Consider the following 102,653-nt stretch of genomic DNA (forward strand, 5'->3'; position numbering starts at 1 on the left):
GCGGTGTATCAGTCAACCAATGTGTCGACTGATACACCGCATTCGCGAGCAAGCCCGCTCCCACAGTTTTGGATCGCGTAAGGCTTAAGCCGGTTTGGCTTCGGCTAACGCCTCTTGGGCCAGTTCCTTTTCCGCTTCCTTGAGGTCTTCTTCGCTGATCATTTCAGCGATGTCGCGCAAGCGCTCGACCACCCGTGCGTTGATACTGCCTTCCGGGAATTCGCCGTCGGCGTTCGGCTCACCGGCCGGTTCGCCGACCAGCAGGCTCAACGCTTCATCCGCCTGACGCACCGCGTAAACGTGGAACTGCCCGGCACGCACCGCCGCCAATACCTTCTCATCGAGCATCAGCGTGGCGACGTTGGCCTGCGGAATGATTGCGCCCTGCTCGCCCGTCAGTCCGCGCGCCTCACAGAGACGGAAGAAGCCTTCGATCTTCTCGTTGACCCCGCCGACCGCTTGCACTTCACCAAACTGGTTGATCGAACCGGTGATCGCGAAGCACTGCTTGAGCGGGGTTTTCGACAGCGCCGAAATCAGCGTGCACGCCTCGCCCAGCGACGCACTGTCGCCATCGACGTAACCGTAGGATTGCTCCAGCGCGATGCTCGCGGAAATCGCCAGCGGGAATTCCTGCGCGTAACGGCTGCCCAGATACCCGGTGAGGATCATCACGCCTTTGGAGTGGATCGGCTGACCAAGGTTAACCTCGCGCTCGATGTCGACGATGCCGCTGCCGCCCGGATACACCGTAGCGGAAATCCGCGCCGGCACACCGAACGCCGAGTCGCCGACTTCGAGCACGGTCAGACCGTTGCACTTGCCGACTGCCGCGCCATCGGTGTCGATGAGGATGATCCCGGCGAGCATGTCGTCGAGAATCCGCGCCGACACGCGACCAGTGCGCGTGGCTTTGGCCTTCAGCGCACGCTCGATGTGGCCGGCATCGGTCATTTCATCGCCAGCCAGATGGCGGATGAAATCCGCTTCGCTGACCAACTGGAACAAATCACCAATACGCGCCGACAAACGCCCTTGGTGCTCGGCCAGCCGTGCGCTGTAAGTCGCCAGACGCGCCACCGCATCGGCGGTCAGCGGCGCCATGCCTTCTTCCGATGTGCGGGTTTTCAACAGCTGGGCGAATTGCTCCAGGCTCTCGTCAACCATCGGGATGTCTTCGTCGAAGTCGACCAGAACGCGGAACATCTCCTGGAAGTCCGGATCGAGGTCTTGCAGCGTGTAGTACAGCGACCGCGCACCGATGATGATGACTTTGACCTGCAACGGAATGTGCTGCGGGTTGAGCGTGACCGTGGCGAAACGGCCCATCTCGCCCAGCGGCGATTCCATTTTCAGCTTGCGCGATTGCAGGGCGCGCTTGAGCGCATCCCACACGAACGGCTCGCTGAGCATTTTTTCCGCTTCAAGAATCAGGAAACCGCCGTTGGCACGGTGCAAGGCACCCGGGCGCAACTGACGATAAGTGGTGTAGAGCGCGCCCTGATCGGTGGTGTATTCGATACGCCCGAAGAGGTTTTCGTAAGTCGGGTGCGGTTCGAATACCACTGGCGCACCGCCGCTGACTGGATGACCGACCACCAGACTTGGCGCGTATTGCTCTTCGAGCAGCTTGCGCGCCACGGCGTCGGTCTTGCTGTCGTCGACCAGTTGCTCGACCACGGTTTTCAGCAGGTACACCTGCATCGCTTGCAGGTAACCGCAGACCGCCGCGTTCTCGGCGTACTTCTCCGACAGCGGCGACAGCAACGGCTGCAGCGCCAACGTGATGGTTTCTTCGTTGAGCGAACGCAGCTGATTGTTCGACTCGCGCTTCCATTGCGGCAGGCTGGCGAGTTCTTCGTTCAGGCGTTCTTCAAGCCCGGAAATATCATCGTGAAAACGCTCGCGATCAGCTTCTGGCAATTGGGCGAATTCGGCTTCGTCCAGCGCCTTGCCGTCGAGCATCGGCGTGAAGGCGATGTTGCTGCTGTCGCGATAGAGGGCGACGTCTTTTTCCAGGGCCAGGCGCTCGATGATGTCGAGGGCTTTGTCGTAGCGCTGATTGAAGGCGCGGTCGATGGCGCTTTTCTTTTGCTGGTAGGACGGGTGCTCGAAGACTGCCGGAAACGTCGCCAGCAGGTTGTCGATCAAACCGTTGATGTCACCGATGAACGAAGCGGCGGTGCCGGATGGCAACTCCAGTGCGCGGGGTTCGCGCGGCTCATCGAAATTGTTCACATAGACCCAGTCCGCCGGGGTCTGCAGGCGTTTGCCTTCGGCCTTCAGGTAGCGTTTGACGAACGAGAAACGGCCGGTGCCGGGCTCGCCCATGACAAACACGTTGTAACCGGGGCGTGGCATGGCCACACCGAACTGCAAGGCTTCGACCGCGCGTTCCTGGCCGAGCACACCGCGAAAGGGCTCCAGATCATTGGTGGTAGTGAAGCTGAACTGTTCAGCGGAAAACGGACGGGTCAGCGCTTCGGGCGCAAGACGCAAGCTGGCAGCAACAGGATCAGGCATCGGGCTTCCTTAACAATCAGGCGGGGCAGATAGCCGCATTCTGGCGCTGCCCGTGCCCCACTGGCAAGGCGCGCCATGTGACAAAGCATAGACAACCGGATCTCTGCGCACCGGCTCCCCTGAAACCGGGGTTATTACCGAATCTTTTGTAAAAAATCACGGAACCGCAGGAACGTGCCTAAACTCCAAACTGCGCGGCTGGAACTAATACCGGCCCACTGGCTTCGTTTGGGTCTGTCTTGTACAGCGCTTGGGGGCCAGAACCCTGTCCATTGGTATGCACACAAAGAGAACAAAGCTATGAAACGGATTCTTCTCGGTACTCTCTTCACCGCTGTATCCATCAACGCAATGGCGCAAGCTCCAGGCGGCCCGGATTGCGGTTGGGGCAACATGCTGTTTGAAGGTCAGCGTGGCACCCCTGCTCACTTCCTCGCTTCCACCACTAACGGCACTTCCGGTAACGCTACGTTTGGTATGACTTCCGGCACCAACGGTTGCTCGACCAATGCGTCGCTGACCTACGGCGGCAAATCCTGGTTTGCCATGAATGGCATGATGAACGAGCTGTCCGAAGACATGGCTAAAGGCAACGGCGAAGCGCTGACGACTTATGCCGTGGTACTGGGCGTGGCGCCGGAAGATCGTGCGCACTTCGCTGCTGTGACTCACGAGCACTTCCAGCAGATCTTCAGCAAAGCTGACGTGACCGCTGAAGACGTGCATACCAACACCCTGGCCGTACTGAAATCGGATCCTCGTCTGGCCAAGTACGCAACGCAGGCTTAAGCTCGACCCCTGCCCGCTTCCTTCGGGGAGCGGGTTTTATTTTTTATGCAGTGATTCCACCGTGACGCTGAACCTGTGGTGAGGGGATTTATCCCCGATCGGCTGCGCAGCAGTCGTGAACCTGTGCATGCGGTATAACTGGTGCATTGGGGATATAGGTTTTGGGGCCGCTTCGCTGCCCAACGGGGATAAATCCCCTCGCCACAAGGGTGGAGTGTTAACCCCCGATTCGGGTTTTATTTTCTTTCGACTTAAGTTGCCACTTATGCTCAAACGCCTTGCCTGGCTGGCGCTCTGTGTCTGCGCCCCGCTGTCCGCCGCGCCCCATGTCGACCCTCAACGTTTGCAGCAACTGGCCAACGACCGCTTCTGGATTTCCCTCGGTCATTACGAAACCGCCAAACTCGGCGGCTGGCGCAGCTATGTCAGCGACAAGAAATTCTTTCTCGCGCCTGATGGCAATGAACATCCCGATCACGAATTGGCGGCGACCGTGCAAGCGTTGTACGCCCCGGCCAGTCTCGGTGAAAAGCACGCGCAGTGCGTTTACCCGGCGCGCACGCGCTGGCTGAAAGCGCAACTCAATCTGAAAGATCTGCCGGCACCTGATTGCGCCGAGTACAAAAAATGGATGAAGGACGTCTCGCCGCACAGCGCGGTGATGATCTTCCCGGCGGCGTATTTGAACAGTCCGTCATCGATGTTCGGCCACACCCTGCTGCGCATCGACCAAGCTGACGTGCAGGCCGACAAGACCTCGCTGCTCAGCTACGCGATCAACTTCGGCGCCTACATCGAAGGTTCCGACAACAGCATCCTCTACGCCTGGAAAGGTTTGATGGGCGGCTATCCGGGCCTGTTCGCGCTGGTGCCGTATCAGGAAAAACTCTCCGAATACCGCAGCCTGGAAAACCGTGATCTGTGGGAATACCGACTCAATCTGACGCAAGAAGAAACCGCACGCATGGTCGAACATGTGTGGGAGTTGAAGCAGATCCAGTTCGACTATTTCTTCTTCGATGAAAACTGCTCGTACCGCTTGCTCGAGCTGCTGCAAGTGGCCCGCCCAAGTCTGCGCCTGACCGAGCAATTCCCGCTGACGGCGATTCCGACCGACACCGTGAAAGCGGTGAAAGAAGCCGGGCTGGTGGAAAGTATTGAATATCGTCCGTCGCGTGAGCGCGAGTTACTGAGCCGCGCTGAGCCGTTGACGGGTGAAGAGCAGGATTGGGTGCTGAAAGTCAGCGCCGATCAACAAGTGTTGCAAGAGCCGACCTTCAAAGCCCTGCCCCGCGATCGTCAGGCGTTGATCATCGACGCGGCGTATCGCCTCGAACGCTACCGCGCCAATGGTCAGGAACGCGATCCGCAACGGGCGCAACGGAGCTTCGAACTGCTGCGAGCGATCAATAAAAACCCCGCACCCGATCTGGAGATTCCGCAACCGGGCTTGCCGGAAGACGGCCACGAATCGCGCACCTGGCAGGCCGGCCTCGGCACGCGCGGCGATCGTGCGTTCGGCGAGTACGGTTTGCGCATGGCTTATCACGATCTCAACGACAACGCCGAAAGCTTCCCGCTCGGCGCGCAGATTGAAATCCTGCAAATGAAGCTGCGTCAGTACGAAGGCAATCACTGGCAGTTCCAGCAACTGGATCTGGCGACGATTCGCTCGCTGACACCACGCAACGAGTTGTTGCAGCCGTTGTCGTGGCAAGTCACCGGTGGCCTTGAGCGCGTGCCGGGCAAGCATGATGACGAGACGCTGGTCAGTCATGTGAATGGTGGCGGTGGCGGCACGTGGGCGCTGGGTGATGATGTGCTGGGATTTGCGCTGGGCACCGTGCGGGTTGAGCACAACAATGACTTTGCTGAATTTGTTTCGCCGGCCGGTGGTTTCAATACCGGCGTGCTGTGGCGCAATCCTCTGGGAAATATGAGCCTGGAGGCCAAGGGTGATTACTTCACCAATGGCGAAGTGCGGCGCAGTTTGAGCCTGAATCAGCAGTGGGAACTGTCGCGCAATCTTGGTTTGCGCTTGAGTGCGCAGCGCGAGTTCAGCCACATCGCCACGCCTGAAACGGAAGTCATGCTCGAAGTGAAGTGGTATCACTATTAAAAGATCGCAGCCTTCGGCAGCTCCTACATTTGCAATGTGCTTCACCTGTAGGAGCTGCCGCAGGCTGCGATCTTTTGATCTTTCTTTCACACCCCACTAATGAATCTGCTTCTAGACTCTCCTTATAAGCCGGACAACCGGCTCAGGAGAGTGCGATGTGGCGGTGTGCGGGTTTGCTGGGGGTTTTGCTGTTCGTGAGCGGTTGCCAGACCACCCACGATGATTTGATCGCCAAAGGCTACCCACCGGCCTTTGCCGACGGTTTCGATGACGGTTGCGTCAGTGGTCGTCAGGCTGCCGGTTCGATCAGCGGCGAATTCCGCAAAAACGTCCCGCGCTATCTCAAAGACAAGCAATACGCCGAAGGCTGGACTGACGGCTTCCGCCAATGTCAGGCGATGCTCGAAAACAAGGATCGCGACGAGTACCGTAATGAGCATTGGGACGAACGCGAGCGCGCCTGGCAGCAGCAAAAAGATCAGGACGCCGCGCGGGCTTACCGCTCGCCCTAGGTCGCTCCCAGACATCCAGTGAAACCAAATGCCTGCGAGCATGGCCCAAACCTCATACGAGGAGGAACCCATGAGCCGTGCTTTCGTCAACGAAGACAACGCCGCCGCACAAGCCGATCAACCGGTTGAACGGCAGGTCAGCGAGCAGCCCAATTACGTCACGTCACAAGGCTTGGCGCAGTTGCAGGCGAAAGTCGCCGAACTGCAAACCCAACACGCCGAGCAATCAGCCAAAGGTGAGCAGGCCGACAAACAGCGGCTGGCGGATCTGCAAAGGGATTTGCGTTATTTCAATCAGCGCTTGAGCAGTGCGCAAGTCGCCGTCGCCGCAACGTCCAGAGACAAAGTGCAGATCGGCAGTTGGGTCACCTACGCGGATGAGCACGACACAGAACGCCGCGTGCAGTTGGTCGGTGAAGATCAGGCCGATGCCGCGAAGGGCCTGATCAATTGGGGTTCACCGCTGGGCCGGGCGCTGCTCGGTGCCCGGCTCAACGACGAGGTGCTGTGGCAGCGCCCCGCCGGCGATCAAGTGATCGAAGTGATCCGCATCGAACCGGCTTAAACCACGCCCTGCGCCAGCATCGCGTCGGCGACTTTGACGAAACCGGCGATGTTCGCGCCTTTGACGTAATTGATCCGCCCATTTTCTTCGCCGTAATGCACGCAAGCGTGGTGGATCGACTGCATGATCGCGTGCAGCTTGCTGTCCACCTCACCCGCCGTCCACAGCAGACGCATGGCGTTCTGCGACATCTCCAGACCACTCACCGCGACACCGCCGGCATTGGACGCCTTGCCCGGCGCGAAGAGAATGCCGGCCTCGATAAAGATATCCACAGCCTCCAGCGTGGTTGGCATGTTCGCGCCCTCAGCGACGCATACGCAGCCATTGCGCAGCAGCGTGCGTGCGGCTTCGGCGTCGAGTTCGTTCTGCGTGGCGCACGGCAATGCGATATCGCATGGGAGCGACCATGGCAACTGACCGGCGCGGAATTCCAGACCGAACTCTGTCGCCAATTCGCTGATGCGCCCACGTTTGACGTTTTTCAGCTGCAGCAGCGCCGACCACTGTTCTTCGCTCAGGCCCGCCTCGCAATACAGCGTGCCTTCGGAGTCGGACAGCGAAATCACCTTGCCGCCCAGATCCATCACTTTGCGCGCGGCGTATTGCGCGACGTTGCCGGAACCGGAGATCGCCACGCGTTTGCCTTCCACGGTTTGCTCGCGACGTTTGAGCATTTCTTCCGCGAAGTACACACAACCGAAACCGGTGGCTTCCGGACGAATCAGGCTGCCGCCGTAGGTCATGCCTTTGCCGGTGAGGACGCTGGTGAACTGGTTGCTCAGGCGTTTGTACTGGCCGAAGAGGAAACCGATCTCGCGCGCACCGACACCGATGTCACCGGCCGGCACGTCAACGTCGGCGCCGATGTGACGATACAACTCGCTCATGAACGCCTGGCAGAAACGCATGACTTCGGCGTCGCTCTTGCCCTTCGGATCGAAGTCGGAACCGCCCTTGCCGCCACCCATGGGCAACGAGGTCAGGGAGTTTTTGAAGGTCTGCTCGAAAGCGAGGAATTTCAGCACGCCCAGGTTCACCGACGGATGGAAACGCAAACCGCCCTTGTACGGGCCGATGGCGCTGTTCATCTGGATGCGGAAACCGCGATTGACCTGAACCTTGCCCTGATCGTCGACCCACGACACGCGGAACACCACGGCACGCTCCGGCTCGCAGATGCGCTCGAGAATCCCCGAAGTCAGGTAGTGCGGATTGGCTTCGAGAAACGGCCACAGACTGCGCAGGACTTCTTCAACGGCCTGGTGAAATTCGGGCTGATCCGGGTCGCGTTTTTTCAGGCGGGCGAGGAAGGATTCGACGGATTCGATCATGGGGAAAGTCTCGGCAAATTTATTATCGTTGGAAGAGATTAGGCCGGACTGTAACAAACCAATTGCGCACAGGAATAGATCGAAATGTCGCGGATATGAAATTAAATGGTGCACAGGATATAAATCATGAGGATTTTTTGACCTGTTTTGCACCTGAATGGTGATTTACAAAACAAGCTTTGCACCAACCGGAATACAGCCTTCGCGAGCAAGCTCGCTCCCACATTTGGAATGCGTTCCCCTTGTGGGAGCGGGCTTGCTCGCGAATGCCGCGACTCGATCCATCTGAAAAAACCCGGGCAAAAAAAAACGGAGCCAAAGGCTCCGCTCTTTATGCAACCAACCCGAATCAGGCCAGTTTCTTGTGACGTACCCGGTGTGGCTGGGCAGCTGCTTCGCCGAGGCGTTTCTTGCGATCCGCTTCGTACTCGGTGTAGTTGCCTTCGAAGAAGATCGCTTGCGAGTCGTCTTCGTACGCGAGGATGTGGGTCGCCACGCGGTCAAGGAACCACCGATCGTGAGAGATCACAATTGCAGCGCCCGGGAAGTCCAGCAGGGCTTCTTCCAGGGAACGCAGGGTTTCAACGTCGAGGTCGTTGGACGGTTCGTCGAGCAGCAGGACGTTACCGCCCTCCTTCAGGGTCAGCGCGAGGTGCAGACGACCGCGCTCACCACCGGACAGATCCTTGACGAACTTCTGCTGATCGCCGCCCTTGAAGTTGAAGCGACCGACGTAGGTGCGCGACGGGATCTCGTAGTTGCCGATGCGGATCTGGTCGGAACCGTCGGAAATCTGCTGGAACACAGTCTTGCTGCCGTCGAGGTCGTCGCGGCTCTGATCGACGCAAGCCAGTTGCACGGTTTCGCCGACTTCGATGCTGCCCGAATCCGGTTGTTCCTTGCCCATCAGCATGCGGAACAGGGTCGATTTACCGGCACCGTTACCGCCGATCACGCCGACGATGGCGCCCTTCGGCATCGAGAACGACAGGTTGTCGATCAACACGCGATCGCCGTAGCCCTTGGTGACGTTCTTGAATTCGATGACCTTGTCACCCAGACGCGGGCCGGCCGGGATGTAGATCTCGTTGGTTTCGCTGCGCTTCTGGAATTCCTGCGATTGCATTTCTTCGAAGCGTTGCAGACGTGCCTTGGATTTCGACTGGCGGGCTTTCGCGCCTTTGCGCACCCACTCCAATTCTTCCTTCATGGCTTTTTCGTGCGCCGACTGCTGCTTGGATTCAGCGGCCAGACGATCGGATTTGGCTTCAAGCCAACCCGAGTAGTTGCCTTCGTACGGAATGCCCGCGCCGCGGTCGAGTTCGAGAATCCAGCCAGCGACGTTGTCGAGGAAGTAACGGTCGTGCGTGATCGCAACCACGGTGCCCGGGAAGTCGTGGAGGAAATGCTCCAGCCACGCAACGGAATCGGCGTCCAAGTGGTTGGTTGGTTCGTCGAGGAGCAGCATGTCCGGAGCGGACAGCAGCAGGCGGCACAGGGCCACACGACGCTTTTCACCACCGGAGAGGAATTCGACCTTGGCGTCCCACGCCGGCAGACGCAGTGCGTCGGCAGCGACTTCCAGTTGGCGATCAAGATTGTGACCGTCGCTGGCTTGCAGGATCGCTTCGAGCTTGGCCTGTTCAGCTGCCAGTTTGTCGAAGTCGGCATCTTCTTCAGCGTAAGCCGCGTAGACCTCGTCCAGGCGGGCCTGGGCGTTCTTGATCACGCTGACCGCTTCCTCGACCACTTCACGCACGGTCTTGGTGGGATCAAGTTGCGGCTCTTGCGGCAGATAACCGATGTTCAGTTCCGGCATCGGGCGCGCTTCGCCTTCGAACTCGGTGTCGACGCCGGCCATAATTTTCAGCAGCGTGGACTTACCCGAACCGTTGAGGCCGAGCACGCCGATCTTGGCGCCGGGGAAGAACGACAGCGAAATGTTTTTGAGGATTTCCCGCTTCGGCGGAACAACTTTGCCCAGCCGATGCATGGTGAAGACGTATTGAGCCATGGAGAACCTTGGGTCAGTGACAGATGAATGATTGCAGCGCGGGCGATGCCCGGCCAGACCATGCGCGTCGTTCACTTGATGGTTATCAATGCGTGCGCGCTGAAAAAGTCTGAGTCTAGGAGCTGGAACGCTCCCGCGTAACCGGCAAAGCTACCTTAATGACCGGTGGCAGTCCAGCCGAGCGGGGCTGGCACTTCGCCACAACTCAAGGCATGCTAGCCGCCCTTTGGGCGTCCGGCTTATAGTGCACGTCGCGCCAGTCCAGCCAGACCGCAGGATTACAGCTTGTCCAATGTCACTCCGCCAGCCTCTGTGAGCAGCACCCCTCCGGCGCCCGGCTCACCCCTGCGCGGGACATTAAAGGGTGCGCTGGCGACTTTGGTGCTGTTGCTGCTGGCGTTGCTGTTCTGGCAACTGCTCGATCAACTGCGCGAGACCCAGAAAAACCAGCGCCAGTACACCATCGATTACACCGCCGACCTCGCTTCACAAGTCAGCCTGAACATGGCGCTGAACGCGCAAATCGCTCTCAACCTGCTACCGATCGTCGAGCAACCGCAAACCGCCGACGAACAGCAGGCGCTGCTGCGCAAACTTCAGCAATCGCTGCCGGATCTGCGCAGCATGGCGTTGCTCAGTCCTTCCGGGCGAATCCTCAGCGACAGCGCCGCCGACAGCCATGACGCCGATTACCTCACCGAACTGGTTCGGCGCAGTCGTGCTCAGGCGCATTACTTCAGTAACGCCGATGACGGCTCGGTGGTGCATCTGTTGCTGCATCAGGCCAGCGGCAGTTCGCGCGGTTATTGGGCGTTGCGCCTGACGCCGACGTTTTTCGATTCGCTGACCAAACAGGGCGAAACCGGCCTGCGCCCATTGTGGCTGGTGGAAAACCGCATCAACCATCAGATCGTCAGTCGCGATAAAGCGTTGCCCTCGGCCAAGCCCAGCGTGCTTTCCCCTGACGATCTGGCCGACACGGTGCTGACTGTGCCGCTGAGCAGCAGCGACTGGCAGTTGCGCGGTCTGTTCGACCGTCAGCGCGTGCTCGAAGAATTGCTCCCGGCGTTTATCGGCAAATGCCTGCTCGGGCTGGCCTTCTCGCTGCTGCCGGTGATCGCGCTGCTGAACATGCGCCGCCGTCAGCGCCAGTTGCATGAAGGTCGCCGGCGTTATCAAGACATTTTCGAAGGCACCGGCGTTGCGTTGTGTGTGCTCGATCTGTCTGGCCTGAAACAGGTTTTCGAGAAAGCGCAGATCCAGACCAGCGACCAGCTCAAGGCCTGGCTCGACCAACCTGCTCAACGCCAGCAATTGCTGCAAGAGTTGCGTGTCACCGAGGTCAACCAGGTCGCGTTGCAACTGCTCAACGTCAATTCCTGCGAACAAGCGTGGCAACTGTTGATCGACGGTCATCCGCACCGTCAGTGCGCGATCGGCAATCAAATCCTCGACGCCGTGCTGCAACAGCAAAAGCAGCTGGAACTGGAAATCAAACTGGCGGACATCAATGGCCGCGATCAACACCTGTGGATGGTCTTGCGCCTGCCGACCGAGCAGCACGATTACACGGCGGTGATCCTCAGCATCAACGACATCACCAGCCGCAAACTGGTCGAGCTGTCGTTGCTGGAGCGCGAAGGGTTCTGGTCGGACGTGGTGCGCACCGTGCCGGATCATCTGTATGTGCAGGACGTGATCAGCCAGCGAATGATTTTCAGCAACCACCACCTCGGGCAGACCCTCGGCTACAACCGCACCGAACTGCACCAGATGGGCGAGTATTTTTGGGAAATCCTTCTGCACCCGGAAGACGCCGATTATTACCACCGCTCGCGCCAATCCCAGCGCCATGCCGGTTACAGCCAATTGCTGCAATGCCAACTGCGCTTCCGCCATCGCGACGGCAACTGGCGGCGCTTTGATATTCGCGAACAGGCACTGGCGCGCGACAAGCACGATCAGGTCACGCGGATCATCGGCGTGGCCAAGGACATCACCGAGCAGATTGAGGCCAGTGAGTCCCTGCGCGACAGTGAGCAGCGTTATCGCATGCTCGCCGAAAGCATCAGCGACGTGATTTTCTCCACCGACAGCAAGCTCTCGTTGAACTACGTCAGCCCGTCGGTGCAGGCTGTGCTGGGCTTTGATGCCGAGTGGATTTTCCAGAATGGCTGGCAATCGATCATTGCCAACCCGCAGCAATTGAGCGGCATCTACACGCTGATGGATCGGGTCAGCAAGTCGCTGAATAAACCCGAGCAACTGGCGCTGTTGCGCGGTCAGGTGCAGACGCAATTGTTTCTGTTCGACTGCCTGCGCGCCGATGGCCGCAAGATTCCAATCGAACTGCGTCTGGTCTTGGTGTGGGATGAGCATGGCGGTTTTGAAGGCGTGCTCGGGGTCGGTCGCGACATCAGCCAGCAGCGCCGCGCCGAAAAAGACCTGCGCATGGCTGCCACCGTATTCGAACACTCGACCTCGGCGATCCTGATCACCGATCCGGCCGGTTACATCGTTCAGGCCAACGAAGCATTCAGTCGCGTCAGCGGTTACGCGGTCAGCGAAGTGCTCGACCAGTTGCCGAACATGCTCACGGTCGACGAACAGCAGGACGCGCATCTGCGTTACGTGCTCAAGCAATTGCATCAGCACAGCACCTGGGAAGGCGAAGTCTGGATGAAACGCCGTAACGGCGAGCATTATCCGGCGTGGGTTGGCATTACTGCGGTGCTTGACGACGAAGGCGATCTGGCCAGTTACGTGTGTTTCTTCAGCGACATCAGCGAGCGCAAGGCAAGCGAACAGCGCATCCACCGCCTCGCTTACTACGACGCCCTGACCCACTTGCCGAACCGCACGCTGTTCCAGGATCGCCTGCACACGGCGCTGCAATCGGCGGAGCGGCAGAAGTCGTGGGTGGTGCTGATGTTCCTCGACCTCGACCGTTTCAAACCGATCAACGACTCCCTCGGTCACGCCGCCGGTGACCGCATGTTGAAAGACATGGCCACGCGCCTGCTGGCGTGCGTCGACAACGACGACACCGTCGCGCGCATGGGCGGCGATGAATTCACCTTGCTGCTGCAACACCGTTCCAGCCGCGAACTGGCACTGAACCGGGCGATTCATGTCGCCGAGCAGATTCTTGCCAGCCTGGTGCGACCATTTGTGCTGGAAGGCCGCGAGTTTTTTGTCACCGCAAGTATCGGCATCGCCCTGAGTCCGCAGGATGGCAACGAACTCAGCCAGTTGATGAAGAACGCCGACACCGCGATGTACCACGCCAAGGAACGTGGCAAGAACAACTTCCAGTTCTATCAGGCCGACATGAACGCCAGTGCGCTGGAGCGTCTGGAGCTGGAAAGCGATTTGCGCCACGCCTTGGAACAAGACGAATTCGTCCTGTATTACCAGCCGCAATTCAGCGGCGACGGCAAACGCCTGACCGGCGCCGAAGCCCTGCTGCGCTGGCGTCATCCGCGTCGTGGACTGGTGCCGCCGGGGGATTTCATTCCGGTGCTGGAAGAGCTCGGTCTGGTGGTCGACGTTGGCGATTGGGTGATCAGCGAGGCCTGCCGCCAACTGAAAACCTGGCACCAGAACCGTGTGCGCGTGCCGAAGGTGTCGGTGAACATTTCGGCGCGGCAGTTCTCCGACGGCCAACTCGGCACGCGGATCGCCACGATCCTGCGCGAAACCGGCCTGCCGCCGGCGTGTCTGGAACTGGAGCTGACCGAAAGTATTCTGATGCGCGAAGTCAGCGAGGCGATGCAGATTCTCGCCGGGCTGAAAAACCTTGGTCTGAGCATTGCGGTCGATGACTTCGGTACCGGTTATTCATCGCTGAACTACCTCAAGCAGTTCCCGATCGACGTGCTGAAGATCGACCGCACGTTTGTCGACGGTTTGCCATCCGGCGAGCAGGACGCGCAGATTGCCCGGGCGATCATCGCGATGGCGCACAGCCTGAATCTGGCGGTAATTGCAGAGGGGGTGGAAACACACGAGCAACTGGATTTCCTGCGTGAGCATGGTTGTGACGAAGTTCAGGGCTATCTATTCGGGCGGCCGATGCCGGCGAGCCGGTTTGAGGCGCAGTTCAGCAATGACGCCCTGTTTATGTTCGACTGAAGAAAAGATCGCAGCCTGCGGCAGCTCCTACAGGGATTGATGTCGGTCACGGTATTTGTGTGCGCCTCGGATAATGTAGGAGCTGCCGAAGGCTGAGATCTTTTCAGGCTGGCACAATCTCCATCTATCCGCGCATGAACGCCACTTGTCCGCGACATGATGCCGTTTCATATGCCATCCAAAACCCATTGGGTTAGAATGCCCCCCTTTTCTGCCCCCCGATCCTTGAGGACCGCCATGTTCAGCCGTGATTTGACTATTGCCAAGTACGACGCCGACCTTTTTGCCGCCATGGAGCAAGAAGCTCAGCGCCAGGAAGAACACATCGAGCTGATCGCTTCGGAAAACTACACCAGCCCAGCGGTGATGGAAGCTCAAGGCTCGGTGCTGACCAACAAGTACGCTGAAGGCTACCCAGGCAAGCGTTACTACGGTGGTTGCGAGTACGTCGACATCGTTGAGCAACTGGCCATCGACCGCGCCAAAGAGCTGTTCGGCGCCGATTACGCCAACGTTCAGCCGCACGCCGGTTCGCAAGCCAACGCGGCTGTTTACCTGGCCCTGCTGCAAGGTGGCGACACCATTCTGGGCATGAGCCTGGCCCACGGCGGTCACCTGACCCACGGCGCCAGCGTGTCCTCCTCCGGCAAGCTGTACAACGCGGTTCAATACGGCATCGACGCCAACGGCCTGATCGACTACGACGAAGTCGAGCGTCTGGCAGTTGAGCACAAGCCAAAAATGATCGTGGCCGGTTTCTCTGCCTACTCGCAGATTCTCGATTTCCCACGCTTCCGCGCCATCGCTGACAAAGTCGGCGCTTACCTGTTCGTCGACATGGCTCACGTGGCCGGTCTGGTCGCCGCGGGCGTCTACCCGAACCCGGTGCCTTTCGCTGACGTCGTGACCACCACCACGCACAAGACCCTGCGCGGTCCACGTGGCGGCCTGATCCTGGCGCGCGCCAACGCCGACATCGAGAAGAAGCTGAACTCCGCGGTATTCCCGGGCGCCCAGGGTGGTCCGCTGGAGCACGTGATCGCTGCCAAGGCGATCTGCTTCAAGGAAGCGCTGCAGCCTGAGTTCAAGGCCTACCAGGAACAAGTGGTGCTGAACGCCCAAGCCATGGCCGAAGTGTTCATCGAACGCGGTTTCGACGTGGTTTCGGGCGGTACCAAGAACCACCTGTTCCTGCTGTCGCTGATCAAGCAGGACATCTCCGGTAAAGATGCTGACGCCGCTCTGGGCAAAGCCTTCATCACCGTGAACAAGAACTCCGTGCCAAACGATCCACGCTCGCCGTTCGTTACTTCCGGCCTGCGCTTCGGTACTCCGGCTGTGACCACTCGCGGCTTCAAGCAAGCCGAGTGCAAAGAGCTGGCTGGCTGGATCTGCGACATCCTGGCTGACCTGAACAACGAAGCGGTGATCGACGCCGTTCGTGAGAAAGTCAAAGCCATCTGCAAGAAACTGCCGGTATACGGCGCTTAATTGCGACGTTAAATCCGCAGCATGAAAAACCGGCCAAGTGATTGGCCGGTTTTTTTTCGCCTGCAATTCACCTGTAGGAGCTGCCGAAGGCTGCGATCTTTTGATCTGGATTTTAAAAACAAGATCAAAAGATCGCAGCCTTCGGCAGCTCCTACATTTGGCTGGTGCCACTGGTCAGACCGGTCATGCCAATTTTCATGTTTTCACTTGTCATCCCGAAAAAACCGAGCGTAGACTGCGCCTGCACTGGACATACCGGTAAGACCACAATAATTAAGTCCTGAATCTGATGCGTTCAAGCGCACGGCAGCCAGGACACCGACCAGGATTCCTCCCATGCTCAGATGGTGCTCGCGTTCAATCTTCCTCCAAGTGGTTCTCGGACTGGTGCTCGGCATCGTCTGCGGGCTGACCCTTCCTGAATATTCGGCCCAGCTCAAACCGCTCGGCGACGGTTTCATCAAACTGATCAAGATGCTCATCGGCCTGATCGTGTTCTGCGTAGTGGTCAGCGGCATCAGCGGCGCGGGCGATCTGAAGAAGGTCGGGCGCATCGGCCTCAAATCGGTCATCTACTTTGAAATCCTCACCACCATCGCCTTGGTGATCGGTCTGGTCTTCGCCTTCAGCACCGGCATCGGCAGCGGCGCGAATATCCATCTGGAGCAGTTGTCCGCTGCCGACATGGGCGACATCGCCCAGCGCGGCCAGCACATGCACACCACCACGCAGTTCCTGATGGATCTGATTCCGACTTCGGTGATCGGCGCCTTCGCCGACAACAACATTCTGCAGGTGCTGCTGTTCTCGGTGCTGTTCGGCAGCGCGTTGAATCTGGTCGGCGAAGCGGCGTCCGGGATCTCGCGACTGATCAACGAATTGAGCCATGTGATCTTCCGCATCATGGGCATGATCGTGCGTCTGGCGCCGATCGGCGTGTTTGGCGCCATCGCCTTCACCACCAGCAAATATGGCCTCGATTCGCTGCAGCATCTGGGCAGCCTGGTCGGTTTGTTCTACCTGACCTGCATGGCTTTCGTCGCGCTGATTCTCGGTACCGTAATGCGCCTGTCCGGCCTGCGCATGTGGCCGCTGCTCAAATACCTGCGTGAAGAATTGCTGATCGTCATGGGCACCGCTTCGTCTGACGCCGTGTTGCCGCAGATCATGCGCAAACTCGAACACCTCGGCATCGGCAGCTCGACGGTAGGGCTGGTGATTCCAACCGGCTACTCGTTCAACCTTGATGGTTTTTCGATCTACCTGACGCTGGCCATCGTCTTCATCGCCAACGCCACCGGTACGCCGCTAGCGATGACCGATTTGCTGACGATTCTGCTGGTGTCGCTGATCACCTCGAAAGGCGCCCACGGCATTCCCGGTTCGGCACTGGTGATTCTGGCGGCGACGCTGACCGCGATTCCGGCGATCCCGGTGGTCGGCCTGGTATTGGTCTTGGCCGTGGACTGGTTCATGGGCATCGGCCGCGCGCTGACCAACCTGATCGGCAACTGCGTCGCCACGGTTGCGATCGCCCGTTGGGAAAAAGACATCGACGTGCAGCGGGCAAACAAGGTGCTCAACGGCGAACAGGGCTATAACTTTCAGCCGAGAAAAACAGCGGCACCCGCCCACCAACAGGAATTCTGACCTGTAGGAGCTGCCGCAGGCTGCGATCTTTTGATCTTGCCTGCGGCTTGCACGAAGGTTCACGGAGCAAAACAAGTGATAACCACATCAACCGTAGTCAACTCAGTCGTCGAAAAACTCCGCGCCGCCCTCGCCCGCGGCCAATGGCGCTCGGGCGACATGCTGCCGGGCCAGCGCGAACTCGCCGAACAACTGGGCATCAGCCGCCCGAGCCTGCGTGAAGCGGTGATCGTCCTGGAAACCCTCGGCCTCGTCCGTTCGATGCCGGGCAAAGGCGTGGTCGTCCTCGATGCACAACTCAGCGACAGCCAAAGCCACGACAGCGCGGTCGCCGGGGCGAGCCTCGAAGATGTGCTGCAACTGCGCTACACCCTTGAGCCATTCATAGTCGGTCTGGTGGCGCAGTCGATCAGCAGCAAGGAAGTCGGCCAATTGCGCCTGACTTTGATGGACATGCGCGAAGCCCTTGAGGCCGGCGACAGTGAAGCCGGCGTCAGCGCTTACATCGCCTTCCACGAAGAGCTGTTCACCCTGACGTCAAACCTGATATTCCAAAGCGTGGTGCAGCAAACCAGCAATGCCCTCAAGCAAAGCGCCGAAGTGTTGCGCAACTCCCCGGAACATCTGGCCGAACGCCTCGAAGAAAACGAAGCCGTGGTACGCGCGATCCGCAGCAAGAACAGCGCGCAGGCCAGCGCGGAAATGCGTCGGCACATTCTGCAAGAAGGTCAGCGCATGGGCATCGAGCTGAATATTCCGGATGACAACCTGAGTCGCTGATTCCTACAGGAGACAGGCCATGAACAGTTTCGCTTCAGCGTCGCACACTCGCGAGAGCACGACGCCCCTGCCCTTCTCTCGCCTGCGCGCGCCGGCGGAGGATCTTTACCCGCGACTGTTCGATGCGATTCTGGAACAGCGCCTTGATGCGGACAGCCGTTTCACCGAAGACAGTTTGAAAGACATGTTCGGCGTGACTCGCGCGGACGTGCGGCGGGTGCTGACGCAACTGAGCCATGAGCAAGTTGTTGTGCTGCGCGCCAATCATCGACCGCGAGTGGCGGCGCCGGATCGCGAGCAAACGCGGCAGACCTTGCATGCGCGGCGATTGGCCGAGAACACGTTGGTGCGGTTGGCGTGTCAGCGTCCGCAGGCTGAGGGTTTGAAACGCTTGCGTGGGTTGATCGAGCGTGAGCGTTTGGCGGTTGAGCAGGATCGGCGCGGGGCGGCGATTCGCTTGTCGGGGGAGTTTCATCTGACGTTGGCGAGGATGGCGGGGAATGTGCCGTTGGCGCATTTTTTGGGCAGTCTGGTACCGCTTACTTCGTTGGCGATTGCGCGGTGTGAGGGTTCTGCGCACAGCTATTGCGCTTGGCGGGAGCATTTGGCGTTGGTTGAGGCGGTTGAATGTGGGGATGCTTCCAAGGCCGGGATGTTGATGAATCGGCATTTGGATCATCTTGAGCAGACATTGCTGGGTTCAGACCTTGAGCCTGGTGTTGCTGGTTAGATGGCTATCGCGAGCAGGCTCACTCCTACAGGGGAACGCATTGCAACTGTAGGAGTGAGCCTGCTCGCGAAGAGGCCATCACTGACAACCAGGAATCATCAGCCCGCCACTACTTTGGCAAACCCCGCCCGAATCTTCTCTTCCGGCAAATCATCGGCAATAAACACGATCACACTGTCCCGCGCCTCACCCTCGGCCCATTCGGTGTCCCAGTCGAAACCATAGAGTTTCAACACGCCCTGAAACACCAAGCGACGATCTTCGCCAGCAATGCTCAGCACACCTTTGTAACGCAGCAATTGCTTGCCGTGCTCTTCCAGCAATTCATTCATGAACTCGCTGAGCTGATCGATATCCAGCGGTTGATCGGTGCGCAGCACCAGGCTGGAAATACGATCGATCGACGGCGCTTTACTCACTGGACGCAAACTCAAGCCGCCGCCCAGATCGGCGTTGAGGTTGAAGCCGCGTACATCGAGCAGCTCAGCCAGATCGATGTTGCCGTGATCAACCACACGAATCGGCGCGCGACGGTTGATTCGCGTCAGGCGTTCGCTCAACGCGGTGAACGTGGCCTCGTCGACCAGATCGGTCTTGCTCACCAGCAAGCGGTCGGCAAAACCGATCTGCGCCTGGGCGATGGTCTGGCTCAGATGCACGTCCGCGTGTGCGGCATCGACCAGGGTGATGATGCCGTCGAGCAGGTAACGCTCGCGCAATTCCTCGTCGATGAAAAAGGTCTGGGCGACTGGCGCTGGATCGGCCAGGCCGGTGCATTCGATGACCAGACGATCGAAGGCAATTTCGCCGCTGTCCAGACGCTCGAGCAGCAGGTACAGCGCTTTGGTCAGGTCGGTGTGAATGGTGCAGCAGACGCAGCCGTTGGCCAGGGTCATGACTTGCACCGGTTCGTCACCGAGCAACTGAGTGTCGATGCCGGCGTCGCTGAATTCGTTTTCGATCACGGCGATTTTCAGGCCGTGCTCGGCTTTCAGAATGTGGCGCAGCAAGGTGGTCTTGCCGGCGCCGAGGAAACCGCTGAGTACCGTGACGGGGATGGGAGAGGACAAAACTCGATCTCCTGAAAAGAAACATAAAACAAATGTGGGAGCGGGCTTGCTCGCGAAGGGGTCGTGTCAGTCGACATCATTGCTCGATGACACACCGCTTTCGCGAGCAAGCCCGCTCCCACAGGGGATTACCTCAACCTTTGCGCTGTCATCTCAACAGCACTTCGGCCCACCCTTGCCACCGTAACGGGCTTCCTGACGTTCGCGGAAGAACATCTCGTAGCTCATCACCGGTTTGTCCGGGTGTTTGGTTTGCATATGCTCGACGTAGGTGTCGTAGTCGGGCATGCCGACCATCAGGCGCGCGGCCTGACCGAGGTATTTACCGAGGCGACTCAGGTCATTGAACATGCTGCAATCCTCTGGTTACGCATCCGGCAGAGCCTGGAATGGCGATTCTTTATCCGTGCGCTCTTTTTTGCCCCAGGCGGCGATGCCGACTTTGAGCGCATAGAACAGGATGCTGAAGACCACGAACAGGAACAGCGCGGTGAGCGTTGCGTTGGTGTAAGCGTTGAAGATCACGTGCTGCATCTGCTCGACGCTTTTCGCCGGGGCCAGAATCTGACCACTGGCCAGCGCATCGCTGTACTTCTTGGCCAGCGACAGGAAGCCGATTGCCGGGTTGGCATCGAACAGCTTGATGAAGCCCGCCGTCGTGGTGCAGATCAACAGCCAGGTGGCTGGCAGCAAGGTGACCCAAATGTAGCGCTGACGCTTCATTTTGATCAGCACCACGGTGCCGAGCATCAGCGCGATACCGGCCAGCATCTGGTTGGAGATACCGAACAGTGGCCACAAGGTGTTGATGCCGCCCAGTGGATCGACCACGCCCTGATACAGCAACCAACCCCACATCGCCACACAACCGGCGGTGGCGATCAGGTTGGCGGTCCACGATTCAGTGCGTTTCAGCGCTGGCACGAAGGAGCCGAGCAAATCCTGCAGCATGAAACGTCCGGCACGAGTACCGGCGTCGACAGCGGTCAGGATAAACAGCGCTTCAAACAGGATCGCGAAGTGGTACCAGAACGCCATGGTGTTTTCACCCGGCAGGACACTGTGCAGGATCTGCGCGATACCGACTGCCAGGGTCGGCGCGCCACCGGCACGGGCGAGAATGGTGGTTTCGCCAATGTCATGCGCCACGGCTTGCAGCGCTTCCGGCGTGATCGCAAAGCCCCAGCTGGAGACCACTTGCGCAACCGAAGCGACATCACTGCCGACCACAGCGGCCGGGCTGTTCATGGCGAAGTACACGCCAGGCTCGATCACCGAAGCGGCAACCATGGCCATGATCGCGACGAACGATTCCATCAGCATGCCGCCGTAACCGATGTAACGGGCGTTGGTTTCGTTATCCAGCAGCTTCGGCGTGGTGCCCGAAGAAATCAATGCATGGAAACCCGATACCGCACCGCAAGCGATGGTGATGAACAGGAACGGGAACAGACCGCCCTTCCACACCGGACCGGTGCCGTCGACGAACTGGGTCAGCGCCGGCATTTTCAGCTCGGGCATGGTCACCAGAATGCCGATCGCCAGGGCGATGATGGTACCGATTTTGAGGAACGTGGAGAGGTAGTCACGCGGTGCCAGAATCAGCCATACCGGCAGCGATGCTGCGACGAAACCGTAACCGACCAGCATCCAGGTAATCTGCACGCCGGTGAAGGTGAAGGCCTTGGCCCACACTGGATCAGCAGCAATCTGCCCGCCCAGCCAGATCGAACCGAGCAGCAGCAACACGCCGACCACGGAGATTTCGCCGATGCGGCCCGGGCGGATGTAGCGCATATAAATGCCCATGAACATCGCGATCGGGATGGTCGCCATCACGGTGAAGATGCCCCACGGACTCTCGGCCAGTGCTTTCACCACGATCAGCGCCAGCACCGCGAGGATGATGATCATGATCAGGAAGCAGCCGAACAGTGCGATGGTGCCGGGAATCCGGCCCATTTCTTCACGCACCATGTCGCCCAGGGAACGGCCGTTGCGACGGGTCGACATGAACAGAACCATAAAGTCCTGCACCGCACCCGCCAGCACCACACCGGCAATCAGCCACAGCGTGCCGGGCAGATAGCCCATCTGCGCCGCCAATACCGGGCCGACCAAAGGTCCTGCGCCAGCGATCGCTGCGAAGTGGTGACCGAAAAGAATGTGTTTGTTGGTCGGCACGAAGTCCAGACCATCATTGTTGAGCACGGCGGGGGTGGCCCGACGCGGGTCAAGTTGCATCACATTGTTTGCGATGAACAGACTGTAGTAACGGTACGCAACCAGATAAATGGCCACAGCGGCGACCACAATCCACAAGGCATTGATCGCCTCGCCTCGGCGCAATGCCACTACGCCCAGGGCGCACGCTCCTACGATTGCCAGCACTAGCCAGGGTAAGTGGCGTAGCAGGCTATTATTATTTTTCATTTTATTATTCCAGCCAGGGTGGACAAGAAAGACAGCCACCCCGAGTTTAGCGCTTACGGCGCCAAAGGCCATACCCCGACGTTGGTCTGAGTGGCCCGTCTGCGCTGGTACGCTTAGACAATGCGGGTCTATAGTCAGCGAACTTCCGGAGGATTGCGCCATGAGCGAGCACCCAGCCAATCGTCGTCGCTTCAAACGTATTGCGTTCGATGCCAGAACCGAGCTGAGTCAGGGCGAGTACATCTGGCCGGTCAAGCTGATAGACCTGTCGCTCAAAGGCTTGCTGATCGAGCGGCCAGAGCCTTGGCTGGGGGATGCCGAGAAGGATTTTTTCGTCGACATTCATCTGAGCGATGAGATTGATATCGAGATGGACGTGCAGTTGGCGCACGAAGAGAACGGCCAGTTGGGGTTTGTTTGCCGGCATATCAGTCTGGAGTCGATCCAGCGGTTGCGACGCTTGATCGAGCTGAACCTGGCGGATCCGCAGGAGTTGGAGCGCGAGTTGGGTGCGTTGATCGAGATCTGATGGTTGCCCCTGTAGGAGCTGCCGGAGGCTGCGATCTTTTGATCTTGAAAACCAAAATCAAAAGATCGCAGCCTTCGGCAGCTCCTACAGGGGATCTCTGGTTATTCGAAGAGGGCGTCGAGGGCCTGTTCGAGGCGCGTTACGGCGATGATCTGCAAGCCCGGCGGGGACTCTTTTGGCGCATTGCCTTTGGGCACGATCGCGCGCTTGAAGCCATGCTTCGCGGCTTCCTTCAAGCGCTCCTGGCCACTGGGCACAGGACGCACTTCGCCAGACAACCCAACCTCTCCAAACACCAACAAATCATGCGGCAACGGCCGATTGCGCAAACTCGACATCACCGCCGCCATCAACGCCAGGTCAGATGCAGTCTCCAGCACCTTCACCCCGCCAACGACGTTGAGAAACACGTCCTGATCGTGCGTGGGAATCCCGCCATGGCGATGCAACACGGCCAACAACATCGCCAAGCGGTTCTGATCCAGCCCCAACGTTACCCGTCGCGGGTTGGCCAGATGACTGTCATCGACCAGCGCCTGCACTTCCACGAGCATCGGCCGGGTGCCTTCCCACGTTGCCATCACCACACTGCCCGGGACTTCTTCCTGCGCCCGTGTGAGAAAAATCGCCGAAGGGTTGGAGACTTCTTTCAAACCCTTGTCCGTCATGCCGAACACGCCCAACTCGTTGACCGCGCCAAAACGGTTTTTCACCGCGCGCAGCAAACGCAAACGACCATCGGACTCACCTTCGAAATACAGCACGGTGTCGACCATGTGTTCGAGAACACGCGGGCCGGCGAGTGCGCCTTCCTTGGTGACGTGGCCGACGAGGAAAATCGCCGTGCCGCTCTGTTTGGCATAACGCACCAGCAGTGCCGCACTCTCACGCACCTGGGACACGCCACCGGGCGCCGATTGCAGTTGTTCGGTGAAGATCGTCTGAATCGAATCGATCACCATCACCTTGGGCTTTTCCTGGCGGGCGGTGGCGATGATGGTTTCGATGCAGGTTTCGGTCATCACCCGCAGTTGATCCTGCGGCAAGCCGAGACGCCGCGCGCGCATGGCCACCTGCTGCTGGGATTCTTCGCCGGTGACGTAGAGGGCCGGCATGCTCTTGGCGAGGTTGCACAAGGTCTGCAACAGAATCGTCGATTTGCCGATGCCCGGATCGCCGCCGATCAACACCACCGAGCCGTCGACCAGACCGCCGCCGAGCACGCGATCCAGTTCACTGGATGCCGTGGAAAAACGCGGAATCTCTTCGACGCTGACTTCGGCCAGGGTTTTGATCTGCGCCTGCTGGCCGGTCCAACCGGTGCGACCGCTTGGCGCCGTGGCACCGCCGCTTTCGATCATGGTTTCGGTGAGGGTGTTCCAGGCACCGCATTCGCCACACTGCCCGGCCCACTTGGGAAAGGTTGCGCCGCACTCGGTGCAGCCGTACATGCGCTTGGCCTTGGCCATCAGAACCCCCGGGGCAAAAACCGCGATGATAACGCAGACGGAGCCTGATTCCGGCTCCGTTTGCGCTCCGTCGTTATCAGTCGACCAGTTTCGCCGCCAAGGCCTTGACCCGACTCAGGTCACCATTAGCCACCTTCGTCACGCCGGTGCCGTACTCTGGATCGGCCTTATAAAGGAAGGACAGGATGATGTGCTTGCTCTCGTCATCCGCGCTCGCCAGCGAGCCACCGAAACTGTCGATCAAGTCACGACGTTCCTTTTTGCTGAAGGAGCGATAAAGATCACCGGCCTGCCTGAAGTTCTGCTCCCTTGTAATTTTCGCTTGCTGAGTATTGCCAGACAACGCCGATTGGCTGTAACGCGCACTCTGAGTTTCTTCACGCGGTTGCAGTCGGCTCGGTTGATAATTCACACCGGAGTTGCTCGCCCCGCTATTCATTGCGCCGTCCTGATTGCCGTTATTGACGCCCACCTTTGGTGCATTAATTGGCAATTGCAGGGCGTTAGCGCCCACGCGATACATTTGCGTGTCGGCGTAAGCGAATATTCGTCCTTGCAACAAACGGTCTTCAGAAGGCTCGATGCCGGGCACGACATTGGACGGTGCCATGGCCACCTGCTCGGTCTCCTGGAACACGTTCGCCGGATTGCGGTTGAGCACCATTTGTCCAACTTTTCGCTCAGGGATCCCTGGCCAGATCTTGGTGGCGTCCAATGGATCGAAATCAAATTTGGACAAATCTTGTGGATTCAGCACTTGAATGTACAAGTCCCATTTCGGGAAATTGCCTTTGTTGATGTTCGCCACCAAGTCATTGGTCATATGACTGTAATCTTGACCCTGGACTTTACTGACTTCTTTAGGCGTCAGATTTTTAACACCCTGTACACTCTTCCAGTGAAACTTTACGTAATGCACTTCGTCTTTGGCATTAATCAACTTATAGGCATGAACACCATTACCATCCATTTCACGATAACTGGCTGGCGTGCCTGAGTTGGAATATAACTCGGTCAATGTCCGGGTCGCTTCCGGTACATGGGAGAAGAAATCAAAACGCCGTGAATCATCATCCAGGTTAGTTCGTGGATCGGGCTTGAACGCATGAACCATGTCTGGAAATTTGATCGCATCGCGAATAAAGAATGTCGGGAAGTTGTTACCGACTAAATCCCAATTGCCGTCAGCGGTGTAGAACTTTGTGGCGAAGCCGCGAGGGTCGCGCAGGGTTTCCGGCGAATGGTTACCGTGCACCACCGCCGAGAATCGCACGAACACTGGCGTGCTTTGCCCGGCAGCGAAGACTTTGGCCTTGCTCAGATCACTGAGGTCGTCAGTGACGGTGAAGGTGCCATGAGCACCGGTGCCGCGAGCGTGAACGACGCGCTCCGGAATACGCTCGCGGTCGAAGCGCTGCAGCTTCTGGATCAGTTGCACATCCTGCAACAGCACCGGGCCGTTGGCGCCAGCGGTTTGCGAGTTCTGATTGTCACCAACCGTCGCGCCGTTATCGCGAGTCAGGGGTGTCGCGTTGACGCTAAAGGTCAGCAGGCTGGCGGTGAGTACGCCAAGAGTACGGCGATGGGGAAAAGCCCCTAAGCCAAGGGATGCAGTCATATCAGAGTCCTCTGTTTATTTTGGGCGCATCCGGGTGCGCCAACCAGAGGCTAGAGGGCAAATCCGGAGAACTTAAATAGAATATCCGCAACGCCATGATGGAAAAAAATGGCTTCCTGATCAGCGAGTTAAGGCGTATTTCGCGCGCGATTAGTGGCACTTTGCAAACTATTCGTCGAATAATGGGTCGATAAAAACGGGCATTGTAAGAAGGTGTTTCGCGCAGGACGCGTTTTGCTGATTTACACTGCGTACACCAACCTCATCTGTAACAAGGAAATAACCTATGGGCGTGCTAAGTGAGTTCAAGGCCTTCGCGGTCAAAGGCAATGTGGTCGACATGGCCGTCGGTATCATCATCGGTGCCGCTTTCGGCAAGATCGTTTCGTCGTTTGTCGGTGACGTGATCATGCCGCCGATTGGCTTACTGATCGGTGGGGTGGATTTCAGTGATTTAGCGGTCACGCTAAAAGCCGCTGATGGCGCCGCACCTGCGGTGGTGCTGGCTTATGGCAAATTCCTGCAGACCGTTCTGGACTTCGTGATCGTTGCTTTCGCGATCTTCATGGGCGTTAAAGCCATCAACCGCCTCAAACGCGAAGAAGCCGTGGCCCCTACCCTGCCACCGGTTCCGACCAAAGAAGAGGAATTGCTCGGCGAGATCCGTGACCTGCTCAAAGCGCAGAACAACCGGCCGCAATAAACCGGCAGAATTGAAAACGGCGCCTTCGAGGCGCCGTTTTTTTACCAGTAGTTTTCCACCGCCACCTGACCGGGCCTGCGCGTCAGGCTCAGGCTCATGTTTCGTTGTTTGAGTAAGGCGCGGGTGTCGTCGATCATCTGCGGATTACCGCACAACATGACTCGCGAGTGCTCAGCCGTCAGCTCAACCCCGGCCGCACGCTCCAGCTCACCGTTTTCGATCAGCGTCGTGATACGCCCATTAAGTGCGCCGGGATGAGATTCACGGGTCACGGTGGGGATAAATTGCAGCTTGTGGGCATGCTCGGCCAGATAGTCACGCTGCGCCAATTCCGCAATCAACTGTCGATACGCCAGTTCGCGGGCCTCGCGCACGCTGTAGACCAGAATGATCCGCTCGAATTTCTCCCAGACTTCGAAGTCCTGCAGGATCGACAAGAACGGCGCCACGCCGGTGCCTGTGGATAACAGCCAGAGGTCGCGACCGTCGACAAAACGATCCAGCGTCAGATAACCAAAGGCCTGACGGTCGACCAGCAAGGTATCGCCCGCTTCAAGCCGGCTCAGTTCACCGGTGAATTCGCCGCCCGGCACCACGATCGAAAAGAATTCAAGAAACTCGTCAAACGGTGAAGACACCATCGAATAGGCACGCCATACCGTACTACCGTCGGCCTTGGTGACGCCCAATCTGGCGAATTGTCCTGCACGAAATCTGAAGCCTGCGTCGCGAGTGGTACGCAGGGTGAACAGGTTCGGCGTCAACGGCTGCACATCAAGCAGGGTCTGTCGGGTGAATTTTTCTGCGCTGGCGGTCATAGGGCGCTCCATTCGGCGATGGCCTTAGTCTCTCGCAAAGCAAAGCCCGTTTAAACCGTCATTTTGTAGTGGTATTACGCCGCGCGTTGATACAACTAAAACGATCCGTATTAACAACACAATTAACCGGATAGGACATCAATAAACTGGGATGAAACCCATCATATAAAAATCCAGTTACTAATAACGGTTTATACAAAAAAAGATCAGCACAAAGAGCAAAAAATTCCACAGCACCATGTAGGAAGCGTCCTACACTCGACTTCGTGCGCATTGGATCCAACGCACCCCAGCGAAAACCTATGGAGCGTTTGAAATGGAAAAATGGAAGGAGTCGCAGTTAAGGCAACTGACGTTCGCAAAAAAAATAGATAGCGCTTACCCGATTCTGCTCAGCTTTGCTCAGAATATCGGCTTCAACTTTTGTAGTATCACCGTGGCCTCCACTTATCGTGATGCGCACTTCAATACTTTGGAGATCAATAACTTTTCCGACGACTGGAAACGACGATGCGCCCAAGACCCGGTTGACGAAATTGATCCGATTACCACGCATTGCACGGGGTCAATGTTGCCCTTCATGTGGAACAAAGCCGCTTACGAAAATGCCCCCAAGCGCTGGAATGCATTGCAGAAAGAAGGCCTGCGTTACGGCTGGTCACAATCTTTTCACCGCGAGGAGTTAGGACTCTGTAGCACCCTGAGCCTGGCCAGAGGTGACGGCCCGATCAATTCCATAGAGCTTTATGAACATTTTGGCTGCCTGTTCTATATCACCAGCCTGATGACAGATCTTTTTGCTCAGTCGTTGCCCAAGCCAGCCCTGGCTCGCCGCCCTCATCTGTCCCCGCGAGAACTGGAAGTGGTGGGGTTATCCGCGCAAGGGAAAACCGCTTACGAAATCTCCCAGATTCTCAGCCTCAGCGAGCGAACCGTGAATTATCACGTCCAGCACCTGATCGAGAAATTCAAGGTGTGCAACAAGATCTCTGCGGTCATTGCCGCCGCCCGGGCCGGGTATATCTAAATGGCCGGCCTCGCGCAAACAGAAAACGTGCGGGTAATTGAATAGAAAAAAACGTACCATTTGTGGCCTTCCTGAGTGTTAACGCCATCCATCCGCGTTGCAGTCCACTCGGTCGGTTCCGCCGCACGACGCCAAAGCAGCGGGACATCCCTCGATTACCCTGAGTCCCCGCCCCATGCCTTTGCTCGATACACCGTTCGCCCAACTCGACTTGATTCGCCAGCCCGAACAGCAGAACGAACCGCTGCAAGCTTTCGATGCCGCCGACGAATACCTGCTCAATCATCTGGCCGCGCAACAGCCTGCGGCGAGCACGCGGGTGCTGGTGCTCAATGACAGCTTCGGCGCGTTAGCAGCCAGTTTGCTGGGCAAGGTTGAAGTGAGCAGCAGCGGCGACTCGTTTCTGGGTTTTCAGGGACTGGAAAAGAATTTGCTGCGCAACGGTCAGGCATTCGATGCCATTCGGCCGATTCCGGCGAGTGAGCCTTTGGTCGGGCCTTTCGATCGCGTGTTGATCCGCGTACCGAAAACCCTCGCGCTGCTCGAAGAACAATTGATTCGCCTGCAAGGGCAACTCGCTCCCGGCGCCGAAGTCATCGCAGCGGCGATGGTCAAACATTTGCCACGCGCTGCCGGTGATCTGCTGGAGCGCTACATCGGCCCGGTGCAAGCATCGCTCGCCGTGAAAAAGGCGCGACTGTTGATTGCCACGCCGGAAGCGAAAGCCCCGGCTATTTCGCCCTACCCGAGCCGTTACAGCCTCGACGAACCGGCCATCGAACTGCTCAACCACGCCAACGTGTTCTGCCGTGAAGGCCTGGACATCGGCACTCGCGCTTTTCTTCCGCATCTGCCGAAAAACCTCGGCAGCGCACGCGTCGCCGACCTCGGATGTGGCAACGGCGTGTTGGCGATTGCCAGTGCGCTGCACAACCCTGACGCGCAGTACACGCTGGTCGATGAATCGTTCATGGCCGTGCAATCGGCCACTGAAAACTGGCGTGCGGCGCTGGGTGATCGTGAAGTGATTGTTCGCGCTGGCGACGGTCTGGCTGGTCAGGAACCGCAATCGCTGGACGTGGTGCTGTGCAATCCGCCATTCCATCAGCAGCAAGTCGTCGGCGATTTTCTCGCCTGGCGCATGTTTCAGCAGGCGCGTGAGGCACTGGTGGTGGGCGGCGCGTTGTACATCGTCGGCAACCGACACTTGGGTTATCACAGCAAACTGGCGCGGCTGTTCCGGGGTGTCGAGCAAGTCGCGGCGACGCCGAAGTTCGTGATTCTCAAAGCCCGAAAATAATCTTCAGGGCAAAAAAACCCTCCATGCGGAGGGTTACAAAGCCGTACCCGAAGGCGCCGGGACGGGGATGATTCAGATTCAGTGCGTCGTCAGGCCTGCCGCGTTCATGAACAAGCGCATCAGGCTGGCGGCGATAAACAACACGCCAACACTGCCGGCCCAGATCAGGGCCAGCCAGCCGAGCCGCTGCCACAGCGGTTTTTTTTCGGCTTGTTCAATGTCGTGCAGGGAATGTTTGCCGGGCATTGTTTCGATCCTCAGTTAGATCGATGGCGTCGCTGCCGACGCCATCGCGAGCTAGCTCTCTTCCACAGGATTAGTGGTAGCCGTCTTCGTGGGTGACCTTGCCGCGGAACACGTAGTAGCTCCAGAAGGTGTAACCCAGAATGAACGGGATGATGAACAGCGTCCCCACCAGCATGAAGCCCTGACTCTGCGGCGGCGATGCAGCGTCCCAGATCGAGATCGACGGCGGCACAATGTTTGGCCACAGGCTGATGCCCAGGCCGCTGTAGCCGAGGAAGATCAACACCAGCGTCAGCAGAAACGGCGTGTAGTGGGCGTTACGCGCCACCGCACGAATCAACCCGTACAGGGTGACCAACACCAGAATCGGCACCGGCATGAACCAGACCAGATTCGGCATGCTGAACCAGCGCGTGGCGATTTCCGGGTGGGCCAGCGGTGTCCACAGACTGACGACACCGATCACCGCCAGCAGCACGAATGCCAGTGGCCGCGCCAGATTGTGCATCTGCTCTTGCAGCTTGCCTTCGGTCTTCATGATCAGCCAGGTGCAGCCGAGCAAGGCGTACGCCACCACCAGTGCCGCGCCGCAGAACAGCGTGAACGGTGTCAGCCAGTCGAGTGAACCGCCGGCGTATTGCCGATTGACCACCGGCAAGCCGTCAATGAACGCACCGAGCGCCACGCCCTGAAAGAACGTCGCCGCCACCGAACCGCCGATGAACGCCTTGTCCCACAAGTGACGCTTGTCGTCCTTGGCCTTGAAGCGAAATTCAAACGCCACACCGCGAAAGATCAGGCCGATCAACATGAAGATCAGCGGCAGATACAGCGCCGACAACACCACCGAATACGCCAGCGGAAACGCACCAAACAACGCCGCGCCGCCCAGTACCAGCCACGTTTCATTGCCGTCCCAGACCGGGGCGACGGTGTTCATCATTACGTCACGGTCGACTTTGCCGGGGATGAACGGGAAGAGAATCCCGATGCCCAGGTCGAAGCCGTCCATGACCACGTACATCATGATGCCGAAGATGATGATCACGGCCCAGATCAGCGGAAGATCAATACCCATGAGTCAAATCTCCTTGGTCAGGCGAACGTCGTCGCCGTGATCGGCATCGGACGAATCGTCGGCAGCGGACAACGGACGCGCCGGTGTACGTTTTTTGCCAGGGCCACCGTCCGGCGTCTCTGTGCCTTCGCTGATCTTCGGCCCTTTGCGCACCAGGCGCATCATGTAGCCGAGACCGGCACCGAACAGCGCGAAATACACCACGACAAACATGATCAGCGTGATGCTCATCTGCATAAAGCTGTGGTTGGAAGACGCGTCCGCCGTGCGCATCAGCCCGTAGACCACCCACGGCTGACGGCCGATTTCCGTGGTGAACCAACCCGCCAGAATCGCGATCAGACCGGACGGCCCCATCCACAACGCCAGGTACAGGAACGGCCGCGAGGTGTAGAGCGTGTCGCGTTTACGCAGCCACAGACTCCACAGACCGGTGAAGATCATCAGGAAACCGAGGCCGACCATGATCCGGAACGACCAGAACACGATGGTCGAATTCGGCCGGTCTTCCGGTGGGAATTCCTTGAGCGCCGGCACTTGTTTGTCCAGCGAGTGCGTGAGGATCAGGCTGCCGAGGTACGGAATCTCGACGGCGAATTTAGTGCGCTCTTCTTTCATGTCCGGCCAGCCGAACAGGATCAGCGGCGTGGCTTCGTCGCCCTTGTTTTCCCAATGACCTTCGATCGCGGCGATTTTCGCCGGCTGATGCTTGAGGGTATTGAGGCCATGGAAGTCGCCGATGACTGCCTGGATCGGCGCGACGATCAGCGCCATCCACATCGCCATCGAGAGCATGGTGCGGATCGCCGGGTTGTCCTTGCCGCGCAGCAAATGCCAGGCCGCCGAGGAACCGACGAAGAACGCCGTGGCCACAAACGCTGCGGTCGCCATGTGCATCAAGCGGTACGGGAACGACGGGTTAAAAATGATCGCAAACCAATCGGTCGGAATCACCTGACCGTTGATGATCTCGAAGCCTTGCGGGGTCTGCATCCAGCTGTTGGAGGCGAGAATCCAGAAGGTCGAAATCAGCGTGCCGATGGCCACCATCACCGTGGAGAAAAAGTGCAATCCGCGCCCGACCTTGTTCCAGCCGAACAGCATGACCCCGAGGAAACCGGCCTCAAGGAAGAATGCCGTGAGCACTTCATAGGTCAGCAACGGCCCGGTGACGGCACCGGCGAAGTCCGAGAAACGGCTCCAGTTGGTGCCGAACTGGTAGGCCATGACCAACCCCGAGACCACGCCCATGCCGAAGTTGACGGCAAAGATCTTCGACCAGAAATGGTAGAGGTCACGGTACGTGTCGTTATGGGTTTTCAGCCACAGGCCTTCGAGAACGGCGAGGTAACTCGCCAGACCGATGGTGATGGCCGGGAACAGGATGTGGAACGAGATGGTGAACGCGAATTGAATTCGGGCGAGATCTAGTGCCTCTAAACCGAACATATGGCTTCCTCTGTCAGGTAATACCGGCGGCGAGGCTTGTGGCCCCTTGCACTACTGCCCCCACGGATATGGAGTGCGGCGAATTCGGATTCGTTCTTTTTGAAACCATCGCAACGCAGGGAGTCTGGCCAACTGGCCGTCTGATCAATTCCGTTTGGGGTCTTGATCTGGATCAAGCAACGTTGAAAGAGTAGTCCCATTTTTGCGGTTGACCCGCGTGGTCGTTTGCCGCGTGACAAGTTGCCTCATAACCGTGGCAAAACTTTGCAACAAATCCACAGAACGCTGGCAGGGAGGAAAACAGTACAGATCCCCAGGCCTGCACAAACCTCTGTGGTGAGGGGATTTATCCCCGACCGGCTGCGCAGCAGTCGCCAAACCCGGCAACACGGTTTATCTGAAAAAGCATGTCTGAATGGATTTGGGGCCGCTTCGCAGCCCATCGGGGATAAATCCCCTCGCCACACAAGCAAATCTGCACCGCAAAAAAAATCGATGTCTGGCTAACTAAATTTTTTGTCATAGCAACTTCCTGTTACAGACTGGTGATAACCTCGCGGTTCCCCTCGAACCAGACCTGCCCTCAGATGCCCAGCCAAGAGCCGTTGCTGTTACGTCACCATCGTCCCTTTCTCGCGTTCTGGATGGCGCGGATTTTCACTGCCAGCGGTTTTCAGATGCTCACCGTGGCGATTGGCTGGAACCTGTATCAACTGACCGGCAACGTCCTCGACCTGGGTTTGGTCGGTCTGGTCGAATTCGCCCCGCGCGTGCTGTTCATGCTGCACACCGGGCATGTCGCCGACCGCTATGACCGACGCAAAGTTGCAGCGATCTGCCAGTCGTTGCAGGCCATGATCGCCCTCGCGCTGGCCATCGGCAGCGCTACCGATCACGTCACCCGCGAGATGATCTTCATCCTCGCCTTCCTGCTCGGTGCGGCGCGCTCCTTCGAGATGCCGACCACTCAGGCATTGCTGCCGAGCATCGTGCCCAGCGCCCTGTTCCCCCGAGCTGTCGCGGCAGCGCAATCGGCGCAACAGTCAGCGACCATCGTCGCCCCGGCCCTTGGCGGTTTGCTCTACGCGTTCGGCAGCGTCTGGGTGTATGGCCCGACCGTGCTGCTCTACGTGATCGCCTGCACGCTGATGCTCAACCTGCCCGCGCGGCAAACACCGTTGAATAAAGGCAAAGCCACACTGGATTCGTTGCTGGCGGGGATCCGCTTCATTCGCAGCCGCCCGGATATTCTCGGGGCGATTTCGCTGGATCTGTTTGCGGTACTGCTCGGCGGTGCGACGGCGCTGCTGCCGGTGTTCGCCAAAGACATTCTGCTGACCGGCCCGTGGGGTCTGGGCCTGCTGCGTTCGGCGCCAGCGGTCGGTGCGCTGGGGATGTCACTGTTCCTCGCACGATTTGCCGTGGAACGTAACGTCGGTCGGGTGATGTTCACTGCGGTCGGCATCTTCGGCGTCGCGACCATCGCCTTCGGCCTGTCGACCTCGTTCTGGTTCTCGCTGGCAGTGCTGGTGGTACTCGGCGCGGCAGACATGATCAGCATGGTCATCCGCGCCTCCTTCGTGCAACTGGAAACCCCGGACGAAATGCGTGGCCGCGTCAGCGCGGTCAACGGCCTGTTCATCGGCGCTTCCAATCAGCTGGGCGAATTCGAATCCGGCGTCACCGCCCACTGGTTCGGCACCGTGCCTGCCGTGGTCATGGGCGGGATCGGCACGCTGGTGGTGACGGGGACGTGGATCAAGTTGTTTCCGACGCTGGCGAATCGGGACCGGATGCATGTGCCGGTGGAAGAGATGAAGGTTTGAGTTCATCGGCAAAATCGGCAGGCCAAACACACATCAGATGAAAATGTGCGGTACATAGATACCGCACTGAGTGTAATGTATCGCCTTACACTCGCCCCATGATCAAATCCTTTCAGCACAAATAGCAAGCAGGCTCATGCCCATGCACAACCCGCCACACCCCGGCGAAACACTGTTGAGGGATGTTCTGCCCGATTTGGGCATCAGTGTTACCGAACTGGCACGGCATCTGGGTTTTGCGCGCCCACATCTTTCGCGTGTATTGCACGGTCATGCGCCGATCAGCCCGGATCTGGCTGTACGCCTGGAGCGTGCGGGCATTGGTAAGGCTCGCGTTTGGCTGGGTGTTCAAACTGATTACGATCTGTGGCAAGCAGAACATCGCGAGCAGCCGCCAATTCAACCGATCGCTGCACACGCCTGATCGACTCAGACCAACAACTCCCCCGCCACTTTCGCCCTGAGCGCCTTGCCCCCCAGTTGTTCAACCAGCGCCAAGGCAAACTCCAGCACCGCGCCAGAACCTTGCGCGGTGATGCAGTTGCCGTCGACCACTACCGGTTGATCAACAAACGTACAGCCCGACAGTTGATGACTGGCGCTGGGCAGACAGGTCATACGGCGTTGGCGCAGCACGCCAGCAGCTTGCAGGGCGACGGCCGGGGATTCGGCGATGGCGGCGAACAGGCGTCCGGCGCTGGATTGATCCTTAAGTATTTGTTGCAGAGGTTGGTGTGCAGCGAGGTGTTGGGCACCGACGGCGCCGCCGGGTAAAGCGATCAGGTCGAAGGTTTGCGCCAGCACATCGACGAGCATACCGTCGGCGGTCAGGCGGGTGCCGCGGGCGCAGGTGAGCATGCGCCGGCCTTCGATGCTGGCCGCGACGACTTCAATGCCGGCACGGCGTAGCACGTCGATGAGGGTCACGCTTTGCAGATCATCGATGCCCTCGGCGAGGGTAATCAGGGCTCTAAAGGTCATAGGCTGTGTCCGCTGGGTGATCCTTTAAGCGTAGTCAGCTTCGCCTGGATCGCGCAGCGCCAGCCGTTACTTGATGTAAAGCTGCGTTGAGACCTTGTTGCCCGGCGCGTTAATAGAAGTGTTGCTGTAGGTGAACGTGCCTTCCTGCTTGCCATCCAGATCAAAGATGTACAGCGTGCCGACGATCTTCGACGCGGCGCCGGTGCATTGCGTGAGGTTGCCGTTGCCGTAGGCGCAGACCTGGGTTTTCATTCCGTCCAGTTCAAAACCGTCCAGCGCGGCATTGGGAACGCGGCCGTAACCCATTTCAAGCACATACACCTTGATGTTGGCACCGCCGTGGTCGCAGGCCGTCTTGTCCTGCCCATCAGAAATATTTTCGATGCCGCAGGCCGCCGACTGCACCTTGAGCACCTGGACACTGGTCAACGGTGGCGCCGATGCCGCCATAACGGCTGGCACACTGGCCATAAACGTGCAAAACAGCCCCAACGATCGAACGAAATTGCGCTTGACGCCCATCATGACCCTCCCCCCAAAACAGGCGCGCAGTATGGCTCACTTCGCCTGACTGCAAAACATCGCCGACGATCGCAGCCAATCCCCCACGCTGCTGGTATGATGCGCGGCTTTTTCCGGCCCATCACAATTTCTCAGGCGCTTGCGACGGTCTGTGCTTTGCTGTTGAGGTCGATACATTCACGGCGCTACGCGCGCCACGGGGAGCAGACATGCTGGAAAGGCTGTTTCAACTCAAGGCACACAACACCAACGTGCGCACCGAGATTCTGGCGGGCATCACGACTTTCTTGGCCATGGCCTACATTCTGTTCGTCAACCCGAGCATTCTCGGCGAGACCGGCATGGACAAGGGCGCGGTGTTTGTCGCCACCTGTCTGGCTGCCGCGATCGGTTCGACAATCATGGGCCTGATCGCCAACTACCCGATTGCACTCGCACCGGGCATGGGCCTGAACGCCTTCTTTACCTACACCGTGGTCCTGCACATGGGCCACACCTGGCAAGTCGCGCTGGGCGCGGTGTTTATCTCGGCCGTGTGCTTCTTCCTGCTGTCGATCTTCCGCATCCGTGAATGGATCATCAACAGCATCCCGCTGCCGCTGCGTTCGGCGATTGCTGCCGGTATCGGCCTGTTCCTGGCGCTGATCGCCCTGCACAACGCCGGCATCGTGGTCAGCAACCCGGCAACCATGGTCGGCCTCGGTGACTTGAAAGCCCCGGCACCGATCCTCGCCACCCTCGGCTTCGCCTTGATCGTTGCCCTCGAAGCGCTGAAAGTGCGCGGTGCGGTGCTGATCGGCATTCTCGCGGTGACCATCACCTCCATCGTGATGGGCTTCACCCCGTTCGGCGGCGTGACATCGATGCCACCTTCGCTGGCGCCGACCTTCCTGCAACTGGACATCAAAGGCGCACTGGACATCGGTCTGGTCAGCGTGATCTTCGCCTTCCTGTTCGTCGACCTGTTCGACAACTCCGGCACCCTGATCGGCGTCGCCAAGCGCGCCGGCCTGATGGGCAAGGACGGCCACATGCCGAAAATGGGTCGCGCACTGATCGCCGACAGCACCGCGGCCATGGCCGGTTCGCTGCTGGGTACGTCGACCACCACCAGCTACATCGAATCCGCGGCTGGCGTCAGTGCTGGCGGCCGTACCGGTTTGACCGCCATCGTCGTGGCGATTCTGTTCCTGCTGGCGCTGTTCTTCTCGCCTCTGGCAGCCAGCGTTCCAGCGTTCGCCACTGCTCCGGCACTGCTGTTCGTCGCCGTGTTGATGACTTCGGGCCTGGCGGAAATAGACTGGGACGACATCACCGTCGCCGCGCCGGTTGTGGTGACCGCGCTGGCCATGCCGTTCACTTACTCGATCGCCAACGGCATCGCCTTCGGCTTCATCTCCTGGACGGTGATCAAGTTGCTGTCCGGTCGCGCCCGTGAGCTGAACCCGGCGCTGGTGATTCTGTCGATTCTGTTCGTGATCAAGTTGGGTTGGTTCAACGCATGACATTTGATTCCCAGGCTTACGCCGAGCAACTCGAAGCCAAGGTCACGCGCTTGCGTGACCTGCTGGCGCCGTTCGATGCCCCCGAGCCGACCGTGTTCGACTCGCCGCTGCAGAACTTCCGTCTGCGCGCCGAATTCCGCCTGTGGCGCGAGGGCGGCGATCGGCATTACGCGATGTTCGCTCAGGACGACAAACGCACGCCGATCCTGATCGAAGAATTCCCGATCGCCAGCCTGCGCATCAATCAGTTGATGCCGCAGCTGAAAGCGGCGTGGCAGGCCAGTTCGGCGCTGAGCCACAAGTTGTTTCAGGTCGAGTTTCTGACCACGCTGTCCGGCGACGCGATGATTACCCTGTGCTATCACCGTCCGCTGGACGAGCACTGGCACGCGGCGGCGACCAAACTGGCGGCGGATCTCGGCGTCAGCATCATCGGTCGCTCGAAAGGCAAACGCGAAGTGCTTGGCCTCGATTACGTGGTCGAGAAACTGGAAGTCGGCGGTCGCACCTTCAGCTATCGCCAACCGGAAGGCGCGTTCACCCAGCCGAACGGCACCGTGAACCAGAAGATGCTCAACTGGGCATACGAAGCGCTCGGTGATCGCACTGACGACTTGCTGGAGTTGTACTGCGGCAACGGCAACTTCACCCTGCCGCTCGCCACCCGCGTGCGCAAAGTGCTGGCCACCGAAATCAGCAAGACCTCGGTCAACGCGGCACTGAGCAACCTCAGCGAAAACGCTGTGGATAACGTCACCCTTGTGCGTTTGTCCGCCGAAGAACTGACCGAAGCGCTCAACGAAGTGCGCCCGTTCCGTCGCCTGCAAGGCATCGACCTGAAGAGCTACGAGTTCGGCAGCGTCTTCGTCGACCCGCCACGCGCCGGCATGGATCCGGACACCTGCGAACTGACCCGGCGTTTCGAAAACATTCTGTACATCTCCTGCAACCCGGAAACCCTGACGGCCAACATCGCCCAGTTGCACGACACGCACCGCATCACCCAGTGCGCGTTGTTCGACCAGTTCCCGTGGACGCATCACATGGAATCGGGTGTGTTACTGACCCGGCGCTGAGTGCGAATGCCAGATACAAAAAAGCCGTCGTGATTGACGGCTTTTTTGTGGGTGTTTACAACGCGGGATCGGCCTTGCGTGGTCGCCCACCCTTTTTGCCATTCGCTCGAGCAGCTTCGGACTTTGCAGCACTGCTTTGACGACCGTTACGCGATGCAACCACCGACGCGGCCATCTTCATGAGTGACGGGCTCGCTGAAATCATCCCGGCAATGGAAACGTCAAGGTCTTTGCCTTCATGGCAAAGCGCAGTGCCTGCGAACCCGACTGTCAGCCCCTCGTAATCGCCTGCATCAAACCCGTCAAACTCTGGATACTGGTTCACCGGAAGCAACACACCGCTGCCATCCTCAAAACGGATGACCAGAGATGATTCTTCAAAGGTTACGGAGACCGCCTGCAAGCTACTCGCCCGGCGTGCCTCCCCTTGCAGGATGGCGGCGTCGATCATCTCCTCCGTCAGGGGGCGACGTGTGGATGGCTTAGCTTTGACGACTTTCATAGATCGATTTCCACTCCTTCCAATGCGCCTATCAATGTCAGAAGAGTTTTGCCCTCGTCTGGCAGATAACGCGCTGATCCCACTCTGTATGTCGCGTCAGTGACGAGTTTCATCCCCAGGACTTCGTTTGAATGGCTGTCCCACAATTGATTGTCGAGACAGACAGTTTGCAATCTTGACCACCAGATCCCGCGTGCTCGTCGCAGATGAGCAGGCTGCTCAAGAGATCGACACAAGCCTTCCAGCACGGTTAACGGTGGTCGACGAGAAAGCGGCACGACGTCCCAAAGCTCAATATCGTTGTGCCAGAAACTGAACTGTAATCGGGCACTCCAACTGCCCGCATTCACATGACGTGCGGTGGGCAATGCTCATCTCGCAGCATGATGACAATCGACAATCCTTTGTAGCTGCACACCTTCATGCTAACCCATCCGTTAGGTTAATAAGTTTCAGAATTCAAGACTCCTTTCAAATCCGACGACTGGTGATCGGCACATGACGTTTCACCGCTTTTCAGGCTAGCGTCGTAACAGGTCATGAGCCGGTCAATCTCCAGTGAAAAACGTAAGCAAAGCTGTCGTCATATCTGGATAACTGTTGCTTCTGTGCGATCACCGAACATAAAACACCACGTACATTTTTGTTCAATTGACCATGGTAACCATCTAGTACATTTTATCTCCACAGGCCGAAACCTCTGGCCAAAGCCAAAAACAATAAGTGGAGTTACCCCTCATGCCCCCTATCGTTCTGGTGCTCAACGGCCCGAACCTGAACCTGCTCGGCACCCGCGAGCCGGCGACTTACGGACACGAAACCCTGGCGGACATCTCGGCGTTATGCGGACGTGCGGCTGAAGAATTCGGCCTGGCCGTGGAGTTTCGCCAGACCAATCACGAAGGCGAATTGCTCGACTGGATTCACGCTGCGCGCGGTCGTTGCGCCGGGATCGTGATCAATCCGGCAGCGTGGACGCACACGTCGGTGGCGATTCGCGATGCGCTGGTGGCCAGTGAATTGCCGGTGATTGAAGTGCATCTGTCCAACGTCCACGCCCGCGAACCGTTTCGTCATCACTCGTTTGTCTCGGCGATTGCCACGGCGGTGATGGCCGGGTTTGGCAGTCATGGCTATCGCCTGGCGCTGGAACATTTCAGTCAGCGGCTGAAGGGGTGAATCGCATGTCGCATTCCAACGTAATTCTCGCCGGGTTGATCGGTGCCGGTATTCAGGCTTCGCGCACACCGGCGCTGCATGAACACGAAGGCGATGCGCAGGGCATGCGTTATCTGTATCGATTGATCGATCTCGATCAGCTGAAAATGGACAGCACCGCCCTGCCCGATCTGCTGCTGGCAGCTGAGCGGATGAACTACACCGGGCTGAATATTACCTTTCCGTGCAAGCAGGCGATCATTCCGCTGCTTGATGAGTTGTCGCCGGAAGCCAGAGGCATCGGCGCGGTGAATACCGTGGTACTGAGGGACGGCAAGCGCGTCGGTCACAACACCGATTGTCTGGGTTTCGCCGAGGGTTTTCGCCGTGGTTTGCAGGACGCTGCCCGTGAGCGTGTGGTCCAGATGGGCGCCGGTGGTGCGGGTGCGGCAGTGGCCCACGCGTTGTTGAGCGAAGGCGTCCGGCAGTTGAGCATTTTCGACGTCGACAGTGAGCGTGCGGAAAGTCTGGCGAACAATCTGAATCAGCATTTCGGCTTCGGTCGTGCGGTGGCGGGTCGGGATTTGCCGAGTACGCTGAATCTGGCTGATGGTCTGGTCAACACCACGCCGATGGGTATGGCCAAACTGCCGGGCATGCCAGTGCCAGTCGAGTTGCTGCGCAAGGAATTGTGGGTGGCGGAGATTGTGTATTTCCCGCTGGAAACCGAGCTGCTGCGTAATGCTCGCGCATTGGGTTGCCGCACGTTGGATGGCGGCAACATGGCGGTGTTTCAGGCGGTGAAGGCGTTTGAATTGTTCAGCGGCGTGGTGCCGGATGCGCAGCGGATGCTGGCGCATTTTCAAAGCATGAATGGTTGAAGATCAAAAGATCGCAGCCTGCGGCAGCTCCTACAGGGATCGGTGTAGGAGCTGCCGCAGGCTGCGATCTTTTGATTGTCAGGCTTGCAGGTAGCGCAGCACCGATTCGCAGATCATCTCGCGATGCCGCTGCTTGATGTTTTCATCCGGCAGGTCGATCTGGAAGATCTCGCCAAACGTGTGCCGGTTCGACACGCGATAGAAGCAGAACGAACTGATCAACAAATGCACATCCAGCGCATCCAGTCCCGCACGGAACACACCTTCATCAGCACCGCGACGCAGAATCTCGCCGAGCGAATCGAGGATGGTGTTGTTCATCGCCTTGATCGCATCGGAACGCTTCACGAATTCAGCGTTGTGGATATTTTCGATGCTGACGATGCGCACGAAATCGACGTTGCGATCGTGGTGATCAAACGTAAATTCAACCAATCGACGAATCGCCACCACCGGCGGCAACTCGGCAAGGTGCAGGCGGTTTTCGGTGTTGCGGATATCGCCGTAAAGCTTCTCCAGCACCTCGACGTACAACTGCTCTTTACTGCCGAAGTAGTAATAGATCATGCGTTTGGAGGTGTGGATGCGCTCGGCGATCGCGTCAACGCGAGCACCGGACAAACCTTGCTGGACGAACTCGACGATCGCCTCCTGCAGGATGTTCTCGCGGGTCTTTTCCGGGTTGTTTTTGCGACTCTTGCGCGGCTCTACGACGGGCACGACAGTAGCTGCGGAAAGTTCTGAATTTATCGTCATTGCGGGCTCACGGCCATCACTGCACAGGCGGCGATTATGGGCCGCGCCGCACAGTGAAGGAAGCCGCGCGAGCCGTGTTTAATCCCGCGTTTACGAATTTCCTACAACTTCGCCTGGCGAACGGCGCCGCTGCGTGATTTGGCCATCGCCGCCAAACGCACCGCGACATTCGCTGCGCCGTAACCGGCATAACCGTTTTTGCGCTGGATGATCTCGAAGAAGAAGCGCCCTTCGAACGGCTCGGTGTAGACGTGAAACAGCTCGCCGCCCTGCGCATCACGGTCATAGAGCACGTTGTAATACGCCAGCTCGCTGAGGAATTCATCGTCAAAATCGAAGCGTGCGGCGAGGTCGTCGTAATAGTTGAGCGGAATATCCAACAGCGGCACACCGGCCTCTTTGGCGCGACTGACTTCGGCGAAGATGTCGTCACAATCGAAGGCGATGTGATGCACACCGGAGCCGCGGTAACTCGACAGCGCATGGGAGATCGCGGTGTTGCGGTTCTCTGAGATATTCAGCGGCAAACGGATCGAGCTGTCGCGACTGCGCAGTGCGCGGCTCTTCACCAGCCCGTACGGGTCGGGCAGCACCACTTCATCGTCCGCTTCGAAATCCAGCAGGCTCTTGTAGAACAGCACCCAACTGTCGAGGCTGTCGGCCGGCAGCGCCATGGCCATGTGGTCGATGCGCTTGAGGCCGCCACGGGCCGGCGCGTCGGCCAGCAGGTTGAAATCGGTGCCGTAGACGTCGGCCTGTTCATCGACCAGATAAATCAGGCTGCCATCCGGCGCGCGCACTGCCGCCAGTTCCAGTTCGTTGGGGCCGACCAGTCCGCGATAGGGCTGACCTTTGTAAGCCACGGCGCGGGCCAACGCACTGGCGCTGTCCTTGACCCGCACGGCGGTGGCGCACAGTGACGGGCCATGAGCCTCGAAAAAACTGTGGGCGAAAGAGTAAGGCTCGGAGTTGAGAATCAGGTTGATGTCGCCCTGACGCAACAGGCTCACGCTTTTGGAGCGGTGCTGCCCGGCCTTGACGAAACCCAAGCGCTCCAGCCAATTCGACAGCTTGGCACCGAGGCTTTCGTCGACGGCAAACTCGAGAAACTCGATGCCGTTGTACTCGCTGGCCTTTGGCGTTTCGAAAAGAATTTCGCGGTTGGCCACAGGCGTCGCTTCCTGCTCCAGACGCTGGCGAGTCTTCTCCTCCAGGTACAGCAGCGAACGCAAACCGTCGGCAGCATTGGCCCGTGGCGGCGCGGCGCGGAAGCCGTCGTTAAAGATTTCCAGCGACAGCGGCCCGGTGTAACCACTCTGAATGATCGGCGCGAGAAAGCCCGGCAGATCAAATTCGCCCTGCCCCGGGAAGCAGCGGAAATGCCGGCTCCACTCCAGCACATCCATCTGCAGAATCGGCGCGTCGGCCATTTGCACAAAGAAGATTTTGTCGCCGGGAATGTCGGCAATGGCGCGCGGATCGCCCTTCAGCGACAAGGTGTGAAAGCTGTCGAGCAGCACGCCGAGGCTCGGATGATCGGCCTGACGCACGATGTCCCAGACCTGTTGATAAGTATTGACGTGACGGCCCCAGGCCAGCGCTTCGTAACCAATGCGCAAGCCACGTGCGCCGGCATGTTCGGCCAGCAAGCGGAGGTCATCGACTAGAATTTGTTGATCGCCGACGCTGTCGGCCGAGGCGTTGCTGCAGACCAGCACCAGGTCGGTGCCGAGTTCCTGCATCAGGTCGAACTTGCGTTCGGCGCGCTCAAGATTGCGCGCCAGGCGATCGCGGCGGCAGCCTTCGAAATCGCGGAACGGCTGAAACAGAGTGATGGCGATGCCGAGATCGGCGCACATCTGTTTAATTTCTCGCGGGCTGCCGTCGTAGTACAGGAGGTCGTTTTCGAAGATCTCCACCCCGTCGAACCCGGCGGCGGCAATGGCTTCGAGTTTTTCCGGCAGGGTGCCGCTCAAGGAAACGGTGGCAATGGAACGCTGCATGCTTCAACTCCCGGACTGCGCCGCTTGATCTTTACTGTAGGAGCTGCCGAAGGCTGCGATCGTTTGATCTTTATTCGTGGAAAGCAAAATCAAACAGATCGCAGCCTTCGGCAGCTTCTACATAGGATGGGTTTTTATAGTGGGGAAATTATTGGCTGCATTGAACGCGGCAGCAATTTAAAGTGTACTACCCGGTTAGTTTTGCGTGCGATTATCGAACACAATGGCGGTTTGGCGAATTGACGATTTTTCGTCCACTGCCCACCATCGACCGCACATTGAGTCCGGATATGAACCACCGGTCGCAGCGTGCAAAGAAAAAAAGCACACCAAATAAAAAATCCAAAAACGGGTGGAACACATGATTCCTTCACAGACTTCCCGCATGGCTCCGGCCATGAGCACTGCCTCAGGTGGCATCGGCGACAAGATCCGCGGCGCCATGGCGGTCGGCAAAACCCGCTGGGGCATGCTGGCGCTGGTGTTTTTCGCCACCACCCTGAACTACATCGACCGCGCCGCCCTCGGCGTCATGCAGCCAATCCTCGCCAAGGAAATGAGCTGGACGGCGATGGATTACGCCAACATCAACTTCTGGTTTCAGGTCGGCTACGCGATCGGTTTCGTCCTGCAAGGTCGACTGATCGACCGGGTCGGCGTCAAACGCGTGTTCTTCTGCGCCGTGCTGCTCTGGAGCCTGGCCACCGGCGCCCACGGTCTGGCGACATCGGCAGTTGGCTTCATGGTCTGCCGATTTATCCTCGGCCTCACCGAAGCGGCGAACTACCCGGCCTGCGTGAAAACCACGCGCCTGTGGTTCCCCGCTGGCGAACGTGCAGTCGCCACCGGCATCTTCAACGCCGGCACCAACGTCGGCGCGATGTTCACGCCAATGTTGCTGCCGCTGGTCCTGCACGTCTGGGGCTGGCAAGCCGCGTTCCTGTGCATGTCGGCGCTGGGCGGCATCTGGTTGCTGTTCTGGGGTTTGAAGTACTTCAACCCGGAAGATCACCCGACCGTGAAACAGTCCGAACTGGACTACATCCAGCAGGAAGTTGAACCGGAACAGGCCCGCGTGCCGTTCTCGAGAATCCTGCGGATGCGCGGCACCTGGGCCTTCGCCATCGCTTATGCGCTGACCGCGCCGGTGTTCTGGTTCTACCTGTACTGGCTGCCGCCGTTTCTCAATCAGCAATACAACCTGGGCATCAACGTCACCCAGATGGGTATTCCGCTGATCATCATCTACGTGACGGCTGACTTCGGCAGCGTCGGAGGCGGGATTCTGTCTTCGTTCCTGATCGGTCGCGGCATGAACTCGATCAAGGCGCGGCTGCTGTCGATGTTGCTGTTCGCCTGCTGCATCATCGGCGTAGTCATGGCGGCTGGCTCGGCCAATCTGTGGGTCGCGGTGGCGGCGATTTCCCTGGCGATCGGCGCGCATCAGGCCTGGACGGCGAACATTTGGAGTCTGGTGATGGACTACACGCCCAAGCACATGATGAGCACAGTGTTCGGTTTCGGCGGCATGTGCGCGGCGATCGGCGGGATGTTCATGACCCAGATCGTCGGGCATATCCTGACCGTGACCAACAACAACTACACCGTGTTGTTTACCCTGATTCCGGCGATGTATTTCCTTGCGCTGACGTGGATGTACTTCATGGCCCCGCGCAAGATCCCGACCGTCACCGAATAACCTGCCCGCTCTTGTAGGAGCTGAGCTTGCTCGCGAAGGCGGTGTGTCAGTCGACATCTTTATCAACTGACACACCGCCTTCGCGAGCAAGCTCAGCTCCTACAGGGGTTTGTGTTTCCGGCTTTGTTGCCACGCTGCTGCCAGTCCGCTGCAGCAGATCACCGCGATACCGATGATCGTCAACACACTCGGCGTGTGATTGAACAGCAGCCAGCCCAACAACCCCGCAAACACGATCTGGCAATAACCGAACGGCGCCAGCAGCGCCGGCGCAGCATGGCGGAACGCTTGGGTCAGGAACAAATGCGCGGTCATCCCGCAACTGCCCAGCGCCAGCATCAACCCGGCGTGGGTCAGCGTCGGCACCTGCCAGAAGAACGGCACCAGCGCACTCATCACCAACGTGTTGCACAACCCGGCGAAGAAGTTGCTGGTGGTCGGACTGTCGATCTCCGCGAGCTTGCGGGTGAGTAATTGATAGAAGCAGAAAAACAGCGCCGAGCAGAACGGCAACAGCACCGCTGGCGTGAACAGTTCACCGCCCGGGTGGACGATGATCAGCACGCCGATAAAGCCGCAAATGACGGCGATCCATTGGCCGCGTGTCACTCGTTCTTTGAGCAGCGGCACCGACAACGCCGTGACCAACACCGGTGCAAGAAAGTTGACCGCAGTGGCTTCCGCCAACGGGATGTACAACAGCGCCGTGGTGAAAAACAGGCTGGTGCCGAGTAGGCAAAGTGCTCGAACCAACTGCCACAACGGCTTCTTGGTACGTAGGACGCGCAGTCCGGACTGCGGCAGAAAAATTCCCGCCATCAGTAAGGTGTGCACCAAATAACGCGCCCACACCACCATCACGATCGGATAGAACCCGGAGAGGTATTTCGACAGCGCGTCGTGGCTGGAGAACAGGAAAGTCGCCACGACAATCAGCAGGATCCCTTTGAAGGGTTGGTTGACACCGGAGAGCGGGGTGCTGACGGTCATTGGGTTTCCTTGTGTTGCCAAAAAAGATCAAAACCTTCGCGGACAGTCTCGCCCTCCCCCTGTGGGAGCGGGTTTGCCCGCGATAGGTGCGCAGCACCGCTTAAAGCCGCGCCAACAATTCCCGCGTTCTATCGATCGCCATCTTCGCCCGATCCAATCCACTCACGCCCTGCTCCAGCAGTTTAACCGTAGGAATTTCCAGGCTCAGTGGGATATTAGCCGGCAACGCTTTCAGCAACCCGAGCAAGTCGCAATCACCCTCGCCGGGAAACCGCCGCTCGTTGCGCGCCTGACGCAAGATCTCGGCCATGTCTGACGGTCGCGGCCCTGCGACATCACATAACTGCGCATAACGCAGTCGCGACGATGGCACCTTCGCAAGATCCTCAAGCTTTGACGCCGAACGATCAAAGTGGAAGGCATCGACCAACACCGCAGCATTTTCCCGACTAGCGTTTTCCACAATCCGCAGCGCTTGCTCAAGGTTGCGCGCATCCGTCCAGGGCATGAACTCCAGATGCGGATGCAACCCGAGCGGCGCCGCCAAATCGCACAACGCGGCAAAGTTATCCGTGAGTCGCTGCTCGTCAGGATCGTTACCGGCGACGAGCAATTCAGTCGCACCAAACTCCGCGCCGACCGTAAGAAGCTTCTCGAAATCGGCAACAACGGTCTGCGGTTTCAGACGGAGGATTTCCACGTCGAGCACGCGGATGCCAGTGTCGCGCAATCGCTCCATCGTCCTACGCCGCAAATCGTTATCGGCTACCAGTGGGAAGTGATATTCCTCGGGCGTTGCCGGTTCCAGACGCAATCCGACATGGCTGTATCCGGCGCGAGCAGCGACTTCGACCATTTGCGGTGGCGACAACTCCAGCACGGTCAGGCTGGCCAGGGAGAGAATTCGTTCGCTCATGTTCAAGCCTCGATCAGTGCAGGGGCGCAAGCGCGGCCAGTGGCGGCGGCTTCGCGAATGGCTTCGATCAGCGCGAGGGTGCGTGCGGCATCAGCAGCACTGACCAACGGCTCGACTTCGCGCCGAGCCACGCGGACAAAATGCTCTAACTGCAAGCGTAAAGCTTCCTCACCGCCGTAGGACTCTTCCACACTCAACAACGGTTCATGCCAACCGGCGTCCACCTGATCAGCTGCGTAATGCCAGCGTTTGAGCTGCGGAATGCTCAACGCCCCGGCGGTACCCGCCAGCAGATAACACGGTTGATCCGCCTGACGCGGATACGCCGGGTTTTCACCGGAGGCCAGCTCCCAACTCCACGGTGCCGCCACCGCATCGGAACCGCTCAACGTGCCCAGTGTGCCGCCAGCAAACTGCAGCAACACCGCCGCGCGGTCCTCGTTGGCGAAACCGCGCACCGAGTTGTCGGTGAACGCTTGCACCGAATGCACTTCACCGCACAGGTGACGCAACAAATCGAGGTCGTGAATCAGGTTGGTCAGCAACATCCCCGCCCCCGCCTCACGGCGCCACGGGATCTCGAAATAGCTGTCCGGTTTACGTACCTGAAACAGCGCAGTGACCGTGGTCAAACGCCCGAGCGCACCGCTTTGCACCAGCTCATGAGCGCGGACGATCAGCGGATTGTGGCGTCGATGATGGCCGACCAATACCGGCACACCGCTGCGTTTAACCGCCGCGACCAGATCGCGCACTTCATCCAGATTCACGCCGACCGGTTTTTCCAGCAGCACCGGTACACCCGCCGCCAGACAATCGAGCGCCGTGCTGACGTGTTGGTTGTTCGGGTTGGCGACGATGACTGCGTCTGGCTTGATCTGATCAAGCATCTGACGGTGATCGGCGAAATGTCTGACACCCCACTCAGCCGCAAGAGTGGCGGCTTGCGGCCCGGGATCAGCCACTGCACACAGGCTGGCTTCGCTGAGGGTTTGCAGGTGCCGGTAATGTTGCTGACCCATATTGCCAGCGCCGATCAGGGCGATTCGAAGGGGTGAATTCAAGGCGCGATCCTTTTGTGATTGTTGTCGGAAAAACACTCCAGCAACAATTTAGAACCGAGTTCCAGAATCAAACACCCATCAAGCGCAAAACCGTGCGAACACCGCACCCTTTCTGAATCACCAAAATCCCCTGTAGGAACTGCCGAAGGCTGCGATCTTTTGATCTTAAAAAACAAAGTCAAAAGATCGCAGCCTTCGGCAGCTCCTACAGGGGATTTGTGGAGAGTTAGATAAACAATTCAGAAGCCAGACTGGCGGCGGATAATTCTTCAGCAAACCTCAACAACAACGGCGCCAACTCATGCAACCGCGCCCCCGGCATCCGCGCACTCGGCCCGGCAATGCTGAGCACACCAATCACCCGACCATCCGCCGGATGTTTCACCACCGCCGCAATTGCCGACGTACCGACCGCCGAGCTTTCCTCGACCCACGCATACCCTTGCTCACGGGCCAGACGCAGGCGCTCCAACAACTCAATATTAGAGCGCGGCGCATTCGGCCCGATACCCACCGGCACCTCCGCCGCCTGTCGCTCAACCAGTGACAACGCCTCGGCATCGCTCATGCACGCCAGCCACGCATGCCCCGACGCGGTGTAAAAAAGCGGCGCATCGCGGCCCATGTCCGGGTCATAACGCAGACCGGTACGCGCACCCTGCGCCTTGGCAATCCAGGTCTGCCGTTCGCCATCGATCACACCGAGACGCACCAGTTCGCCGGTTTCCTGCGCCAGCCGATCCAGCACGGGCTGAACAATATCGGCGCCACTGCTCGACAGGTATTGAAAACCCATCGCGACCAGTTTGGTCGACAGGTGATAGCGCAAGGTCTCGGGATTCTGCCGCACGTAGCCAAGACGAATCAGCTCGGCGAGCAAGCGGTGAGTCGCGCTTTTCGGAATGTCCAATTGCTCGGCAAGCGTCTGCATCGGCAGCCCGCGCGGATCACTGGTGAGGCTTTCCAGCACGCTGAAAACCCGTTCAATCTGACTGCCGGCCATGGGGAAATCCAAATGAAATTTCGCCGATTCTAGAAGACATCTGCTGCAAAGCGAAATCTGGAACCGGCTGTTCGATAAACGCCCGGTTTGTCGTATCAAGGCTTGTAGGCCGACGGCAGCAATGGTTATTTTCTGGAATCAAATTCCAAAAATAATTCAGCGCTGGAGCCTTGTTTGATGCCTGCCGAACTTCCCGCTATCGACTGCGACGTTTTGATCGTCGGCTCCGGCGCCGCCGGATTGTCGGCAGCCGTCACAGCTGCGTGGCATGGCCTGAAGGTCATCGTCGTCGAAAAGGATTCGGTATTCGGCGGCGCCACCGCATGGTCGGGTGGCTGGGCGTGGGTGCCGTGCAATCCGCTGGCCCGTCGTGCCGGCATCATCGAAGACGTCGAACAACCGCGCAGCTATTTGCGCCATGAACTGGGCGAGCATTTTGACCCGGCGATGATCGATGCCTTCCTCGAGGCCGGGCCAAATATGGTGGCGTTTTTCGAGCAACACACCGCACTGCAATTCGCCGACGGCAACGCGATTGCCGACATCCATGGCGACACCCCGGGCGCGGGCACCGGCGGACGCTCAGTGATTGCCGCGCCCTACAACGGGCGCGAGGTCGGACGCTTGCTCAAGCGACTTCGTACGACCATGCGCGAAACGTCCTTCATGGGCATGCCGATCATGGCGGGCGCGGATCTCTCGGCATTCCTCAATCTGACCCGCTCACTGAAAGCCGCATGGCACGTGACGCGACGTTTCACCCGGCACCTGTTTGACCTCGCGACGCATGGCCGTGCGCTGCAACTGGTCAATGGCGTGGCACTGGTCGCGCGACTGGCGAAATCGGCCGAAGACCTCGGCGTGTTGCTGTGGGAATCGGCGCCGGTGACTGAGTTGCTGCGTGACGAAAACCGCGTTTGCGGTGCAGTGATCAACAGCAAAAAAGGCCCGATCCGCGTCCACGCACGCAAAGCCGTGGTACTCGCAGCAGGTGGTTTCGCCAACGACATCGAACGGCGCAAAGCCCTGTTCCCACGCACACCCACCGGCCACGAACATTGGGCGCTGCCGCCGCTGGCCGTGAATGGCGATGGCTTGCGCTTGGGCGAAAGCGTCGGCGCGCGGGTCAACACCGTCGTTGCGTCACCTGTTGCGTGGGCACCCGTCTCGCAAGTGCCTCATTCCGACGGCAGCATCGGCCATTTCCCACACATCATCGAGCGCGGCAAACCCGGCATCATCGGCGTACTGAGCAACGGCCAGCGTTTCGTCAACGAAGCCAACGGCTATTTCGACTACGTCAGCGCGATGGTCAATGCGGCGCCGCCAGGTGAAGAAGTCGCCTCATGGCTGATCTGCACCCACGCCTTTCAGCGCCGCTATGGCCTCGGCATGTCACGGCCGTTTCCGGTTCCGTTGTCAGAATTTATCCGCAGTGGTTATCTGAAAACCGGTAACACCGTTGAGGAATTAGCCAACGCTTGCGCCATCGACTCGAACGGTTTGCGCCAAACCCTCGACGACTACAACCGCCATGCCCACAACGGCGAAGACCCGCAATTCGGGCGCGGCGCAACGCCCTACAACCGCAAACAGGGCGATCCGGCGAACCTTCCCAACCCCTGCGTTGCCCCAATAGAAACCGGCCCGTTCTACGCCGTGAAAGTACAACCGGGATGCTTCGGCACTTTTGCCGGGCTCAAGGTCAACCCTCACGCGCAAGTGCTCGACGCCAACCAACAACCTATCGCCGGGCTGTATGCAGCGGGCGGCGACATGGCCAGCATCATGGGCGGCCACTACCCGGCGGGCGGAATCAACCTCGGCCCGGCGCTGACGTTCGGCTACATCGCCGCTCGCCACATCGCCGGCATCACCGCTTTCGAACAGGAGATCGACCATGCAGCACATCGTTAATGCCCAGGGTTTGAACATGCCGAAACTCGGTCTCGGCACGTGGCCGATGCTCGGCGAAGAATGCACCCAGGCCGTGGAGCAAGCGCTGGCACTCGGTTATCGACACATCGACACGGCTGCGGCCTACAACAATGAGGACGCGGTCGGACAAGCCTTGGCGAATACGCCGACACCGCGCGAGCAGATTCACGTCACCACCAAGGTCTGGTGGGATCAGCTGCAACCCGATGCCATGCGCCATTCCATGGATCGCAGCCTCAAAGCCTTGCGCAGCGATTACGTCGACTTGTTCATGCTGCACTGGCCCACCACCGATTGGGACTTGCCGCGCACCCTCGAGACGTTGGCCTCGTTCAAGGAACAAGGTCTGGCGCGCAATATCGGTGTGGCGAATTTTCCGCTGCCGCTGCTGCGCACAGTCGTCGAGGAATATGGCATTGATCTGTCTGCCATTCAGGTCGAGTACCACGTCCTGCTCGGACAAAACGCCCTGCTCGACTACGCTCGCCAACACAATCTGGCGCTGACAGCTTACACACCGCTGGCGCGTAACAAGGTTTCACACATTGCCGAGATCCAGCAGATTGCCGCCAAGCATGGCGTGCTGCCGACACAGGTCGCGCTGAAATGGCTGCTTGATCAAGACAACGTTGCAGCGATTCCCAAGGCGAGCAGCAAAGCCAATCAACTGGCCAATCTCGCGGCACTTGAGGTCAATCTCGACGATGAAGACCGTGCGCTGATTGCCAGCCTGTCGAAGCGCGAACGTCAGGTCAGTCCGGACTTCGCGCCGGTGTGGGACGCGTTTGATAAGTGAGTAGGAAAACAGCGTTTGCCCGGTTCGAAACGCCAGTTGCAGGATCGGTCTTACGCGCTCTTACACATCTGCCCTGCACAACTTGAGCTGTGCGGTTATTCATAGACGAGGCGAAAAAAGCCCCATCAACCTATGAGAGACCGCACCATGCTATGGAACAAGGCAAGACGCAGCGACAACGTCAATGACACGCGAGAGGGCAAGGACGCCCGCACACTGACAGGGAAAAAACTCGGCGCCGGACTGGCCGCCGCCGCACTGACAGGCGTGGCGCTCTATTCGAGCTACAACACCGCACCACAGGCGCCTGCCGCTGAGGACTACATCAGTCAGGAAATCGCGCCGGTCGACGACCCCCAACTCAAATTCATCGAATCGATACTCGGCGACACCGAAGACACCTGGGAACAGGTATTTGCCAGTTCCGGGCAACACTACCCGGCGCCCACATTGACCCTGTTCAGCGATGGCATCGCGTCGGGCTGCGGCTTTGCCAGTGCGTCAAGCGGCCCCTTTTATTGCCCCACCAACCAAAACATCTACATGGATCCGGCGTTCTTCGAACAGATGGCCGAGCGCTTTTCGGTGGTCGGTGACTTCGCTCAGGCTTACATCCTCGCCCACGAAGTCGGCCACCACGTGCAAATTGCCCTGAGTATGTCCGCACCGTTTGAAAGCGCGTTGTCCGCCAGGCAGCCTGTGACCGGCGACTCAGGACTGGAGGTGCGCGCCGAACTGCAGGCCGATTGTCTGGCCGGGGTCTGGGCTCACCATGCGCAACAACGCCATGCGTGGCTGGAACCGGGCGACATCGACGAAGCACTGAACGCTGCCAGCGTGCTCGGCGATGATGCGCTGCAACGTGCGCGAAACCAGACAGTACGTCCCGAGACCTTCAGCCACGGCACATCACAACAGCGCAGTGCCTGGTTCAGCGCAGGATTCGATAGCGGCCGCGTCGAAGCGTGCGATACCTTCAACGCCGCGCAGTTGTAAGCTTGGCAATATCGGCATCTGCTTTAGAACCGGCGTCGATCACGATGGTCTGACGACCGGACTGGCGCCACCGTCGTGCACCAGCAACACTCATCACCACGTACAACAGAGGATTCCCACATGCTATGGAAAAAAGGCCGACGCAGTGACAACGTCGTCGACGCCCGGGGTGATGATGCAGGCGGTGGCGGTGGCGGCATGCGCTTTGGTGGCGGCAAAGGCCTGAGCCTCGGGGCGATTCTGCTGATCGTCGGGATCGGCTGGATCACCGGCCAGGATCCGTTGCAGATCCTCGGCCAGCTCGCCGGGCAATCTACCCAGCAAGCGGCACCGACTTCGCAGACCCGTCAGGCGCCGCCGGCCAACGATGAGCAGGCTGAATTCGTCCGCTCGATCCTCGGTGATACCGAAGACACCTGGGGCGCGATTTTCCAGCAGGCCGGTCGCCAATATAAGGATCCGACCCTGGTGCTGTTCAGCAACCGGGTCAATTCGGCGTGCGGTCTGGCCACCTCCGCCACCGGCCCGTTCTATTGCCCGGCTGACCAGAAGGTCTATCTGGACATGGCGTTCTTCCAGGAAATGTCGCAACGCTTCAAGGCGGCCGGCGATTTCGCTCAGGCCTACGTGATTGCGCACGAAGTCGGACACCATGTGCAGACGCTTCTCGGCGTCTCGGCGAAAATTCAGACAGCCCGCCAACAAGGTCGGCAGATGGAAGGCGACGGCGGTTTGCTGGTGCGTCAGGAGTTGCAGGCCGATTGCCTCGCCGGTGTCTGGGCTTACAGTGCGCAGAAGCGTTTGAACTGGCTGGAACCGGGCGACATCGAAGAAGCCTTGAACGCGGCCAACGCCATCGGTGATGATCGCCTGCAACAACAGGGTCAGGGCCGTGTGGTGCCGGACTCGTTTACCCACGGCACGTCGGCGCAAAGGGTGCGCTGGTTTAAAACCGGATTCGCGCAGGGCCAGGTCGGCCAGTGCGACACCTTCGCGGCGAAAAACCTGTAAATGCATAAATGGCTTTTGGCGTTACTGATCGTTGGCAGCACCGCGCACGCCGCAGGTGTCGATGCGATCAGCCCCGGTCGCTTGCAACTCAAGGCCGGGGAAATGGCAGTGGGCATCGGCCCGGCGCCGGAAAAAATCGAGCGTGTGCTGATCGTCATTCATGGCCGTTTGCGCAACGCCGAGACCTATCGCAAGAGCGCCGAAAGCGCCGCCGAACTGGCCGGACAGACCGCACACACGCTGGTGATCGCCCCGCAGTTTCTCAATGAAAGCGATGTCGCCCTGTACTCGTTGCCCGCCACGCTGCTGCGTTGGCAAGGCAATGAATGGATGGGCGGCGGCTTATCCACAGGGCCGAATCCGTTGAGTTCCTACGCGGCGCTGGATGAAATCGTCGCGCGGATCACCGATCGCAAACAGTTTCCCGACGTGAAGCAGATCGTGATTTTCGGCCACTCCGGCGGCGGCCAGGTGGTGCAGCGCTATGCCCTGCTGGCCAAGGAGCAACCGGCGCTGAAGGCCAACGGCATTCGTCTGCGTTATGTGGTGGCGAATCCGTCCTCCTACGCGTACTTCAATGAACAGCGGCCGGCGGCGTTCGATCACGCCAAGTGCCCGGGTTTCAATCGCTGGAAGTACGGGCTGGCAGACATGCCGGTGTACGCCGGTGGGCAAACGCCGCTGCAGCTTGAAAGCAGTTACGTCAAACGCGAGGTGATCTATCTGCTCGGGCAGCAGGATATTGATCCGCATCACCCGGCGCTGGACAAGAGTTGCGCGGCGCAAGCGCAGGGCGCGTTCCGTCTTGAGCGTGGGAAATCTTACTTCGGCTATTTGCTACGCCGACACCCGGAAGGGGTCAATCAGCGGCTGGTGGAAGTGCCGGGGGTTGGACATAACGGCGATGGGATGCTGACGTCGCCGGAGGGGCAGAAAGCCCTGTTCGATTAAGTCGTGTATTGAATGATCTGCCGCCTTCGCGAGCAGGCTCGCTCCCACATTGGATTTATGCATGGCACAAAATCTCTGTGCACTGAAGATCTAATGTGGGAGCGAGCCTGCTCGCGAAGAGGCCCGCTCAGGCACTGAGGATTTCAAGCCAAGAGCATCCGCCGCAACTCAACACAATCTTTAGCATGCCAATCGGTCAACTCCGGCCACGGGTTATCCGGCAAATTCACCAACACCGTCCGCGCCCCTGCCGCTCTTCCGCAATCCAGATCAAAGCGATAATCACCGACCATCACCATCTCGCTGGCCGGCACGTCCCAGGCGTCTGCCAGTTTCAGCAAACCACCCGGATGCGGCTTAGGCGGCGCTTCATCGCGGCCCAAAACGTCTTCGACGGCAAAGCATTCAGCCAGGCCAATCGCCTCCAGCGTCACATGCGCCAGCTCCCGCGCATTGCGGGTCAGAATGCCGAGGCGATAACCGCGCGCATGCAGATCACGCACCAGCTCAACCGCGCCGGTGGCCGGGGTCGAACCCAGCGCCAGATCGCGTTCATGCTCCAACAACCAAGCATGTTTCGCCGCCGCTTCATCCGCCGGCAACGCCGCAAGATGCGTGAGGATGTCGTCCTCCGGCGGAATCGCCAGCGCCACGCGAATCGCCGCAAAATCATGCACGGCCACGGTCAGCGTGCCGTCCATGTCGAACACCCAATGCTTCACATTCTTCAGGCTCATGCCCAATCCTTGCGATGGCGAATCAAGCCTTCCTGCGTCACCGAAGCGACCAATTGGCCGGCGCGGTTGTACACGCTGCCACGGGAGAAACCACGGGAATTGCCGGCCCACGGGCTGTCCATCGCGTAGAGCAGCCAGTCATCGGCGCGCAGATCATTGTGGAACCACAGCGCGTGATCGAGGCTGGCGACCTGCATGTCTTTCTGCCAAACCGATTTGCCGTGGGGCAGCATCGAAGTGGTCAGCAGACCGAAGTCGGACGCGTAGGCCAGTAAGTATTTGTGCAGCGCCGGAATATCGGCCAACGCACCGTCAGCACGGAACCACACGTACTTCACCGGATCGGCCGGTTGCGGGTTGTACGGGTCTTTTTCGGTGACCGGGCGCACTTCGATCGGTTTCGGGCACAGCAGCTTTTCACGCATGTGCTCGGGGATCAGTTGCGCACGTTGCTGGAACAATTCCAATTCCGACGGCAGGTTTTCCGGGCCGACCACAACCGGCATCTGGCTCTGGTGTTGAAAACCTTCTTCGTCGTACTGAAACGACGCGCTGCACGTAAAAATCGGATGGCCCTTCTGGATCGCGGTCACCCGGCGCGTGCTGAAGCTACCGCCGTCACGCACGCGATCAACCGAATACACCACCGGCAACTTGGCGTCGCCTGGACGCAGGAAATAACCGTGCATCGAATGCACGTGGCGCGCTTCTTCAACCGTCTGACTGGCCGCCGACAACGACTGACCAAGCACCTGACCACCGAACAACTGACGGAAACCCAAGTCCTGGCTGCGGCCACGGAAGAGGTTTTCTTCGATCGGTTCCAGGGTCAGCAGGTCGACCAGATCTTCCAACACTTGGCTCATTCAGACTCTCCTCACACAAAGCAATGCCGTGCAGTCTTGGCTGCGACGGTCGATTCAGGTTCTGGCGCGAGCCACTATCGCGCCATTGTAAACGTCTGTGTCTGCTTATCCATGCAAGGTTTCCAGCCACTGCTCCCGCGTGATGCGGTACAGCACGTGGCGGCGCAGCGGGTGATCGACGGCGAGCTTGGGGTGATCGAAATCATCGTCAGGGGCGTGATGCATGCCAATCGCCTGCATGACTTTCTCCGACGGCAGATTGATTTGCGCGGTGAACGAGACGATTTCTTTCAGGGCCATCCGGTCAAAGCCGCAGCGCAGAGCCGTCCACGCCGCTTCACTGGCATAGCCCAGCCCCCAATGTTCCTTGGCCAGACGCCAGCCGATTTCCACCGCCGGAGTAAACGGCGCGTCGAAACCAACCACGCCGAGCCCGGTGAAACCGATAAATTCGCCGCTGTCCTTGCGCTCCAGCGCCCACAGGCCGAAACCGTGCTCGGCAAAATGCCCGCGAATCCGCCCGATCAGCGAGGCGCTTTCGAGTCGGCTCAACGCTGCCGGAAAATAACGCATGACCTGAGGATCGGCACACATCGCCGCAAATGCCGGCAAATCTTCGTCCTGCCACTGGCGCATCAACAAGCGTGCGCTTTGCAGTTCCAGTATCGGCTCCATCGTGCCCCTCCGTTTCCATGCCGCAAGTCTACATCGCTGGTAGGATCCTTCACTCTTTCCAACATTTCCTACATGAATACGCCATGCCACTGCCGCTGATCTACCACGAAGACTACAGCCCCGAGTTTCCGGCGGATCACCGCTTTCCGATGGACAAGTTTCGCTTGCTGCGCGATCACCTGGTCGACAGCGGGCTGACCCGCGATGCCGACCTGCTGCGCCCGGAGATCTGCCCCAACGACATCCTCGCCCTCGCCCATGACCGTGCGTATATCGAACGCTACATGAGCGGCGAGTTGTCCCGCGAAGACCAACGGCGTCTCGGCCTGCCGTGGAACGACGCCTTGGCGCGACGCACGGTGCGCGCGGTTGGCGGTTCGATTCTCGCAGCGGAAAAAGCCTTGGAACATGGTCTGGCTTGTCATCTGGCTGGCGGCACGCATCACGCGCATTACGATTACCCGGCAGGGTTCTGCATCTTCAATGACCTGGCGATCATCAGCCATTACCTGCTGCAAAGTGGCCGGGTGAATCGCGTGCTGATCTTCGATTGCGACGTGCATCAGGGCGACGGCACGGCACGGATTCTTCACGACACGCCGGAGGCGATTACCGTTTCCCTACACTGCGAGAAGAATTTTCCTGCACGCAAAGCGGAAAGTGACTGGGACATACCGCTGCCGAAAGGCATGGGCGATGCCGATTATTTGAAGGTGGTCGATGACACGCTCAACTATTTGCTGCCGCTGTATCAACCGGATCTGGTGCTGTACGACGCCGGTGTCGACGTGCACAAGGACGACGCCCTCGGCTATCTACAACTGACGGATGAAGGCGTCGCCGCCCGTGATGAAAGTGTGATGCGCCATTGCCTGGGCCGCGACATTCCGGTGATGGGCGTGATTGGCGGCGGCTACAGCAAGGATCGCCACGCCCTCGCCCGCCGCCACGGCATCCTCCATCACAGCGCGCAGCGGGTCTGGCAGTCACACGGTTGTCATTGAGCTGTGCTGCGTTACCCACAATCGCTGTGGAACTGCCTGTGGATAAGCTGAGTGAAAGGGCCTACAGCCCATACTGCCCAAGGCCTACAGAACACTGGTTGTTTTTTAACCACCACAACCTTGTAGGAGCAGAGCTTGCTCGCGAAAGCGGTCTCTCATTCAATATTGTCGGTGGCTGGCACACCGCTTTCGCGAGCAAGCTCAGCTCCTACAAGGGATCTGCGCTGTTAGAATGCGCGCCTTATCCCGCCATACCGCAGCGCACGCCATGACCCAGAACTCCGCCTCCTCCCCCGCTCACGTCGCCATCATCGGCGGTGGCCCTGCCGGCCTGATGGCCGCCGAAGTGCTGAGCCAGGCCGGAATCCGCGTCGATCTCTACGACGGCATGCCCTCGGTGGGCCGCAAATTCCTGCTCGCCGGCGTCGGCGGCATGAACATCACCCACTCCGAAGCTTACCCGGCATTTCTCTCGCGCTATGCCGAACGCGCACCGCAAATCGCCCCGCTGCTGCGCGGCTTCGACGCCGACGCGTTGTGCACATGGATTCATGATCTGGGTATCGAAACCTTTATCGGCAGCTCCGGCCGCGTGTTCCCCACGGACATGAAAGCCGCGCCACTACTTCGCGCCTGGCTCAAACGCCTGCGCGACAGCGGCGTGGTTATCCACACCCGCCATCGCTGGCTCGGTTGGGATGAACACGGTGCGCTGCGCATCGACAGCCCGGAAGGCGAAATCACCGTCAAACCCGATGCCACCCTGCTCGCCCTCGGCGGCGGCAGCTGGTCGCGCCTCGGTTCCGACGGTGCGTGGATGCTGGCGCTGGAGCAACGCGGTGTAGGACTTGCGCCGTTGCAGCCGAGTAATTGTGGCTTTGAGGTGCAGGCCTGGAGCGAATTGATGGTCAGCAAATTCGCCGGCGCGCCGCTGAAAAATATCGCCATTGGTTTGAACGATGACATTCCGCGCTTGGGCGAATGCGTGATCACCGCGACCGGGATTGAAGGCAGTTTGATTTATGCGCTGTCGGCGCCGATTCGTGAGGCGATCAATCAATACGGCGAGGCGGTTATCCACATCGATCTGCTGCCCGGCCGGCCTGTGGATAAATTACAAGCGGCGTTGAGCAAGCCACGCGGTTCGCGGTCGATGGCCAAGCATCTGCACAGTCAGGTCGGAATTGATGGGGTTAAAGCGGCGTTGCTGCGGGAGCTGATGGATGCGGCGACGTTCGCTGATCCGGCGTCGTTGGCGCGGGCGATCAAGGCGTTGCCGCTGACGCTGGTGAAAACGCGGCCGTTGGACGAAGCGATCAGCAGTGCCGGGGGCGTGACGTTTGAAGCGATGGATGAGCGTTTGATGCTCAAGGCGTTGCCGGGGGTTTTCTGCGCGGGGGAGATGCTCGATTGGGAAGCGCCAACGGGTGGGTATTTGCTGACCGGGTGTTTTGCCAGCGGGCGAGCGGCGGGGTTGGGGATACTGCAATGGCTCAAACACCCCCTACCTCTGTAGGAGCTGACGAGTGAAACGAGGCTGCGATCTTTTGATCTTCAAAAGCAAGATCAAAAGATCGCAGCGTGCCACAGCTCCTACAGGAGTTACGGTTTACGCTTACGCGGCCCAGTGTTAAACACCGGCACCTTGCGCACAGGCTTGACCGAAGGCTCCGGCGCCTGCGTCTCGCCGCTGTCCACCCATTTGCCCAAATTACGCTTGCCACCACCACCGGAAGCTTTCGGCTTCTTCGGTTTTTTCGGCTTCTTGATCACCTGACCGCTGGCATCGGTGTCCGGCACACGGTGTTCAGGCTCAAAATCCGGCTCGTTCTGACGCTTCAAGGTCTGGCGCGTGAGCATTTCAATCGCCGACAACATGTTCACTTCATCCGCGCACACCAGCGAGATCGCCTCACCGGTCGCACCTGCACGGCCAGTCCGGCCAATACGGTGGATGTAATCCTCAGCCACGATTGGTAGATCGAAGTTGATCACCAACGGCAGATCTTCAATATCCAGACCACGGGCAGCTACGTCGGTCGCGACCAGAATCTGCACTTCACTAAGCTTGAACCGATCCAGTGCACGCTGACGGGTCGCCTGCGGCTTGTCGCCGTGGATACCGTCGGCGTTCACACCGAGGCCCTGAAGTTTCTCCACCAGCGCATCGACACCGTTACGGGTCTTGGCGAACACCAGCACCTGCTTCCACTTGTTCTTGCGCATCAGGTGCACGAACAGTTCGGCCTTGCGCTTCTTGTCGACCGTAACGATCCACTGCTTGACGGTGTTGGCGGCGACATTGCGCGGGCTGACTTCAACGGTCAGCGGATCGTCGAGCATCTGCCCGGCGAGCAGGCGGATGTCGTCGGAGAAGGTCGCGGAAAACAGCAGCGTCTGACGCTTCTTCGGCAGTGCGCGGTAAATGTTCGACAGTTCTTCAGAGAAACCGAGGTCGAGCATGCGATCGGCTTCGTCGAGCACCAGGGTTTGCAGCTGATTGAATTTCAGCGCCTTCTGGCGGAACAGGTCGAGCAGACGGCCCGGCGTCGCCACCAGCAGGTCAACACCGCCGCGCAGCTTCATCATTTGCGGGTTGATGCTGACGCCGCCGTACACCGCGTAGGTGCGCAGCGGCAGGTTTTCGGCGTACTGGCGCACGGCTTCGTGAACCTGCTCGGCCAGTTCGCGGGTCGGCACCAGAATCAGTGCGCGCACCGAGTTGGCGGCGACTTTCGGCCCTTCCATGGCCAGCAACTGCAGCAGTGGCAAGGCGAAACCGGCGGTTTTGCCGGTGCCGGTCTGGGCCGCTGCCATCAGGTCACGACCGGCCAGCACGGCCGGAATGGCTTGCGCCTGAACCGGCGTCGGGGTCTGGTAGCCGAGCTTCTCGAGGGAGCGCAGCAAGGGTTCGATCAGGCCAAGGGTGGCGAAAGTCATGGAAGTACCGTAGGAAAAAATAACGCAGGCATGCAATGCCGCGCAGTTTACCCTAATTCGTACGCGTTTCTGTGGGAACGGCTGTCGGCGCCACGACTGGCGGCTGCACCGGACGACGCCACTGCGGCAGACCAATCAACACCACGGCGCTGATGATCACCAGCATCGCCAGCGCTTCTTCGATGCCGATGGTCTCGCCGACAAACACGATCCCGAGCAACACCGCCACCGCCGGGTTGACGTAGGCATAACTGGTCGCCGCCGCCGGACGCACGTGCTTGAGCAGGTACATATAAGAATTGAAGGCGATGATCGAGCCGAAGAAGATCAAGTACGCCAGCGCCAGCCAGCCTTCCATCGGCGGCACGGCTTGCAGGCGTTCACCGGTCATCGCGCTACCGATCAGCAGCACCACGCCGCCGACCAACATCTCCACCGCACTGGCCATTGCGCCCGCTGGCAACGGCAAATGTCTGCTCCACACCGAACCGAACGCCCAGGTCGCCGCCGCAAAAATCAGCAACGCCGCTCCCAGCGGACTCGATTGCAGGTTGGAGCCCATGTTGAGCATGGCGATGCCGATAATCCCCAACGCGACCCCGGCCCATTCCAGACGCGTATTGCGTGCGCCCCAGAAATAACCAAACAGCAACGTGAACAACGGCACCGTCGCCACCGCCAATGCCGCCACGCCCGAAGCCACACCGGTGTGTTCGGCCACACTCACCGCGCCGTTACCAAAACTGAGCAGCAAAACCCCGATGATCCCCGCCGCTTTCCACTGCGCCCAGGTCGGCGCCGGTGCCCCGCGCCAACGCAGGAATGCGTACATCAGCGTGCCGGCAATCACGAAGCGCACACCACCGAGCATCAACGGCGGCCAGTATTCAACGCCGATGCGGATCACCAGATAGGTCGATCCCCAGATCACGTACAGCGCAAAAAAAGCGGCGATCAGCGGTAGGGAAAAACGGCGCAGGGCAGGCATGGGCGGCTCGAAGGTCAGGGTCGGTGGATTGGTTATTCTAGAAAGGCTGGCAGGCAAAATTAAGTTACAAAACCTGTTTATCGCGCCGGTACACTTTTGAGAAATCAGCACTGAACCAATGTGGGAATCAGCCCTGCCGGCGATGGCGGTGAGTCAGTTGATCGTTCCCACGCTCCGCGTGGTAACGCAGCCCGGGACGCTCCGCGTCCCATCCAAAGCCGAACGCGGAGCGTCCGTTGAGGCATTCCCACGCAGAGCGTGGGAATGATCAGGTGGTCGGGATTAGCGGTAGCGCTGCAGGTGTTCGCTGACTTTCGCGGCGGGGACTTTCTGTAGTTTGCACAGCAGGTCGTGCGATAGCTCGCGCACGCCATGCTTGCCGCGCAGTTCTTCAGCCAGATGCGCCATCAGGTTGGCCGCCATCTCGGCATCGGCCATGGCCCGGTGAGCCTGGCCGGTGTGCGGCAGGCGCGCGAAGGTCGTGAGGGTGCCGAGTTTGTGGTTCGGCGCCGCCGGCATCAGCCGCCGAGCGAGCAGCAACGAGCAGGCAAAATTCTGCAACCGCGTGCGCTTGATCCGGCCCAGCTCAAAGTCCCAGAACTTCTGGTCGAACGAGGCGTTGTGCGCGAGCAGCGGCGTGCAGCCGACAAACTCGTTGACCTCGTTCATCACCTGTTCGGCCGACGGCGCGGTGCGCAGCATGGCGTTGCTGATGCCGGTCAGTTGTTCGATGAACGCCGGGACGCGTACGCCGGCGTTCATCAGGCTCTGGTAACGCTCGACGATGCGGCCGTTTTCCAGCATGACCACGGCGATTTCCGTGGCGCGACAGCTGCTGTTCGGCGAGAGGCCGGTGGTTTCAAAGTCGATGACTGCAATGCGTTCCAAACCGGGTTCAACTCCGTTCAAATCAATTCTTGAGCAACAGTGCGCCTTCGATCGGCACGTAACGGCTGGCGGCGCGGATCAGCGAATTGGCGGTCAGGCCGGGCACACCATAGGCGACCGCTTGCACGCCGTGTTTGCTGATGATGCGTTCGAGCAGCATATCGAAATCACCGTCACCCGAGGCCAGGACGATTTCGTCGACATGGTCGGCGGCGTCCATGATGTCGAGGGTGATGCCGACGTCCCAATCGCCTTTGGCCGAGCCGTCGCTGCGCTGGATGTAAGGCTTGAGCTTCACGGTGAAGCCGAGGTTGCGCAGGATCTGCTGGAACTGCTGCTGCTTGCTGTCGCCACGGTCGATCGCGTAGGCGTAGGCCTCGACGATCTGCCCGTCCTTGCTGATATCGGCCCACAGCGCGGCATAGTTGAAATGGCAACCATAGGCCTGACGCACGGTGTAGTAGAGGTTCTGCACGTCGGCGAACACTGCGATTTTTTTCACCGGAGTTCCTGTGAGCGCGCGAGCGCACGAAGCGGGATCAGGCGCATGGCCCGAAAAAGGCGCTCAGTATGCCAGTAAAAAACACTGTGGCGAGGGAGCTTGCTCCCGCTGGGGCGCGTAGCGGCCCTTTCTTTTAAAAGAAGGCCTGCTGCGCAGTCCAGCGGGAGCAAGCTCCCTCGCCACAGGGGTTGTGTTGCTTGATGATTGACCGTTGGTCAGACGAAGGAGTCATCGTCATCGAAGAACGATGAGCTGTCGTCGTTGCTGTAATCGGTGTCGGTGAATCCGCCCTGATCGTTGCCGGCCATGCGCTGATCATCGCCCCAGCCACTGTTGCTCTGGTCGGCCACCTGCGCCGGCTCTTCCTTGATCACTTCAACGATTTCTTCCGGTTGCTGGTTGTGGTGGAACAGGCTGCTGATGCCCTGCGCCAGCATCACGCCACCCGCCACACCGGCGGCGGTTTTCATGGCGCCGCCGAGGAAGCTGCTGCCGGCCGCCGGGGCCGCTTGTTGCGCGTAGTTTGGTGGTGGTGCACCGACATTCTGTTGTGGCGCGGGCGCCGCATAATTCTGCTGCGGTGCCGGTTCGCGCCAGCCGCCAGTCGACGATGGGGCTGCACTCTGGGTCGGCGCCGGACGCGGGCTGCCACCAAAGATGCTCGACAGAAAACCACCGCCACCGCTCGAAGCAGGCGCAGCACTCTGCGCCTTGGCCGATTGCAATTCAGCCTGCAAGCGCTGGACTTGCTGGGTCAGTTGCTTGTTCTGCTCATCAAGGCTCTTCAGCGCAGCCTCTTGCACCAGAATCGCCTGGGTCATGAAATAACCTGCCGCCGGTTGGCGTGTCAGGTGTTCCTTGATCCGCGTTTCAGCCTGGGCGTCGCGCGGGGCTGCCTCCGTTTCGGCCTGTTGCAGCCGGGAAAACAGTCCATCGATCAGGGTTTGCTCTTCGCTGTTCATGGCGACCTCGTAGATTGCCGGGGATAACGTTGCCCTCGTCCACGACGGACAAGGTGCTCTCCTGTAATGGAGACAGTGACAGGATGTTTCAACGACCTTTACCGAATGTTTACGTTTGTGTCGCCCCGCGCCGCATCGGTTAATGTGAGCCACTGTTTTCGACCTGCGATACCGACTGATGAATGCCTTCGAAGTGCTGCGCGACTCCCTGTATTTCTTCAAACGCCATTTGGCCAGCATCGTGCAGCTGTGCCTGCCGTTGGTGATCTTCGAAGCGCTGCTGCAACAAGTGGTCGATCACAACACCGACCCGGACAGTTTTTCCTCGGTCAGCGTGGTCGTCGGCCTGCTGGTTTATCCGTTGTACACCGCAGCCCTGATTTTGTTTCTCGACGCGCGCACCCGTGGCGAGTCGCCGCGCACCCTTGATCTGCTGGCGATGTCGGCGCGCCTGTGGCCGCGTTTCGCCCTGCTCACGGCACTCAACACCTTGCTGATCCTGCTCGGCCTGTCGCTGTATTTCCTGCCGGGCCTGATGTTGATGGTGATGCTCGCGTTCGGCGAGTACCTGCTGGTGCTGCGCGGCCTCGGCCCGTTGCAGGCGATGAAAGAAAGCCTGCGCCTGACCCGTGGGCACTTCTGGCGGATTCTGTTGTGCATTCTCTGTGTGATGACGCCGCTGTGGCTGCTCAAAGGCGCGACACTGGCGGTGTATCCAGAGCCGCAGAACCCGGCGATCGCCGTGCTGATCGACAGCGCTCACAGCTTCCTGCAACTGTTCACCAGTGTGGTCTTGTTCCGGCTTTTCATGCTGATCAGCGAATCGCCTGACAAAAGTGACAGAGCGCTCTGACACGGCAGCCCTTGGGCTTCGCGCCTGCCGTCAGGTATGCTCGGGGCCACTTTCTGTAACGCTATAAGCCGAGCCATGACCCGCCTACTGCGCTACACCGTTGCGCTTGCCCTGCTCGCCCTCGTCCTGATCGGCGGGCTGATCTACAGCCTGACCTGGCGCCCCGACGCCCGCGAAACCTTGCCGGTCAGTTGCACCGGAACGCCGCCGACGCTGGTGCCGGGCCAAGCCTTGAAGGTCATGACCTGGAACGTGCAATACCTGGCCGGCAAGCGTTACGTGTTCTGGAATGATCTGGCGCAAGGCAATGATGAAGCGCCGACCACGGAAGACATGGCCTTCAGCCTCGACGAAGTGGCGCGGGTGATCCGCGACGAGCAACCCGATGTGGTGCTGTTGCAGGAACTCGATGACGGCGCCAAGGCCAGCGACTACCAGAACCAGCTCAAGCTGTTGCAGGAGCGCGTCTCCGATCTGTACCCGTGCAGCGCCCATGCCTTTGACTGGAAGGCCGATTTCGTCCCCGATCCGCACATCTTTGGCAGCGTTGGCCGGCAACTGGCGACCCTGAGCCGCTACCGCATCGAACACGCCGAACGCCTGCAACTGCCGGTGGCCCCGGCCAATTTCATCAGCCGTCAGTTTCAGCCGAAAGATGCCTTGCTCGCGACCAAACTGCCGCTCAGCGATGGCGGGCAACTGACGGTGTTCAATACCCATCTGGAACGCGCCAGCCAACCGGACGACACCTTGCAGGCGCAGGTGACAGCGATGACCAAGGTGCTCGACAAGTACGAAAGTCAGGGTTTGCCGTGGGTCATCGGCGGCGACTTCAATCTGTTGCCACTCGGACAATATCGGCGCCTGCCCGCCGAGCAACGCACGCCCTACTCCGCCGACAGCGAACTGCACCTGCTGTGGGACAAGTACCCGATGATCCCGAATAACAACGAAGCCAGCGGCATCGACCGCGCGCAGTGGCTGACCCACTACCCCAACGACCCTGGCCTCAGAGGCCCGGATCGCACGGTCGATTACCTGTTCTACAGCCCGAAAATCAAACGGGTGGAAGCGACGGTGCGGCAGGACGATACGTTGCGCATCTCCGATCACCTGCCGGTGATTGCGCGCTTCCTGCTCCCCGCCACTCCATGATCACCACAACCCTTGTAGGAGCAGAGCTTGCTCGCGAAGACGGAGGATCAGCCAATAAATGCGCTGCAGACACGCCGCTTTCGCGAGCAAGCTCAGCTCCTACAAGAACGGCGGGGTCAGTGCACTTCTTCGAGGTCGTCATGCAGCAACCCGAAGATCTGCCGTTTCATGTCGATAAACGAGCGCTCCATCACCATGTCCAGTGAACGCGGGCGTTCGATCGGCACGTCGAGAATCTGTTTGATCCGCCCCGGTTTCGCGCCCATCACATAGACCCGGTCGCCGAGCAGAATTGCTTCGTCGATGTCATGGGTGACGAACAACACAGTCTTCTTAGTGTTGCCCCAGACCCGCAGCAACAACTGCTGCATCTGCAAGCGCGTCTGGCTGTCCAGCGCACCAAACGGTTCGTCCATCAACAGAATCTGCGGATCATTGGCCAGTGCACGGGCAATCGCCACGCGCTGCATCATCCCGCCTGACAGCTGTTTGGCGTAGTTGTCGGCGAACCCGGCGAGGCCGACTTCGTTGACGTAGTAATCAACAATCTCCTTGCGCCGCGCCGCCGGCATGCCGCGACGTTTCAACCCGAACTCGACGTTCTGCCGCACCGTCAGCCACGGGAACAGCGTGTAACTCTGAAAGACCATGCCGCGATCCGCGCCCGGCCCCTGCACTTGCTGGCCGCCAACATAGATTTCGCCGGAGGTCGGTTCGGCCAGGCCTGCGGTCAAATACAGCAGGCTAGATTTACCGCAACCCGATGGCCCGACCAGCACCGAAAACTGCTGATCCGGCACTTCAAACGAGACCTCTTCCAGCGCGGTAAATGTGCCGCCGTCGGGCTTCTTGTAACGCAGGCTGACCTTGTCCACCTGCAAACGCGGCGCGGCTTGCGCAGGGGTGGCAACGGGTTCGATAAAACGATGATTGGCAGCAGTCACTGAGCCCATGCGGCAACCCTCAGTCGGAGAAAACGGAACAGTTGATCGGTGACCAGACCGAGCAGGCCGATGATCGCGATGGCGAGGAAAATCACGTCCACCTGAAAACCGCGCATGGCTTTCAGGCTCAGGTAACCCAAACCGCTGGACGCGGCGACCAGTTCAGCCACCACCAGATACGTCCAGGCCCAACCCATGGTCACGCGCAAAGTGTCGAGCACGCCCGGCACCGAGGCCGGCGCGATCACATGCAACACCGCATCGCGTCGGCTGGAGCCCAAGGTGTAGGACGCGTTGATCAGATCCTTGGAAATGCCCTTCGACACATCAGCGATCATCACCAGTTGCTGAAAGAACACGCCGAAAATAATCACCGAAACCCGCTGCTCCAGACCGATGCCGATCCACAAAATAAACAGCGGCACGAACGAGGTCACCGGCAGGTAACGAATGAAGTTCACCAGCGGCTCAAGGAATGCCTGGACGATGCGGAAGCTGCCCATCAGCAACCCCAACGGCACCGCCACCAGCGACGAGACGATGAAGCCGACCATCACCACTTCGACACTGGCCCATACGTGTGTGCCGAGCGTGCCGTCGCGGCTCAGGCGTACGGCGGCTTCAACCACCGCGCCCGGTGTCGGCAAAAACATTCCCGGCACGATGCCGCCATAGGAAAGTCCGGCCCACAGACCGACCAACAACACCCAGGCCAGAGCGCTAGCGCTCCACACCACTTGCACCGGCAATGCGGTTTTCGGCGTGAGGCTGCGGCTCAGCCACGATTTGCGCTTGAACATTGCAGGCCTCCTAGAGCGGGGTAACGAAACGGTTGTCGACCAGATCGTCGTTGCTGACGTTGTAAGGTTTGCCCTGCAATTCGCTGGCGGTTTCGTTGGCCAGTTTGATCAGCGGCGCGCTGTCGCCCGGTTTGCCCGGTGAACCCAGCAGCTTCTCGCTCATCGCTTGATCGTAGAAGCGCACACCCTGCGCAGCGGCGGCCAGTTCCTTCGGATCGGAGAGGTAACCGCCGACGCCTTTGGCCATGATTTTGTACGCGTCTTCCGGATGATCCTTGGTGTACTGCACGGCTTTGTACAAACCGGCGACCAGCGCTTTGACGTCTTCCGGTTGCTTCTCGATCACGCTGCAATTGAGCGCGACCACATCGACGATCACCCCGGGGGTGCTGCTGCTGTCGATCAACACTTTGCCTTGCTGCTTGTCGCGCACCATCGACAGGTGCGGTTCCCAGGTCACGGCGGCGGGCACGCGACCGGCAATGAACGCGGTGGCGGCATCGTCAGCGGTCATGTTCTGCACGGTGATGTCGCTCATGCTCATGCCGTTCTTTTTCAGCAGGTACGAGAGCCAGAATTGCGAGGTCGAACCTTCGTTGACCGCCACGGATTTGCCCTTGAGTTCTTGCAGGCTCTTCACGTCTTTGCCGACCAGCACGCCGTCGCCGCCATGGCTGTCATCCAGCGCCGCGACCGCTTTGAAGCAGAACTGCGGACGGTACTTGAGCACTTCATCGATGGTCGACGCCGAGCCGGACAATTGCCCGGACGCCTGCGCGGCCATGTACATCGACGCCTCTTCGACCACCGGCAATTCGACGGTCAACCCGTTTTCCTTGAAGTAGCCCAGATCCTGAGCCAGATAAAGCGTGCCGTAACCGACCCACGTGGTGTGGCCGATGGACAGGGTGCCGGCCTGGGCGCTGGTCGCGACCGTGGCGGCAAGAGCAGTGATTGCCAGAGGGTGAGTGAGACGGAGACACAAGGACTTGATCATGGAGCACTCCCGACGCTGTTGATTTAGTTTTGTCATGGGCAGTACGGTCGCCGGCCGTTGTGCAGTTGCTGCCGTTGGTCTCTCGCGGACGCTTGGGCGGACAACATTCGGCTGGCGGGCAAGATCGATGGTGGCCCATGTGCGCGGTGAGGAAAATCAGGAAATTGTTGGCTGCAAATGATGAAAAAACTGGGTAGTGCGCACTGTGAAAGAGCAGTGCGAACCAGAGTGGTGCAAGCGTCTGAAATGCAAAAGATCGCAGCCTTCGGCAGCTCCTACAGGGGTAGGTGTGAACACCACTAAACCTGTAGGAGCTGCCGAAGGCTGCGATCTTTTCTCAAGGCAGCAACAATCAGCGCAACTGAAACCAGGTGGTTTTCAGTTGGGTGTACTTATCGAAGGAATGCAGCGACAAATCACGACCGAACCCCGACTGTTTACCGCCGCCAAACGGCACCGTGACATCCAGCGCATCAACGGTATTCACCGACACCGTACCCGCGCGCAACTGCCGCGCCACGCGATGTGCGCGGTTGAGGTCATCCGTCCACAACGAAGCAGCCAATCCGTAAACACTGTCATTGGCCAAGCGCAGCGCCTCTTCCTCAGTGTTAAACGGCACCACCGCCAACACCGGGCCAAACACCTCTTCACGAAACAGCGGCATATCCGCCGTCACACCGGTAAAAATCGTCGGCTCAATAAAATTGTCCGACCCATTAATTCGCCGCTGCTGCCCGCCACAAATCCGCGTCGCCCCCGACTCCTCGGCACTGCGAATAAAACCCATGATGCTCGCCGTTTGCTTGCTATCGACAATCGCCCCCGCGCTGCTCTGCGGATCCAGCGGATCACCCGGCAACCAGCGTTCAGCCTGCGCTTTCAGCCGTTCAACAAACTCATCATGAATCGAACGCTCCACCAGCAGCCGCGAGTTGGCCGAGCAGACTTCGCCCTGATTGAAGAAGATCCCGAACGCCGCTTTCTCCGCCGCCAGATCGAGATCCTGACAATCGGCGAACACCAGATTGGCGCTCTTGCCGCCGCACTCCAGCCACACCTGCTTGAGGTTCGACTGCGCGGAATATTCCATGAAATACTTGCCGACCTGGGTCGAGCCGGTGAACACCAGACAATCGACATCCGCGTGCAAACCCAACGCCTTGCCCGTCTGTTCGCCAAGACCCGGCAACACGTTGAGCACCCCCGCCGGCAATCCTGCTTCCAGCGCCAGCTCGGCCAAGCGCAACGCCGAAAACGGCGACTGCTCGGCCGGTTTTAAAATCACAGAATTGCCCGCTGCCAATGCTGGGGCGAGTTTCCACGCGGCCATGTCCAACGGGAAATTCCACGGCACCACCGCCGCAACCACCCCGAGCGCTTCGCGAGTAATCGTCGCCAGCACATTCGGCGCACTGGGCGCGACTTGATCGTAAAGTTTGTCGATGGCTTCGGCGTACCAACGGAACACGCCAGCAGCGCCCGGCACATCGATGTTGTAGGCGTCCATCACCGGTTTGCCCATGTTCAGCGAATCGAGCAAGGCCAGTTCTTCGCGATGGGTCATCAGCAGATCAGCCAGACGCAACAGCACTTGTTTGCGCTCGGCGGGCGGGCGTTGCGACCAGGAGCCCGACTCAAACACTTGCCGTGCATTGCGCACCGCCGCGTCGACATCTTCCTCGCCACAAGCAGCGACATTCGCCAGGCATTGCCCGGTCGCCGGATTGATCGCAGCAAAGGTCTGCCCCGACTGCGCGGCGCAATGTTGGCCGTCGATCACGGCTTGATCGGGAAATTTCAACGCAACGGCACGGCGCTGCCACTCTGCAAGCTCGAACACGACGGATGCTCCTGAGACGTTATTGTGAATCGATGGTCGCTCAGGCCCGCGCGGGCTAAAAATAGTAAAAATATCTTCGCAGGCAATAAAAACACTGGGCAATGACTTCACCCAATCGCTGCGCAGGTGGCTATGGTTGAAGGATAAAAACATCGTCGCGCAACGGACGTGGCGGCGCACAAATTGCTTTGAAGTCGAGTCCGCTCGTCCTGAGGTTTGCCGTGGCCGCCTACAATTTGCGTCAGTTGAAATACTTCATCACCACCGTCGAATGCGGCAGCGTTGCCGAAGCCTCGCGCAAGCTGTACATCGCGCAACCGGCGATCTCCACCGCGATCAAAGGTCTGGAAGACAGCTTCGGCGTGCAACTGCTGATCCGTCATCACGCCCAAGGCGTGTCGTTGACGCCCAGCGGTGCGCGGTTTTTCCGCAAGGCACAAGAACTGCTGCGCATGGCCAAGGAGTTCGAACAGAACGCACTGGCCGACAACGACATTGTCGCGGGACAAATCGATATCGGCTGCTTCGAAACCGTCGCGCCGTTGTACCTGCCGCAATTGATCGCCGGGTTTTCCGCGCTGTATCCCGGAGTGAAAATCCGCATTCGCGACGGCGAGCAACAGGAGTTGGTGCAGGGCCTGACGTCGGGTGCGTTCGATCTGGTGATTCTCTACGAACATGAGCTCGACGCGACCATTCAGACCGAACCGCTGATGCCGGCGCAACGGCCATATGCGCTACTGCCGGCGGATCATCGCTTTGCCGAGTACAAGCAGGTGTCGCTGCGGGATTTGTGCCTTGATCCGATGATCTTGCTCGATGTGCAACCGAGCCGGACTTACTTCGTCAGCCTGTTCGAAGAGCTGGGGCTGACGCCGCGCATCGAGTTCAGCTCGCCATCGATTGAAATGGTGCGCGGGATGGTGGGTCAGGGATTTGGCTTTTCGATTCTGGTGACGAGGCCGCATTCGGAATGCACCTACGACGGCAAGAAAGTCGCGTGCGTCGAGATTGCCGAAGACGTCACTGGCTCAGGGTTGGTGGCCGCGTGGCTCAAGCGTGGGCAACTGACCAAACCGGCGCAGTTGTTCGCCGATTATTGCCGCGAACAACTGACGGCCAAGACCGGTAATTGAATACTCCCCTACCCTTCAGGAAACCTGCGGTGATCGCTGCTCGATTTCTATGCCGATCAACGGGCGCTTCATGGCAATCGATATCCACGCGCCAACAGCGGCGATTACGCAGGCAGCAAATCCCAGCAGGAAAGACAAGAAGCTGAGCTCATTGGCGACAGCCAGAAGTCCGAGTACAGCAGCCGTCGCCTCGGCAGCCCCCCACACACAAGTCTGCACGGACATCGCTACAGAACTGCGCCCTTTCCATATTTTTACAGCTTGGGCCTGATACAGCGGGCCGCAGATCATCTCGCCAATCACAATAAAAACCACGACGAGGAACAGAATTGCCTGCACTTGAGACGAAATCATTAATAGCAGGCAACCCGCGCCGATCAACAGGTTCGAAACAATGACCCGCCACAACCGTGAAACCCGCTGCGAGAGCGACGTTATATAGACCTGACTGAAAATAATGATGCCGCTGGCCACCAGAAACAACACACCGACCAACTCACTGGAGAAACGCTCCGTCGCATAGGTTGGGAATACATAATAAAACTGCGCATAACCGATCATGGTCAAAAAGTTGATAATCATGAACGCAACAACTTTAGGCGACGCGTCGGAGATGCTCGCCGAAGACACGAGACTGTCTGATGCCGCGATTGTTGACCTTGTCAGGTGAGGAATCAGCGTAGTGGACGCAGTTGCCAGAACACCTAACAGTAATGGCAGAGCAACAAACCAATAACCCGTTCCAGCCAGTATCAACGATGCAACAAACGGTGCTATTCCAGCGCCCGCGTTCGCAGCGACATTCTCATAGGAAAGCACTCGCTCGTGCTCGCCCTCGCGAAAGTACTGAACAATGTATGAGATCTGCGAAATCGTCGCGATCGAATTGGCCACGCCAAACACCACCACCAAAACGATCCAGATCAGTACGTGGGTAACTCCCGCCGCAGCCGTCGCCAGCATTAAACACGCGGCCACTGCCACACACAGTAACGCGAGGGCAATTTCACGTCGGCGATCAATCTTGTCCATCACGCCTTGAAAGGCCAGTGCACCCACCCGGTTTGAAACAATGGCGAAGCCGACGACGATGCCGGCTGCGCTGGTACTCAGACCTACAGCCGAGTTGAGCCAAATGGCCATGAACGGATAGAAACAACTCCAAGCGGCGGACGATAGAAACCGGACGAAGTAGATCATTGGAAGACCGGCCTTCTAGTGCCGCGATCCGTATGAATAAGCACTTGCCCTATCTCGCGTACGACAACGTCTGCGTAGCCGGTGAGCATGCCGACCCAGGCGTAATCAGACGTACCGATAGGCACGATCAGGCTGCCTACATTGGCGATCGGTGTATGAATGGAAGACAGGAGCGGAATTTCCCAGTCATGCACGATGGCCTCTTGATCCAGGCAATACCAGTAACTCAAAGTTTGGCGACACTGCTCGACAGGTTTGTAGTGGAGTGTGCTCTCGAGTAGTCCCAGCGGCAGCAGAGCAACGTGTTGCAGAACAGTGGCAGGCGCCAGGTCATAGGCCAAGGCAATTTGCTCGACAATACTCGCACCGCCGAGACGGCCCATATTGGCGTCGATAAGGTAAGCCGTAGACGGTGTAGCAATGAACTCGCAATGGAAAAAACCGTTATCGAATTCTGCACGTGCGATCAGATCGCACACGGCCGTCTCGATTTTCGAACGAACGGTTAAACCGATCATCTCGTTGGCTGGAAACTGATTAGCGACTTCGGTGAAACCGACACGGTTGCGCTTGGACAAGCCAAGAAAAACTACCTGCCCGTCTTGGGCGAAACCTTCCATGCTGACGAGATCACCCTCACAGTGCGCCTGAACGATCCACGCAGTGCTTTCAGGCTGATCAATTCCACTCCCCAGAATCGCCGACTTGATCACGCTGGAAGGATCCTCATTTGCCGCGATGGTAAGCAACATCGTCGCCACCGCGCCGGAGCCGACCGAGGGTTTCAGCACAACATCATTTTTGATACCAGGCGTCAGCCACGATATCTCGAAGTCTCCATCATTGAGCAAGACACAGGTCTCTGCTGGAACATGTTCAGGTATCAGGCCACCGACAAACTCCTTGGATGAGAGCTTGGCGAATTCAGCAGGCGGTGCATTAAATCCAAACGCTTTGGCGACTGCCGACACCATTGGAAAGAGTTCGTCAAAAAAAGTTGTGATGCTGTGGATCGCACTCACCAGTTCTTTATTGGCCTGCAAGTAAGCAGATAGCGCGTCGGTATCGCTAAATGCGGGAATGCAGGTGACCCCATCGAATACTGCCTTGGCTGCGCCATGAAAACCTGCAGGGTCCACCGACAGTATTGGCTCAAACCCCGCACTGCGAATTGCCTCGCAAACGTACTTGATGGATACCTTGTTAATTCCGACTATCAAAATTTGTCGCATATCTTTCACATCCATCCATAAAAATGAAAAATCGACGCTTACAGAGCATCAACGGTAAGCGGGTGATACATCTTGCCGGGGTTGAGGATATTCGCCGGATCCAAGGCCTTTTTGATTGCCCGCATAATCGGCAGCGCCGTACCGTGCTGGGCCGACATCCATTTCACTTTGCCCTGACCGACGCCGTGCTCTCCGCTGACCGTCCCGCCGAACGACAATGCACGACTCGACAGTCGACTTAGAAACGCCTGAATCTCCACACTCTCGTCCTGCCCTTCCTGAAGCATGATCAACAAGTGGAAATTACCGTCGCCGACATGGCCAATCAGCGGCGCGTCGAGCCCGGAAGCGATAATGTCTGCAGCAGTGGCGCTGATACAGGCACTAAGCGATGACAACGGCACACATACATCAGTGGCCAGTCCCTTGCGGCCGTTATAGAACGCGTGAAATGCCCACCAAGCGTCATGCCTCGCTTTCCACAGGGCCGTTCGCTCTTCAACACGTTGAGAGATCTTTAGTTGACCGCCGAACTCATGTGCACAATCGGTGAATATTTCAACGTTGCTGGCGACCGTCGATTTATCCCCGTGAAACTCAAGAAAAAGATGAGGTACCTCCGGCAAATCCAGCGCAGGAGAATAGGCATTGCACGCGCGGACAGCGTTGACATCCAACAACTCGATTCGAGCAATCGACAGGCCTTGTCCGAGTGCAGTGGCAACTGTCTGTACGGCGTTGTCGACAGAGTCAAACGAGCAGACGCCCGCGACAATTGTGTCAGGCACAGGGTGTAACCTGACTTCCAGCTCACTGAAGATACCGAGGGTTCCTTCTGAACCTACAGCGATAGCCAGCAAATCCAGGCCCATGGCAGATTTAGGTGCTCTACAGCCTATTTGCGCAACTGCCCCATCAGCCATGACCCAGCGTGCAGCTTTGACGTTGGCTGCCATCGTCCCGTAACGAACGGAGTTGGTGCCCGAGGCTCGCGTCGCAGCCATTCCGCCCATCGACGCGTTAGCGCCAGGATCAACTGAAAAAAACAGACCAGTGTCGCGCAAGTAACTGTTCAGTTGTTCGCGGGTAACTCCTGGCTGAACGGTTGCAGTCATGTCCATCGCGTTTATGCTAAGAATCGCGTTCATCTCAGAACAGTCGACACACACTCCACCACGTGGCGCATTGATTTGTCCTTCAAGCGATGACCGGGCTCCGGCCGGAATCATCGCTACGCCATGTTCGTGACAAAGCCGCACAACCTGAATGATTTCTTCTTCACTTCGAACGGTGATTACCGCGTCGGGCGGGCTCAATTCAATACCGGGCGGCGCTTGGCAGAATTGTTGCCGGATGCTGTTTTCAAGCCTCAAGCGTTCGCCAAACAACAGACGAAGTTTTTCAACAACCAAAGCATTCATTAGTCTCATCCTTGTGCTAACTGATCACGGCCAGATTTGTTTTTATCGGTCCATCACTGCGCCAACCCGCGCATTCCTGTGAGCGTTTGACTGACACAGATCATCGAACAGAGAACGCGGTGACTCCCGTCTTCTCTGTTTTCACTTTTTGCTTTTTTTGGCGGTTCGGGCTCCACGTCCATCGTATTCAGGACGGCCAGAAACTATCATCCCGAAGAAATAAGGTTGAGCATCCTTATCCTCTAGCTGGGTGCCGGATTTGTTGTGCACTTCGATCAAGGAGAAGAGATCGACAAGACGATCCTGAATTTGCTCTATTTCTGCGTCTTTGAGTGTCACCATCGAGCTGTATTTAAAAGAACCTGAAACATCAAAATATTCACTTTTTTCAGGTTTGGTCAGCGATCGTTCCACTTCATGACGCAGGAACATATCCTTTAGCTGCAACGCATCAGCTGTTCTTGGCATTCTCAGCGTAGGTGCGTGACGAACAAAAGGGTCATCAGTGGTGCTTCGTTCCTTCGAGACGAGGTTCAGAAACGCTTCAGTTCGTTCGTCGTAGGCAAGGCCTAGCTGTTGGCAAACCAACTGCATCTCCGCAACGGACGCACTGTCGACCATATAGAGATAAGTCATCAATGGCAGCAACTCGAAGTTCTCCTCGAATGCCTTGACGACTTCCTCGGTTATGATGAACTCACGCTCATACCGACTCAAACTCAGCGCCCGACGCAGTATCTTCGAATCATGCTCTCGAAGCTCCAGCCTGGACGAAAGATCCGTGACCTCGACCCCTTTGCCAAACAACATCTCGTGGACATTGGCCGGCAACAAGTCTCTGAAGTAATGCCAGTAATAATCGAAGCTGACCTTACTGGAAGCGTCGATATCCAAATGGTCATGCAGTTCGACGGCAGCATCGATACTCAGGTACTTTCTTCCGGCCTCTACGTCACGGTAGTAATTGGCCGAAAACGGGATGTTGACCTCTTCGAGAAACGTCGAAATCTTCAGATGCCCGGCATCAATCCGCAATTGCATGAGAAACGCACCAAACGCTCGTTTGTTATCCAAGCTCTTCAGCCTCTGCCGACAGAGTGATGACCACTCTGGTCGTGTTCTTCTTGATTTTCATACTGGAAGTCACCAAGCCTATTTCTTGCGTATTACGTACATGAACTCCCCCGCAAGGGATTGACCAGTTTTCGCATTTCCACCAACGAAATCCTTGTCCTTGGCTGGTATCCGCTTCCGTACGAATCTCATGACTTGCAGAGCAAAACTCGTTCAGGGCATCAGTCGCCTGCCTCAAACTGTCTTCGTCGAACTCTTCGACAAACTCGTATTGATTTTCCCCTCCGTCGTCACTCAGCGGCGAGCGCACCGGGTGTTGAATGGAGCGCCCCAGCGTTTGCTCAAGCATGCAGTGGATCAAATGCATGGCCGAATGAACACGCATCTGATGATAGCGTAATGACCAGTCGAGAGTGGCTGTCGCCTGCTGTGCATTCTTAGGCTCGCTCAGCAGCGCGAATGTTTCATCGTCGACCTTTAGGTAATGCCGAATCTGATCATCCCTTTTTTTCGTGGCGATAACTTCCAGCCGTTTTAAAGTCTCACCCGCCTTCGTCCCCTGAATGTGCAACACGCCTCGATCTCCGAGCTGGCCGCCTCCCTGCGGGTAGAAAACCGTTTCGCCAAGGAGTGCAAAAGGAAGACCGGCATCGTCGCGCTCAAGCAGATCGACTCGACATTCCAGTTGCTTCAGATACGGATTTTCATGAAATAAAGGCTGTGTTCCGCTCATTTTTACCTCGAGTCAGTTCTCGCTCAGTGTGGTTGGGAGCCTGTGCGAATGGTTGAGGGCATCCACATCTCTCGGGCCTTTTTGGCGCTCAACCGCGTCCAGCTCTTTTCTGAGAACATCGCACAAACGGGTCATCTGCACCTGGCTACCTATCGAGATTCTGAGGCAGTTATCAAGGCCATAATCAGTCAATGGCGATGTCAGAAATCCTTCACGCGCCAGGTAGTCATGTAACGACTTACAGGCGTGGGGGCTGTTGAACTCGACGAATACAAAGTTGACATAGCGACTTCTGGCTTGAACGCCATAGCCCTGGAACAGACTGACAATCTCCTGCCCCCACACAAGGCAATGCGTCGCTGTCTTTTCCAGATGATCAGCATCCCAAAGTGCATACTCACCGGCGAGGGCAGAGAATGAGCTGACGTTGTATGGCGCGCGCCGTGCCTGCAGAACCGGAACCAGATCAGCGCTGGCATAAGCCCAACCCAAACGTAACCCCGCAATGCCATACGCCTTTGAAAACGTACGCAGGCATATCGAGTTTTTCCGAGCGTTTACGATCTGCACGCCAGGCGAGTTCTCGCGATCCGGGGCGAACTCTGCATACGCTTCATCAATGATGACCGTCGTTCTTTCCGGAATGGCAGCAACAAGTTTTAGCAGTGCGGATGGAGAGAGATAGTCGCCCAAAGGGTTCGACGGGTTTACCAGCACAACCACATCCGGATTCTTTTGAAGGGCAATATTGAGTGTAGTGTCGTAACCTTCTCCGCTGGCGGGAAAGATCTCACTATAGTCAGCCCCCAGAAGCTCGGATCTGATTTTGTACATTTTGAAGCTGTGCTGCAGTGCCACGATCCGGCTGCCAGCCTGCAACAAACTACGCAATGAAATATCAATCAACTCATCAGAACCTGCCCCGACCACCACACGCTCGGGATCAACGTTCCAACGTTCACCGATGGCCGTGCGAAGCGACTTGTAAGTCACCTCAGGGTATTCGCTGAGCAGTGACGGCATCGACATGCACAGGTGCAGTGCCAGACCCGATGCTCCCAGCGGATTTTCGTTAGCGTGCAGCCGGGCATTACGGCAATCCGCTTCCAGCGACTCAGCGCCTGCCACTGCGCTCTTGTTGCCTGACGAACTCATCGACTGTGCCCCCCAAGAATGTGGGCAACGATGCTTTCCAGATACCCGGTCAACGCAATATCCCGATCCAGATAAGGGATCAGTTCACGCACTCGGGCATGCCAGGCACGGCCCTGCTGGCCTAACTTTGTGCAACCGCGAATATCGGCTGCCTGGGCTGCGCATATCAGTTCGAAGGCAATGACATACCGCGTGTTCTGCAACACTTCAGCCACACGACGCGCGGCAATAAGACCAAACGAAACCACGTCCTGGAAGTCGGCGGTGGTGGTCAGGGTCTGGATCGAAACCGGCGTGGCGAGCGATCGGTTTTCCGCCGTCAGAGAGGCCGACATGAACTGCCCACCCATAAGACCGAAACGCAGACCGCCATTTTCAGCGCAGAGGAAAGACGGCAGACCATTGCTGTTGGCCTTCGTCAGGAAGCGATCTATGCGCCGATCAGAAAGGTTGCACATCGTGATCATGGAGATCGTCAGGTAGTCCATGGCCGAGGCAATGTACTGCCCATGAAAGTGGCCGTTGTGAAAAACCTCACCATTCTCGGGAGTGATCAACGGATTGTCGTTGGATGAGTTCAGTTCGTTGGTGACGATGCGCTCGACGAACTCGATGGTTTCCAGCACCGGCCCCAGAATCTGGGGTGTGCAGCGAATCGAGTAGGCATCTTCAATGGGCATGGCCTCCTGACGTACCTCGTCAGTTCGCAGCGCACTCAGTTGCGACGAGAGTTCAATGTCATCAATCGCCAACTCCGAGCCTTGAAGATCGTCCCAAATGGCCTCGGCAATTTTTTGCTGCCCCAAGTGCGGTTTCAACTTGTGAACGTCAGGATGAAAAGGACGTACCCGGGCCTGCAACGCCTCGAAGGAGAAAGCGGAAATCGAGGTGTATTGTTCAAGCAGTTCTCGGGACTCGACCACATTCATTGCCGCGACCGCTACCATGCAGGACGTGCCATTGATCAGTGCCAACCCTTCTTTGTAGCTCAGGTGTAACGGTGCCAGGCCAAATTGCTCAAGCGCTTGTGTCGCCGGAATGCGCACACCATCAAGATAGGCGTAACCATCACCGGTTAACATCCGCGCAACCGCTGCCAATGGCCCCAGATCACCACTGGTGCCAAGAGAACCTTTACTCGGAATTTCAGGGATAAGGCCTGCGTTGTAGATGGCGATGTACCGATCAAAGTTCTCCAGAGAGATCGCCGAGTTACCGCGTGATAATGAAACAATTCGCGCAAACATTGTGGCCCGGGCGACGCTGTCCGGGAATCGCTCACCGACGTTTGTCGATACGCCCTGAATCAGATTGGATTGAAGCTCGTGGGCTTTCTCGATAGGCACGAGGTGGTCAACGAAGCCGCCCATGCCGGTATTCACGCCATAGATGACCGCCCCCTGCGCAACGAGGTTTTCCAAGGCATCTCTCGATGCCTGAACCCTTTGTCGCGTGGCTTGGGATGCGACTACTGTCTTGCCGGGTCGGGCAAACCGGATCAGATCCTTTAGGCATACATCGACACCGGGGGTCAGCACATAGGTGCTATCCGACGTGAAATTCTTTTCCTGAATGGTCATTTTTTCATCCCTGAACTACGTGTGACTGTTGACCCGCCCAATCGGCGATGATCACGTTGATTGTCCGGCTGCCCGAAAAGGCGCGCCGACCATGTGCAAACTGAAAATTATCGAGCAGTAAAATATCGCCCTCAGCCAAATCGACATCTCGTTCCAGCCCCCTGACGGCGTGAAAAAGCTCCAAGGTGAGGTCTTCCGCAAGCGGCTCGCCATTACCAAAACACATGGCTTCCAGCAGTAGCGGGGTTTTACGATGCGCGTTTATCAGCTCGCTGGCGTCCTGCTCTCGACCATCGATACGCGCCCATTCGATCATGGCTGCCGCGCCCCAGAAATGCGCTTGATTGCACCAGATGTTTGCGTCTTTAAGGGGATGCTGACGCATCGGGGAAATACAGTCCTGCCAGAGAACGAGGTCTTCGCCGTTCCATTCGAAGTCCCACCCACGCGATCGGCAAAGCAACTCTGCTTCGGATTTCCTGGCGCTAGAGAAGGTCTCTTGCCAGCTTTTTTTGACGCCCGGTTTGAGATCGACCCGCGCCTCGCTGGGTAAGGTTCTGCGCAATTTAAGTCCGCGATCCGTTAGCTGCTTCAAGGTCGCTTGATCAACCAGTTGCTCCAGCTTGCGCATGTCGCCGATGACAGATTCGCCGCCTTTTCCGGCCGGTTCCACGCAAACGAACGCAATGATCTCGGGTGGGCGTTTTACGTAGGCCATTTCTTGATGAAGGATGACGGACCAGTCGGGAGGGGTGCGAGTCGCCTCCATAACCTTGCCCTGTATGGTCGAGCGTGGAGAGCTTCCGCCAACGTAATCGCGGGTTTCAAAGCCCATAGCGACAATGGCCTTTTCAAACTCACCAGGATCCTTGCACCGATCAGCGGCGCGAATGATCACGGCACCGTCATTAAGCAACCGTTCACGGATGTCGTGCGCAGCATTAGAAAAATAGTGCCCCGGATCAGCGCATCCGCTGGCCGAAAAATCGAATACTCCTTCTGCATTACTGCCCTTCACCTTCATCACTCCTTAAATCCATGGAATCGTCGGCATCTCCGTCTGCGATGCATTAGATATCACTCCCCATTTACAAATTCAACAGATAGAAATATGTTTCTTCCAATAGTTTTAATCAGGATCAATTAAGAAATCATTGCGATTGGTGACATAAAAAGCCCTCAACCAATTGATATAGATGAAAAATAATTTCAAGGACGAGACGAAATATGACAGTAAAAAACGGCCCACCATTCCTGTGCCAACAACCGCTTCGGCACGAGCGCGAAAGTAATCTCGCGAAACTCTCTGTAACGCTTTTCATCAAAACTTACGTGAGCCGATTCCAATGAGCGGATTCAACGCGCGCTCAGGCGTGCTGAAGCGCAGCCTGAAAAATCGACACATCCAACTGATCGCCTTGGGTGGGGCAGTGGGAACCGGACTGTTTTTGGGTTCGGCAGGAGCACTGAAGTCGGCGGGCCCATCAATGATCCTCGGCTATGCGATTTGCGGTTTCATCGCCTTCCTGATCATGCGACAGCTAGGGGAAATGATCGTGGAAGAGCCGGTAGCGGGTTCCTTCAGCCATTTCGCTCACAAGTACTGGGGCGGATTCGCCGGGTTCCTGTCGGGCTGGAACTGCTGGATGCTATACATCCTGGTCGGCATGTCGGAACTGACCGCCATCGGCAAGAACGTGCACTACTGGTGGCCAGAGATCCCGACATGGGTATCCGCTGCGGCCTTCTTTGTGCTGATCAATGCCATCAACCTGATCAATGTGAAAATGTTTGGTGAAGCGGAATTCTGGTTTGCCATCATCAAGGTACTGGCCGTCATAGGCATGATTGCCATGGGCAGTTATCTGCTAGTCAGCGGTACTGGAGGGCCACAAGCGGCAGTAAGCAATTTGTGGGAGCGAGGTGGGTTTTTCCCCTACGGGGTAGGCGGGCTGGCAATGTCCATGGCGGTGATAATGCTGTCCTTTGGCGGCCTGGAAATGCTCGGCTTCACTGCGGCCGAGGCCGACAACCCGCGCACCGTGATCCCCAAAGCAATCAACCAGGTGATCTACCGCATTCTGATTTTTTACATTGGCGTACTTGTGGTTTTGCTATCACTGATGCCTTGGGACAGTCTTCTGATTTCACTAAACGCGTCTGGCGATACTTACAGTGCCAGCCCTTTCGTCATGGTGTCGTCAATGCTCGACAGTGCTACCGCGGCGCACATCCTTAACTTCGTGGTACTGACTGCTGCGCTATCCGTCTATAACAGCGGGACTTACTGCAACAGCCGCATATTGTTGGGCCTGGCAGAGCAAGGTGATGCGCCGCAAAGCCTGGCCAGAATAGACAAACGCGGTGTTCCCGTACGCTCGATCCTCGCGTCGGCGGCCGTAACTCTGTTTGCGGTACTGATGAACTACATCATCCCGCAATATGCACTGGAACTGCTGCTATCACTGGTGGTTGCAACGCTGGTGATCAATTGGGTGATGATCAGTCTGTCGCATTTCAAATTTCGGCAACATTTGAACAAGACCCGCCAGATACCGCTGTTCAGGGCGTTGTGGTATCCCTACGGCAACTATATCTGCCTGGCATTTCTGGTCTTCATATTGGGCGTGATGTTGATGGATTCCGTCTTTAGGATTGCTGTGTATGCAATTCCCGTATGGATCGGGTTGATGTGGATTTTCTATGGCATCAAGCACAAACGCAGTGTTTCCCAAGGCCTCTACGGAGAGGCCTGAATCACAACAACACCGGTTAAACCGATCAAGCCACGCCAGTGCTCTTACTTGCGCGGCTTGATCCGCGCAGTCGCCTCCGCCACCAACGGATCATCCGGCCAGTAATGCTTCGGATACCGCCCCTTCAAATCCTTCTTCACCTCGGCATAAGTGCTGCGCCAGAAGTTGGCGAGATCCTGCGTCACCTGCACCGGACGTCGTGCTGGCGACAGCAGATGCAACTTGACCACCTGGCGCCCGCCAGCAATCCGTGGCGTATCCGCCAGCCCGAACAGTTCCTGTAAACGCACCGCGAGAATCGGCGGAAACTCGCTGTAGTCCAGCCGAATCGACGACCCCGACGGCACGCTCAGATGATGCGGCGCCAGCTCGTCAAGCTTCTGCGGCAGCGGCCATGGCAGCAGATTACGCACGATGCTCGACAGATCCAGATTGGCAAAATGGCTGAGTCGCGAGACCTTGCCCAGATAAGGCATCAGCCAATCTTCGAGGGTGTTGAGCAAGGTTGCATCGCTGACGTCCGGCCACTGACTGTCGTTTTGATTAGTCAGATCAAGTTGCCGCAACAGCGCCACCCGCGCCTGCCACTGACGCAACTCTGGCGTCCACGGCAGCAGCTCCAGACCTTTGCGTCGCACCAGATTCACCAGCGCCTGACTGCGCGCATTTTCGTCGAGACCGGTCAGCGGTTCACGGCTGAGAATCAGCTCGCCGACCTTGCGCTGACGCTCGGCGCGCAGCACGCCTTCGCGCTCGTCCCAGTCCAGTTGATCGACGTTGCGCACTTGTTCGGCGAGCACGGAATCGAACAGCGCCGGATCGAAATCCGCTGCCAGATAAATCCGTTCTTCGCGCTGGCCCTGACGGCTGCCGAGGTCGGCGATGACGATCCACGGCTCTTTCATCAGGCTGTCGGCTTCCGCAAACAGCGCCGCACGACCATTGGCCAGACGATATTCGGCGCCACCGGCACGCCGCTGTTGCGCGACGCGATCGGGATAGGCCAGCGCCAGCAACGAACCGAGCCAGCGCGGATGATCAGGATCGCTGACCGGCTCGCTCGCTTTGCCGCGCAGATAACCGCGATATTGCCGCGCCAATTGCCGGGCACGCTGCACACCGCCCTGCGCACCACGGGCGGCGCGTGCTTCACCGGACAGCAGCACCAGACGACTGTGCAAATCCGCGCCGGCGCCGCGCAAGATATCGCGCTCGCCGAGCAACGCAGCCACATCGCACGCCATGTTGGCCAAACCCAACGCCTGACCGCGCAACAACAAATGACCGATGCGCGGATGCGCCGGCAACTCAGCCATGGCCTGACCGTGGGTCGTCAGCGCCTCACCTTCCAGCGCGCCGAGCCGTTGCAGCAAATCCTGCGCCTGTGCATATGCCGCCGCTGGCGGAACGTCGAGCCACACCAGTTCGCCCGGCGTCACGCCCCAACGTCCCAGTTGCAAAGCAAGGCTAGCGAGATCCGCCGAAAGAATTTCCGCACTGCCATAAGCGGCGAGCTGTTCGTGCTGATCCTGCGACCACAAGCGATAACAAACACCCGGTTCCAGACGCCCTGCCCGGCCCGCACGCTGAGTGGCGCTGGCCTTGGAAATCCGCTGAGTGTCGAGGCGCGTCATGCCGCTGCCCGGATCGAAACGCGGCACCCGCGCCAGTCCGGCATCGATCACCACGCGCACGCCGTTGATGGTCAGACTCGTTTCGGCAATGTTGGTCGCCAGCACCACTTTGCGCGAACCGGGCGGCGCCGGATCGATCGCCGCGCGTTGCGCATTGAGGTCGAGTTCGCCGTGCAGCGGGCAGAGCAACACATCGCTGCGCTCACCGATCGCGTCGACCAATTGTTGATGCACGCGACGGATTTCCGCCTGCCCCGGCAGAAAGACCAAGACGCTGCCGGTTTCATCGTGCAGCGCTTCGAGCACGGTTTGCGTGACCCGCTGATCAATGTATTCGCCGGGCTGAAACGGCCGGCCCCAGCGCATCGTCACCGGGTACATGCGGCCTTCGCTGCGCAGGATCGGCGCATCATCGAGCAACTCGGCCAGACGCTCACCTTCGAGGGTGGCCGACATCAGCAGAATCTTCAGCGGCTGTTCAGCTCGAAACAGCTCGCGACCGTTCAGACTCAAGGCCAGCGCCAGATCGGCATCAAGACTGCGCTCGTGGAATTCGTCGAAGATCAGCAGGCCGACGCCTTCGAGCGCCGGATCATCCTGCAAACGCCGGGTGAGAATGCCTTCGGTGACCACTTCGATGCGCGTATTGGGGCCAACCTTGCTGTCGAGGCGAATGCGATAACCGACGGTTTCACCGACCTTCTCGCCCAACTCGCTGGCCAGCCGTTCTGCGGCGGCACGCGCGGCGAGGCGGCGCGGTTCGAGCATCAGAATGGTCTGCCCGGCCAGCCACGCTTCATTGAGCAACGCCAACGGCACGCGGGTGGTTTTACCGGCGCCGGGCGGTGCTTCGAGCACGGCTTCATGGCGAGTCGCCAAGGCTTCACGCAGGGCGGGTAAAACTTCATCGATCGGCAAAGAATTCATGCTGGCTCCCCAGGGCGTGCCCACAGTAAATTGCGAGTCGCGTTAAAGCTGTGAGCGTGCCAGGCAAGGCGCGGGACGCAGGTAAGGGTCGTTTCCTTGCCAAGTCCCGCAACGCAGCATGGCGCGCTCACAGCTTTAGCCCGGAGGGCCGAACCCCGACAGGATTCATTAGCCTTCACGCGGTGTCGATCTGGAGAAAACAACTTCAATCCTCAACGTATTTCGGTAGGGGTGAGACGAGGCCGCAATTTACTGTGGGCACGCACTGCCAGGCCGAGTATAACGGCGAACTGCCGGGCGTTCGTCAGGGTCTTAATTCCAGACGACTACGCTTCGTTTTCAAATGACTCAGGAGATTTCCCCATGCGCTTACCTTTTCGCCTGATCGGCGGTGTACTGGTCGCCACCCTGCTCACGCAAATCACGGCGTGCGGTTCGATTTTCTATCCGGATCGTCGCGGTCAGATTGACGGCAAAGTCGACCCGGCGATCGCCGTGCTCGATGCCGTGGGCCTGCTCTTCTACATCATCCCGGGCCTGATCGCGTTTGCCGTCGACTTCGCCACTGGCGCGATTTATTTCGAACCGGGCCACACCGCGCAGATCGATCCGGCCAAACTCAAACAAGCCATCGGCCCGGACGGTCAGGTCGATAATCACAAGTTGCAGGCTATTCTCGAAAGCGAGTTGGGACGTGACTTCCCTCTGGATGACCCGCGCCTGATTCAACACAAGGGCAGCACGCAGCAACTGGCAATGTACGGCCTGCAACCTGCCGCTTAAAAAGGAAACGCAATGACCTCCAGCCCCGAACACGCTCGCCTGCTCAGGCTGGCGACCCGCGCCTCGGTGGCGGTTGCCTGCACGCTGATCGTCGCCAAAGCCATCGCCTGGTGGCTGAGCGGTTCGGTGAGCATGCTCGCCGGCCTCACCGACTCGGCGCTGGATGGCATCACCTCGATGCTCAATCTGCTCGCGGTGCATTACGCACTGCGCCCGGCGGATGACGATCATCGTTATGGTCACGGCAAGGCGGAATCGCTGGCGGGCATGGCGCAGGCGCTGTTCATCGGTGGCAGTGCAGTGTTGATCGCGTTTCAGGCGTACGAACGGTTGCATGATCCGCAGCCGCTTGGCGCGCCATGGCTGAGCATCGGTGTGATCGTGTTTTCGCTGCTGCTGACGGCGGCGTTGCTGGTGTTGCAGCATCGGGTGATCAAGCAGACTGGCTCCAACGCCGTGCGCGCGGACTCGCTGCACTATCGCTCGGACATGTTGCTCAACGGCAGCATTCTGATCGCGCTGATCCTCGCCGGATTCGGGTTTGAACAACTGGATGCGTGGTTCGGTCTGGGGATTGCTGCGTACATTCTGTGGAGCGCGATCCAGATCGCTCGGGAAAGTTTTTCGGTGTTGATGGATGAAGAACTGCCGACGGACGTCAGCCAGCACATGCTCGAACTCGCGTGCAGTGTGCCGGGGGTGCTGGGCGCGCATGACTTGCGCACGCGGATCTCCGGCAACCACTGGTTCGTGCAGTTGCACCTGGAATTGCCGGGAGAGTTGACCCTGTCAGTGGCGCACGGCATCAGCGATCAAGCCGCCGATGCCATCCACCAAGCCTACCCGCGCGCCGAAGTGCTGGTGCACGCCGATCCGCAAGAAGTGGTGCAGGCCGCTAGGGCTCAGTAACTGACCTGATAACCGCGACTGCTCAGGCAATTGCCCTGAGCTTGTCGGTACGCCTGAACCACTTCGGGCGCCGGTTGATAAGTCGCGGTGCGCGGGTCGAAACCGCTTTGCTGCACCGCGTACTGATAGCACTGATAACCGTCCTGCTGCACTTGCTCTGGCGACTGACCGTTGGCCGGATAGGCCTCGACGTCATAGCCCTGAGATTGCGGCTGTGGTTGCGGCTGTTGCTGCACCGGCGGCTCGACCACCACGTAATCCTGCGTCGCTTCCTGATAGGCGTAGTAGGAACCGGCGGCGAGAAACAGCAGCGAACCACCGATCCACACTTCTCGCGAATAGTCCGGCAAGTACTGAATGCGGATCCCGCGCGGCGGTTGCACGACGATGTAGCGCGGGCCTTGCGGGCGGTACCAGTAGCCGCCGGAATAGAAGTAATCCTGCCCGCGATACGGCACGCGATAGTCGCGATCCTGGAAGCGGTCGATCACATGCCCCGGCCGATATTGCGGGCCCGGGCCCCAACCGTTGCCATGTCCGTCGGGACGTCCCGGCCAGCGATTGTCGTTAGGCCGGTAGTCGTTAGGCCGGTAGTCATTGGGCCGGTTGTTGGTCTGCCAATGTTGGTTGTTGTTGTAACCATTTTGCGGACGCTCGTCGCGGTAGTAACCCTGACGCGGTTCCTGAGTCTGGCGCACGGTGTCGGGCCGCGACTGGATCGGCAAACTGTTGGCCGGCATTTGCGGCGGCGGTGGCGGCTGGCGCACCGGGTTGGGGTTGTAGCCTGGCCGGTTCTGGTCATGGTTTTGCCATTGACCATTGTTATTGTGCGGCTGGCCGTTGTGTTCGAACTGGCGGCTGTTGTCGCCACGAATGACTTCGTTGTTCTGCGGGCGCGGTTGATTCTGCGGCGACTGATTTTGCGGACGCGCCTGGTTTTGCTGCGAATTGTTCTGCGGACGCGGCTGATTCTCGCCGCCATGCCCTTGGTTATTGCCTTGATGCCCCTGCCCGTGCTGCCCGCCATTCGGGCTGCGGCTCTCTGGATCATCGGCCAGCGCTTGCACACTGACACTCACACACAACACACCAACACCGGCCAGACGCCAGATGCGCGACTTCATGCTTTTCCTCACTGAGGCCTGTAATTAAGGGCGGCCTGTAACTAAGACCGGGTCGGGAACATCCGGTTCTGCAACAGGTTATCAGTCGCGCAACTTATTTATTGAGCGCCGCAAGATGAAATCGCAGGCAAGAAAAAAGGGAGACCCGTCGGCCTCCCTTTAGAGAACTTCGTCCTGGCTCGACGCTTATGACGTCGGCTCACCTCACGCCGTCTTCTGGACAGTGTGCAGCTCGGGGGCCGGCACAACCCCGGTGGGGGTGGCGGCCGCGGCAGGCCGGATAGGGCGGGCCGCGTGGACTGTGTTACCGAGCAGTGATTCTGGTGATAAGAATAGGCCTGAGGCCACGACAGAGGATTGCGAAGATTGCTGAAATAAACACCACTTGCGCAATTTTTAACCCTGGATAGATAATCCGCCGCAATAGTTACAACCAAGGACAGATTGATGAGCAAACTCGACCGTTACGACCTGAGCATTTTGGCGGAATTGCAGCGCGACGCCCGCATCTCCAACCAGGAGTTGGCCGAGCGCATCGGTCTGTCACCCTCGCCTTGCTCGCGCCGGGTCAAGCAACTGGAAGACGACGGCTATATCTCGCGTCAGGTCGCGTTGCTGGATCGCAAGATGCTTGGGCTGAGTTTGACTGCCTATGTGCTGATCGGCATGGATCGGCATACGCCGGAGCGCTTCGAGAATTTCGAAGCGGCGATTCGCACATTGCCGCAGGTGTTGGAGTGCAGCCTGGTGACCGGTGTGGATGCGGATTACCAGTTGAAAGTGGTGGTGCCGGATATGGATCACTATCAGAAGTTGTTGCTGGGGCACCTCACACGCATTGAAGGCGTGACCAGCGTGCGCTCGAGCTTTGTGCTGAACCAGGTGCTCAACAGCACTGAATTGCCGCTGACTCATTTGCGTAGTTGATCAAGGGCACCCTCACCCCAGCCCTCTCCCGGAGGGAGAGGGGGCCGACCGAGGTGTCTGAAGTCATGCATCGACCTGAAATATCGGGTCGATCATGGATTCACAACATCTGGATCAAGTCGGTGTAGTTCTCAAGCATCCCTCGGTCAGTCCCCTCTCCCTCTGGGAGAGGGCTAGGGTGAGGGCAAAGGCTTCGGATCAGACCCAGATCAATGCCACCTCACACACCTTGGCGTATACTCGCCGCGCCCTTTTAGCCGCGCCCATGCCGGAGAACCCCAATGGATCCAGCCGTATTTGAAGAGTGGATGATGACCGGACTGGTCAGCATCCTGATCATTTTCATGGGTTTTATCGTCTGGGATCTGGCGAAGAAGTCCAAGGCCGGGCGCTTTGGTTCGTTCATTTTGTTCTTCGTGCTGGGCCTGGGCGTGGCCGCATTCATCATCAAAAGTGTGGTGATCGGCCTGATCGAATCCGGCGCTCTATAAGCGCGCCGGCACTTCCTTCCACTGGCCCTGATCGAGCCCTTCGATCGTCCAGTCACCAATCTTCACCCGCACCAGCCGCAACGTCGGCAGCCCGACCGCCGCGGTCATGCGCCGCACCTGACGGTTGCGCCCTTCGCGAATCACCAGTTCCAGCCATGAAGTCGGAATGGACGCGCGAAAGCGTACCGGCGGGTTGCGCGGCCACAGCTCAGGCTCGTCCAGCTGCCGCGCTTCAGCGGGCAAGGTCATGCCGTCGTTCAACTCAACGCCATCACGCAGACGCTGCAACTGTTCGGCGGTCGGCACGCCCTCAACTTGTACCCAATACGTCTTTGCCAACTTGTGTTTCGGATCAGCGATGCGCGCCTGCAACTGGCCGTCATTGGTCAGCAGCAACAAGCCTTCGCTGTCACGATCAAGGCGTCCGGCCGGGTAAATGCCGGGCACATCAATGTAATCCTTGAGCGTCGCCCGCCCTTCGCCGTCGCTGAATTGCGTCAGCACATCGAACGGTTTGTTGAACAGGATCAGTTTCGGCTCGGCCGGTGGCGCCTTGGCAACACGGCGCGACGAAGACGACTGAGGCTTCGCGCCAGGGCGGCGGGAAGGTGGACGCGGGGGACGAGACATAGGGAGAGCAAACATTTAGCGATCAGGGCTGACAATGCTAGTGCCCCGACCGCCAAATGACCACGACTAACCGTTAACGGAACGGCGGTTCGTCGAAGCTGCGCAGTTTGCGCGAGTGCAGCGAGTTGAGTTCGGTGCGCAGCAGATCGACCGCTTCGATGCCGATCTTCAAGTGCTGGCTGACCGCGCGCTCATAGAACGCGTTGGCCGAACCCGGCAGTTTGATTTCACTGTGCAGCGGTTTGTCGGAAACGCAGAGCAACGTGCCGTACGGTACGCGCAAGCGGTAACCCTGCGCGGCAATCGTGCCGCTTTCCATGTCCACCGCGACGGCGCGAGACAGGTTGATCAACGGTCGTTCCTGCGCCCAACGCAATTCCCAGTTACGGTCGTCGTAGGTCAGCACGGTGCCGGTGCGCAGGCGTTTTTTCAGATCGTCGCCCTTCTCACCAGTGACATTCGCCGCTGCCTGTTGCAGCGCCATCTGCACTTCGGCCAGTGCCGGGATCGGAATGTTCGGCGGCACCACGCGATCAAGAATGCCGTCGCGACGCATGTAAGCGTGGGCCAGCACGTAGTCGCCAATGGTCTGCGACTGACGCAGGCCGCCGCAGTGACCGATCATCAGCCAGCAATGCGGACGCAATACCGCCAGATGGTCGGTGATGTTCTTGGCGTTGGACGGGCCGACACCGATGTTGACCAGCGTGACGCCGTGGCCATCGTTGGCGATCAGGTGATAGGCCGGCATCTGATAACGGTGCCAGACCACACCGGCAGCGATTGCCGAGGCTTCGCCGTGATCCATGCTCTTTTCGATGATCACGTTGCCGGGCAAGACCATGCGCACGAAACGCGGGTCGCTGCGCAACTGCTCCAGACCATGGACGATGAACTGGTCGACATAGCGGTGATAGTTGGTCAGCAGAATCCATGGCTGCACATGGCGCCAGTCGCTGCCGGTGTAGTGCACCAGGCGACGCAGGGAGAAATCCACGCGCGCCGCATCGAACAAGGCCAGCGGCAGCGGGTCGGTGTTTTCCCAATCGTACAGGCCGTCGGCGATGCCATCGGTGGCGGCGGACAGGTCGGTGCTCGGAAACACCCGCGCCAGCACGGCAGCGGTGACGCCGGAACCGGCGAGTTCATCGCCCTGCTCGACCACATACGGATACGGAATGTTTTGCTGGCTGACGCCGACTTCCACAGTCACGGTGAAGTCGTGCATCAACGGTACCAGCTGTTCAAGCAGATATTTGCGGAACGCCGCCGGGTGGGTGACGGTGACGCTGTAAGTGCCCGGCAGTTGCACCTTGGCGTAAGCGCGGGTGGTCTGCGGGACTTCGCCCTGGCAGTGATAGGTCAGACGCAGTTCGGGATAACGAAACAGAGCACGCTGCGCCGCGTCGGGCTCGACGCGATCTTTCAGGTAACGCTTGAGCGCCGAGTTCAGCGCAGTGGTGGCCCGCTCATGCAACTCGGCCAGACGATCCACGGCTTGTTCGGCGGTTTGAACAACAATAAACGCTTCGGTCACGATCAGCTTCCTGTGTTCTGACTTGCAGAGCTTCATCTTGCCTGCATCGTGGCGTCACGGGAACAGTGGCATGTTGGCAACCGCACAATATATGAACCCCCCCAATCCCTGTAGGAGCTGCCGAAGGCTGCGATCTTTTGATCTTGTTGTTTATAAGATCAAAAGATCGCTGCCTTCGGCAGCTCCTACAGGGGATTTGTGTGGGGTCAGAGGGCTTGGGGGGTTGAGCGGGCGACAAGGGCTTCGATGTCGAGGCCGCGTGGCAAGGCGCCGTAGGCGCGGCCACCACCGCTCAGGCGGCTGGCAATAAAGGCATCGCTGACGGCTGAGTTCCCGGCCTCCAGCAATAGCTTGGCCTGCAAACCGAGCGCGATGTCTTCAGTCAGTTGCCGCGCCCGATACTGAATGTCGCTCGTATCCTTGAACTGCGCCTGCAACTGTTGAATATGCGCGGCCAGGCGTTTGTCGCCGTGGCCATCACCGAGCTCGCTGAACAACACATCCAGCACACCCGGTTCTTTTGACAACGCCCGCAGCACGTCGAGGCATTGCACATTCCCCGAACCTTCCCACGTCGAGTTCACCGGCGCCTCGCGGTACAAACGCGGCAGGATGCTCTCTTCAACATACCCGGCGCCGCCCATGCATTCCGCCGCTTCGTTGATCATTCCCGGCGCGCGTTTGCAGATCCAATACTTGCCCACCGCTGTCACCAGCCGTGCAAATTGCGCTTCGTGGCGATCGTCCAGATGATCCAACGCCTTGCCCATGCGCAAGCTCAGGGCCAGCGCGGCTTCGCTTTCCAGGGCCAGATCGGCCAGCACGTTTTGCATCAATGGCTGCTCGCTGAGCAGTTTGCCGCCGACCTTGCGGTGCGCGCAGTGGTGGCTGGCCTGGGTCAGCGCCTGACGCATCAGCGAGCTGGAACCGACCATGCAATCGAAACGGGTCATCGCGACCATCTCGATAATGGTCGGTACGCCGCGCCCTTCTTCGCCGACCATCCACGCCAGCGCGCCACGGAATTCCACTTCGCTGGAGGCATTGGACTGATTGCCGAGCTTGTTTTTCAGGCGCTGAATGTAGAACTGATTGCGTGTGTCGTCTGGACGATGGCGCGGCAGCAGGAAGCAGCTCAAACCCTTGTCGGTCTGCGCCAGCGTGAGGAATGCATCGCACATCGGCGCCGAGCAGAACCATTTGTGCCCGACCAATTCATACGCCTCGCCCGGGCCACTGGTGCCGACCGGATAAGCCTTGGTGGTGTTGGCGCGCACGTCGGTGCCGCCCTGTTTCTCGGTCATGGCCATGCCGATGGTCACGCCGGCCTTGTGCGCCATGCCGACGTTGCGCGGGTCGTATTCCGTGGCGAGGACTTTCGGCAGCCATTGCTCAGCCAGATTCGGTTGCAGGCGCAGCGCTGGCACGCTGGCGAAAGTCATGGTCAGCGGGCAACCGCTGCCGGCCTCAGCCTGGCTGTGCAGATAACTCATCGCGGCGCGGGCGACGTGGGCGCCGGCCTGTGGATGCGTCCACGGCATCGAGTGCAAACCATGCTCGATCGCCGTGCGCATCAGCTCGTGATAAGCCGGATGAAATTCCACCAGATCGATACGATGGCCGTAGCGATCGTGGCTGACAAATATGGGTTTGTTTTGGTTGGCGAGGAACCCGGCTTCCATCAACGGCCCGCCGGCCAGCGCGCCATAGGCATCGATCCGCGACTCGGCCCAACCGGCGCCGAACCTGCGCGACCACTCCTGCAACGGCAGGTCGATGCGGTACAGGTTGGTGCCGTCCAGCGACGGCGGCTGGTTGGTGACTTCGTGGGTTTCGGCGAACTGATGCAGGTTCATGACGGGCTCCTTGGCTCTCCAGAAAGCTCAGTTAAGCACCGGCTCTCCGTCGATCAAAGTGTCATAGACGCCGAATTCGCGGCGCTTTTACCCTATCAGCAGCACAGCACCCGACGCTCCAGCGCCGACTGCAAATCCTCGAATTTCACTGGTTTGTTCAGGTAATCGACCGCGACGCCCGTGGCGCAGACCTCTCGATCGGCACCCAATGCGAGCATGAACACCGGCAAGTTCGCACAACCCGGCAGCGCGTGAATCTGGCAGCACAATGACGCGCCTTCGTGGCTGGGCAACTGACAATCGATCAGCACCGCGTCGAAGGTTTCTCGCCGCAGGCAGTCCAGCGCCGTCGCGCCGCTGTCGGCGGTGCGCACGCGGAAACCGAGCTTGAGCAGCATGCCGCGCATCACCAGTTGGTTGACGCTGTTGTCGTCGACCAGCAACACCGTGCAGTCCTGCGGCGCGCGAATGCAATCACCGCCAGGCGCAGGATTCGGCGCGGGCTCAACCACCGGCAATTCAAACTCGACATCCAGCTGAAAGCGACTGCCGCTGCCAGGTTCGGAACGGTGCGTGAGTTTGCCGCCGAGCAGCTCCACCAATTGTCGGCAGATCGCCAGACCAACGCCGAGGCCACCGTATTCGCGGGTCATCGAACCGTCGAGCTGGAAGAAACGTTGATACATCGTCGCCTCGCCCAGATCGGTGAAACCGATGCCGGTGTCGATCACCGCAAACGACAGCGCCAGACGATTGCCCGTCGACGGTTTGCCGGTGACCCGCAACGCCAGCCCGCCAACGCGGGTGAACTTGATCGCGTTATCCAGCAGGCATTCCAGGCATTGCGCGAGTTTGGCGCTGTCGCCGTGCAGACGATCAGGCAGGGTTGGCAGCACGTCGACCTTGAAGTCCAGCGACTTGCTCGCCGCGTTGCCGTCGAACTGCGCGCGCAACGATTCGACCACGCCACGCAAACTGAAACTGCCCGGCGAGGCCTTGAGCTTGCCCGCCTGCAATTCGGTGAGGGTGAGGATGCCGTTGACCATGCGCATCATGTCCCGCGCGGAACCGGCGGCGGTTTGCTGATATTGCTCCAGCTCCGGATCCATCTCGACGGTCTGCATCAATTCCAGCGAACCGATCACCCCGTTCATCGGTGTGCGCAGTTCGTGGGTCAGGGTCGCCAGAAATTCATCTTTGAGCTTGTTGCTGTGGGCCAGTTGCTGGTTGAGCACTTCGAGTTTCTGCCCAGCGTCATACAGGGTCTGCGCCTGTTGCTCGCGCATCGCGTTGATGCGGTCGGCCAGCGCCAGCGACAGCAGCGCCACTTCGATGGCCGAGCCGATCTGGCTGGCGTACATGGTCAGGAACACGTTTGGCAGCAGGCCGAGCACCATCAGCGTGTTGACGATACCGCCGAGCAAAAACGCCGACCAGGCAATGATGAAATACCGCGCCACCCGCAAACCGCGCCACCAGGCCAGAATCCCCGCGGCAAAAATCACCACGGTGAAGGTCAGCGCCAGCGTCGTCGCCAGGCGCAGGGCCAGGGCGTAACTGGTCATCAAGGACAGTCCGATGACCAGCGCGCCAAACGCGATCAGGCCGATCAAGACGCGATCAAGTCCACGGCTATGGGTTTTGGTCTGCAGGAAACTGCGCGCGAACTGGCTGCCGAACAGGCCGGCGCAACCGATGAAGAACGGTGTCGCGGCGTTGGCCCACCACGGATTGTTCGGCCAGAAGTACTCGACCGCCGCGCCGTTGACCGACAGTTGATAGAGGCCAAACGAGGCGATGTAGAAGATGTAATAGAGGTAGCTGGTGTCGCGCACGCTGAGGTAGATGAACAGGTTGTAAACCACCATCCCCAGCAGCACGCCATAAATGATGCCGAGCACATACAGGCGCACGGGTTGATCTTCGAGGTACGCGGTGCTCGACCACAACGTTACCGGTGCCTGGATCGAGCCTTGGCTGGCCAGTCGCAGGTACACGGTTTGTTGTTGGTCGGGCTCGAAGGCGAGATCGAACAGGTAGTTGTTCTGGCGGATTTCGCGGCTGGCAAACGGCAAGGCGTCGCCGGTCTGACGGATCAGCTGATAGTCGCCATTGGCGTCGGGCAAATACAGATCAAGATGGTCGAGCGGTGGGTAAGCCAGCTCGAGCAACCAGGTGCGCTGGGCGGCGGGGTTGCTCGGGCGGTAATGCAGATCAATTTTCAGCCAGAACGCCGAGCGCGAATAACCGGCATTGAGCGTGGCTTTGTCATGGGCTTTGAAATTGCCGGCAGCGGCCTGCGCGCGGACGTCGGCAATGCTCGCCTGACCACTTGGGTCTTCGAACACTTGCAGCGACCGGCCCAAAGGCAGGTTCTGGGTGAATTCGTCGAATTCGACGGCGCTCGCCATGAGGGGCAAGCAAAACAGCAACATCAGCAAATAGCGCATTGAAGCCCCAGCGTGGCTCGTCCGGTTATGTCAGGAAGCCCCCCCATTCCTTGAGTAGACGTAAAACCGGTATTACCTGTTATTGGTTTGGATCCAGACTAGCATAGCCGCTGCTGGCCATTGAGCACCATCGAAATTTTTCCTACAAAGGCTCTAGAACGGGCGTTTCAGAGCAAAGCAGCGGACTAGAGCTGTTGGGTTGGTCAGCTCACCCGACACCTGATGATGTGAATACCTTTGTGGTGAGGGGATTTATCCCCGACCGGCTGCGCAGCAGTCGTAAAATCAGCCGGCGCGGTGTGCCAGCAGAAATCGGGTTGCAGGGTTTGGGGCCGCTTCGCAGCCCATCGGGGATAAATCCCCTCGCCACAGTTATGGGTTCATCCGGTGCTGCAGCGTTGTCCGACAATCTGCTAGCAAACACCGTCAGGACTGAACCCGAAAATCAGCTTTGGTGGTAAGCTCGCGCACCATGAATATCTACAGCTCCCGCCCCGTTGTCCTCTGTCTCTCCGGCCACGACCCAAGTGGTGGCGCCGGCTTGCAGGCAGATATCGAAGCCCTGCTCGCGCAGGGTTGCCATGCGGCTCCGGCCGTCACCGCCCTGACCGTGCAAGACACCGTCAACGTCACTGACTTCCGCGTCCTCGACCGTGAGTGGGTACTGGCTCAAGCCAATGCCGTGCTCAACGATTCCGAAGTCGCTGCAGTGAAACTGGGCATGCTCGGTTCGCTGGAGATGGTCGACACCGTTGTCGAACTGCTCTCGGCGCACCCGCACTTGCCGGTGGTCTGCGACCCGGTGCTGCGCGCCGGCGGCGGCGGTCGCCTGGGCAAGGACGAAGTCGGCTATGCGATGCGCGAGCGTCTGCTGCCGCTGTCGATCATTGCCACGCCTAACCTTCCTGAAGCGCGCATCCTCGCCGAACTGCCCGAAGGCACCGCCGACGAGTGCGCTGAAAAACTCCTGCCGTTCGTCAAAAACCTGCTGATCACCGGCGGCCATGGCGACGAAACTGAAATCCACAACCGCGTGTACAGCCGCGACGGCCTGCGTGAAACCTTTATCTGCCAGCGCCTGCCGGGCAGCTATCACGGTTCCGGTTGCACACTGGCCAGTGCTTTGGCCGGTCGATTGGCTCAGGGCGAACACCTGGCCAGCGCCGTGCGCAGTGCTTTGGATTACACCTGGCGCACCCTGCGCGATGCCGAACAACTGGGCAAAGGCCAGTTCGTCCCGCGTCGCCTGCCGCTGGATTTCTGCTCGTAACGTCGTGAGGTCTGCCCGATGAAACTACGTGGCCTGTATGCCATTACCGACAGCGAGTTGCTGGCCGGCAAGTTTCTCTCTTATGTGGAGGCGGCGCTGGAAGGCGGCGTCACCCTGCTGCAATACCGCGACAAGAGCAACGACGAGGCCCGCCGTCTGCGCGAGGCCGAAGCGTTGCGCGATCTGTGCGAGCGCTACAAAACGCAACTGATCATCAACGATGACGCCGAACTGGCCGCGCGCCTCAACGTCGGCGTGCACCTCGGCCAGACCGACGGCCCGCTGTCGCCGACCCGCGCCCTGCTCGGTTCGAAAGCGATCATCGGCTCGACCTGCCATGCGCAAATCGCTTTGGCCGAACAAGCCGCCAAAGAAGGTGCGAGTTACGTCGCCTTTGGTCGCTTCTTCAACTCCAACACCAAGCCCGGCGCGCCGACCTGCAGCCTCGATCTGCTCGACGAAGCCAAACGCACGCTGCACCTGCCGATCTGCGCGATTGGCGGCATCAGCCTCGACAACGCTGCGCCGCTGGTAGCCCACGGCGTCGACCTGCTCGCCGTGGTTCACGGCTTGTTCGGTGCCGAGAGCACCGCCGAAGTGACCCGCCGCGCCCGCGCGTTCAACGAATTGTTCAAATCCTGAAGATTGAGAGCCCGATCATGTCTCGTTCCGAAACCCTGTTTGCCAACGCCCAGAAACACATTCCCGGTGGCGTGAACTCGCCAGTCCGCGCATTCAAGAGCGTGGGCGGCACCCCGCTGTTCTTCAAACACGCTGAAGGCGCTTACGTCACTGACGAAGACGACAAGCGTTATGTCGATTACGTCGGTTCGTGGGGCCCGATGATTCTCGGCCACAGCCACCCGGACGTACTGGACGCGGTGCGCAATCAGCTGCAACACGGCTTGTCGTACGGCGCGCCGACTGCGATGGAAACCGAGATGGCCGATCTGGTCTGCTCGCTGGTGCCATCGATGGACATGGTGCGCATGGTCAGCTCCGGCACCGAAGCAACCATGAGCGCGATCCGTCTGGCCCGTGGTTACACCGGCCGCGACAGCATCATCAAGTTCGAAGGCTGCTACCACGGCCACTCCGACAGTCTGCTGGTCAAGGCCGGTTCCGGCGCGCTGACCCAAGGCGTACCGAGCTCGGCCGGCGTGCCGGCGGCGTTCGCCAAACACACCCTGACCCTGCCGTTCAACGACATCGACGCGGTTGAAAAGATGTTGGCGGAAGTGGGCGACGAAGTGGCATGCATCATCGTTGAGCCGGTAGCCGGCAACATGAACTGCGTGCCGCCAGCGCCGGGCTTCCTCGAAGGCTTGCGTTCGCTGTGCGACAAACATGGCGTGGTGCTGATTTTCGACGAAGTGATGACCGGTTTCCGCGTTGCCCTCGGCGGTGCCCAGGCTTACTACGGCGTAAACCCTGACCTGACTACTTTCGGCAAGATCATCGGTGGCGGCATGCCGGTCGGTTGCTTCGGCGGCAAGCGCGAAATCATGGAACGCATCGCGCCGCTGGGCCCGGTGTATCAGGCCGGTACGCTGTCGGGTAACCCGCTGGCCATGGCCGCCGGTTTGACCACCCTGCGTTTGATCAGCCGTCCGGGTTTCCACGCCGAGCTGACCGACTACACCACGCGTCTGCTCGATGGTCTGCAACAGCGCGCTGATGCGGCTGGTATTCCGTTCGTGACCACCCAGGCGGGCGGCATGTTCGGTCTGTACTTCAGCGGCGCCGACGACATCGTCACTTTTGAAGACGTGATGGCTAGCGACGCGGCACTGTTCGGTCGCTTCTTCCACCTGATGCTGGAAGGTGGCGTGTACCTCGCACCGAGTGCCTTCGAAGCCGGTTTCACCTCGATCGCTCACGGCGAAGCCGAGTTGCAACTGACGCTGGACGCTGCCGAACGCGCCTTCGCCGCACTGAAATAATCGCCGTACCGCTGACGTTGGCTATCGCCAGCGTCAGCATTCACCTACATCCGCGCTGTTTTTCCGATGCTCCTGCTAAAAATCTCCCCTAAAGTGGGCGATATATTCCCCGCGCAGCAGAAAAACGAGTAAAGACTTTGTAAGGTTGGCCCTGCTTATTTCATAATGCGCGCTTATTGGATCCCTCGATGGGTCCGCGTGCCCTTCAGAGGTAAGTCGATTCCCATGAACCGCACCGGCCGCACCCTTGCCTTGGGCTGCCTGTTGCTCCTTCAGCCCCTGCTCGCGCATGCACAAGCAGGCGGCAACTCGTTGTTGATCCCGGCGATGGGTCGTTGCACCCTCAATACTCAGCCGCAAGACGTCACGCAGGCACTGGCCGCCTGCCAGAAAGCGGCGGACGAAGGGGATGCGCAAGCGCAATACGAGTTGGGTGAGTTCTACTACGACGGCAAAAATGCGCCGCGCGACCTCAATCAAGCCCTGAGCTATTTCGAAAAAGCCTCGTTGCAAGGCCACGCTCAGGCGCAGTTCAAACTCGGCACGATGTTCTTCCACGGTGAAGGCGTGCAGGCCAACAACATTCAGGCGTATATCGTGCTGAAGATGGCTGCGGTCAACGGCGCGGAAGATGCGCTGGATACGGCCGACGAAGTGTCCGAAAAGATGTCCCGCGAAGACCTTGAGACTGCCACGCAGGTGCTTGGGCAAATTTTCCGTAAATACCTGATGGAACTGCAGAGCGCCGATGGGCGTACGCCTTTCTCACCTCTTCCCTGATTTTTGCATCGACCTTTCTGACCTCTTCGCGAGCAAGCCCGCTCCCACATTGGAATGCATTCCCCTGTGGGAGCGGGCTTGCTCGCGAATGAGGCGACTCGGTCTTACGGCTTACTTCTCAGGCATCGGCATCGGGAACGGCATCACATTGCCGACCGCACCACGGGCTTCGCTGATTTTCGGGGTGCCCAGACGTTCCACTTCGTCGATGCGCACAATCGAATGCATCGGCACAAAGCTGCGTACCACGCCTTCGAACTGCGCCTTGAGCTTTTCTTCGCTCGGATCGACGACCACTTGCGTGCGCTCGCCAAAGACGAACTCTTCCACTTCCAGAAAACCCCACAGATCACTTTGATAGATCTGCTTGGCGTACATTTCGAACACCTGGCCCTGGTTGAGGAAAATCACCTTATAGATTGGAGCTTCGCGTTTGGTCATGGCGGGGGGATAACATCGGGGATAAAAATGAGGGCGCAAACTATAGCATAGCCTCCGGACGCACAGCGGTAGGAACCTGAGGGCTTGTTCCCTATAATGCCGGGTTCTTTGAATCACGTGACGACACTAATCCATGGCCAAGAAGCTTTACATCGAAACCCACGGTTGCCAGATGAACGAGTACGACAGCTCGCGCATGGTCGATCTGCTGGGTGAACATCAGGCCCTGGAAGTCACCGCGCGCGCGGAAGACGCCGACGTGATTCTGCTCAACACCTGCTCGATCCGCGAGCGCGCACAAGATCGCGTGTACTCGCAGCTCGGCCGCTGGCGCGAACTGAAACTGGCCAACCCGGACATGGTGATCGCCGTCGGCGGTTGCGTGGCCAGCCAGGAAGGCGCGGCGATCCGTGATCGTGCGCCTTACGTTGACGTGGTGTTCGGCCCGCAGACCCTGCACCGCCTGCCGGAAATGATCGACGCCGCACGCATCACCAAGCTGCCGCAGGTCGACGTGTCGTTCCCGGAAATCGAAAAATTCGACCATTTGCCCGAGCCGCGCATCGATGGCCCGAGTGCTTATGTGTCGGTGATGGAAGGCTGCAGCAAGTACTGCACGTTCTGCGTGGTGCCGTACACCCGTGGCGAAGAAGTCAGCCGGCCGTTCGATGACGTGATCGCCGAAGTGATTCACCTCGCTGAAAACGGCGTGCGCGAAGTGACGCTGCTGGGGCAGAACGTTAACGGTTATCGCGGCACGACCCATGATGGTCGTCTGGCTGATCTTGCTGAACTGATCCGCGTCGTCGCCGCGATTGATGGCATCGACCGCATTCGCTACACCACTTCGCACCCGCTGGAATTCTCCGACAGCCTGATTCAGGCCCACGCCGACGTGCCGGAATTGGTGAAGCATCTGCACTTGCCGGTGCAATCGGGCTCCGACCGGATTCTCGCGGCGATGAAGCGCAACCACACCGCGCTGGAGTACAAATCCAAGCTGCGCAAATTGCGTGCGGCGGTGCCGGGGATCTGCATCAGCTCGGACTTCATCGTTGGTTTCCCCGGCGAGACCGAGAAAGATTTCGAACAGACCATGAAGCTGATTGCCGACGTCGGTTTCGACTTTTCCTACTCGTTCGTTTACAGCCAACGCCCGGGCACTCCGGCCGCCGATCTGGCCGACGAGACCCCGGAAGAGTTGAAAAAGGAGCGTCTGAACGCGCTGCAACATCGCCTGAATCAGCAAGGTTTCGAGATCAGCCGACAAATGGTCGGCTCGACGCAACGGATTCTGGTGACCGATTATTCGAAGAAAGACCCGGGCGAGCTGCAAGGGCGTACCGAGAATAATCGTATCGTCAACTTCCGCTGCGACAATCCAACCCTGATCGGCCAGTTTGCTGATGTGCACATCGACGCGGCCCAGCCGCACTCGCTGCGCGGCTCGTTGATTCAGTAACACTACATTTCCCTTGTGGGAGCGGGCTTGCTCGCGAAAGCGGTGTATCAGCAACGTTTATGGTGGCTGACACGACGCTTTCGCGAGCAAGCC

General features: G+C 58.9%; 88 protein-coding genes and 1 pseudogene. 40 read left to right on the forward strand and 49 right to left on the reverse strand.

All coding sequences use genetic code 11. The features are described from left to right. Positions 1 to 84: 84 nt before the first annotated feature. Entirely contained in the window at positions 85 to 2,523 is a 2,439-nt protein-coding gene (locus tag GVL50_RS13590; RefSeq protein ID WP_053123997.1) for a Lon protease family protein, read from the reverse strand. Between the two features lie 300 nt (positions 2,524 to 2,823). Here GVL50_RS13590 and GVL50_RS13595 point away from each other — a divergent pair, with 300 nt between their 5' ends. The 4 genes from GVL50_RS13595 (at position 2,824) to GVL50_RS13610 (ending at position 6,508) form a co-directional block, all read left to right on the forward strand. Beyond that, positions 2,824 to 3,312, forward strand: coding sequence for a DUF3015 domain-containing protein (locus GVL50_RS13595; RefSeq protein WP_007909797.1), 489 nt, complete (start codon positions 2,824 to 2,826; stop codon positions 3,310 to 3,312). Between the two features lie 265 nt (positions 3,313 to 3,577). Continuing rightward, positions 3,578 to 5,431 carry a DUF4105 domain-containing protein gene (locus GVL50_RS13600; protein ID WP_159813571.1) on the forward strand — a complete coding sequence of 618 codons (1,854 nt, stop codon included), beginning with the start codon at positions 3,578 to 3,580 and terminating at the stop codon, positions 5,429 to 5,431. A 155-nt stretch (positions 5,432 to 5,586) separates the two neighbouring features. Beyond that, positions 5,587 to 5,943, forward strand: a complete 357-nt coding sequence (locus GVL50_RS13605; protein ID WP_053124000.1) for a hypothetical protein — start codon at positions 5,587 to 5,589, stop codon at positions 5,941 to 5,943. A 70-nt stretch (positions 5,944 to 6,013) separates the two neighbouring features. After that, positions 6,014 to 6,508, forward strand: coding sequence for a GreA/GreB family elongation factor (locus GVL50_RS13610; RefSeq protein ID WP_159813573.1), 495 nt, complete (start codon positions 6,014 to 6,016; stop codon positions 6,506 to 6,508). Here GVL50_RS13610 and gdhA read toward each other — a convergent pair. Both gdhA and ettA read right to left on the reverse strand, forming a co-directional pair. Next, complete coding sequence (gene gdhA, locus GVL50_RS13615; RefSeq protein WP_159813575.1) at positions 6,505 to 7,842, reverse strand: NADP-specific glutamate dehydrogenase; 1,338 nt, start codon at positions 7,840 to 7,842, stop codon at positions 6,505 to 6,507. The genes GVL50_RS13610 and gdhA overlap by 4 nt on opposite strands. Positions 7,843 to 8,191: 349 nt before the next feature. Further along, entirely contained in the window at positions 8,192 to 9,856 is a 1,665-nt protein-coding gene (gene ettA / locus GVL50_RS13620) for an energy-dependent translational throttle protein EttA (protein ID WP_008078577.1), read from the reverse strand. Positions 9,857 to 10,141: 285 nt separating this feature from the next. Here ettA and morA point away from each other — a divergent pair, with 285 nt between their 5' ends. The 5 genes from morA (at position 10,142) to GVL50_RS13645 (ending at position 18,641) form a co-directional block, all read left to right on the forward strand. Next, on the forward strand, positions 10,142 to 13,990 hold the full coding sequence (gene morA / locus GVL50_RS13625) for a cyclic di-GMP receptor MorA (protein ID WP_159813577.1): 3,849 nt from the start codon (positions 10,142 to 10,144) through the stop codon (positions 13,988 to 13,990). A gap of 237 nt (positions 13,991 to 14,227) precedes the next feature. Next, a complete protein-coding gene (gene glyA / locus GVL50_RS13630) occupies positions 14,228 to 15,481 on the forward strand; it encodes a serine hydroxymethyltransferase (RefSeq protein ID WP_007909785.1) in 1,254 nt (417 codons plus the stop codon). Between the two features lie 336 nt (positions 15,482 to 15,817). Continuing rightward, positions 15,818 to 17,131 carry a C4-dicarboxylate transporter DctA gene (locus GVL50_RS13635; RefSeq protein WP_159813579.1) on the forward strand — a complete coding sequence of 438 codons (1,314 nt, stop codon included), beginning with the start codon at positions 15,818 to 15,820 and terminating at the stop codon, positions 17,129 to 17,131. Positions 17,132 to 17,206: 75 nt separating this feature from the next. Further along, positions 17,207 to 17,911, forward strand: coding sequence for a FadR/GntR family transcriptional regulator (locus GVL50_RS13640; protein WP_159813581.1), 705 nt, complete (start codon positions 17,207 to 17,209; stop codon positions 17,909 to 17,911). 19 nt (positions 17,912 to 17,930) lie between these two features. After that, positions 17,931 to 18,641: a GntR family transcriptional regulator gene (locus GVL50_RS13645; RefSeq protein ID WP_159813583.1), complete on the forward strand. Its 711-nt coding sequence runs from the start codon at positions 17,931 to 17,933 to the stop codon at positions 18,639 to 18,641. Positions 18,642 to 18,739: 98 nt separating this feature from the next. Here the strand turns inward: GVL50_RS13645 and yjiA are convergent, their stop codons facing one another. From yjiA to GVL50_RS13660, 3 genes are all read right to left on the reverse strand, one after another. After that, entirely contained in the window at positions 18,740 to 19,711 is a 972-nt protein-coding gene (yjiA, locus tag GVL50_RS13650) for a GTPase (RefSeq protein ID WP_159813585.1), read from the reverse strand. 153 nt (positions 19,712 to 19,864) lie between these two features. Further along, positions 19,865 to 20,062, reverse strand: a complete 198-nt coding sequence (locus GVL50_RS13655; RefSeq protein WP_003228401.1) for a YbdD/YjiX family protein — start codon at positions 20,060 to 20,062, stop codon at positions 19,865 to 19,867. 15 nt (positions 20,063 to 20,077) lie between these two features. Next, entirely contained in the window at positions 20,078 to 22,144 is a 2,067-nt protein-coding gene (locus GVL50_RS13660; protein ID WP_159813587.1) for a carbon starvation CstA family protein, read from the reverse strand. A gap of 160 nt (positions 22,145 to 22,304) precedes the next feature. Between GVL50_RS13660 and GVL50_RS13665 the strand changes: the two genes are divergently transcribed. Continuing rightward, entirely contained in the window at positions 22,305 to 22,673 is a 369-nt protein-coding gene (locus GVL50_RS13665; protein ID WP_053124024.1) for a PilZ domain-containing protein, read from the forward strand. Between the two features lie 101 nt (positions 22,674 to 22,774). On the opposite strand, the gene radA is transcribed toward GVL50_RS13665, so the two are convergent. After that, positions 22,775 to 24,142, reverse strand: coding sequence for a DNA repair protein RadA (gene radA, locus GVL50_RS13670; RefSeq protein ID WP_008084632.1), 1,368 nt, complete (start codon positions 24,140 to 24,142; stop codon positions 22,775 to 22,777). A 76-nt stretch (positions 24,143 to 24,218) separates the two neighbouring features. Continuing rightward, positions 24,219 to 25,760, reverse strand: a complete 1,542-nt coding sequence (locus tag GVL50_RS13675; protein ID WP_159813589.1) for a catalase — start codon at positions 25,758 to 25,760, stop codon at positions 24,219 to 24,221. Positions 25,761 to 26,046: 286 nt separating this feature from the next. On the opposite strand from GVL50_RS13675, the gene mscL reads away from it, so the two are divergent. Further along, positions 26,047 to 26,463: a large-conductance mechanosensitive channel protein MscL gene (mscL, locus tag GVL50_RS13680; protein ID WP_159813591.1), complete on the forward strand. Its 417-nt coding sequence runs from the start codon at positions 26,047 to 26,049 to the stop codon at positions 26,461 to 26,463. Between the two features lie 41 nt (positions 26,464 to 26,504). On the opposite strand, the gene GVL50_RS13685 is transcribed toward mscL, so the two are convergent. Then, complete coding sequence (locus GVL50_RS13685) at positions 26,505 to 27,281, reverse strand: ferredoxin--NADP reductase (RefSeq protein WP_159813593.1); 777 nt, start codon at positions 27,279 to 27,281, stop codon at positions 26,505 to 26,507. 316 nt (positions 27,282 to 27,597) lie between these two features. On the opposite strand from GVL50_RS13685, the gene GVL50_RS13690 reads away from it, so the two are divergent. Together GVL50_RS13690 and GVL50_RS13695 are read left to right on the forward strand one after the other, a co-directional pair. Further along, positions 27,598 to 28,308 (forward strand): LuxR C-terminal-related transcriptional regulator, encoded by a 711-nt coding sequence (locus GVL50_RS13690; protein WP_159813595.1) that lies wholly within the window; start codon positions 27,598 to 27,600, stop codon positions 28,306 to 28,308. A gap of 175 nt (positions 28,309 to 28,483) precedes the next feature. After that, positions 28,484 to 29,608 (forward strand): class I SAM-dependent methyltransferase, encoded by a 1,125-nt coding sequence (locus GVL50_RS13695; protein WP_159813597.1) that lies wholly within the window; start codon positions 28,484 to 28,486, stop codon positions 29,606 to 29,608. 78 nt (positions 29,609 to 29,686) lie between these two features. On the opposite strand, the gene GVL50_RS13700 is transcribed toward GVL50_RS13695, so the two are convergent. The 3 genes from GVL50_RS13700 to GVL50_RS13710 form a co-directional block, all read right to left on the reverse strand. After that, positions 29,687 to 29,854 carry a DUF2474 domain-containing protein gene (locus GVL50_RS13700; protein WP_159813598.1) on the reverse strand — a complete coding sequence of 56 codons (168 nt, stop codon included), beginning with the start codon at positions 29,852 to 29,854 and terminating at the stop codon, positions 29,687 to 29,689. A gap of 70 nt (positions 29,855 to 29,924) precedes the next feature. Further along, positions 29,925 to 30,932: a cytochrome d ubiquinol oxidase subunit II gene (gene cydB / locus GVL50_RS13705; protein ID WP_053124037.1), complete on the reverse strand. Its 1,008-nt coding sequence runs from the start codon at positions 30,930 to 30,932 to the stop codon at positions 29,925 to 29,927. A 3-nt stretch (positions 30,933 to 30,935) separates the two neighbouring features. Continuing rightward, on the reverse strand, positions 30,936 to 32,381 hold the full coding sequence (locus GVL50_RS13710; protein ID WP_159813600.1) for a cytochrome ubiquinol oxidase subunit I: 1,446 nt from the start codon (positions 32,379 to 32,381) through the stop codon (positions 30,936 to 30,938). Between the two features lie 587 nt (positions 32,382 to 32,968). On the opposite strand from GVL50_RS13710, the gene GVL50_RS13715 reads away from it, so the two are divergent. Next, positions 32,969 to 34,207, forward strand: coding sequence for an MFS transporter (locus tag GVL50_RS13715; protein ID WP_159813602.1), 1,239 nt, complete (start codon positions 32,969 to 32,971; stop codon positions 34,205 to 34,207). A 136-nt stretch (positions 34,208 to 34,343) separates the two neighbouring features. Further along, positions 34,344 to 34,631, forward strand: coding sequence for a HigA family addiction module antitoxin (locus GVL50_RS13720; RefSeq protein WP_159813604.1), 288 nt, complete (start codon positions 34,344 to 34,346; stop codon positions 34,629 to 34,631). 5 nt (positions 34,632 to 34,636) lie between these two features. Here the strand turns inward: GVL50_RS13720 and GVL50_RS13725 are convergent, their stop codons facing one another. Further along, positions 34,637 to 35,188, reverse strand: coding sequence for a DJ-1 family glyoxalase III (locus GVL50_RS13725; protein WP_159813606.1), 552 nt, complete (start codon positions 35,186 to 35,188; stop codon positions 34,637 to 34,639). A 66-nt stretch (positions 35,189 to 35,254) separates the two neighbouring features. After that, positions 35,255 to 35,659: a DUF4879 domain-containing protein gene (locus tag GVL50_RS13730; protein WP_249342569.1), complete on the reverse strand. Its 405-nt coding sequence runs from the start codon at positions 35,657 to 35,659 to the stop codon at positions 35,255 to 35,257. Between the two features lie 260 nt (positions 35,660 to 35,919). On the opposite strand from GVL50_RS13730, the gene GVL50_RS13735 reads away from it, so the two are divergent. Beyond that, on the forward strand, positions 35,920 to 37,215 hold the full coding sequence (locus GVL50_RS13735) for an NCS2 family permease (RefSeq protein ID WP_159813610.1): 1,296 nt from the start codon (positions 35,920 to 35,922) through the stop codon (positions 37,213 to 37,215). Beyond that, positions 37,212 to 38,291: a tRNA (uridine(54)-C5)-methyltransferase TrmA gene (gene trmA, locus GVL50_RS13740; protein WP_159813612.1), complete on the forward strand. Its 1,080-nt coding sequence runs from the start codon at positions 37,212 to 37,214 to the stop codon at positions 38,289 to 38,291. Before GVL50_RS13735 ends, trmA begins: the two co-directional genes overlap by 4 nt. Before the next feature lie 55 nt (positions 38,292 to 38,346). Here the strand turns inward: trmA and GVL50_RS13745 are convergent, their stop codons facing one another. Further along, on the reverse strand, positions 38,347 to 38,793 hold the full coding sequence (locus tag GVL50_RS13745; RefSeq protein ID WP_159813614.1) for a DUF2442 domain-containing protein: 447 nt from the start codon (positions 38,791 to 38,793) through the stop codon (positions 38,347 to 38,349). Then, positions 38,790 to 39,217 (reverse strand): annotated as a pseudogene (locus GVL50_RS29020) (DUF4160 domain-containing protein). Before GVL50_RS29020 ends, GVL50_RS13745 begins: the two are co-directional and overlap by 4 nt. 314 nt (positions 39,218 to 39,531) lie before the next feature. On the opposite strand from GVL50_RS29020, the gene aroQ reads away from it, so the two are divergent. Then, a complete protein-coding gene (gene aroQ / locus GVL50_RS13750) occupies positions 39,532 to 39,972 on the forward strand; it encodes a type II 3-dehydroquinate dehydratase (protein ID WP_008084592.1) in 441 nt (146 codons plus the stop codon). Between the two features lie 5 nt (positions 39,973 to 39,977). Continuing rightward, entirely contained in the window at positions 39,978 to 40,832 is an 855-nt protein-coding gene (locus tag GVL50_RS13755; RefSeq protein ID WP_159813616.1) for a shikimate dehydrogenase, read from the forward strand. A 78-nt stretch (positions 40,833 to 40,910) separates the two neighbouring features. Here GVL50_RS13755 and GVL50_RS13760 read toward each other — a convergent pair whose 3' ends face one another. Both GVL50_RS13760 and quiC read right to left on the reverse strand, forming a co-directional pair. Further along, entirely contained in the window at positions 40,911 to 41,588 is a 678-nt protein-coding gene (locus GVL50_RS13760; protein ID WP_159813618.1) for a TetR family transcriptional regulator, read from the reverse strand. Positions 41,589 to 41,689: 101 nt separating this feature from the next. After that, positions 41,690 to 43,591, reverse strand: a complete 1,902-nt coding sequence (gene quiC, locus GVL50_RS13765; RefSeq protein ID WP_099757239.1) for a 3-dehydroshikimate dehydratase QuiC — start codon at positions 43,589 to 43,591, stop codon at positions 41,690 to 41,692. A gap of 361 nt (positions 43,592 to 43,952) precedes the next feature. Between quiC and GVL50_RS13770 the strand changes: the two genes are divergently transcribed. Further along, positions 43,953 to 45,290 (forward strand): MFS transporter, encoded by a 1,338-nt coding sequence (locus tag GVL50_RS13770; RefSeq protein WP_053124060.1) that lies wholly within the window; start codon positions 43,953 to 43,955, stop codon positions 45,288 to 45,290. Positions 45,291 to 45,389: 99 nt separating this feature from the next. Here the strand turns inward: GVL50_RS13770 and GVL50_RS13775 are convergent, their stop codons facing one another. The 4 genes from GVL50_RS13775 to GVL50_RS13790 all read right to left on the reverse strand — a co-directional run bounded on the left by GVL50_RS13775 (position 45,390) and on the right by GVL50_RS13790 (position 49,263). Continuing rightward, positions 45,390 to 46,280, reverse strand: a complete 891-nt coding sequence (locus GVL50_RS13775) for a DMT family transporter (RefSeq protein WP_159813620.1) — start codon at positions 46,278 to 46,280, stop codon at positions 45,390 to 45,392. A 100-nt stretch (positions 46,281 to 46,380) separates the two neighbouring features. After that, a complete protein-coding gene (locus GVL50_RS13780) occupies positions 46,381 to 47,196 on the reverse strand; it encodes a sugar phosphate isomerase/epimerase (RefSeq protein ID WP_159813622.1) in 816 nt (271 codons plus the stop codon). Between the two features lie 2 nt (positions 47,197 to 47,198). Beyond that, complete coding sequence (locus GVL50_RS13785) at positions 47,199 to 48,260, reverse strand: Gfo/Idh/MocA family protein (protein WP_159813624.1); 1,062 nt, start codon at positions 48,258 to 48,260, stop codon at positions 47,199 to 47,201. Positions 48,261 to 48,486: 226 nt separating this feature from the next. Further along, positions 48,487 to 49,263, reverse strand: coding sequence for an IclR family transcriptional regulator (locus GVL50_RS13790; protein WP_159813626.1), 777 nt, complete (start codon positions 49,261 to 49,263; stop codon positions 48,487 to 48,489). A gap of 177 nt (positions 49,264 to 49,440) precedes the next feature. Between GVL50_RS13790 and GVL50_RS13795 the strand changes: the two genes are divergently transcribed. From GVL50_RS13795 to GVL50_RS13815, 5 genes are all read left to right on the forward strand, one after another. Beyond that, positions 49,441 to 51,180, forward strand: a complete 1,740-nt coding sequence (locus GVL50_RS13795) for an FAD-dependent oxidoreductase (protein WP_159813627.1) — start codon at positions 49,441 to 49,443, stop codon at positions 51,178 to 51,180. After that, complete coding sequence (locus GVL50_RS13800) at positions 51,164 to 51,997, forward strand: aldo/keto reductase (protein ID WP_159813629.1); 834 nt, start codon at positions 51,164 to 51,166, stop codon at positions 51,995 to 51,997. Before GVL50_RS13795 ends, GVL50_RS13800 begins: the two co-directional genes overlap by 17 nt. A gap of 147 nt (positions 51,998 to 52,144) precedes the next feature. Beyond that, a complete protein-coding gene (locus tag GVL50_RS13805) occupies positions 52,145 to 52,993 on the forward strand; it encodes a neutral zinc metallopeptidase (protein WP_159813631.1) in 849 nt (282 codons plus the stop codon). A 120-nt stretch (positions 52,994 to 53,113) separates the two neighbouring features. Continuing rightward, a complete protein-coding gene (locus tag GVL50_RS13810) occupies positions 53,114 to 54,004 on the forward strand; it encodes a neutral zinc metallopeptidase (RefSeq protein WP_159813633.1) in 891 nt (296 codons plus the stop codon). Beyond that, positions 54,005 to 54,955 carry an alpha/beta hydrolase family protein gene (locus tag GVL50_RS13815; RefSeq protein WP_159813635.1) on the forward strand — a complete coding sequence of 317 codons (951 nt, stop codon included), beginning with the start codon at positions 54,005 to 54,007 and terminating at the stop codon, positions 54,953 to 54,955. Between the two features lie 143 nt (positions 54,956 to 55,098). Here GVL50_RS13815 and GVL50_RS13820 read toward each other — a convergent pair whose 3' ends face one another. The 3 genes from GVL50_RS13820 to GVL50_RS13830 all read right to left on the reverse strand — a co-directional run bounded on the left by GVL50_RS13820 (position 55,099) and on the right by GVL50_RS13830 (position 57,233). Then, on the reverse strand, positions 55,099 to 55,692 hold the full coding sequence (locus tag GVL50_RS13820) for an HAD family hydrolase (RefSeq protein WP_159813637.1): 594 nt from the start codon (positions 55,690 to 55,692) through the stop codon (positions 55,099 to 55,101). Next, positions 55,689 to 56,558 carry an acyl-CoA thioesterase II gene (tesB, locus tag GVL50_RS13825; protein ID WP_053124082.1) on the reverse strand — a complete coding sequence of 290 codons (870 nt, stop codon included), beginning with the start codon at positions 56,556 to 56,558 and terminating at the stop codon, positions 55,689 to 55,691. The genes GVL50_RS13820 and tesB overlap by 4 nt, the downstream gene beginning before the upstream one ends. 105 nt (positions 56,559 to 56,663) lie before the next feature. Continuing rightward, positions 56,664 to 57,233, reverse strand: a complete 570-nt coding sequence (locus tag GVL50_RS13830; protein ID WP_053124084.1) for a GNAT family N-acetyltransferase — start codon at positions 57,231 to 57,233, stop codon at positions 56,664 to 56,666. 83 nt (positions 57,234 to 57,316) lie between these two features. Here GVL50_RS13830 and GVL50_RS13835 point away from each other — a divergent pair, with 83 nt between their 5' ends. Together GVL50_RS13835 and GVL50_RS13840 are read left to right on the forward strand one after the other, a co-directional pair. Further along, the gene (locus GVL50_RS13835; RefSeq protein ID WP_159813639.1) at positions 57,317 to 58,237 is read left to right on the forward strand and encodes a histone deacetylase; all 921 of its coding nucleotides are present in this window, start codon (positions 57,317 to 57,319) and stop codon (positions 58,235 to 58,237) included. Positions 58,238 to 58,505: 268 nt separating this feature from the next. Continuing rightward, positions 58,506 to 59,753 carry a TIGR03862 family flavoprotein gene (locus GVL50_RS13840; protein ID WP_159813641.1) on the forward strand — a complete coding sequence of 416 codons (1,248 nt, stop codon included), beginning with the start codon at positions 58,506 to 58,508 and terminating at the stop codon, positions 59,751 to 59,753. 86 nt (positions 59,754 to 59,839) lie between these two features. Here the strand turns inward: GVL50_RS13840 and GVL50_RS13845 are convergent, their stop codons facing one another. The 5 genes from GVL50_RS13845 to GVL50_RS13865 all read right to left on the reverse strand — a co-directional run bounded on the left by GVL50_RS13845 (position 59,840) and on the right by GVL50_RS13865 (position 64,517). Next, positions 59,840 to 61,177, reverse strand: coding sequence for a DEAD/DEAH box helicase (locus GVL50_RS13845; RefSeq protein ID WP_007909704.1), 1,338 nt, complete (start codon positions 61,175 to 61,177; stop codon positions 59,840 to 59,842). 52 nt (positions 61,178 to 61,229) lie between these two features. Further along, on the reverse strand, positions 61,230 to 62,165 hold the full coding sequence (gene yedA / locus GVL50_RS13850; RefSeq protein WP_159813643.1) for a drug/metabolite exporter YedA: 936 nt from the start codon (positions 62,163 to 62,165) through the stop codon (positions 61,230 to 61,232). A 282-nt stretch (positions 62,166 to 62,447) separates the two neighbouring features. Further along, entirely contained in the window at positions 62,448 to 63,053 is a 606-nt protein-coding gene (locus GVL50_RS13855) for a PolC-type DNA polymerase III (RefSeq protein ID WP_159813645.1), read from the reverse strand. Between the two features lie 22 nt (positions 63,054 to 63,075). Then, positions 63,076 to 63,555, reverse strand: a complete 480-nt coding sequence (locus GVL50_RS13860; protein ID WP_007949802.1) for an NYN domain-containing protein — start codon at positions 63,553 to 63,555, stop codon at positions 63,076 to 63,078. Between the two features lie 215 nt (positions 63,556 to 63,770). Beyond that, positions 63,771 to 64,517, reverse strand: a complete 747-nt coding sequence (locus GVL50_RS13865) for a DUF2076 domain-containing protein (RefSeq protein ID WP_159813647.1) — start codon at positions 64,515 to 64,517, stop codon at positions 63,771 to 63,773. A 178-nt stretch (positions 64,518 to 64,695) separates the two neighbouring features. Here GVL50_RS13865 and GVL50_RS13870 point away from each other — a divergent pair, with 178 nt between their 5' ends. Both GVL50_RS13870 and GVL50_RS13875 read left to right on the forward strand, forming a co-directional pair. Then, positions 64,696 to 65,370, forward strand: a complete 675-nt coding sequence (locus GVL50_RS13870) for a YciC family protein (RefSeq protein WP_159813649.1) — start codon at positions 64,696 to 64,698, stop codon at positions 65,368 to 65,370. A gap of 75 nt (positions 65,371 to 65,445) precedes the next feature. After that, a complete protein-coding gene (locus GVL50_RS13875) occupies positions 65,446 to 66,525 on the forward strand; it encodes an endonuclease/exonuclease/phosphatase family protein (protein ID WP_159813651.1) in 1,080 nt (359 codons plus the stop codon). Between the two features lie 116 nt (positions 66,526 to 66,641). Here GVL50_RS13875 and GVL50_RS13880 read toward each other — a convergent pair whose 3' ends face one another. The 4 genes from GVL50_RS13880 to GVL50_RS13895 form a co-directional block, all read right to left on the reverse strand. After that, positions 66,642 to 67,478, reverse strand: coding sequence for an ABC transporter ATP-binding protein (locus GVL50_RS13880; protein WP_159813653.1), 837 nt, complete (start codon positions 67,476 to 67,478; stop codon positions 66,642 to 66,644). Further along, positions 67,466 to 68,269 (reverse strand): ABC transporter permease, encoded by an 804-nt coding sequence (locus GVL50_RS13885; protein WP_159813655.1) that lies wholly within the window; start codon positions 68,267 to 68,269, stop codon positions 67,466 to 67,468. The genes GVL50_RS13880 and GVL50_RS13885 overlap by 13 nt, the downstream gene beginning before the upstream one ends. Before the next feature lie 10 nt (positions 68,270 to 68,279). Further along, positions 68,280 to 69,266, reverse strand: coding sequence for an ABC transporter substrate-binding protein (locus tag GVL50_RS13890; protein ID WP_159813657.1), 987 nt, complete (start codon positions 69,264 to 69,266; stop codon positions 68,280 to 68,282). A 352-nt stretch (positions 69,267 to 69,618) separates the two neighbouring features. Further along, the gene (locus GVL50_RS13895; protein WP_159813659.1) at positions 69,619 to 71,109 is read right to left on the reverse strand and encodes an aldehyde dehydrogenase; all 1,491 of its coding nucleotides are present in this window, start codon (positions 71,107 to 71,109) and stop codon (positions 69,619 to 69,621) included. Positions 71,110 to 71,330: 221 nt separating this feature from the next. Here GVL50_RS13895 and GVL50_RS13900 point away from each other — a divergent pair, with 221 nt between their 5' ends. Then, positions 71,331 to 72,245, forward strand: coding sequence for a LysR family transcriptional regulator (locus GVL50_RS13900; RefSeq protein ID WP_159813661.1), 915 nt, complete (start codon positions 71,331 to 71,333; stop codon positions 72,243 to 72,245). A 15-nt stretch (positions 72,246 to 72,260) separates the two neighbouring features. Here GVL50_RS13900 and GVL50_RS13905 read toward each other — a convergent pair whose 3' ends face one another. The 8 genes from GVL50_RS13905 to GVL50_RS13940 form a co-directional block, all read right to left on the reverse strand. After that, positions 72,261 to 73,445, reverse strand: a complete 1,185-nt coding sequence (locus GVL50_RS13905) for an MFS transporter (RefSeq protein WP_159813663.1) — start codon at positions 73,443 to 73,445, stop codon at positions 72,261 to 72,263. Further along, entirely contained in the window at positions 73,442 to 74,677 is a 1,236-nt protein-coding gene (locus tag GVL50_RS13910; RefSeq protein WP_159813665.1) for an acetyl-CoA carboxylase biotin carboxylase subunit family protein, read from the reverse strand. Before GVL50_RS13910 ends, GVL50_RS13905 begins: the two co-directional genes overlap by 4 nt. A gap of 38 nt (positions 74,678 to 74,715) precedes the next feature. Beyond that, complete coding sequence (locus GVL50_RS13915; protein WP_159813667.1) at positions 74,716 to 76,098, reverse strand: FAD-binding oxidoreductase; 1,383 nt, start codon at positions 76,096 to 76,098, stop codon at positions 74,716 to 74,718. A gap of 141 nt (positions 76,099 to 76,239) precedes the next feature. Further along, on the reverse strand, positions 76,240 to 77,172 hold the full coding sequence (locus tag GVL50_RS13920; protein ID WP_159813669.1) for a hypothetical protein: 933 nt from the start codon (positions 77,170 to 77,172) through the stop codon (positions 76,240 to 76,242). Beyond that, positions 77,165 to 77,905 carry an alanyl-tRNA editing protein gene (locus GVL50_RS13925; protein ID WP_159813671.1) on the reverse strand — a complete coding sequence of 247 codons (741 nt, stop codon included), beginning with the start codon at positions 77,903 to 77,905 and terminating at the stop codon, positions 77,165 to 77,167. The genes GVL50_RS13920 and GVL50_RS13925 overlap by 8 nt, the downstream gene beginning before the upstream one ends. A 12-nt stretch (positions 77,906 to 77,917) precedes the next feature. Further along, a complete protein-coding gene (locus GVL50_RS13930) occupies positions 77,918 to 79,060 on the reverse strand; it encodes a histidinol-phosphate transaminase (protein ID WP_159813673.1) in 1,143 nt (380 codons plus the stop codon). Further along, positions 79,057 to 80,640: a phenylalanine aminomutase (D-beta-phenylalanine forming) gene (locus tag GVL50_RS13935; RefSeq protein WP_159813675.1), complete on the reverse strand. Its 1,584-nt coding sequence runs from the start codon at positions 80,638 to 80,640 to the stop codon at positions 79,057 to 79,059. The genes GVL50_RS13930 and GVL50_RS13935 overlap by 4 nt, the downstream gene beginning before the upstream one ends. Before the next feature lie 4 nt (positions 80,641 to 80,644). Beyond that, the gene (locus GVL50_RS13940) at positions 80,645 to 81,658 is read right to left on the reverse strand and encodes a TauD/TfdA family dioxygenase (RefSeq protein ID WP_159813677.1); all 1,014 of its coding nucleotides are present in this window, start codon (positions 81,656 to 81,658) and stop codon (positions 80,645 to 80,647) included. A gap of 328 nt (positions 81,659 to 81,986) precedes the next feature. On the opposite strand from GVL50_RS13940, the gene GVL50_RS13945 reads away from it, so the two are divergent. Next, positions 81,987 to 83,396 (forward strand): amino acid permease, encoded by a 1,410-nt coding sequence (locus tag GVL50_RS13945; protein ID WP_159813679.1) that lies wholly within the window; start codon positions 81,987 to 81,989, stop codon positions 83,394 to 83,396. Between the two features lie 44 nt (positions 83,397 to 83,440). On the opposite strand, the gene hrpB is transcribed toward GVL50_RS13945, so the two are convergent. After that, positions 83,441 to 85,957, reverse strand: coding sequence for an ATP-dependent helicase HrpB (hrpB, locus tag GVL50_RS13950; protein WP_159813681.1), 2,517 nt, complete (start codon positions 85,955 to 85,957; stop codon positions 83,441 to 83,443). Positions 85,958 to 86,320: 363 nt separating this feature from the next. Here hrpB and GVL50_RS13955 point away from each other — a divergent pair, with 363 nt between their 5' ends. Further along, positions 86,321 to 86,740 carry a polyribonucleotide nucleotidyltransferase gene (locus tag GVL50_RS13955; RefSeq protein WP_159813683.1) on the forward strand — a complete coding sequence of 140 codons (420 nt, stop codon included), beginning with the start codon at positions 86,321 to 86,323 and terminating at the stop codon, positions 86,738 to 86,740. Between the two features lie 12 nt (positions 86,741 to 86,752). Next, positions 86,753 to 87,649, forward strand: a complete 897-nt coding sequence (locus tag GVL50_RS13960) for a cation diffusion facilitator family transporter (RefSeq protein ID WP_159813685.1) — start codon at positions 86,753 to 86,755, stop codon at positions 87,647 to 87,649. Here the strand turns inward: GVL50_RS13960 and GVL50_RS13965 are convergent. Continuing rightward, complete coding sequence (locus tag GVL50_RS13965; protein WP_159813687.1) at positions 87,643 to 88,773, reverse strand: DUF6515 family protein; 1,131 nt, start codon at positions 88,771 to 88,773, stop codon at positions 87,643 to 87,645. The two genes, GVL50_RS13960 and GVL50_RS13965, sit on opposite strands and share 7 nt — an antisense overlap. 447 nt (positions 88,774 to 89,220) lie before the next feature. Between GVL50_RS13965 and GVL50_RS13970 the strand changes: the two genes are divergently transcribed. Both GVL50_RS13970 and GVL50_RS13975 read left to right on the forward strand, forming a co-directional pair. Continuing rightward, positions 89,221 to 89,700 (forward strand): Lrp/AsnC family transcriptional regulator, encoded by a 480-nt coding sequence (locus GVL50_RS13970; protein WP_007909658.1) that lies wholly within the window; start codon positions 89,221 to 89,223, stop codon positions 89,698 to 89,700. Between the two features lie 281 nt (positions 89,701 to 89,981). Beyond that, on the forward strand, positions 89,982 to 90,191 hold the full coding sequence (locus tag GVL50_RS13975) for a DUF2788 domain-containing protein (RefSeq protein WP_003228500.1): 210 nt from the start codon (positions 89,982 to 89,984) through the stop codon (positions 90,189 to 90,191). On the opposite strand, the gene GVL50_RS13980 is transcribed toward GVL50_RS13975, so the two are convergent. From GVL50_RS13980 to GVL50_RS13995, 4 genes are all read right to left on the reverse strand, one after another. Next, on the reverse strand, positions 90,186 to 90,821 hold the full coding sequence (locus GVL50_RS13980; RefSeq protein ID WP_159813688.1) for a pseudouridine synthase: 636 nt from the start codon (positions 90,819 to 90,821) through the stop codon (positions 90,186 to 90,188). The genes GVL50_RS13975 and GVL50_RS13980 overlap by 6 nt on opposite strands. Before the next feature lie 73 nt (positions 90,822 to 90,894). Beyond that, positions 90,895 to 92,394: an AMP nucleosidase gene (amn, locus tag GVL50_RS13985; RefSeq protein WP_162130776.1), complete on the reverse strand. Its 1,500-nt coding sequence runs from the start codon at positions 92,392 to 92,394 to the stop codon at positions 90,895 to 90,897. A 170-nt stretch (positions 92,395 to 92,564) separates the two neighbouring features. After that, entirely contained in the window at positions 92,565 to 94,214 is a 1,650-nt protein-coding gene (locus GVL50_RS13990) for an acyl-CoA dehydrogenase family protein (RefSeq protein ID WP_159813690.1), read from the reverse strand. Positions 94,215 to 94,309: 95 nt separating this feature from the next. After that, positions 94,310 to 96,664: a hybrid sensor histidine kinase/response regulator gene (locus GVL50_RS13995; RefSeq protein ID WP_159813692.1), complete on the reverse strand. Its 2,355-nt coding sequence runs from the start codon at positions 96,662 to 96,664 to the stop codon at positions 94,310 to 94,312. A 472-nt stretch (positions 96,665 to 97,136) separates the two neighbouring features. Here GVL50_RS13995 and GVL50_RS14000 point away from each other — a divergent pair, with 472 nt between their 5' ends. The 4 genes from GVL50_RS14000 (at position 97,137) to GVL50_RS14015 (ending at position 100,657) form a co-directional block, all read left to right on the forward strand. After that, positions 97,137 to 97,934 (forward strand): hydroxymethylpyrimidine/phosphomethylpyrimidine kinase, encoded by a 798-nt coding sequence (locus tag GVL50_RS14000; protein ID WP_007909650.1) that lies wholly within the window; start codon positions 97,137 to 97,139, stop codon positions 97,932 to 97,934. 18 nt (positions 97,935 to 97,952) lie between these two features. Continuing rightward, the gene (gene thiE, locus GVL50_RS14005) at positions 97,953 to 98,576 is read left to right on the forward strand and encodes a thiamine phosphate synthase (RefSeq protein WP_008081079.1); all 624 of its coding nucleotides are present in this window, start codon (positions 97,953 to 97,955) and stop codon (positions 98,574 to 98,576) included. Between the two features lie 17 nt (positions 98,577 to 98,593). After that, positions 98,594 to 99,877 carry a glutamate-1-semialdehyde 2,1-aminomutase gene (gene hemL, locus GVL50_RS14010; RefSeq protein WP_053124138.1) on the forward strand — a complete coding sequence of 428 codons (1,284 nt, stop codon included), beginning with the start codon at positions 98,594 to 98,596 and terminating at the stop codon, positions 99,875 to 99,877. A gap of 225 nt (positions 99,878 to 100,102) precedes the next feature. Beyond that, positions 100,103 to 100,657 (forward strand): tetratricopeptide repeat protein, encoded by a 555-nt coding sequence (locus GVL50_RS14015; RefSeq protein WP_003228518.1) that lies wholly within the window; start codon positions 100,103 to 100,105, stop codon positions 100,655 to 100,657. 111 nt (positions 100,658 to 100,768) lie between these two features. Here the strand turns inward: GVL50_RS14015 and GVL50_RS14020 are convergent, their stop codons facing one another. Further along, entirely contained in the window at positions 100,769 to 101,098 is a 330-nt protein-coding gene (locus tag GVL50_RS14020) for a DUF1820 family protein (RefSeq protein WP_003185742.1), read from the reverse strand. A 133-nt stretch (positions 101,099 to 101,231) separates the two neighbouring features. Here GVL50_RS14020 and miaB point away from each other — a divergent pair, with 133 nt between their 5' ends. Beyond that, positions 101,232 to 102,560: a tRNA (N6-isopentenyl adenosine(37)-C2)-methylthiotransferase MiaB gene (gene miaB / locus GVL50_RS14025; RefSeq protein ID WP_053124140.1), complete on the forward strand. Its 1,329-nt coding sequence runs from the start codon at positions 101,232 to 101,234 to the stop codon at positions 102,558 to 102,560. Positions 102,561 to 102,653 lie beyond the last annotated feature (93 nt).

It is taken from the genome of Pseudomonas sp. 18058 (genome assembly GCF_902706155.1).
Classification (GTDB): domain Bacteria; phylum Pseudomonadota; class Gammaproteobacteria; order Pseudomonadales; family Pseudomonadaceae; genus Aquipseudomonas; species Aquipseudomonas rustica.

Bases quoted from the DNA above. Each gene is read 5' to 3' on its own strand.
- GVL50_RS13755 (WP_159813616.1), top strand. From the start codon at position 39,978: ATGTCGCATTCCAACGTAATTCTCGCCGGGTTGATCGGTGCCGGTATT.
- GVL50_RS13645 (WP_159813583.1), top strand. From the start codon at position 17,931: ATGAACAGTTTCGCTTCAGCGTCGCACACTCGCGAGAGCACGACGCCC.
- GVL50_RS13595 (WP_007909797.1), top strand. From the start codon at position 2,824: ATGAAACGGATTCTTCTCGGTACTCTCTTCACCGCTGTATCCATCAAC.
- GVL50_RS13910 (WP_159813665.1), bottom strand. From the start codon at position 74,677: ATGCGACAAATTTTGATAGTCGGAATTAACAAGGTATCCATCAAGTAC.
- GVL50_RS13830 (WP_053124084.1), bottom strand. From the start codon at position 57,233: ATGGAGCCGATACTGGAACTGCAAAGCGCACGCTTGTTGATGCGCCAG.
- GVL50_RS13725 (WP_159813606.1), bottom strand. From the start codon at position 35,188: ATGACCTTTAGAGCCCTGATTACCCTCGCCGAGGGCATCGATGATCTG.
- GVL50_RS14015 (WP_003228518.1), top strand. From the start codon at position 100,103: ATGAACCGCACCGGCCGCACCCTTGCCTTGGGCTGCCTGTTGCTCCTT.
- GVL50_RS13975 (WP_003228500.1), top strand. From the start codon at position 89,982: ATGGATCCAGCCGTATTTGAAGAGTGGATGATGACCGGACTGGTCAGC.
- GVL50_RS13955 (WP_159813683.1), top strand. From the start codon at position 86,321: ATGCGCTTACCTTTTCGCCTGATCGGCGGTGTACTGGTCGCCACCCTG.
- GVL50_RS13980 (WP_159813688.1), bottom strand. From the start codon at position 90,821: ATGTCTCGTCCCCCGCGTCCACCTTCCCGCCGCCCTGGCGCGAAGCCT.
- GVL50_RS13700 (WP_159813598.1), bottom strand. From the start codon at position 29,854: ATGCCCGGCAAACATTCCCTGCACGACATTGAACAAGCCGAAAAAAAA.
- GVL50_RS13690 (WP_159813595.1), top strand. From the start codon at position 27,598: ATGGAAAAATGGAAGGAGTCGCAGTTAAGGCAACTGACGTTCGCAAAA.
- GVL50_RS13695 (WP_159813597.1), top strand. From the start codon at position 28,484: ATGCCTTTGCTCGATACACCGTTCGCCCAACTCGACTTGATTCGCCAG.
- mscL (WP_159813591.1), top strand. From the start codon at position 26,047: ATGGGCGTGCTAAGTGAGTTCAAGGCCTTCGCGGTCAAAGGCAATGTG.
- GVL50_RS13660 (WP_159813587.1), bottom strand. From the start codon at position 22,144: ATGAAAAATAATAATAGCCTGCTACGCCACTTACCCTGGCTAGTGCTG.
- GVL50_RS13815 (WP_159813635.1), top strand. From the start codon at position 54,005: ATGCATAAATGGCTTTTGGCGTTACTGATCGTTGGCAGCACCGCGCAC.
- GVL50_RS13890 (WP_159813657.1), bottom strand. From the start codon at position 69,266: ATGATCAAGTCCTTGTGTCTCCGTCTCACTCACCCTCTGGCAATCACT.
- radA (WP_008084632.1), bottom strand. From the start codon at position 24,142: ATGGCCAAGGCCAAGCGCATGTACGGCTGCACCGAGTGCGGCGCAACC.
- GVL50_RS13635 (WP_159813579.1), top strand. From the start codon at position 15,818: ATGCTCAGATGGTGCTCGCGTTCAATCTTCCTCCAAGTGGTTCTCGGA.
- hemL (WP_053124138.1), top strand. From the start codon at position 98,594: ATGTCTCGTTCCGAAACCCTGTTTGCCAACGCCCAGAAACACATTCCC.
- GVL50_RS13845 (WP_007909704.1), bottom strand. From the start codon at position 61,177: ATGACTTTCGCCACCCTTGGCCTGATCGAACCCTTGCTGCGCTCCCTC.
- GVL50_RS13970 (WP_007909658.1), top strand. From the start codon at position 89,221: ATGAGCAAACTCGACCGTTACGACCTGAGCATTTTGGCGGAATTGCAG.
- thiE (WP_008081079.1), top strand. From the start codon at position 97,953: ATGAAACTACGTGGCCTGTATGCCATTACCGACAGCGAGTTGCTGGCC.
- GVL50_RS13935 (WP_159813675.1), bottom strand. From the start codon at position 80,640: ATGACCATTCAGGAAAAGAATTTCACGTCGGATAGCACCTATGTGCTG.
- GVL50_RS13915 (WP_159813667.1), bottom strand. From the start codon at position 76,098: ATGAATGCTTTGGTTGTTGAAAAACTTCGTCTGTTGTTTGGCGAACGC.
- GVL50_RS13835 (WP_159813639.1), top strand. From the start codon at position 57,317: ATGCCACTGCCGCTGATCTACCACGAAGACTACAGCCCCGAGTTTCCG.
- GVL50_RS13710 (WP_159813600.1), bottom strand. From the start codon at position 32,381: ATGTTCGGTTTAGAGGCACTAGATCTCGCCCGAATTCAATTCGCGTTC.
- trmA (WP_159813612.1), top strand. From the start codon at position 37,212: ATGACATTTGATTCCCAGGCTTACGCCGAGCAACTCGAAGCCAAGGTC.
- yedA (WP_159813643.1), bottom strand. From the start codon at position 62,165: ATGCCTGCCCTGCGCCGTTTTTCCCTACCGCTGATCGCCGCTTTTTTT.
- GVL50_RS13865 (WP_159813647.1), bottom strand. From the start codon at position 64,517: ATGAACAGCGAAGAGCAAACCCTGATCGATGGACTGTTTTCCCGGCTG.
- GVL50_RS13960 (WP_159813685.1), top strand. From the start codon at position 86,753: ATGACCTCCAGCCCCGAACACGCTCGCCTGCTCAGGCTGGCGACCCGC.
- GVL50_RS13995 (WP_159813692.1), bottom strand. From the start codon at position 96,664: ATGCGCTATTTGCTGATGTTGCTGTTTTGCTTGCCCCTCATGGCGAGC.
- GVL50_RS13885 (WP_159813655.1), bottom strand. From the start codon at position 68,269: ATGTTCAAGCGCAAATCGTGGCTGAGCCGCAGCCTCACGCCGAAAACC.
- GVL50_RS13780 (WP_159813622.1), bottom strand. From the start codon at position 47,196: ATGAGCGAACGAATTCTCTCCCTGGCCAGCCTGACCGTGCTGGAGTTG.
- GVL50_RS13805 (WP_159813631.1), top strand. From the start codon at position 52,145: ATGCTATGGAACAAGGCAAGACGCAGCGACAACGTCAATGACACGCGA.
- GVL50_RS13870 (WP_159813649.1), top strand. From the start codon at position 64,696: ATGAATGCCTTCGAAGTGCTGCGCGACTCCCTGTATTTCTTCAAACGC.
- aroQ (WP_008084592.1), top strand. From the start codon at position 39,532: ATGCCCCCTATCGTTCTGGTGCTCAACGGCCCGAACCTGAACCTGCTC.
- GVL50_RS13875 (WP_159813651.1), top strand. From the start codon at position 65,446: ATGACCCGCCTACTGCGCTACACCGTTGCGCTTGCCCTGCTCGCCCTC.
- miaB (WP_053124140.1), top strand. From the start codon at position 101,232: ATGGCCAAGAAGCTTTACATCGAAACCCACGGTTGCCAGATGAACGAG.
- GVL50_RS13820 (WP_159813637.1), bottom strand. From the start codon at position 55,692: ATGAGCCTGAAGAATGTGAAGCATTGGGTGTTCGACATGGACGGCACG.
- glyA (WP_007909785.1), top strand. From the start codon at position 14,228: ATGTTCAGCCGTGATTTGACTATTGCCAAGTACGACGCCGACCTTTTT.
- GVL50_RS13685 (WP_159813593.1), bottom strand. From the start codon at position 27,281: ATGACCGCCAGCGCAGAAAAATTCACCCGACAGACCCTGCTTGATGTG.
- GVL50_RS13720 (WP_159813604.1), top strand. From the start codon at position 34,344: ATGCCCATGCACAACCCGCCACACCCCGGCGAAACACTGTTGAGGGAT.
- GVL50_RS13770 (WP_053124060.1), top strand. From the start codon at position 43,953: ATGATTCCTTCACAGACTTCCCGCATGGCTCCGGCCATGAGCACTGCC.
- GVL50_RS13880 (WP_159813653.1), bottom strand. From the start codon at position 67,478: ATGGGCTCAGTGACTGCTGCCAATCATCGTTTTATCGAACCCGTTGCC.
- GVL50_RS13775 (WP_159813620.1), bottom strand. From the start codon at position 46,280: ATGACCGTCAGCACCCCGCTCTCCGGTGTCAACCAACCCTTCAAAGGG.
- GVL50_RS14000 (WP_007909650.1), top strand. From the start codon at position 97,137: ATGAATATCTACAGCTCCCGCCCCGTTGTCCTCTGTCTCTCCGGCCAC.
- GVL50_RS13810 (WP_159813633.1), top strand. From the start codon at position 53,114: ATGCTATGGAAAAAAGGCCGACGCAGTGACAACGTCGTCGACGCCCGG.
- GVL50_RS13675 (WP_159813589.1), bottom strand. From the start codon at position 25,760: ATGACTGCATCCCTTGGCTTAGGGGCTTTTCCCCATCGCCGTACTCTT.
- GVL50_RS14020 (WP_003185742.1), bottom strand. From the start codon at position 101,098: ATGACCAAACGCGAAGCTCCAATCTATAAGGTGATTTTCCTCAACCAG.
- GVL50_RS13715 (WP_159813602.1), top strand. From the start codon at position 32,969: ATGCCCAGCCAAGAGCCGTTGCTGTTACGTCACCATCGTCCCTTTCTC.
- GVL50_RS13655 (WP_003228401.1), bottom strand. From the start codon at position 20,062: ATGTTCAATGACCTGAGTCGCCTCGGTAAATACCTCGGTCAGGCCGCG.
- cydB (WP_053124037.1), bottom strand. From the start codon at position 30,932: ATGGGTATTGATCTTCCGCTGATCTGGGCCGTGATCATCATCTTCGGC.
- GVL50_RS13590 (WP_053123997.1), bottom strand. From the start codon at position 2,523: ATGCCTGATCCTGTTGCTGCCAGCTTGCGTCTTGCGCCCGAAGCGCTG.
- GVL50_RS13745 (WP_159813614.1), bottom strand. From the start codon at position 38,793: ATGAAAGTCGTCAAAGCTAAGCCATCCACACGTCGCCCCCTGACGGAG.
- GVL50_RS13610 (WP_159813573.1), top strand. From the start codon at position 6,014: ATGAGCCGTGCTTTCGTCAACGAAGACAACGCCGCCGCACAAGCCGAT.
- GVL50_RS13930 (WP_159813673.1), bottom strand. From the start codon at position 79,060: ATGAGTTCGTCAGGCAACAAGAGCGCAGTGGCAGGCGCTGAGTCGCTG.
- tesB (WP_053124082.1), bottom strand. From the start codon at position 56,558: ATGAGCCAAGTGTTGGAAGATCTGGTCGACCTGCTGACCCTGGAACCG.
- GVL50_RS13795 (WP_159813627.1), top strand. From the start codon at position 49,441: ATGCCTGCCGAACTTCCCGCTATCGACTGCGACGTTTTGATCGTCGGC.
- GVL50_RS13600 (WP_159813571.1), top strand. From the start codon at position 3,578: ATGCTCAAACGCCTTGCCTGGCTGGCGCTCTGTGTCTGCGCCCCGCTG.
- GVL50_RS13735 (WP_159813610.1), top strand. From the start codon at position 35,920: ATGCTGGAAAGGCTGTTTCAACTCAAGGCACACAACACCAACGTGCGC.
- GVL50_RS13730 (WP_249342569.1), bottom strand. From the start codon at position 35,659: ATGGCCAGTGTGCCAGCCGTTATGGCGGCATCGGCGCCACCGTTGACC.
- GVL50_RS13800 (WP_159813629.1), top strand. From the start codon at position 51,164: ATGCAGCACATCGTTAATGCCCAGGGTTTGAACATGCCGAAACTCGGT.
- GVL50_RS13605 (WP_053124000.1), top strand. From the start codon at position 5,587: ATGTGGCGGTGTGCGGGTTTGCTGGGGGTTTTGCTGTTCGTGAGCGGT.
- gdhA (WP_159813575.1), bottom strand. From the start codon at position 7,842: ATGATCGAATCCGTCGAATCCTTCCTCGCCCGCCTGAAAAAACGCGAC.
- GVL50_RS13925 (WP_159813671.1), bottom strand. From the start codon at position 77,905: ATGAGCGGAACACAGCCTTTATTTCATGAAAATCCGTATCTGAAGCAA.
- ettA (WP_008078577.1), bottom strand. From the start codon at position 9,856: ATGGCTCAATACGTCTTCACCATGCATCGGCTGGGCAAAGTTGTTCCG.
- hrpB (WP_159813681.1), bottom strand. From the start codon at position 85,957: ATGAATTCTTTGCCGATCGATGAAGTTTTACCCGCCCTGCGTGAAGCC.
- quiC (WP_099757239.1), bottom strand. From the start codon at position 43,591: ATGCAGCGTTCCATTGCCACCGTTTCCTTGAGCGGCACCCTGCCGGAA.
- amn (WP_162130776.1), bottom strand. From the start codon at position 92,394: ATGAAGCTCTGCAAGTCAGAACACAGGAAGCTGATCGTGACCGAAGCG.
- GVL50_RS13905 (WP_159813663.1), bottom strand. From the start codon at position 73,445: ATGATCTACTTCGTCCGGTTTCTATCGTCCGCCGCTTGGAGTTGTTTC.
- GVL50_RS13945 (WP_159813679.1), top strand. From the start codon at position 81,987: ATGAGCGGATTCAACGCGCGCTCAGGCGTGCTGAAGCGCAGCCTGAAA.
- GVL50_RS13965 (WP_159813687.1), bottom strand. From the start codon at position 88,773: ATGAAGTCGCGCATCTGGCGTCTGGCCGGTGTTGGTGTGTTGTGTGTG.
- GVL50_RS13840 (WP_159813641.1), top strand. From the start codon at position 58,506: ATGACCCAGAACTCCGCCTCCTCCCCCGCTCACGTCGCCATCATCGGC.
- GVL50_RS13760 (WP_159813618.1), bottom strand. From the start codon at position 41,588: ATGACGATAAATTCAGAACTTTCCGCAGCTACTGTCGTGCCCGTCGTA.
- GVL50_RS13990 (WP_159813690.1), bottom strand. From the start codon at position 94,214: ATGAACCTGCATCAGTTCGCCGAAACCCACGAAGTCACCAACCAGCCG.
- GVL50_RS13790 (WP_159813626.1), bottom strand. From the start codon at position 49,263: ATGGCCGGCAGTCAGATTGAACGGGTTTTCAGCGTGCTGGAAAGCCTC.
- GVL50_RS13665 (WP_053124024.1), top strand. From the start codon at position 22,305: ATGAGCGAGCACCCAGCCAATCGTCGTCGCTTCAAACGTATTGCGTTC.